The sequence below is a fragment of the Microbacterium sp. Cr-K32 genome (assembly GCF_000708345.1).
Taxonomy (GTDB): domain Bacteria; phylum Actinomycetota; class Actinomycetes; order Actinomycetales; family Microbacteriaceae; genus Microbacterium; species Microbacterium maritypicum_A.
The window spans coordinates 112,280-224,535 of sequence record NZ_JARD01000015.1 but is presented as its reverse complement, the minus strand read 5'-3'; the positions used below and the strand labels follow the sequence as shown (position 1 = coordinate 224,535).

The window sequence follows — 112,256 nt, the reverse complement described above, 5'->3', positions numbered from 1 at the left end:
ACGCGATCGCCCGTCCCGGCGACACCCTGCTCGGTCTGTCCCTCGACCAGGGCGGCCACCTCACGCACGGCATGAAGATCAACTTCTCCGGCCGTCTGTACGACATCGTCGCCTACGGTGTCGACCCCGAGACCTCGACGATCGACATGGCGGAGGTGCGTCGCCTCGCGATCGAGCACAAGCCGAAGGTCATCATCGCCGGCTGGTCGGCCTACCCGCGCACGATGGACTTCGCGGCGTTCCGTGAGATCGCCGACGAGGTCGGCGCGCTGCTCTGGGTCGACATGGCGCACTTCGCCGGTCTGGTCGCCGCAGGTCTGCACCCGAACCCGGTGCCCCACGCACACGTCGTCTCCTCGACCGTGCACAAGACGATCGGCGGCCCGCGCTCGGGCTTCATCCTCACCAACGACGCCGAGCTCGCCAAGAAGATCAACACCGCGGTGTTCCCCGGGCAGCAGGGCGGACCGCTCATGCACGTGATCGCGGCCAAGGCCACGGCGTTCAAGCTCGCCGGCACCCCCGAGTTCAAGGAGCGCCAGGAGCGTGTGCTGCGCGGGGCGAAGCTCATCGCCGAGCGCCTGTCGCAGCAGGACGTGAAGGACGCCGGCATCTCCGTACGCTCGGGCGGCACCGACGTGCACCTGGTTCTGGTCGACCTGCGCGACGCCGAGATCGACGGCAAGCAGTCCGAGGATCTCCTGCACGACATCCACATCACCGTGAACCGCAACGCCGTCCCGAACGACCCGCGTCCGCCCATGGTGACCTCGGGCCTGCGCATCGGCACGCCCGCGCTCGCGACCCGCGGCTTCGGCGATGCCGAGTTCACCGAGGTGGCCGACATCATCGCCCTCGCGCTGCTCCCGGGGGCCGACGTCGAGGCCCTGCGCGCCCGCGTCGACGCCCTGGCCGCCGCGTTCCCGCTCTACCCGGACCTGCAGCAGTAATTCCGCAGCACCTCCCTCTCGCGAGTGCACGGGGTACTGCCGAGCGCACGGCTTGTCGACGTGAACAAGCCGTGCGCTCGACGGGAGGCCGTGCACTCGGCGGTGACGACGTAAGGAAGACACCATGACCGCGAAGATCCTCGACGGGAAGGCGGCTTCGGCCGCGATCCGGGCCGAGCTCACCGAGCGCGTCGCCGCGCTGAAGAGCAAGGGGGTGACGCCCGGGATCGCCACCGTGCTCGTGGGCGCCGACCCGGCGTCGCAGCTGTACGTGGGTATGAAGCATCGGCAGTCCGAGGCGATCGGGATGAACTCGATCCAGCGCGAGCTGCCGGCGGATGCGACCCAGGCCGACGTCGAAGCACTGATCGACGACCTCAACGCCGACCCGGCCTGCCACGGTTACATCGTGCAGCTGCCGCTGCCGAAGCACCTGGACACCGACGCGATCCTCGAGCGGATCGACCCGGCCAAGGATGCCGACGGCCTGCACCCGACCAACCTCGGGCGCCTGGTGCTGAACGTCAACGGCCCGATCCACACGCCGCTGCCGTGCACGCCGCGCGGGGTCATCGAGCTGCTGCTGCGCAACGACTACGACCTCAACGGCAAGCATGTCGTGGTGGTCGGGCGCGGCGTCACGATCGGACGCTCGATCGGACTGCTGCTCACCCGGCGCGACCTGAACGCCACGGTCACCCTCACGCACACCGGCACCGTCGACATGCCGCGCTACCTGCGTGAGGCCGACGTGATCGTCGCCGCGGCCGGCGTGAAGCACCTGATCCGCGCGGAGGACGTGAAGCCCGGCGCGGCCGTTCTCGACGTCGGTGTGACGCGCGAGACCGACGAGGAGACGGGGAAGAGCCTCGTGTTCGGCGACGTCGCCCCCGATGTCGCCGACGTGGCGGGCTACATTTCCCCGAACCCGGGAGGTGTCGGCCCGATGACGGTCGCGCTGCTCATGACCAACGTCGTGGAAGCGGCCGAACGGTCGCTCTGACGACGACCCTTCGCGCAGAAAGGCGCCCGCCCGGTGACGGGAGGGCGCCTTTCCTCGCTCCGGGCGCGTACCGCCCGGATCAGCCCAGTTCGTCGAGCATCCGTCGCTGCTCGGGCGTCAGCCCGTCGCGGAGCTCGTCACGGGCGGCGCGGGTCTCCGGCGACTCCGACGGCGCGGCGGGCGCGGAGGATGGGGCCTTCGCGCCTCCCTGCACGCGTGCCTGCACCGAATCGTAGATCTCGCCCGCCTTCGCCCGCAGCCGATCGTCGATCTGGTCGTAGATCATCCAGCCGAACAGCAGTGCGAGCGGCGGCAGCACGAACGCCCAGAAGCCGGAGGCACGCACCCCGCTCAGCCACACCGTGAGCACCCAGATGATGAGCTCGACGAGATACACCAGGACGTACTGCACGACCTTCTCGCCGGTCCTGGTGCGCTCGGCGGCCGACTTCGCGGCCGACGTGCGGAAGGCCCCGGCGAGCAGCGGCTTCACGAACAGGGCGGCGAGGGTCAGGATGACGGACGCCCACAGCGCGTTCAGACCGACCGACACACCGGGCAGCAGCAGGCCGATCAGCAGCAGCACGGCGACGTCGAACACGTAGAGCGCGGCGAACCGGACGATTCCGTTCTTCATGCGCCCAGAATCCCACACCTCCAGGGCAGATCACCCCTGCGCGTGCCCGATCACCCCTGATTGTGCCCGATCACCCCTGAGCGTGCCCGATCACCCCTGACTGTGCAGTGTGCTCTCGATCCCGCTGATGCGGGCCTGCTCGTCGAAGCGGAACGTCGCGGTTCCCGTGGCATCCGACACCGTCGCCCCGGAGAACGCCTCATCGGTCCAGGAGAGCGTCCAGCCCGCGAGGCGGGCGAGGTCCCAGACCGCCGTGCGTGCATCGGGCAGGACGGCGGCGGAGAGCACGCGGGGGAGCGCGATGACCGCATCGGCCACCGTGAGCGGCGCGAGCGGAGCGTCGAGCAGGAAGACCGCCCGCGTTCCGTTGCCGACCGGGGCGGAATAGTAGGGGGAACGCCCGGTGAGCTCCACCGCGACGCCGCCGACCGTGTGGGCCGCCTGGGCGATCCATTCGTCGTCGCCGGAGACCTCGGCGGGGAACGCGACCTCGGCGGTGGTGAGTTCGGCGATGCCGTGCTCATTGCCGTATGCGTGCAGCTGAGCGGCGACTCCCTGCGGGTCGCCGCTCGGGTGTGCCCAGGCCCACAGCAGCGACCGGGGTCCCGGTGCGATCGTCGCGATCAGGTGCGCGCGGGCCACGAGCTGGCGGGACGGATCGGCGTCGGCCGTGAAGGTCAGCGTGCCGGCAGCCAGGTCCGCGTCCCAGCGGTGCTCGCCGAGGGCATCGGCGGCGGCGGAGAGAGCATCCTGACGGAGTGCGACGAAGAGGGCGGCACGATCGGCGAGGGGCTGGAGCGCGGCGAAGGTCATGCCGACAGTCTCGCGGTCGATGCTATGAATCCGCTAGTTCACGCGGAGATCGTCGCGGCTTCCGGGCGTCCCATCCGCCAGACGCTCGGCACCATCAGGGTGGCCAGCGCGATCACCGCGTACACGGCACCCGAGGCGATGAGCACTGTCGCGGGGTCGGCATGTGTGATCAGCCAGCCGTACACGAGCGTGCCGATCGGCATCACGACGAAGCTGCCGAGCATGTCGTAGCTCGACACCCGGGAGAGCTTCTCGCCGGGGATGTTCTCCATCATCGCGAGGTTCCACCCCGTGCTGAAGACCTCGGCCCCCGCCCCCGCGATGAACGCGGCCATGGCGAGCAGGACCACCGCGGGGTGCACGCCCAGGATCGTCACGGGGATCGCGAAGGCGGCCATGCCGATCATGCCGTAGCGCAGCGGTCGTCGCAGCGGGAACCACATCAGCAGCAGCGTCATCAGCAGCACACCGGCGCCCTCGGCGCTCACGACCCAGCCCCATCCGGTGATGCCGAGCAGATCGTTGTTCTTCGCGATGTACGGGCCCACGACACCCCAGGCGCCGACGTGGATGGCGTTCATGACCATGAAGGCCAGCACGATCGTCCACAGCCATGAGCGACTCCAGAACTCCCGCCATCCGATGCGGAGGTCGTGGAACATCGTGGTGCCGCCCGCGTGCGACGGGGGAGGGAGCTTCACCAGGGCCAGCACCGGGATCGCGATCACCCATCCGGTCGCCTGCACGACCATCGCCCAGGCCGGGCCCGCGGTCGCCACCAGGACGCCCGCGATGATCGGGCCGCCGATGGTCACGGCTGAGCGCACGAAGGACAGCATCGCGTTCGCCTGCTGCAGATGCTCGGGAGTCGTGAGCTGCGGGATGATGCCCTGCATCGCCGGCAGCACGAACGCCGTCGAAGCGCCGTTGACGATCGAGAGCATCACGAGGAGCGGGATCGTGGCGTTGCCGGTGAACAGGAGCGCGGCGATCGTGCCGATCGACAGGATGTCGACCACATAGCAGGCCTGGATGATCAGCGCCCGGGGGAGTCGGTCGGCGATCACGCCGCCGAACAGCACGAACACGATGTTGCTCACCGTGAAGGCGGCGAGCACGAAGGACAGCGATCGCGCGTCGTTGTCGATCTCCAGGACCGCGAAGGCGAGGGCGATCGAGGACATCGACCCGGCGATCATCGTGATCGCCCGGGCGAGGAAGAACCAGCGGAAGTTGCGGTCCTGCATCGCGGCGAGCCCGCGGCTCACCTCACGACCTCGCTCCTGTGCACCCGGCTATCCTGCCACGGGCGGGAGTCGTTCGAATCGCGCAGACGGTTGCATCCAGATCCTGGACACAGCCACGTGCGCGATTCGAAAGGTCAGTAGCTGGCGCGGGAGGAGTCGTCGGTGGCGATGAAGCGCGCGGCCAGAGCCTCGGACGCCCGTGCGAGCAGAGCGACATCCGCCCCGACGGCCACGAAGTCGGCACCGGCGGCGAAGTAGGCGTCGGCGGTTGCAGGGTCGAACGCGTTGACGCCGACGGCTTTACCTGCCGCCTTGACCGCGGCGAAGACCTTCTCGACGGCAGCCGTGACCTCGGGGTGGGTCTGCTGGCCGAGCAGGCCCATCGACGCGGACAGATCGGAAGGGCCGACGAAAACCGCGTCGACGCCGTCGACCGCGGCGATGTCGGCTGCGGCCTCGACGCCCGCCGCCGTCTCGATCTGCACCGTGAGCGAGATGTGCTGCGCCGATTCCTGCAGGTAGCGATCGACACGGTTCCAGCGCGCGCTGCGGGCGAGGGCGCTGCCCACTCCGCGCACGCCCTCGGGCGGGTAGCGGGTGGCCGCGACGGCGGCGCGGGCCTCGTCTGCGGAGGAGACCATCGGCACGATCAGGTTCTGCGCTCCGAGGTCGAGGATCTGCTTGATCGCGACGGTGTCGTTCGACGGCACCCGCACGAGCGGGGCGACCGGGTACGCGGCGACAGCCTGGAGCTGCACGAGCACGGACTCGAGCGTGTTCGCCGAGTGCTCCATGTCGATCAGGAGCCAGTCGAGTCCCGACCCCGCGGCGACCTCGGCGAGCAGCGGGCTGCCGGAGCAGACCCACATGCCGACGAAGGGGCGATCGGAGTCCGCGATCTGCTCGCGGAACGAAGGGGCTAGACGAAGCGGCATGCAATTGTTCCCATCGGTCCGTAATCGCACAGCACCTCGTCGCCACGCGACACCCACATCGGGCGTGTGAACGATCCTGCCAGGATGATCTCTCCGGCCTCGAGACGCGCGCCGTGCTGATGGAACTTGTTCGCGAGCCAGGCGACCCCGGTGGCCGGGTGACCGAGCACCCCGGCGGCGACACCGGTCTCCTCGATCTCACCGTTGCGGGAGAGGACACCGGGAACCCAGCGCAGGTCGATCTCATCGGGGCGCTTGCGCACGGTGCCGAGCACCATCGCGCCGTACGCCGCGTTGTCGCTGATCGTGTCGACGATCGTGCGGCCCTCGAGCTCGATGTGCGAGTTCAGCACCTCGAGCGCGGGGACGGCGTAGTCGATCGCCGCGAGAGCGTCGTCGAGGGTGCAGTCGGGGCCCTCGAGCGGGGTCTTCAGCACGAAGGCGAGCTCGACCTCGATGCGCACGTTCGAGAAGTGGTCGACCGGGATATCGGCTCCCGAGTCGTAGACCGTGTCGTCGAACATCACCCCGTAGTCCGGCTCGGTGATGCCCGTGGCCTGCTGCATCGCCTTCGAGGTCAATCCGATCTTGCGACCGACGAGTCGACGGCCCGCGGCGATCTGCGAGTCGCGCCAGACCCCCTGGATCGCGTAGGAGTCCTCGACCGTGGCCTCCGGGTACCGAGCCGTGATGCGCGGGATCACGGAGTGCGTGCGGTCGGCCTCCGCGAGTTCCGCCGCGATCTGCGTGATCGTCTCTGCTGACAGCATCCGTGCCCCCTTAGAGCTGGTGGCCCAGCTTGTACTCGCCCTGCTTGTACTCGGGCATGTCCTTGTCGTCGTCCGCACGCGTGTACGAGAAACCATCGGCGCCGATCGTGACCGCCATCTCGGAGTCGTCGGTACGGGCCACGACCGGCTGCGGGTTGCCGTCGAGGTCGAGGACCAGCGAGGCATCCGTGTACCAGGACGGGACGACGGGGTTGCCCCACCAGTCGCGACGCTGGTTGTCATGGACGTCCCACGTGATGACCGGGTTGTCGGGGTCGCCCGTGTAGTAGTCCTGCGTGTACACCTCGACGCGGTGGCCGTCGGGGTCGCGCAGGTAGAGGTAGAAGGCGTTCGAGACGCCGTGACGCCCGGGGCCGCGCTCGATCGAGTCGGAGCGGCGGAGCGCGCCGAGCTTGTCGCAGATCGCGAGGATGTTGTGCTTCTCGTGGGTCGCGAAGCACACGTGGTGCATGCGGGGGCCGTCGCCGCCGGTCATGGCCGTGTCGTGCACCGTGGGCTTGCGGCGCATCCAGGCGGCGTAGACGGTGCCCTCGTCGTCCTGGATGTCCTCCGTGACGCGGAATCCGAGATCCTGCATGAACCCCACGGCGCGCGGCACATCGGGGGTGACCTGGTTGAAGTGGTCCAGCCGCACCAGCTCGCCGGGGATGTGCAGGTCGTAGCGCCACGACATCCGCTCGACGTGCTCTGTCGCGTAGAAGAACTCGTAGGGGAAGCCGAGCGGGTCGACCACGCGCACCGAGTCTCCGATGCCCGTGACGAAGCCGTTCTCATCGCGTCGCACATCGCAGCCCAGCTCGGTGTAGAACTCCACCGCGCGGTCGAGGTCTTCGGGAGTGCGGACCCGGTACGAGAAGGCGGCCACGGCGGCGATCGGGCCCTTGCGCAGCACCAGGTTGTGGTGGATGAACTCCTCCGTCGACCGCAGGTAGATCGCCTCGTCGTCCTCCGCGGTCACGTACAGGCCCAGGATGTCGACGTAGAACTGCCGCGAGGCCGCGAGGTCGGTGACCACGAGCTCCATGTACGCGCAGCGGAGGATGTCCGGCGGCGAGCTCTGCGGCGTCGCGATGGGGTTCTCGGAGCGGATCGGCGCCTCCTGGGAGACGTAGAAGCCGGAGGAGGTCAGGGTCATGTCGTCGCGGTGTGTCATGTCAGCGTCCTTGCGTGAGGTTCCGGTCGCACTCTCTGTCGCATCCGCGTCGGTGGGGCGGCGGAGAGTGCGACCGGAACGAGACAGTGGGTCAGTTCTTGCCGAAGGTCGGGTTGTGGGCGGGTCCGAGCGTGATGTGCACGCTCTGCTGGTCGGTGTAGAAGTCGATCGAGCGGTAGCCGCCCTCATGACCGAGACCCGAGGCCTTCACGCCGCCGAACGGGGTGCGGAGGTCGCGCACGTTGTTGCTGTTCAGCCACACCATGCCGGCCTCGACCGACTGCGCGAAGTTGTGCGCCCGCTTGAGGTCGTTGGTCCAGATGTAGGCGGCGAGTCCGTACTTGGTGTTGTTCGCGAGCGACAGCGCCTCCTCGTCGGAGTCGAACGGCGTGATCGCGACGACGGGTCCGAAGATCTCCTCCTGGAAGATCCGGGCGTCGGGGGAGACGTCGGCGAACACGGTCGGCGCGACGAAGTTGCCCTCCTCGAAACCCTCGGGACGACCGCCGCCGGCGACGAGGCGGCCCTCGGTCTTGCCGATCTCGACGTAGCTCATGACCTTCTCGTAGTGCTCGGGGTGAACGAGGGCACCGACCTCCGTGGCGGGGTCGTGCGGGTAGCCGACCTTGACGCGCTTCGCCTGAGCGGCGTAGCGCTCGACGAACTCCTCGTAGATCGAGCGCTCGACGAGGATGCGGGATCCAGCCGTGCAGCGCTCGCCGTTGAGGGAGAAGACGCCGAAGATCGTGGCGTCCACGGCGGCCTCGAGGTCGGCGTCGGCGAAGACCACGGCGGGCGACTTGCCACCGAGCTCCATCGACAGCCCCTTGAGGAACGGCGCGGCGTTGCCGAAGATGAGCTGTCCGGTCGAGCTCTCACCCGTGAAGGAGATGAGCGGCACGTCGGGGTGCTTCACGAGCGCGTCGCCCGCGTCCTCGCCGAGGCCGTTCACGAGGTTGAAGACGCCCTTCGGCAGCCCCGCCTCCTCGAAGATGCCTGCCCAGAGGGACGCGGAGAGCGGCGTGAACTCGGCAGGCTTCAGCACGACCGTGTTGCCGGTCGCGAGCGCGGGACCGAGCTTCCACGACTCGAGCATGAAGGGCGTGTTCCACGGTGTGATGAGCCCGGCGACGCCGATCGGCTTGCGGTTGACGTAGTTCATCTGGCGCCCTGGCACCTTGAAGGCGTCGTCGGACTGCGCGACGATCAGGTCGGCGAAGAAGCGGAAGTTCTCGGCGGCGCGACGGGCCTGACCCAGTGCCTGCGTGATCGGGAGGCCCGAGTCGTACGACTCGAGCGCGGCCAGACGCGCATCGCGCGACTCGACGATGTCGGCGATCTTGTGCAGCACCCGCGACCGCTCGCGGGGGAGCATGCGCGGCCAGGGGCCCTCATCGAACGCGCGCTTCGCGGCGGCGACGGCGAGCTCGATGTCGGCCTTCTTGCCCGCTGCGGCCGTCGTGTACGCCTGGTTGGTGACCGGGTCGAGCACGTCGAACGTGTCTCCATCGACGGAGTCGACGAATGCGCCGTCGATGTAGTGCTGGATGTGGTCGGGGAGGTCGGCGGGGATGCGCGAATCGGTCATGAGAATTCTCCGGTCGTCTGGGCAGAAGTCGTCTGGTCGGAAGTCGTCTGGGTGGAACGGGCGTGCAGCGCGTCGAGGAACGCGTCCATGGTGCGCCAGCGGTGGTTGCGGGCGGCGAGTTCGATCTCGAGAGGGTCGGCACCCGCGCGGATGAGATCGAGGATCTCGGTGTGCTCCTCGACCGAGTGCTGGGCGCGTCCGGGGATCGATGCGAACGTCGTGTCGCGGATGCCGGAGAGCCGCGACCAGCCGCGGTGCACGAGATCGAGCAGATGCGGGTTGGGGCACGGCTCGAACAGCACCGAATGGAACTGGCGGTTGAGCTCGGTGAAGGCGTGGGCGTCGAGTTGGTCGAGCATCTGCGCCATCCGCTCGTTGATGCGGGTGGCCTCATCGAGGGCGGCGTCGTCGAGAAGGGGAGCGGAGAGCGCGGTGGCGCAGCCTTCGACGAGGCCGAGCGTCTGCATGGTGTGGGCGTATTCGCTCTCGTCGACGAGGGTCACGCGTGCGCCGACGTTGCGCTCGAACGTCACGAGTCCTTCGGCTTCGAGGCGGCGGATGGCTTCGCGCACCGGGACGACGCTCATCTGGAGGTCGTCCGCGATGGATCCCAGCACCAGACGATATCCAGGGCTGAACATATGACCCGTGATGCGGGAGCGGAGCCACTCGTAAGCCACCTCGGACTTGCTGGCCGCCGTCGTGGTCATCGTGCGCTCCGATCGCCGGCGCTCCGGTCCGAGATGGCCTCCTCGTAGCGGGCTCGCCACTCGGCGTTCAGAGGGAACAGCCCGTCGACGGGGTGGCCGGCGGCCACCTGCTCGGCGATCCAGGCGTCTTCGATCTCCTGCGCGACGGCGCTCGCCGCGACCTCGGCAGCCAGCGCCGGGGGGATGACGATCACGCCGTCGCTGTCGCCGACGATGATGTCGCCCGGCTGCACGGTCGCGCCGCCGCAGGAGATCGTGACGTCCACATCCCATGGCACGTGCTTGCGGCCGAGCACGGACGGATGCGCGCCCTGCGAGAACACGGGGAGACCGATCTCGGCCACGGCGTCGAAGTCGCGGACGCCCCCGTCGGTGACGACCCCGGCCGCTCCGCGGACCTTCGCGCGCAGGGCGAGGATGTCGCCGAGGGTGCCGGTCGTGGCATCCTCTCGGGCTTCGATCACGATGATCTCGCCCTCTTCCACGGCGTCGAACGCGCGCTTCTGGGCGTTGTAGCCGCCGCCGTGGGAGGCGAAGAGGTCTTCGCGGAACGGCACGAAGCGCAGCGTCTTCGCGGTGCCGACGATCTTGCTGCCGGGGATGTTCACGGACACGCCGTCGATGAAGCAGGAGTGGTGTCCACGCTTGCGGAGCTGCGCCGACAGACCGGCCGTCGGCGCCTCGAGGAGCTGGGCGCGCAGCTCGGGGGAGAGCCCGTGCGTCTTCTCGAGGGGCGGCAGGCCTGCCTCCTCGCGAGAGCCCCACGCTTCTGTGCGCTGCAGGTCGTCGACGGCGGGGAGCGATCCGAGGTCGCCGTCGAAGGGCATCTCGCCCTGCGTGACGGTGGTGATGAGACGGCCCGAGGTCGGAGCGCCGGGGGCCTCCGGGGCATCCACCTCGACCTCGACGACGTCGCCAGGGACGATGACCGAAGAACCGGCGGGAGTGCCGGTGAGGATCACATCGCCGGGCTCGAGCGTGAAGTGCTGGGACAGGTCGGCCACGAGCTGCGCGAGCGGGAAGATGAGGCCGGCGGTGGTGTCCTCCTGACGGAGCTCTCCGTTCACCCAGGCGCGCACCCGGAGGGCGGCGGGGTCGACCGTGCGGGCGTCGATGAGGTCGGGGCCGAGCGGCGTGTATCCGTCGCCGCCCTTGGAGCGGACGTTCGAGCCCTTGTCGTTCGCGCGCAGGTCGTACAGGCCGAGATCGTTCGAGGCGGTGACCCAGCCGACGTGGTCCCAGGCGTCGTCGAGCGAGACCCGGCGGGCGGGAGTGCCGATCACGAGAGCGATCTCGCCCTCGAAGGCGAGCAGCTCGGTGCCGGCAGGGCGCTCGACGGTGCCACCGGAGACGCCGACCGAGCTGGCCGGCTTGAAGAAGTAGGAAGGGGAGGCAGGGCGCCTGCCGCGCTGGTCGGCGCGCGAGGCATAGCTCAGGTGGATCGCGATGATCTTGCCGGGGCGGGTGATGGGGGCCGTCACGGGGCGCCTCCTTGCGCTCGTCTGCGATGTCGTGCGTGACGCCTTGTGCGTCGTATTCGAAATCATATATCATCGGTTCACCCCTCGGCAAGCACTTCGGATCCGCTCCGCTGCACGCCGTGACAATGCGGTCACAACCAAAGGAGACACCCCATGAGTGGGCAGTCACAGGCTGGGTTCACGCCCACCGGAACCATCGCGACAGCGGCCGATCGGCGCCGTGTCGTGTTCGCCACCGTCGTCGGCACCACGGTCGAGTGGTACGACTTCTTCATCTATGCCACGGCCGTCGGGCTCGTGTTCGGTCAGCTCTTCTTCGCCCCGCTCGGCGAGAACAGCGCCCTGATCGGCTTCGCCACGGTCGGTGTCAGCTTCCTGTTCCGTCCCCTCGGCGCCTTCCTCGCCGGCCACTACGGCGACAAGCTCGGGCGCAAGGCCGTGCTGATGTGGACGCTGATCCTGATGGGTGCGGCCACCGCCCTCATCGGCATCCTGCCCACGTACGAGACCATCGGACTGATGGCGCCGATCCTGCTGGTGCTGCTGCGCATCGTGCAGGGCATCTCGGCAGGCGGTGAGTGGGGCGGTGCCGTGCTGATGGCCGTCGAGCATGCGCCCCGCAAGAAGCGCGGCATCTTCGGCGCGTCCCCGCAGATCGGCGTGCCTCTCGGCCTCCTGCTCGCCTCGGGTGTGATGGCGCTCATGACGGTGATCGCCCCCGGCGACCAGTTCCTCGCGTGGGGCTGGCGTGTGCCGTTCCTGCTCAGCGTGGTGCTGATCCTCGTCGGGTACTACGTGCGCCGCAAGGTCGAGGAGAGCCCGGTCTTCACCGAGCTCGCCGCGCGCAAGGAGAAGGCGCGGATGCCGATCGCGCAGCTGTTCCGCAAGCATCTGCTGCTCGTGATCATCGCCGCGTTCGTGTTCGCCGGCAACAACGCCGTGGGCTACATGACCACGGGCGGATACATCCAGGGGTACGCCACGGACCCCGCCGGCCCCATCGGCCTCGAGCGCGGCCCCGTGCTCTGGGCGGTCGCCGGATCTGCGGTCACCTGGCTGCTCACCACGCTCCTCGCGGGGTGGTTGTCCGACCGCATCGGCCGCCGCACGACGTACATCGTCGGCTGGGCGCTGCAGCTGGTCGGTGTGTTCACGCTGTTCCCGCTGGTCAACACCGGCGAGATCGGCCTGCTGTTCGCCGGGTTGGCGATCCTCACGATCGGCCTCGGATTCACCTACGGTCCGCAGGCGGCGCTGTACGCCGAGCTGTTCCCCGCGAGCATCCGGTTCTCCGGTGTCTCGATCTCGTACGCGATCGGCGCCATCGCCGGCGGTGCGTTCGCCCCGACGATCGCGACGGCCATCGTGAAGGCGACCGGCTCGACGGGGGCCGTCACCTGGTATCTGGCCGGAATGACCGTACTGGGTCTCGTCGCGACCCTGCTGCTCCGCGACCGCTCGGGCATCCCGCTCGGACCGGATCATGAGGAAGAGCAGTCCGTCAGCCCGATCTACGGACTCGCCAAGGCCTGACCTCGCGCGGATGGCATGACGTGCTCCCGTCGCGCTTCCTGTCGTCTGCCATACGGCGACGACAGGAAGCGCGGCGGGAGCTTCGTCTCGAGGGCTGCGCGCGCGTCAGCCGTCGAGAGCGTCGCGGATGTCGGACGCCGCCTGTCGGAGTCGCGCGGCGATCTCGGCATCGTCGAGGTCTGTTGCCACGTGCACGACGGCGATCGCGGCCGGGCGCTGTCCGCGCAGGGTGAGCGGGACCGCGACGGACTGGACGGTGGGGATGACCTCGTCGTGGCTCGTCGCATAGCCGCGGGCACGCGCCGCATCGACGTCGGCAGGAAGCGATGCGGGAACCTCCTCCGGCCATTCCGCGACCGGCACCTGCGCGAGGATCGCTTTCCCTGGGGCGCCGACCGACACCGGGTGTCGGGCGCCGGGGCGTTGGGCGACACTCGCGACCGCGTGCCGAGGCTCGACGCTGGCCAGCGTGATGCACTCGGTGCCGTCGAGGACGGCGAGGAAGCATGTCATGCCGAGTTCGTTGGCGATCGCCGTGAGCTCGGGAAGCGCCTCGGCCTGCAGGTCGTGCGCGACCCCGGCCGCGAGTGCTGCCATGCGCGCCCCGAGACTCACCGCTCCGGAGGCGTCGCGCGTGACCAGCCCGTGGTCTTCGAGCGTGCGCAGCAGGCGATACGCGATGGAGCGGTGCACACCGAGACGGGACGCGATCTCGTCGATCGTCAGGGGGCCGCGGGCATCGGCGAGTACCTCGAGGATGCGGATGCCGCGACTGAGAGTCTGGGAGGCGGGCGAGGGGATCGTGCTGTCGGGCATGCGGGTGCTCCCTTGCGATCGCGGACGGCGCGGTTTAGGCTGTGTTCAATAGTAGAACGGTGTGTTCGAATATAGAACACAATGGCGTCGGGTGCAAGACCCGATGAACCACCTCCGACAGACACACCCGACGATGACGTCCGGAAGGAATCGACGACGATGCAGTTCCACCACCACGGCTACGTCTCCGCTGACCCGCGCGTGCAGGGCGCCGCCGGCATCGGGGTCGCGCGGCCCGCCGACCTCCCCGACGAGATCGATGTGCTCATCGTCGGGTCGGGGCCTGCGGGGATGCTGCTCGCCGCCCAGATGGCGCAGTATCCCGACATCTCCACCCGCATCATCGAGAAGCGCGACGGGCGCCTTCCGCTCGGCCAGGCCGACGGCATCCAGCCACGCAGCGTCGAGACGTTCCAGGCGTTCGGTTTCGCCGAGCGGATCATCGCCGAGGCGTACAACATCGGCTGGATGAACTTCTGGGGTCCGAACCCGGACAAGCGCGACGAGATCGTCCGCACCTCGCGCACCTCCGACTACGCCTACGACATCTGCGAGTTCCCGCACCTCATCGTCAACCAGGCCCGCGTGCTCGACTACTTCGCCGAAGCCGCGGCGAACGGGCCCGGCCGGATCGTGCCCGACTACGGGGTCGAGTTCACCGGCCTCACGGTGCACGACGAGGGGGAGTACCCCGTCGAGGTCGGCATCCGCTACGTCGCGGGGGAGCGCTCGGGCGAGGAGCGGACCATCCGTGCCAAGTTCGTCGTCGGCTGCGACGGCGCCCGCAGCGGTGTGCGTCAGGCGATTGGCCGCACGCACGTGGGCGCCTCGGCCGCGCACGCCTGGGGCGTCATGGACGTGCTCGTCAACACCGACTTCCCGGACTGGCGCACCAAGTGCGCGATCAACTCCGAGGCGGGCAACATCCTGCACATCCCGCGGGAGGGCGGATACCTCTCGCGCATGTACATCGACCTGGGCGAGGTCGCAGACGACGATGACCACCGCGTACGGCAGACGCCGATCGAGGAGATCATCCGCCGCGCGAATGAGATCCTGCACCCGTACACACTCGATGTCCGCGAGGTCGCCTGGCACAGCGTGTACGAAGTCGGTCACCGGGTCACCGACGGCTTCGACGACGTGATCGACGGTTCGGGACGCACGCCCCGGGTGTTCCTCACCGGCGACGCGTGCCACACACACAGCGCCAAGGCGGGCCAGGGCATGAACGTGTCGATGCAGGACGGCTTCAACCTCGGGTGGAAGCTCGGCTCGGTGCTCTCGGGCCGTGCCCCGGAAGCCCTGCTGGCCACGTACGGTGCCGAGCGGCGGCCCGTGGCGCAGCAGCTGATCGACTTCGACCGCGAGTGGTCGAGCCTGATGGCGCGGAAGCCCGAGGAGATCTCCGACCCCAACGAGCTGGCGACCTACTACCTCGCCACGGCAGAGTTCCCGTCGGGGTTCATGACGCAGTACACCTCGTCGATGATCACCGGAACCGACCGGCACCAGGATCTGGCCGTGGGTTTCCCGCTCGGGAAGCGCTTCAAGTCCGCCGAGGTCGTGCGCGTGGGCGACGGCAACGTGGTGCACCTCGGGCACCACGCGAAGGCCGACGGCCGCTGGCGGGTGTACGCGTTCGGCGACCGCACCGGTGAAGGGCTCGCCACATGGGCGGAGGCGGCCGAGCCGCTGTTCGCGCGCTTCACGCCGGAGGACGCCGACGTCGATGCCGTCTTCGATGTCAAGGCGGTCTATCAGCAGCCGTTCGAAGAGGTCGAGGTCACGTCGGCTCCCGCGCTGTTCCAGCCGAAGACCGGGCCGCTCGGACTGACCGACTGGGAGAAGGTGTACGCGGCGGGCCCCAGCAAGTGGACCGAGACCGACATCTTCGCCGCGCGCGAGCTGTCGCGCGACGGCGTGGTGGTCGTGGTGCGGCCAGACCAGTACGTGGCAGCGATCCTGCCGCTGTATGACACGACCGAGCTGGCCGACTTCCTCGAGGGGGCGCTGCTTCCGGCGCGTTGAGGTCCCGGGCTCCGCTCCGCGTCCGGCGGAGATCCCCTCGACGGGCGGAGCGTCGGCCCCGGTCGTTCCGCCCGAGGGTGAGTTCTCCTCCCGGGGCGGCGGGGCTCCTGGACATGACATGTGTCACGTCCAGGAGATGACACCGCCCTCCGGCGCCACCGCCCGCATCGGACGAGGCTGGAGGCATGAACAACTCCTTCGTGGACGGGACGGCGACGCGGGCCTCCGCTCGACCGGTGACCGCCGCCCCGACCGATGAACCCGTGGTGCTCGAGCTGAGCGCCGTGAAACGACACTTCGGCACGGGCGACCGCCGGGTGCAGGCTGTCGACGGGGTCGACCTGTCGATCCGACGTGGCGAGGTCGTCGCGCTGCTGGGACCGAACGGTGCGGGCAAGACGACCACGCTCGACATGCTTCTCGGGCTCACCGAGCCCAGCAGCGGCACCGTGCGAGTGCTGGGGGCGACACCGCAGCGCGCCACTTCCAGCGGTTCGATCGGGGCGGTGCTGCAGACCGGGGGCCTGCTCGGCGACCTGACCGTCGGAGAGACGGTGCGGCTGATCGCTTCTCTCCATGGAGCCCACGCCCTCGACCGGGTGGACGAGGTCATGGCCCGCGCCGACCTGGAGCATCTCGCCCGCCGAAGGGTCTCGAAGTGCTCCGGTGGTGAGCAGCAGCGCGTGAAGTTCGCGCTCGCGATGGTGTCCGACCCCGACATCCTGGTGCTCGACGAGCCCACGGCGGGAATGGACGTCACGGCCCGGCGGCACTTCTGGGATGTCATGCGGGCGGATGCGGATGCCGGGCGCACGATCGTCTTCGCCACCCACTATCTCGGGGAGGCCGAGCAGTTCGCACGCCGCACCGTGGTGATGCATCGCGGGACGGTCGTCGCCGACGCCCCCACCGCGCTGCTGCGCGCCAGCCTCGGAGAACGGACCGTCTCGGCGACGGTCGACGAAGACGCGGCCGTGCTCGTCACCGTGCTGAGCGCGGCCGATGGTGTCGCCGGCGTGCGGCTCGACGGCGATCGTCTCAGCCTGCGTACCGCTGACTCCGACGCCGCCGCCCGCATCCTGCTCGACAACGGTGCCCATGACCTGGAGATCGCCGCGCCCACCCTCGAGACCGCCTTCACGGCACTGACGGAGAACTGACATGCTCGTCTCACCCACCATGCTGCGCATCGAAGGCCTCCGCCAGCTGCGCAACCCCTATACGCTCGCGTTCACTCTGGCGATGCCGGTCGCGATGTACCTGCTGTTCGGCGCCGGAATGGGCTACGGCTCGCTCTCTGCCGGTCACGGGAACGTCTCCTTCTACGTGATGACCTCGATGGCGGCCTATGGCACGGCGGTCGCCATGAGCTCGCTCACGTCGCTCGCCGCGACGGAGGCCAAGCAGGGGTGGGGACGCCAGCTCGCGATGACCCCGCTCACGACGGCCGGATACGCGGTGACGAAGCTGATCACCGCGGTCGCCTTCGCGGCGCTGGCGCTGGTGGCGGTGTTCACCGCCGGGATGATGACCGGTGCCGAGGCGGAAGACGCCTGGCGCTGGGTCGCGACGGCGGGCATCATCCTCGGGATCGGCCTCATGTACGGACTCTTCGGTCTCGGCGTCGGACTGTTCTTCAGCTCCGACTCGGCAGCGGCACTCGCCTCGATCTCGATGACGTTCTTCGCGTTCTTCGGCAACGTGTTCATGCCGCTCGACGGTGTGATGCTCGACATCGCGCGCTTCACCCCCCTGTACGGCTTCGTCGCCCTGAGCCGGTGGCCCCTCACCGACGGGACGCTCACGACGGGACAGACCGATCCGCTGTGGATGCTGTTCCTCAACGTCGCCGTCTGGCTCCTGCTGTTCGCCCTCCTCGTCATGATGGGGATGAAGCGCTCGCGGGCGCGGCAGTAGCGGCCCCGACGGCGGCACAGGGCGACAGTAGGTTGGACGGATGACGCGACACACGAACCCGGAGAGTCCAGAGACGCCAGGGTCCGCCCGCGAGGCCGCGTCGTTCGCGGCGGCGGGCGCGGCCCCGGCGGCATGGGCGGCTCCTGGGGCGCGTCGCGATACGGGGAAGGACCCGTGGGCGCGGTTCGGCTGGCTGATGGCCGTGATCTGGCTCGTGTTCCTGGTCTATCCGGTGATCGCGCTGCTGCGCTCGGAAGCGCCGGTCCCGTGGGTCGTGGTGGGGTGGGCTGCACTGGTCGCGTTCGTCGTGCTGTACGTCACCGGTTTCATGCACGGGATGCGGGGCGGCGGCGGACTGGGTCGCGCACCCTCGCGGAGGCAGTGGATCACGTTCGTCGCACTGATCGGGTGCGTCGTGATCTCGATCCCGGCGGAGGGAGGATCGGCGCTCAGCTTCCTGCCGTTCCTCATGTCGTTCGCCTCCTACGGGCTGACGCGCCTGTGGCACTGGATCACGACGATCGCCGCGGTCACGGTGACGGCGTTGTGCGTCTTCCTGCTTCCTGGGGGGATCAGCTATCTGTCCGTGCTCGCGATCGTGGCGCTGCTCGGCGTGGTCAACACGGTGTCGACGTGGCTCATCCTGCGTTCGGCGGAGGCGGAGAGGCTCGGCCTCGAGCTGGCGACGAGCGAGGGGCGTGAAGCGGTGGCCCGCGACGTGCACGACCTGATCGGGCACTCGCTGACCGTCGTCGGGCTCAAGGCGCAGTTGGTGCGGCGGCTGATGGACTCCGATCCCGAACGGGCCAAGGCCGAGCTGGCCGACATCGAACGGCTCACGGCGGAGGCGATCGCGGGCGTCCGCTCGACGGTGGCCGGCGCGCGGGGGACCACGCTCGTGGAGCAGCTCGCCTCTTCTCGCGACTCGTTCCGCGCGGCGAACATCGCTCTGCAGGTCGAGGGGGAGCCGAGCGCGCTGTCGCCGGTGCAGGCGATCACCGCGAGCTGGATCCTCCGCGAGGCGACCACGAACACCCTCCGGCATTCTCGTGCTCGAACGGTTCGGGTGAGGTTGCTTCCCGGACGCCTGGTGGTGGAGGACGACGGAGTGGGTGTCGGCCTGGTGGAAGGCAACGGCATCCGCGGCATGCGTGAACGCGCGGCGGCGGCCGGTGCGTCGTTCGTCCTGGGGCCCGTCGGCGACGCGGGCACACGCGTGGAGGTGACCTGGTGAACGCATCGAACCGCGACATCGGCATCCGCTTGCTGATCGCCGACGATCAGGCTCTCGTGCGGGGCGCGCTCGGGGCGTTGCTCGAGTTGGAGCCCGACCTCACCGTGGTCGGCATGGCCGCGGACGGGGCGGAAGCCGTGCGGCTCGCGGAGGAGCTGCGACCGGACGTGTGTCTCATGGACATCCAGATGCCCGGGGTGGACGGAATCGATGCGACACGGCGCATCCGCGAGGTGAGCGGGGGCACACGCATCCTCGTCGTGACGACGTTCGCCCGCCCCGGCTACCTGCGCTCCGCCCTGGAGGCCGGTGCCAGCGGCTTCATCGTGAAGGACACCCCCGCCGATGAACTGGCCGAGGCGGTGCGACGCGTGCAGTCCGGCTTGCGCGTGCTCGATCCGGCGCTCGCCGCAGACAGCCTGTTCGACGGTGCGAACCCCCTGAGCGATCGGGAACGACAGGTGCTGCGACTCGCCGTGGACGGCCGTTCCGCCGCGATGATCGCCGCCGAGGTGTTCCTGTCAGCGGGAACCGTGCGCAACCACCTCTCCGCGGCGATCGGGAAGACCGGGGCGGCGAACCGTGCGCAGGCGGTGCGGATCGCGCTCGACAAGGGGTGGATCTGACGGGCGGTTCGCTCACTGTCGAATGTCGCTGGTCGAATGTCGCTGGTCGAATGTCGCTGGTCGGATGTCGGTGCTCACGCGTACCGTTGGCGGCGACGGGCGACGGCGCCCGACAGGAGGAGCACCTGATGGACTGGAAGATCGAACTCATCTTCGTGCCGGTCACCGACGTGGACCGCTCGAAGGCCTTCTACGAGAAGATCGGCTTCAACGCCGATTGGGACCAGACGCCCACCGAGGGACTGCGCTTCGTGCAGATGACGCCACCGGGGTCGGCATGCTCGATCGCGTTCGGCACCGGCCTGGGCATCGACCTCGAGCCGGGCAGCCAGAACACGATCCAGGTCGTGGTCCCGGATGCCGATGAGGCGCTCGCCCACCTGCAGGGTCTGGGCGTCTCCGCTCGCGGGGTGCAGGAGCTGGACTGGGGGCGTTTCGTGTCGTTCGACGACCCGGACGGCAACTCCTGGACGCTGCAGCAGCTCCCCGACTACGGAGCGTAGGGCCCGGCGTCGGCGACGATCTCGATCTTGAAGCCGGAGGCGTTCTCGAGCCACCCGGCGTAGTGCCGGTCGCCGCCGGCGTGCGGATAGCGGTCGGCGTAGAGCGGATCCCAGCCGTGGGCGGGTGCTCGCGCCATGAGCGCATCGACCGCAGCGCGCGCACCGCCGTGGAACGCGAGATGGTTGAGTCCGGGACGTCGGCGGTCGTGCGTCGAGCCCGACAGATTCGGAGACGTCGTGAGAGTGAGGTAGGCGCTGTCGGCGACCCACGATTCGCCGCCGGGCCATTCGCTGTCGAGCGTGAAACCGAGGCGCTGCAGGATCCAGCGCCATTCCGCGCGTACCGCGTCGAGATCGACGATCCACAGTTCGACGTGATGGAAACCCGGCATGGTCCGAGTCTGCCAGGGGAGAGCCGGCGGAGCGGACGATGCCCGTGGTGGTTCGAAGCTCCCGCGACGACGCTCCGGCAGCCGTTCTCCGTGGCACCCTCCACCGGCATTCACCTCGAGGTCACGAGCCGGTCATCCGACGCCCGTACCGTCGCGACGGACCGCGCTTCGAAAGGACCTCCTCGCAATGACCTCCCCCTCCCGGCCGAAGCGAGGACGACTCGCTCTCCTCGGCGCCGCCATCGCTCTCGCCGGAATCCTCGTGGGCCCGCCCGCACATGCGGCGGACGGATCGCTCGCGGTCGACTCCCCGAGCATCGCGATCGACGAAACCGTGACCTTCACGTTCGATGCCGGCACGGCTGTTCACGACCGCAACTGGATCGGGATCTATCGCGACGGCGTGGTGCCCGGTGGTCCGGCGTCCCTGGACTGGCGATACGTACCCACCGCGGCGGGTGAGGTCACCTGGAACCCTTCGACGCGTGAGGGGTGGACCCGCAACTCGTCGACGATGGGAGCGGGGGAGTACGACGTCTATCTCCTCGAGGACGACGGCTACAACGTGCTCGCCGGACCCATCGACCTCACCGTCACGGACGATGACGCCGAGCCGCCCGTCACGCCTGCTGAGCCGAAGCCGGAGATCGAGGGGAAGAGCGGCCTCAACGTGCTGACGTTCAATGTGTGGCACGGCGGCACGCAGGTCGCCGACGGGGCACGGCAGATCGCCGACATCATCACGCAGACCGATGCCGATGTGACGTTCCTGCCCGAGGTGGGTCAGGCTCCCGCCCAGGTCGCGGCACTGCTCGGGTATCAGCACCTCACTGCGACCGACACCGGCATCGTCTCGCGGTATCCGATCCTCTCGACCGACACGGTCGGGCGCTGGTGGTCGAAAGCGGTGCTCGATGTGAACGGCTCCGAGGTGGTCGTCTACGGCGGTCACCTGGAGTACCGCTGGTACACGACCTACCTTCCGCGGGGGTACGGCGGCGAGGTCTTCGGCGACTGGCCGACCGGCTGGAACACCTGGAGCAAGCTCGGCGCTCCCGTGACCGATGTCGAGGCGATCCTGAAGGCGAACGAGCAGTCCGGCCGCCCCGCTGCTGCTGCGGATCTCGTCGCCGACATCGACGCCGAGCGAGCGGCGGGACGACTCGCCGTCGTGGGCGGAGACTTCAACGAACCACCCTCGCAGGACTGGACGGCTGCCACCGCCGGTCTCTTCGACCACAACGGCGTCGTCGTCCCCTGGCAGACGACCCAGAGGCTGCTCGACGGGGGACTGGTCGACGCCTTCCGCACGGTGCACCCCGACCCGGTGGCGAACCCGGGCTTCACCTGGCCTTCGGACAACCCTCTGTTCCCCACGTCATCGCTCACCTGGGCGCCGGAAGCGGATGAGCGCGACCGTATCGACTACATCTTCGCGACGCCGGACCGGCGGCTCTCGATCGACGGAGCGGCCGTGGTCGGTCCACAGTCGACCATCGTGCGCAACGCGCGCGTCGTCGACGACAGCGCCGATGAGATCTTCACTCCGGATGCCGTCTGGCCCTCCGATCACAAGGCGGTCCTGGCGAACTTCACGGTCTGCGACGAGGGGTGCGCGAAGCCCGAGCCCGAGCAGCCGAACGTGCAGCTCGGCGCGGCCTCGGTCGCTGCCGGAAGCGACGTCACGATCTCGGGTACCGATTTCCCCGCCACGACCGCGCTGCGGATCGAGCTGCGTTCGACTCCGATGCCGCTCGGGACGGCGACGACGGATGCGTCGGGCGCGTTCCGTGCGACCGTCACCGTTCCCGCGGACGCATCCCCCGGGGCTCACAGCATCGTCGTCATCGACCCCGATGGTGCGGAGACGACCGTCGCGCTCACCGTGACCGCTTCTATCGGTGGCGAATCGCCAGGGGGTACCCCGGGCGGCGCACCCGGCACCGGGGGAGCCGCAGCCCCCGGATCCGGGGGCGGGACGGTGAAGAGTGACAGCCTCGCCACCACCGGTGCCGACAGCATGCCGTTGCTCCTCGGCGGAGCGCTGCTGCTCGGCGTGGGGCTGGGCCTGGTCGTGTGGCGACGGCGTCGGCGTCACGGTTGATCCGACGGGCGGTGCCGGCCCGGCCTCAACGTCGTGCCGGCATCGCCCGATACCGATCCCGATACCGATCCCGATACCGATCCCCGGAGCAAATGCGCCGAGGTCAGGAGTTCACGCGGATGATCTCCTGCTGGTAGGGCGCGATCACGTCGCCCGAGATGCGCAGATCGAGGAGCAGGAAGGAGCGCGTCGCCGGGTCCTCTTCCGCCCAGCTCGCGAGGCGTTCGAGGTCGGAAAGCGCGCGCACCACCACGCCCTCGGCGCCGACCGCAGCGCCGAATGCCGCGAAGTCGACCTCGGGAATGCGCATCGGGCCCTCCGCCAGCCCCTTGAGACCGTAGAGGTTCACCTCGGCACCGTAGGCGGCGTCGTTCCAGACCACGGCCATGCCGCGGCCGCCGGCAGCACGCACCGCGGATTCCAGATCCGCGATCGCCATGAGCCCACCGCCGTCGCCCGATGTCAGCACCACGGTCGATTCCCGTCGTGCCAACGCCGCACCGACCACGCTCGGCCAGCCCTGCCCGATCGACTGGAACGCGGTGCCGACCATCATCATGCGGTCGGGAGCGGCGACCGGCCAGTACATGTTCGCCCACCCGATGAAGTGCCCGCCGTCGGACACCACGACGCGGTCTTCCGGGAGCAGCTCGGCGATGCGGCGGGCGGCGGAGCGCGGGTCGAGGCGTCCGTCCGGAGCGAGCTCGTCGCCGGCATCGTACGTGCGCGCGGACGCGACATCGACCGTCTCGCGCCACGGGCTCGCCGATCCGGCCGACCCGATCCTGGCGACGAGGTCCTCCGCGGCCAGACGTGCGTCGGCACGCACGAAGCCTCCGACGTGCGCGTGTGTCGCAGCCGGTGCGATGTCGATCTGGAAGACGCGCGTGCCCGGAGCGAACAGTTCGCCGAACCGCATCGTGAACTGGTTCAGCGCGGCACCGAACACGACGACGACGTCGGCGGAGCGCACGAGCTCCATCGCGCCATCGGCACCGAAGCCGCCGGTCACACCGAGGTCGTAGCGCGTGTCGGGGAACACCCCGCGGCCGAGAGCCGACGATGCGGTGAGGGCTCCCGTCACGGCCGCAAGTTCTCCCAGCGCGGCGCTCGCTCCGGACAGCCACGCGCCGCGACCGGCGAGCAGGAACGGCCGCTCGGCACCTGCCAGCGCGGCGGCGATCTCGTCGAGCATCGCGTCGGCGAACTCCCCGCGCGGGGGGAGCGGAGCGGGGATCCGCGGAGACGGCGCCTCCGGGACCTCGCCCGCCTCGAGCGCCGCGACGTCGTACGGGATCGCGAGGACGACGGGCACCCGGTAGGTGAGGGCGTGCTCGATCGCGATGACGGTGGTGGCGGCGGCGTCCGCACGCCCCACGGTATAGGTGCGGGCACCCACGGCGGAGGCGAGAGCGATCTGGTCGACGTCCCAGGGGCGGGGACCGGACGTGGGCTCGTCTCCGACGACGAGGACGAGCGGCACGTGCGCCTGCACGGCTTCTGCGAGCGCGGTCAGGGTGTTCGTGAAACCGGCGCCGTACGTCGACGTGCCGGCGGCGATCCGACCCGACGCCCGGAAATGGGCGTCGGCCGCGACCACGGCGCCCTGTTCATGGCGGACAGCGGTGAACACGGCATCCGTCTGCGTCTCGATCGCGTCGAGGAAGTAGGCGTTGCCATTGCCCATCACCCCGAACACGGCGTCGATGTGCTGGGCGAGAGTGAGGGCGACGTGCGCGGACACGGTGGGCATGCGAAAGCCTTTCGAGACAGGGACGGAGGTAGTGCGGAATCCGTATGTGTCTCGCCTCTGCGTCTTCGCGGAGTGCTTCGTGCCTCTTTTTCAGGCACCGGCCGGGCCGGACCCGCTCAGTCTACCGGCGGGAGACCTTTGCGGAATGCGGGAGAATGCAGGAATGACTGATGCAGAGATCGAGCGCGAGACACTCACCTGGGACGGCTTCGGAGCGGCGACGCGCGATCTGGCACGGAACATCCTCGACAGCGGCTTCATGCCCGAGGTCGTCGTGGCCATCGCGCGCGGCGGACTCCTCCCGGCAGGCGCGATCGCCTACGGTCTCGGCGCCAAGAACTGCGGAGCGATCAACGTCGAGTTCTATACCGGCATCGGCACCGTGCTCGACGCACCGGAGGTGCTGCCTCCCGAGCTCGACATGGCGTACCTGGACGGACGCCGCGTGCTGCTCGTCGACGATGTCGCGGATTCGGGTCGCACGCTCGCCCTGGCCGTGCAGCTGCTGAAGGACAAGGGGGCCGACGCGCGGTCGGTCACGATCTACACCAAGCCGTCGACGATCATCCAGCCCGACTTCGCCTGGAAGGACACCGACCTCTGGATCGACTTCCCGTGGTCGTTCCGTGGAACCGTCCGCGAAGAGGATCAGGGGCTCGCGCCCTCCGCCTGAGCCTGCTGCGCGCGGGTCACGCGTGCAGCAGCGAACGCAGCGTCTGGATCGTGTCGGCCTCGACTGCGGTTTTGTCGGTGCGGTATCCCTTCACGCGAGCGAATCGCAGCGCGATGCCTCCCGGGTATCGCGGTGAGCGCTGCACGCCGTCGATCGCGATCTCCACGACGAGCTCGGGGCGCAGGAACACGGTCGACGCGGTGCGGTGCGACTCGTGCTCGGGGAACTCCGCGGTCTGCCACCTCAGCAGTTCATCGGTGAGCCCCTTGAACGTCTTGCCGACCATGACGAACCCGCCGGGGTCGCCGAACTCCCCTTCGGGGTCGCGGGCACCGAGGTGGAGGTTCGAGAGCCAGCCGCGACGTCGTCCGGAACCCCATTCCGCACCGAGCACCACGAGGTCGAACGTCAGGACCGGCTTGACCTTGATCCAGGACTTGCCTCGGCGGCCCGCCGCGTAGGGCGCGTCGATCGCCTTGACCACGACGCCTTCGTGGCCTGCGGCGAGGGCGTCGCGCGACAGCTGCTCGGCGGCATCGGCATCGTCGGTGACGAGGCCGGGCATCCGCCATTCGCCGGCCACGCGTTCCAGTTCGGCCAGCCGCACGGACAGCGGCTCGTCGATCAGGTCGCGCCCATCCACGTGCAGCACATCGAAGAACCACGGCCGCAGGACGAGTTCGCGGGACACATCGGCGCCGAACCGCGACATCGTCTCCTGGAACGGGAGCGGCCCTCCGTCCTCGTCGAGCGAGAGCGTCTCCCCGTCGAGGATGACATCCGTGACGGGGAGCGCGCGCACGATCTCGACGAGCTCCGGCACCCGGTGGGTGACGTCGGCGAGGCTCCGCGTGTAGACGCCGACCTCGTCGCCATGACGGTGCACCTGGATGCGGGCGCCATCGAGCTTGTACTCGACCGACGCCTCGCCGGTGATCTCGAGCGCGGCGGAGGGAGTCGGCGCGGTGGCCGCCAGCATCGGCAGGACGGGGCGTCCGACCTGCAGACCCACGGCTTCGAGGTCGCCTTCGTCTCCGGTGAGTGCGATGCGGGCGGTCTCGCCGAGATCGCCGGAGAGCATGGCTGCGCGCCGGACGGTCGCCGGCGCTCGATCGGAGGCCCGGGCGATCGCGTCGAGCAGCACCCCGGACAGAGCGCCGGTGCGCAGCTCGCCGAGCATCGCCCGGACGAGGAAGTCCCATTCGGGGGCCGTGGCGCGGGAGGCGAGTTCGCCGAGGATGCTGCTCCGGGCGGAGGTGGAGCCGGAACCGGACGTCGCCGCCAGCGAGTCCAGGGCCCGGTCGACGTCGAGCACGGACAACGTCGGACTCTCGGTGTGCGTGATGTCGAGGGCGGCGATGCCTCGCCACCCGACCCCGAGCTTGCCCTGGCGGGGAGCCGCGAGGAGAAGACCCATGACCGCGGCGATCTCGCTCGGTTCTGCCTGCGTGAGCAGGTCGGCGAGGGCCTCGATCTTGGCGAGCCGGGACGACGTGGCTCCGACACGGTCGGTGGTGGAGACGAGCTCTGCGAGCAGCATGTGGGCATTCTCGCACCGGGGTACGACACTCGGGTGGCAGGGGTCTCCCACCTGGTGCGCTGACGGGCCCGCTCAGCGCCCGCGGAACTCGGGCTTCCGCTTCTCCTGGAAGGCCGCGAATCCCTCGCGGTAGTCGGAGGTGTCGCACAGCGCGGCCTGCGCGGCGTTCTCGATGCCGACAGCGTCCCACAGCGCGAGCCGCTCGTCGCGGATGCGGGCGATGATCTCCTTGCTCGCCAGGAACGCCGCCGTGGCGCCGCGCGCCGCCGTCGCTGCAGCATCCGTCGTCGCCTGCACGACCTCGTCATCCGGGAACACGCGCGAGAACAGGCCCGATGCCACGGCCTCCGCGCCACTCATGAGGCGGCCCGTGTAGATCAGGTCGAGTGTCTTGTGCGCCCCGAGCCGATCGAGGAATAGGGCATGGCCGCCGGAGTCGAGTGTCGCGCCGAGTGCCGCGAACGGGGAGCCGATCTTCGCAGACTCGGCTACGTACACGACATCGGTCGCGATCAGGAGGCCGAGGCCGACCCCGAGGCACGCTCCGTGCGCGACGGCGAACGTCGGCGCGGGAAACCGGGACATCCTCTGCAGCAACGGCGTCACGAGGCCGCCGAGGTAGCCGAGCACATCGTCATCCCGCGGGTCGACGCCGGAGATATCCCGCCCAGCGCAGAACCCGCGTCCTTCGCCACGGAGCACAAGGGCCCGCACGCCCGCCGTCTCCGCCTCGACATATGCGGTGTCGAGTTCCGCCAGCCCCTGTTCATCGAGGGCGTTCCGCTTCGACGGCGCGTTCAGCACGATCGTGGCGACGTCGTCGGCGATGGTGAGGTCGATCATGGGGCCTCCGGGGTCAGACGTCGTAGTCGACGACCACGCGGTCGCTGGTCGGGTGGGACTGGCAGGTGAGCACGAATCCGCGTTCGAGCTCGTCGGGCTCGAGCGCGTAGTTCTCGGTCATGGTCACGCTGCCCTCGATCACGCGCGCGCGGCACGTGCCGCAGACGCCGCCCGCGCAGGCGAACGGAGCGTCGGGCCGCACGCGCAGCGCCGCGTTGAGCACCGACTCGTGTGCATCCACCGGGCTCTCCACGGTCGAGGAGACACCGTCGAGCGTGACCTCGATGCGCACGGTCTTCTCGCCGGCGCGCACCTGCACCGGCCGGGCCGCACGTGCCGGTTCATCACCGGTCGTGAACAGCTCGAAGCGGATGTGCGAGCGATCGACCCCGACATCGGCCAGCACCTCGCGACAGAGGTCGACCAGCGCGAGAGGTCCGCACAGGAACCATTCATCGACGGTCGCGGGCGGGATGAGGGTGCCGAGGATCGTGCGGAGCTTCTCCTCGTCGATGCGTCCGGACAGCACAGGTGCCGCCCGCTGCTCTCGGGACAGCACGTGGTGGAGCACGAGCCTCGTCGGGTAGCGGTCCTTGAGGTCGGCCAGGTCTTCGAGGAACATCACGTCGAGCGTCGCGCGGTTCGTGTAGAGCAGGGTGAACCGCGACGTGTCCGACCGGTTCAGCACCGTGTGCGCGAGTGCCATCAGCGGCGTGATGCCGGAGCCGGCGGCGATCCCCACCACATGGCGGTCGTCGAGGTCGTCGAGCGCCGAGGTGAAGGTGCCCTGCGGGCTCATGACGTCGATCTCGAAGCCGGCGTGCAGGCCTGTCTGCGCCCACGTGGAGAAGAGTCCGCCCTCGTCGCGCTTAACGGCGACGCTCAGCCGGGTGTCCTGTCCGTCGTCGCGATGCTCCGGTGCGCGGCACAGCGAGTAGGAGCGCCGCACCTCGACGCCGTCGAGGGTGGTGCGCAGGGCGACGTACTGACCGGGAAGGTGGTCGTATTCGTCGGCGAGCGCGGCCGGGACCGTGAACGTCACTTCCACGGCATCCTCGGTGAGCGGACGCACGTCTTCGACGACGAGGGTGTGGAAGCGGGCGCGCTTCCGGGGGGAGGTCGCGCGTGCGGCGGTCGTCCGCGGCGTGGGCGCGGGCGCCGAGGTGAAGAGCGACATGTCAGTGCACCTTGAAGTGGTCGAAGGGCTCGAGGCAGGCGCGGCACTCGAAGAGCGCCTTGCACGAGGTCGAGCCGAAGTGGGAGACCTCGCGGGTGTCGAGCGACCCGCATCGCGGGCAGCGCACGCTCAGCGCCAGGCGGATCGGCCCGGTCGAGACGGCGGCGCGGCCGGAGGGCGGCGCGATGCCGTACTCCGCGAGCTTCGTCTTGCCGGCTTCCGTCATCCAGTCCGTCGTCCAGGCGGGCGAGAGGACCAGCCGCACATCGACCCGGTCGAAGCCGGCGGCGGTGAGGGCGAGGATCACATCGTCTCGGATCGTGTCCATCGCGGGGCAGCCGCTGTAGGTCGGCGTGATGTCGACGTGCACCCGGGTGCCGTCGACCTCGACCGCACGGAGCACGCCGAGGTCCTCGATCGTGAGGACGGGGACCTCGGGGTCGGGAACGGAAGCGGCGATCCGCCAGGCGGCCTGCGTCGGAGTGAGAGTCACCATGTCGCCCCCGGATGCCGTCGCGCGAGCACCTGCATCTCGGCGAGGATGTGCCCGAGGGGGGTCGCGTGCGCGCCGCGACGCCCGCCCGCCGACGACGACATGACGTCAGGAACCGTCAGCTCCGCCTCGGTGAACACGGTCGCGACCACCCCGTCGAACCCGGGACGCAGGCGCGACGGGGACACGGCCGCATCGCCGAGTCGCTCGATCAGCTCATCGTCGCGGAACAGCTCGTCGACGTACGGCCAGACATCACCGATCGCCCGGATGATGCGGGTGCGGGACTCCTCGGTGCCGCCCGCGAGGCGCAGCATCCACTGCACGGCGTGATCGCGGTGGTAGTCGACCTCCTTGAGCGATTTCTCGGCGATCGCGGCGAAGGTCTCGTCGCTGCTGCCGCGCAACGCGGTGTAGAGCTCGAACATGTAGGTCGCCACCACGAACTGTCGGGCGATCGTCTGGGCGAAGTCGCCGTTGGGCTGCTGCACGATCCACGCGCAACGGAACTCGGGCTCGTCGCGGAAGAAGGCGAGGTCGTCTTCGCTGCGGCCGTCGTACGACCCCGCGTAGTGCAGGAACGAGCGCGCGTGGCCGAGCAGGTCGAGGGCGATGTTGCCCAGGGCCACGTCCTCCTCCAGCTCCGGGGCCCGCGAGATCCAGGCGCCCAGCTGCTGGGAGAGGATGAGGGCGTCGTCTCCGAGGCGCAGTGCGTACTCGGCGATGTCGGCGGACGTGGCCACCGCGCCGGTGCCGGAGAGCTCCTGCGAGAGGCGGAGTTCGTCGACCGAGACGTCGCCGTGGATGTCGCCGTGAACGTCGACGTCCTCGGGCGCGGTGGTCGGGTGCGGTGTGCTCACAGGTGCGGCACTCCCTCGGAGGCCGTGTAGTACACGGCGTGGCGGTAGTTCTTGCCCGCGGGGCTCTCGAAGTATGCGCCCTTGGCGTCGGGATCGCTCGTGGTGATCGCGTCGGCGGGCGCCACCCAGATCGACACGCCCTCGCCGCGGCGGGTGTAGAGGTCGCGCGCGTTGCGGATCGCCATCTCGGCGTCGGGCGCGTGCAGCGAGCCGACGTGCACGTGGCTGAGCCCGCGATTGGCGCGCACGAACACCTCCCACAGCGGCCAGGGTTCGCGCTCATCCGCGCCCGGTGTCGCCATCACGCCACCGCCTTCGTCTCGAGGGACTGCTTGCGGGCATACTCTGCGGCGGCCTCGCGCACCCAGGCGCCCTCTTCGTGGGCCGTGCGCCGGCGCTCGAGTCGCTCGGCGTTGCACGGCCCGTTGCCGCGCACCACCTCGAAGAACTCGTCCCAGTCGATCTCGCCGATCACATACTGGCCGGTCTGCTCGTCGAAGCGCAGATCGGGGTCGGGCAACGTCACCCCGAGGATCTCGGCCTGGGGCACGAGCATGCCGACGAACCGCTGGCGCAGCTCGTCGTTCGAGAACCGCTTGATCTTCCACTTCATCGACTGCGCCGAGTTCGGGGACTGGTCGTCGGGCGGCCCGAACATCGCCAGGCTCGGCCAGTACCAGCGGTTCACGGCATCCTGTGCCATCTCGCGCTGCTCCGCGCTGCCCTGCATCAGCGTGAGCAGGATCTCGAAGCCCTGCCGCTGGTGGAACGACTCCTCCTTGCACACGCGCACCATGGCGCGGCCGTACGGACCGTAGGAGGCCCGGCACAGCGGCACCTGATTGCAGATCGCGGCGCCGTCGACGAGCCAGCCGATCGCGCCCATGTCGGCCCAGGTCGGGGTGGGGTAGTTGAAGATCGACGAGTACTTCGCCTTGCCGCTGATGAGCTGATCCATCATCTCGTCGCGCGTGGTGCCCAGGGTCTGCGCCGCGGAGTAGAGGTAGAGACCGTGGCCGGCCTCGTCCTGCACCTTCGCCATGAGGATCGCCTTGCGCTTGAGGCTCGGCGCGCGTGTGATCCAGTTGCCCTCGGGTTGCATGCCGATGATCTCGGAGTGCGCGTGCTGGGAGATCTGCCGCACCAGCGTCTTGCGGTAGGCATCGGGCATCCAGTCGCGGGGCTCGATGCGCTGCTCGTTCGCGATGAGCTCGTCGAAGAGACGCTCCTCATCGGAGAGCTCGCCCACCAGGGACAGGTCTGCGGGACTGGTCATCGTCGACTCCTCGGCCTCCGGCCAACTTTACTGACCGATCGTTAGGTAATTCTGACACAGAGCACGGCCGGTTTCAAGGCGGGTCTGTCAGAGGGAGCGTGAGATCAGCTCGAGGAGCGCACGACCGTAGGCCTCGGCAGGGTCGGGGTGCTCGAACGCGATCACTTCGCCGCCGATCTCGATGTCGACGCGGAATGCATCGTCGAGGCGCACCAGCGCGCGGAAGGTGCCCCGGAGCAGGTCGCGCAGCTGATCCTCCCGCGGCAGCCACACCGCATCCGCGAGGGTCACCGCATCGAGCGCCCATTCCGTGGTGCCGTTGAACGCCAGATCGGTGCCGCTCGGCGTCTGGCGGGCTTCGATCGTCATCTCGCTGACCGTGAAGACCTCGGCCTCCGCTTCGAACTCCACCTCGTCCGGCAGGTCGAGCTGGAAGCGGTCGCCCTCGGCGGGATGCCAGACGAGTCCGGAGTCTCGCAGGGCGACGGCGAGCTCGCGTGTGATCATCTCCTCACGCTAGACGACCGGACTCGCCGACGGCTCGGCGAACCTGTGGATGACGGCGTCGTCGTGTCTGCGGTGTGGGGCAGAGTGGGGGCATGACATCCGCAGCTCCCGCCGACACCCGCGAGGCCGCACGCGCGGCGCTGCGCGAACTCGTCGGCCGCGCCGACGCCGACTTCCATGACGGGCAGTACGAGGCGATCGAGGCGCTGGTCGAGGGGCGTCGGCGCGCGCTCGTGGTGCAGCGCACCGGCTGGGGAAAGTCCGCGGTGTACTTCGTCGCCACCCTGCTGCTGCGTCGACAGGGGGCGGGGCCGACGGTGCTGGTGTCGCCGCTGCTCGCGCTCATGCGCGACCAGATCGCCGCGGCCGAACGTGCGGGGGTGAGGGCGGTCGCGATCAACTCCACCAACGCGCACGAATGGTCCGAGGTGCTCGGGCAGCTCGACCGCGATGAGGTCGATGTGCTGCTGGTCTCGCCGGAGAGGCTCAACAACCCCGCCTTCCGTGAGCAGCAGCTGCCGGCGCTGGTGCGTCGCATCGGCATGCTCGTCGTCGACGAGGCGCACTGCATCAGCGATTGGGGACACGACTTCCGCCCCGACTACCGGCGGCTGCGCGATCTCATCGCGCAGATGCCGGCCGATGTTCCGGTGCTCGCGACCACCGCGACGGCGAACAGCCGGGTCGTGGCAGACGTCGCCGAGCAGCTCGGGGCCCTTCAGGCCGACAGCGAAGGGGGTGCCGAGCCGGTGCTCACCATCCGCGGCCCGCTCGCCCGCACCTCATTGCGTCTGGGGGTGCTCCGCCTGCGCGATTCGGCGAGTCGTCTCGCGTGGCTGCTCAGCCACATCGACGATCTTCCCGGATCCGGCATCATCTACACGCTGACCGTCGCGGCCGCCGTCGACACCGCCCGGCTGCTGCGTGACCACGGACACGATGTGCGGGCCTATACCGGACAGACCGACACCGATGAACGCGCCGAGTCCGAAGGGATGCTCAAGCGCAACGAGGTGAAGGCGCTCGTCGCCACCAGTGCACTCGGTATGGGCTTCGACAAGCCCGATCTGGGTTTCGTGCTCCACCTCGGGGCGCCCTCGTCGCCGGTGGCCTACTACCAGCAGGTGGGGCGTGCGGGCCGTGCCAGCGAGAGCGCCGACGTGCTGCTGCTGCCCGGCGTCGAGGATCGCGATATCTGGCATTACTTCGCGACGGCGTCGATGCCCGACAAGGAGCGGGCGGAGCGGGTGATCGGTGCGCTCGGCGATGCTCCGATCTCGACGCCGGCGCTCGAGGCGATGGTCGACATCCGCCGCACGCCGCTCGAGCTGCTGCTGAAGGTCCTCGACGTCGACGGCGCGGTGCGGCGCGTGCAGGGCGGCTGGGTCGCGACCGGCGAGCCGTGGACCTACGACGCCGAGCGCTACGAGCGCATCGCCGCCGAGCGTCTCGCCGAGCAGCAGCACATGATCGAATACGAGCAGACCGACGGCTGTCGTATGGAGTTCCTGCAGCGCGCCCTCGACGACGACACGGCCGCGCCCTGCGGAAGGTGTGACAACTGCGCGGGCGGATGGTTCCCTCGCGAGATCGGAGAATCCGCGAGCTCGCAGGCCGCGGAGTCGCTCGACCGTGTCGGTGTGCCGATCGAGCCTCGTCGTGCCTGGCCGACCGGAGCCGATCGGCTCGAGGTACCGGTCAAGGGGCGCATCCCCGCCGACGAGCAGGCTGCCGAGGGGCGAGCGCTGGCGCGCCTCACCGACCTGGGCTGGGGAGGGGCGCTGCGCGAGATCTTCGCCGCGGGCGCGCCCGACGCCGCGGTGACCCCGCAGTTGCTCCAGGCCTGCGTCCGCGTGCTCGCCGGATGGGGCTGGGAGGAGCGCCCGGTGGCTGTCGTCGTCATGCCCTCGCGTTCGCACCCGCTACTGGTCGACTCGCTCGCCCGCGGGCTCGCCGACGTCGGCCGTCTGCCCTCCCTCGGCGCGCTCGAACCCGTCGGCGGCGGGCCCTCCGGCGGACCGGGCGGGAACAGCGTCTTCCGTCTCGCCGGGCTGTGGGACCGTTTCAGCGCGCAGCACCTCGACGTGCCGTCGGGGCCGGTGCTGCTCGTGGACGATCTTGTCGACAGTCGATGGACGATGACGGTCGCGGCCCGGGCGCTCCGTCAGGCCGGGGCGACCGCGGTCCTGCCGTTCGCCCTCGCGCTTCGCGGCTGAGTGGATTCGCGGCTGGGTGGAGGAGGCGTCGGCGAGCGCCGGTTCGTCGGGCGAGTGCTGATCCGCCGCACCGGATCGGACGCGCGGATGTCAGTCGTCGGCGGGCGCCACGCGCGGTGGCCAGGTGGTCGCGCCGAGTTCGCGGGAGACGTTCCGTGCCGTCTCGCGCAGGGCATTGAGGATCGCGTCCGAGGCGGGTGTCTGCGATGTGGGCAGCACCACGGCGACCGCGGCGACGATGTCGTTCGACGCGTCGGCGACGGGGGCGGCGATCGAGGACTCGCCGAGCACCGCCTCGTCGAACTCTCCGGCCGTGCCGCGTTCGGCGATGGCCGGCAGCTCGAGGGTCAGCCGAGCGACGTCGGTGATCGTGTCGCCGGTGAGGCTGCGCAGCGGCTGTTCGAACACGCTCTGCTGGAAACCCAGGTCGTAGGCGAGGAGGACCTTGCCCATCGCCGAGGCATGGGCGGGGATGGCCACCCCGGTCTCGAGCATCTGCTGGCTGTCGTCGGGTCGCAGGTTGTGATGGATGACGAGTACGTCGGTGAAGTGCGGTGCGCCCAGCCGTACCGAGAGGTTGGTGCGGCGCGCGAGTTCCTGCGTCCATCTCATCGCCCTGGCGCGTACGTCGAGGGTGTCGAGGTATACGTTGCTCAGGCGCAGGAGAGTCGGACCGAGCATGTAGCGCTGGCCGCCCCGCTCCTTCGCGACGAGTCCGTGCGACCGCAGCGACTTCACGATCCCGTGCACGGTCGACGGCGGCAGGCTGAGTGCCGCCGCGAGGTCGGTGATGCCGAGGTGGCGTGCTCCCTGGAGCAGTTCGAGGATCTTCGCCGCGCGGTCGATCGCCTGGATCACGGTGAGGCCTCCTTCCGGTGCGTCGTCGAGCCGGAGCCGATGGAGCCGGGCTTCACGATTGATCTTGACAACCCGGCAGGGTCCGAGCATATTCGACATTAACGAATTGCTTTCGGATTTTTTGCGAAAGAGACCTCGAAGGATCAAAGGAGATCGAATGATGAAGAAGCTCATCAACGCCCCGGAAGACGTTCTCGTCGAATCATTGAAGGGTGTCGCCCTCGCTCATCCGGAGCTCTCCGTCGACCTCGAGAACCATGTCATCACCCGAGCCACGCCCAAGGCCCAGGGCAAGGTCGCGATCGTCTCCGGTGGCGGCTCCGGCCACGAACCGCTGCACGGCGGGTTCGTCGGCACCGGGATGCTGGATGCGGCGGTCGCCGGCGAGGTCTTCACCTCCCCGACCCCCGATCGCGTGCAGGTGGCCACCCAGGCCGTGGATCGCGGCGCAGGTGTGCTGCACATCGTGAAGAACTACACCGGCGACGTGTTGAACTTCGAGATGGCCGCCGAGCTCGCCGCGATGGACGGGATCGAGGTCGGGAGCATCACCGTGGATGACGACGTCGCCGTGCAGGACTCGCTGTACACCGCCGGTCGCCGCGGGGTGGGCCTCACCGTGCTGCTCGAGAAGATCGTCGGAGCGGGCGCGGAAGAGGGGCGGGATCTCGCCGCCGTCGTCGAGCTGGCCAAGAAGGTCAACGGACAGGGGCGCTCGATGGGCATGGCTCTCACCAGTTGCACCGTGCCCGCCGCAGGCAAGCCCACTTTCGACCTTCCGGACGATCAGATGGAGATCGGCATCGGCATCCACGGCGAGCCCGGGCGTCACCGCGAACCCCTCGCTCCGGCATCCGAGATCGCCCGGCAGCTGGTCGAGCCGATCCTCGCCGATCTCGACGCCGCAGGACCCGCGATCGTGATGCTCAACGGCATGGGGGCTACGCCGCTCATCGAGCTCTACCTCATGTACGGCGAGGTCGCGGCGATCCTCGAGAAGTCGGGCGTGCAGATCGCCAGGAACCTCGTCGGCAACTACATCACGTCGCTCGACATGGCCGGGTGCTCGGTCACCCTGCTCAAGGCGGACGATGAGCTGCTGCGGTTGTGGGATGCCCCGGTGAACACTCCCGGTCTGCGGTGGGGCGTCTGATGGGCGCGGTCGACACCGTCGTGCTCGCCGACTGGGTCGCCCGGTTCGGTACCGCCGTCACCGAGAAGCGCGACTGGCTCACCGAACTCGACTCGGCCATCGGCGACGCCGACCACGGAGCCAACATGGCTCGCGGTATGAGTGCCGTCGGCGAGAAGCTCTCCGCGGGCGCACCCGGAAAGGTCGACGAACTGCTCAAGACCGTCGGCATGACCCTGGTGAGTTCCGTCGGCGGAGCCAGCGGACCCCTCTACGGCACCTTCTTCCTGCGGACGGGAATGGCGGCCGGGCCGGTGTCCGAACTCGACGGCCCCGCTCTTGCGGCTGCGTTGCGGGCAGGACTCGACGGCATCGTCGCACGCGGTAAGGCGGAAGCGGGGGACAAGACCATGTTCGACGCGATGGCGCCGGCGGTGGACGCGATGGACGCGGCACTCGCCGCGGGATCCTCTGTCGCCGAGGCGACCAGGGCCGCCGCGGACGCCGCGGCAGCCGGACGCGATGCCACGCTGCCGCTGGTGGCCCGCAAAGGCAGGGCGAGTTACCTCGGGGAGCGCAGCGCGGGGCACCTCGACCCGGGGGCGGCCTCCACGGCGATCCTCTTCGACACGCTCGCCGCAGCGGTCGCGGGCACGGCCTGATGATCGGCATCGTCGCCGTCTCCCACAGCGCACGGCTCGGGGAGGCGGCACTGGAGCTTGCCCTGCAGATGGTGCACGACGGCGGAGTGCGGGTGCAGGTCGCGGCCGGAGCGGGTGTCGACGCCGAGGGGGCACCGATCCTCGGCACCGATGCCGTCGCGGTGGCAGCGGCCATCGATGAGCTCGCGGCGGAGTGCGATGGCGTGCTCGTGCTCATGGATCTGGGATCCGCCGTGCTCAGCGCCGAGCTCGCCCTCGAGCTGCGATCGAGTGCGGTGCCGGTGCGGCTCGCCCCGGCACCGTTCGTGGAGGGACTGCTCGCCGCCGTCGTGTCCGCTGCTGCGGGCGGGACGCTGGATCAGGTGGCTGCCGAAGCCACGGCGGCGCTCGGGGTGAAGACCGGCGCGCTCGGCGCCGGGGAAGACCAGATGGCCGACGCACCGGCTGTGCCGCAGGCGGACGGTGACGTGCAGGTGCGTCGGGTGCGCGTCCGCAATCCGCTCGGCGTCCATGCGCGTCCCGCTGCCCTGATCGCCCGGGCCGCCGCCGGGGCCGACGTACGCCTGCGACGGCTTCCCGACGGCCCGGATGCGGCCGCCGCGAGCCTGACGCGCCTGCTCGTGCTCGGCGCGCGCCAGGGCGATGAACTGGAGCTGACCGCTCGCGGCGATGACGCGACGGAGGCACTGGATCGGCTGGTCGCTCTGTTCGACGACGGGTTCGGCGAGGGGACGGAGCAGGCACCACCCGAGACGGCGGTCGCACCGCCTTCCGGGGTGTCCGGAGCCGGAGAGGCATCCGCGGTCGATGCGCCGTCGTCGCGGGAGGGGGAGCCCGCGCGTGCGGTCCCGCCCGGCACGGTGCTTCGCGGACGAGGAGTGAGCTCCGGCCGTGTCGCCGCGCCCGTGGTCCACCTCGCGCCCCCGCTTCCCGAGCCCGACCCGACCACGGTCGTCCCCGAGGCCGACCGGGACTCCGAGGTCTCCGCGATCGAGTGGGCGGCCGTCGCCGTGGCCGATCAGCTCCGCTCGCGCACCGCGCAGGCGACGGGGGAGACCAGGGCGATCCTCGACGCTTCCCGGCTTCTGGCGTCCGATCCGGAGCTGGTGTCCGAGGCCACGGCGCTCGTGCGATCGAAGGGACGCAGTGCGGCCCGTGCGGTCTGGGAGACGGCTGTCGTCCATGAGAAGGCGCTCGCCGCGCTGGGAGGGCGGATGGCCGAGCGCATCGCCGACATCCGTGACGTGCGCGACCGGATCATCGCCGAGATCCTCCAGGTCGACATGCCGGGCGTGCCCGAGCGCGATGAGCCCTTCGTGCTGGTGGCGACGGATCTCGCCCCCGCCGATACCGCGCTGCTCGCCGGCGGAGGATGCATCGCCCTCGTCACCGCGCAGGGCGGGCCGACCTCGCACACCGCCATCATCGCGCGCTCCCTCGGTCTTCCGGCCGTGGTCGGCCTCGCGGACGCGGAAGCGATCCCGACCGGAGCCACGGTGCTCGTCGACGGTGACCGGGGAACGGTCGAGGTCGAGCCTGCGCCGTCCCGCGTCGCCGAGGCGCGAGCGTCGGCCACGGTCGTCGAATTCGACGGGGCAGGCGCGCTCTCCGACGGGCAGCGCGTCCCGCTCCTCGCGAACGTCGGGGGAGCGGCGGACGCGACGAACGCGGCTTCGGCCCAGGCGGAGGGCATCGGCCTCTTCCGCACGGAGTTCTGCTTTCTCGATCGCACGGACGCCCCGAGCGTCGACGAGCAGATCGCCGCCTATCGAGGAGTGCTGGCGGCCTTCCCCGGACGCAAGGTCGTGGTGCGCACCCTCGACGCCGGCAGCGACAAGCCGCTGCCCTTCGCCAACACGGACCGCGAGGACAACCCGGCGCTCGGGGTCCGCGGTCTGCGGATCGCCAGACGTCGGCCGCAGCTTCTCGACGACCAACTGCGGGCTCTCGCACGGGCCGCCGCCGAGGAGGAGGCCGTGGTCGAGGTGATGGCGCCGATGGTCGCGACGGTCGACGAGGCCGCGGAGTTCGCCGACCGGTGCCGGGCGGCGGGGCTGGACCGGGTCGGCATCATGATCGAGACCCCGTCGGCGGCCCTGCTCGCGGCCGAACTGTTCGAGGTCGTCGACTTCGTGAGCCTGGGTACCAACGACCTCGCGCAGTACACGATGGCGGCCGACCGACTGCTCAGCGAGTTGGGGGATCTGAACGATCCGTGGCAGCCCGCGGTGCTTCGTCTCATCGCCGCCGTCGGCGAGGCAGGCCGTGCGGTGGGCAAGCCGGTGGGGGTGTGCGGCGAAGCCGGCGGTGACCCGGCACTTGCTCCCGTACTGGTCGGACTGGGCGTGACCTCGCTGTCGATGGCTCCACGGTCGCTGGGTCGGGTGGCAGCGAAGCTGAGCGAGCTGTCCTCGGTGGAGTGCGCACGGGCCGCGGCCGCCGCGGTCGGCGCTCCTTCGGCCGATGCGGCACGTGCGGCTGCTGCCGCCGCGCTCGTCGACGGGTGAGCGAACCGGGTCAGCCCGCACCATATGCGGGCAGCGGCATACTCTCCGTTTCATTCTGATATCGACATGCGTGCTCCGTGACGCTGTGGCGGGCCGGCCCTTAAGCTCAGGGGAGAGGGGGGCCGAGTGGCCACCCACGAGCAATCGGAGGGCTCATGTCCGCGCTGCGGTCCTTTTCGCGATCAACTCTCGGGCTGCTGGCCGTGGGGGCCGTCGTGGCCCTGTCCGGATGCACCCCGGCTCCTCAGACGACACCGAAACCGACCCCGTCGCCGGTCGAATCGGCACCGGAGCCCTATGCCGGCCCCGCGGTCTTCGTCGGCGACGAGCTCGACTGGTTCCTGCCGAGCGCGGAGGATATCGCGAGGATCCTGCCCGACGTCGGTGAGGTCGGCACGCCGACACCGTCACTGATCCAGGTCGCCGACGGCGGTGGTCCCGACCTCTCGCCGGCGATCTGCAACTCGTTGGTGTACGAACCTTCCCTGACGTCGATCGGTGCACGCTCCGTCACCTGGTCCAGCGCTGTGCCGGAGCAGAGGGACGGGTGGCTGCATGTGCTCCAGTTCGCCGACGAGGCGGCGGCGCAGGGGCTCATGGACACGTACGTCGACGCCGCTCAGCAGTGCGCGCCGTTCGCGTACGGGGGCGGCGCGTCGACGTTCGATTCGACCACGGCGGAGTCCGAGGACGGAGTTCGAGCCGTCGCGGGGTCGCTGGTGATCGATGACGGCTTCGGCGGCGGACACCGTCTGTACCAGGGGTATGCCTCGGTCGGCAATGTGCTCGTGAACTTCTGGCAGCCGTTCTCCGGTGAAGCCGCCTTCGACAGTGCGCAGGCCGCGTCCTTCCTTCGGGACCAGGCTTCCGCCGCCCAGAAGCGGCTGGTCGAGGAGCTGACCGCGAATCCGCCGGAGGCCCCTGCCTCCCCGCCCGCGGTCGACCCCGGAGCCGCGTGGAGCACGTGGGACGTGACCGTCGAGGGTATCGGACCGATCGTCCTCGGAACCGAGCTCGACGACGCCATCGCGGCGGTGCCGGGAGCGGAGGTCATCCGGTCGGAGTGGGCGGGCGGGCAGACCCGGATCGTCAGTCCCGACGGGGCTGCGTCGTTGCTTCTCTGGACGGACGACGGCGCCACCGTGGTGGTCGCCGCCTCGGTCGGCTTCGCCAACGTCGCGGATGAGCCGCGTGAGGACCCGGCTGCGCTGCCGGCGGCAGGCGATGTGAGGATCGGGGACACCGTGGCCGAAGCCATGAGCGCGTTCCCGGGCGGGACATCGATCAGGATCGTGTCGTCGGGGGAGTACCTGTACCAGTGGACGACTCGCGAGGGAGAGGCGATCCGGTTCCGCGTCGATCGCGACGCCGCGGACCCGGATGCCGTGATCACCGGAATCCTGACGGAGGACGCGACGCTGCGCCGGCTCCCCGACTTCGGCTGAGCTTCACCCCGAGGGGGCGGGACGCTCGGAAAGCTCGGCGGGGCTTCCGTTTGACTAACTGAACGATCGGTCGGTTAGTATGAGCGGATCGGGTGCTGCAGGTGCGCATCCGACCCGCTCGACGAGGAGGTCGACGATGACGAAAGCGACGACGCAGACGCCGGATGCCGTGCGCCCGAATCGAGCCATGATGGAACGTGACCGCGCATCGACCGCACTGGGGCTCGTCGTCGAACGAGACGATCCGGGCCATGCGGTCGTGTCGATGCGCGTGCGGGATGACATGACGAACGGCTTCCACATCACGCACGGCGGCTTCGTGTTCGCCCTCGCCGACACTGCCTTCGCGATCGCGTGCAACGAGGACGACCGGGTGACGGTCGCGGCGGGTGCGGACATCTCCTTTCTCAAATCGACCGTCTCCGGCCAGACGCTCACCGCGACGGCGGTCCGACGGACGCGCACGGGCCGCTCCGGCATCTATGACGTGAGCGTCGTCGACGAGCAGGGTGATCCCGTCGCCGAGTTCCGCGGACGCTCCCGCACCACCAACCAGACCTTCTGATCCCCACCTCCGGAGCCCCTCGTGTCGACGACGACCGCAACGCCCTCCCGTGTCCGCCCTCCCGCAGCCGACGAGCTCGACGCCGAAGAGCGTATGAGTCGCGAGGAGATCGCGGCTCTCCAGCTCGAACGGCTTCAGCAGACCGTTCGCCATGCGTACGCGAACGTCCCTCTCTACACGCGCAAGTTCGATGATGCGGGTGTGCATCCGGATGACATCCGCACCCTGGATGACGTGCAGCGGCTGCCGTTCACGACCAAGGCGGATCTGCGCGAGACCTATCCGTTCGGGATGTTCGCGGTGCCGATGTCCGACGTCGCCCGCATCCACGCATCCAGCGGCACCACGGGCCGGCCGACGGTCGTCGGCTACACGAGGGGCGATCTCGACCGGTGGGCTTCTCTGGTGGCGCGTTCGCTGCGGGCGAGTGGCATCCGCGCCGGCATGAAGGTGCACAACGCCTACGGATACGGACTGTTCACGGGGGGACTCGGCGCGCACGCGGGCATCGAAGCGCTCGGTGCGACCGTCATCCCGATGTCCGGTGGCCAGACGGCCCGTCAGGTGCAGCTGATCCTCGATTTCGAGCCGGATGCGATCCTGTGCACTCCGAGCTATCTGCTCACGATCGCCGACGCGATGGCGGCGCAGGGGGTCGACCCGCGCTCCACGTCGTTGAAGGTCGCTGTCCTGGGCGCCGAGCCGTGGTCGAACGAGATGCGCCACGAGCTCGAACAGCGTCTGGGAATCGACGCTCTGGACATCTACGGACTCAGCGAGGTCATGGGGCCCGGGGTGGGCAATGAATGCCTCGAGACGAAGGACGGCCCGCATCTGTGGGAGGACCACTTCCTGCCGGAGATCATCGACGGCGAGAGCGGGGCGGTGCTGCCGGACGGGGAGCTCGGCGAACTCGTGTTCACCTCGCTGACGAAGGAGGCCTTCCCCGTGATCCGCTATCGCACCCGCGACCTCACCCGTCTGCTGCCGGGGACCGCGCGTGCGGGGATGCGCCGCATGGAGAAGATCACGGGCCGCAACGACGACATGATCATCCTGCGCGGGGTGAACCTGTTCCCCACCCAGATCGAGGAGCTGGTGCTGGGGATCGAACAGCTGACGCCGCACTTCATCCTCGAGCTGTCGAAGGACGGCCGGATGGACACGTTGAAGGTGCGGATCGAACGCCACCCCGACCTGTCCGTCGAGACCTGCCAGAGCGCCGCGGAGGTGCTCGCGCAGCGCATCAAGATCTTCGTCGGGTCGACGGTCGCCGTCCAGCTGGAAGAGCCGGGGACGCTGCCGCGAAGCGAGGGGAAGTACAAGCGGGTGTACGACCTGCGGTGACGACGGGCGACACCCGGATCGCCTCGCGGCCGGCGATCCGGCCTGTGCGGCTGATCGGGTGCGAGACTGTGGGGTGATGTCCGAGATGCAGAGCACACGACGCGGCCGCCCCGGCTACGACCAGCAGGGGATCCTCGGCGTCGCCGTCGCCGCCTTCAACGAGCACGGGTACGACGCGACGTCGATCGGCATGCTCGCCGAGCGGCTCGGCCTGTCGAAGTCGGCGATCTATCACCACTTCGGATCGAAGGACGAGATCCTCGACCTCGCGCTCGACGCGGCGCTCAGCGGCCTGGAAGCCGTGGTCGAGAACCCGCTTCTGGAATCGGAGGATGGACCGGAGGCCTCGAACGCGGTGGACCGCCTCGAGCATGTGCTGCGCGGTGCCGTCCGTGTGCTCGTGGAGCAGCTGCCGGCCGTGACGCTGCTGCTGCGCGTACGGGGCAACACCGACGTGGAGCGCAAGGCGCTGATCCGCCGTCGGGCTTTCGACCGTCGGATCACCGCGCTGGTGTCGGAGGCGCAGAGCGAGGGCGCGTTGCGTGCCGACATCGATGCGAGCGTGGTCGCGCGTCTCGTGTTCGGGATGATCAACTCGATCGTCGAGTGGTACCGGCCCGGGGGGCGCGAGGGCGCCGACCGTCTCGCCGACGACGTGGTCGCGATCGCCCTCGACGGGCTGCGCACGAACGACGACGCCGGAGTCCCTGCCGTCTGACCGGGATCCGGCGGTCGTTGCGACGCCGCCGTCAGACCTGCGCCTTCTCCTTCGCGACCAGCGTGAGCACATCGTAGGTGGCCACGATGTCGTCGTGCTGGTTCTTCAGCACGGCATCCCAGCGCACCTCCCCGTACTCGTCGGTCTCCCGCGGAGTGATCTGCTTGGCGGTGAGCTCGACGCGGATGTCGTCGCCAGGGGAGACCGGCGTCACGAACCGCAGATTCTCGAGCCCGGAGTTGGCGAGCACGGGGCCGGGCGCCGGGTCGACGAAGAGCCCCGCAGCCCACGACACCAGCAGATAGCCGTGGGCGACGCGTCCCGGGAAGAACGGGTTCGCTGCGGCCGAGGTCTCATCCATGTGGGCGTAGAACGTGTCGCCGGTGAATGCGGCGAACGTCTCGATGTCCTCGAGGGTGACGGTGCGGGAACCGCTCGCCACCTGGTCGCCCACATGGAGCTCGGCCAGCGACTTGCGGAAGGGATGCACTCCGTCGCTCTGCTCGTACGGGCGTGAGGTCGCTCCCTGATGCCAGACGCCGGTGAGGGCGGTCATCATCTCGGGCGAGCCCTGCACCGCGGTGCGCTGCATGTGGTGCAGCACGGCGCGGATGCCGCCGAGCTCCTCGCCTCCGCCCGCGCGCCCGGGGCCGCCGTGCACGAGGTTCGGGAGCGGGGAACCGTGCCCGGTCGAGCTGCGCGCATCATCGCGATCGAGGAAGAGCACGCGCCCGTTGTACGCGGCCATGCCGGTCGCGAGTGCGACAGCGACCTCGGGGTCGTGCGTGGCCACACTCGTCACGAGCGACCCTCCGCCCCGGGCCACGAGGGCGCTCGCCTCATCGAGGGTGCGGTAGCCGACGATGCTCGACACCGGGCCGAACGCCTCGATCTCGTTGACCGCCGCGCTTTCCGGGTCGGGGAACCGCAGCAGCATCGGCGCCACGAACGCACCGTCGGGGGCCGGCCCTTCGCTGCCGTCGCCGTGCCGGACGGTCGGTGCATCGGTCGTGCCGATCACGAGCTCTCCTCCGCCGGCCTGCAGGCGGGCGACCTGACGCAGCACCTCCTCGCGCTGCGCGATCGAGGCGAGCGGACCCATCGTCACGCCCTCGGCGCGGGGGTCGCCGAGGACGACACGTGTCGAGAGGCGTTCCCGGACTGCGGCGATGACGTCGTCGACGGCAGTCGTCGGCACGATCGCGCGGCGGATCGCCGTGCACTTCTGGCCGGCCTTGGTGGTCATCTCGGCGACGAGCTGCTTGACGTACGCGTCGAACTCGGGCGTGCCGGAGACGGCATCCGTCCCGAGGATCGAGGCGTTGATCGAATCGGTCTCGCTCGTGAAGCGCACACCTCCCGTCTGCACGGAATCGTGAGCGCGCAGCTGCTCGGCCGTCGACGCCGAACCGGTGAAGGCCACGAGGTCGCCCAGCCGCAGCTCGTCCAAGAGACCGGGCACGCTGCCCGAGACGAGCTGCAGCGAGCCGTCGGGAAGGAGCCCCGACTCCACCATCACGCGCACCATGGCTTCGGCGAGGTACCCGGTGGGGGTGGCGGGTTTCACCAGGGTCGGGACGCCGGCGAGGAACGCGGGCGCGAACTTCTCGAGCGATCCCCAGACCGGGAAGTTGAAGGCGTTGATCTGCACGGCGACGCCGCGCAGCCGCGTGTAGATGTGGCGGCCGAGGAAGGAGCCGTCCTTGGACAGGTTCTCCACGCCTCCGTCGACATACACCTTCGCATTCGGCAGCTCGCGTCGGCCCTTGCTCGAGTACGCGAACAGCACGCCGATCCCGCCGTCGATGTCCACCCAGGAATCCTGCGCCGTGGCACCGGTGCGGCTGGAGAGCTCGTACAGCTCGGCCTTGCGTTCCGTCAGGGCGAGAGCCAGTTGCTTGAGGCGCACGGCACGCTGATGGAAGGTGAGTTCTCCCAGGGATGTCTGGCCCACGGTGCGGGCGTGCTCGAGTGCGGCGCCCAGATCGAGTCCGTCGGTCGAGACACGGGCCACGACCTCACCCGTCGACGCATCCCGGACCTCGGTGGTCTTCGCGTCGGACGACGGCGTCCACCACTCTCCCTGGACGTAGCTGGGGAGGGTCTCGATCATCTCTGTTCCTTTCATGTGGGTTCCTTTCATCAGGGTTCCCTTCATGAGGCGTCCCATTCGTAGAAGCCGCGTCCGCTCTTGCGGCCGAGGTGTCCCTCGGCGACCAGTCGACGCAGCAGGGCGGGAGGTTCGAAGCGCTCGCCCAGATGCGCGGCGAGGTACTCGGCGATGCCGAGCCGCACGTCGAGGCCGACGATGTCGGTGAGCCGGAGCGGGCCGACCGGGTGCTTGTATCCGAGCGTCATCGCGGCGTCGATGTCCTCGGCGGAGGCGACGCCTTCCTCGAGCATGCGGATCGCCTCGAGGCCGACGGCGACGCCGAGTCGGGAGGACGCGAATCCGGGGGCATCTGCCACCACGATCGGGGTCTTGCCCAGCGCCTCCACCCAGCTGCGGGCGGAATCGACGAGCGGGGGAGCGGTGGTCGCACCCCGCACGATCTCGACGAGCGTGGAGGCCGGCACGGGGTTGAAGAAGTGCATGCCGAGGAAGCGTGAGGGGTGATCGAGCACGGCGGCCAGCTCATCGATCGAGATGGAGGAGGTGTTCGAGGCGATCGCCGCGTCGGGCGTGATCGCCGCCTCGACGCGTCGGAGCGCATCGATCTTGAGGGCGAGGTCTTCCGGCACCGCCTCGACGACGAGCGCGCTCGACGCGAACAGCGCCGTATCCGTGCCCGTGGCGAGACGCTCCCGGTACCGGTCGACGGATTCGCCCGCCGTGCCTCTGGCGATCGAGGAGTCGACGGATTCGAGCACGCGGGCCGATGCCGATCTGGCCGCATCGGCATCGCGTTCGACGACGGTGACGCGGGAGCCTGCCAGCAGGAATGCGTGGGCGATCCCGGCGCCCATGCGTCCGCCGCCGAGCACCCCCACGTGTCGCGGGGCCGGGGAACTGCTCTCGGTCATCGGTCTCTCCGCTCCAGGAAGTCGGTCATCCGCCGGAACTTCTCCGGACTCTCGAAGAGCTCGGCCTGCGCTTCCAGGTCGACGGCGGGGTGGTGGTCGCGCGGCGCGCGGAAGACACGCTTGGTCGCGATGATGGCTGCCCGGTCGTTGCGGGCGATGCGATCGACGAGGGCATGGGCGGCGGGCAGAAGCTCCGCGGTCTCATGGATCGCCGATACGAGACCGATGCGCAGCGCCTCATCGGCCTTCACGGTGCGACCGGTGAGCAGCAGCTCGATCGCCCTGGCGTCTCCGATGATCTCCTTCAGGCGCCACCCTGCGCCCGCTGCGGCGAGGATGCCCAGCCCGGTCTCGGGGTTGCCGATGGCGAGCGATGGCGTGGCGATGCGGATGTCCGCGGCATAGGCGAGTTCGGCTCCTCCACCGAGGGCGTACCCGTCGATCGCGGCGATGACCGGCATCGGCAGCTCGGCCAGCCGGACGAACGCGTGGGCGTTGATCCCACGAAGCGCATCGGCCGCACGGCGCTCGCGCAGCTCGGCGATGTCGGCGCCCGCGGCGAACACTCCTCCGGCCCCGGTGAGGATCAGCGGGCGCGGCACGGCTTCGAGTTCGGCGCACAGCACGTGGATCGCGTCGATCGTGGCCTGGTCGATCGCGTTGCGCTTGTGCGGTCGGTGGAGCGTCGCCACCACGCGGTCGTCGTGACGCTCGACGACGAGCGGTCCGCTGTCGAGGGGGCCGGCGGCCATCAGACCTTCTCCACGATCACGGCTGCGCCCTGCCCCACGCCGACGCACATGGTGGCGAGTCCGTATCGAGAGCCTTCGCGCTCCATGCGGCCGAGGAGGGTGACGAGCAGACGGGATCCGGAGGAGCCGAGCGGATGGCCGAGGGCGATGGCCCCACCGTCGGCGTTCACGCGCGCCTCATCGAGGCCGAGGCGTCGGATGCAGGCGATGGACTGGGTGGCGAACGCCTCGTTGAGCTCGATCGAGCCGATGTCGTCGATGGAGAGCCCGGCCCGTCGCAGCGCCTTCTGCGTCGCAGGAACCGGGCCGAGGCCCATGATCTCGGGAGCGAGGCCCGCGCTGGTGCCGGCGACGATGCGGGCGCGCGGGACCAGACCGTAGCGCTCCACGGCCTCCGCACTCGCGACCGTGATCGCGGAGGCGCCGTCGTTGAGGGCGCTGGAGTTGCCGGCGGTCACGACCTGACCGCCGGCAACGACGGGACGCAGGCGCGCAAGGCCCTCGAGCGTCGTCTCCGGACGGGGGCCCTCGTCCACGAGGACCTCCGCACCGGCGCTGACGGCGGCGTCGAGGGGGACGCCGACGATCTCCGCCTCGAAGCGTCCATCGGCGATCGCCGATGCAGCGCGCTGTTGCGATCGCAGTGCGAACGCATCCGCTTCGTCGCGGGTGATGCCGTCGACGCGAGCGACCTCTTCTGCGGTCTCCGGCATCGTGAACGTCGCCTTCTCTCGTGCGAGCAGGCGGGGGTTCGGGAATCTCCAGCCGATCGAGGTGTCGAAAGCAGCGCCCGGCTTCGCCCAGGCCTTCTCCGGTTTGGCCTGCACCCAGGGGGCGCGTGTCATCGACTCGACGCCGCCGGCGACGATGAGGTCGGCATCACCGGCGCGGATCGCCTGCGCTGCCATCGTGACGGCCGACATCCCGGAGGCGCACAGCCGGTTGACCGTGATGGCGGGCACGGTGTCGGGGAGGCCCGCGAGCAGGACGGCCATCCGGGCGACGTTGCGGTTGTCTTCCCCGGCCTGGTTGGCCGCACCGAGGATCACCTCGTCGATCTCCGCCTGCAGGGGGTCGATCCCCGCGCGCCGCACCGCTTCGCGCACGACGATCGACGCGAGGTCGTCGGGGCGCACGGAGGCGAGGGCGCCGCCGTAGCGTCCGACCGGGGTGCGTACGCCTCCGACGAGATATGCCTCGGTCATGCGGAACTCCTGACTTCGTTGTCTCGACGGCGACCGTCGTCCGGCTGATCGGTCAGTCCGGACGATCGGCCCGAATTACTGACCGATCGTCCGGTAATTATGGCACAGGCGCGGTGACCACCGCGATCCCGCGTCGTCGATCGGCTCGTCAGGTGTGCAGATCCACGCCCTTCGTCTCTTTGACGAGCGAGACGCCGATGAGCGAGATCACGGCGGCCACGGCGATGTAGACGCCGATCGTCCATGCCGCGTGGAACTGGTTCATCAGAGCCTCGGCGATCATCGGTGCGAAGGCTCCGCCGAGGATGGCGCCGAGGGCGTACCCGATCGAGACGCCCGAGTAGCGCACGTTCGCGGGGAACATCTCCGCGTAGAGGGCGGCCTGAGGGCCGTACGACAAGCCGAGGGCGAACGTCATCACGAACAGCGCCACGAAGTACCAGAGGATGTTCGCGGTATCGATCAGGAACCACATCGGCACCGCCCAGAGCGCGAGCGCCACGTAGCCGATCTGGAAGGTGCGGATGCGGCCGAGTCGATCGGAGAGATGTCCGCCCCACAGGGTGAAGATGAGCCAGCCGAACGAGGCGAGCGTCGTCGCCAGCAGCACCGGCGGACGTTCCATGCCCAGCGTCGTGACGGCGTAGGTCGCGAAGAAGGCGATGAGCAGGTAGCCCGCCGCGTTGTTCGCGATGAAGATGATCGCGGTCAGGACGACCTGCTTGGTGTTCTGGCGGAACAGGCGGCTCAGCGGGGCGGAGGCCTCCTTGCGGCGACGTCGCAGATCCTCGAAGACCGGGCTCTCGTCGACCGCGCGACGGATCACGTAACCGACAGCGATGAGCACGATCGAGAGCAGGAACGGGATGCGCCACCCCCACTCGAGGAAGGCCTCCGGCGACATCGAGCTGGTGAGCACCCACAGTGTCGAGGTCGCGAGGATCATGCCGACAGGCACGCCGATCTGCGGAAAGGCCCCGAAGAGCCCTCGTCGGTTGTTCGGTGCATGCTCGACTGCCATCAATGCCGCGCCGCCCCACTCGCCACCCGCGGAGAACCCCTGCATGATGCGGAGCAGGATGAGCAGGATGGGCGCGGCCACGCCGATGGCCGCGTACGTCGGCAGGAGACCGATCAGAGACGTGGACAGTCCCATCATGATGAGTGTGAGCACGAGCATCTTCTTGCGCCCGAGCTTGTCGCCGAGGTGGCCGGCGACGATCGCCCCCAGGGGGCGGAAGAGGAACGAGATGCCGATCGTGGCGAAGGAGAGCACCTGCGCGAAGCCGGGACTCTCCTCGGCGATGGGGGCGAGGAACAGGGGCGCGAGGACCAGCCCTGCGGCCTGGGCGTAGATGAAGAAGTCGTACCACTCGATCGACGTACCGACGAGGGTGCCGGCGAGCACCCTCCGTTCTTCGGCGGGCATTCGTGCGGACGAGGTGCGGTCGGACACTGCTGACGTCATGCGAACTCCGTTGTTCTGCGATTCCGGGGGGAGAGGGCGATGAAGCACTCCGGTTATTCATGACCGAATGGTCGGTCAGTAATCGCCGAGCGTACCGCATAGCGCGCAGTGTCGGAGGGTGAGTGGTCTGGTCGGTATATGTCCGATAGGGCATGCGACTTATATCGTTCTGATCTCGACCCCGCTCCTCCGTATTACGCCATCGAGTGGGGAAACTCTACGATCGCTGTCAGGGGCACCAGGGCGGTGGTCAGTACAACTTGACGGAGGTTCGCATGGCGCGCTCCAGGTTCGCACGCATCAAATTCAGTGGTGTCGTTCTGACCGCACTTCTCGCGCTCACGGCATGCACCCTGGGGATGGATCCGGAACCGACACCGACAGCTGCTCCGGAGACGCCATCACCGGAGCCGTATGCCGGACCAGCCATCTTCACCGGCGATGAGTTGAACGCACTTCTGTTCACGTCCGACGAGATCGCTGCTCTGCTCCCCGGTTCGACGGAGATCGGCGAACCCTCCTCTGTTCTTGCGCAGATTTCCGACGGCGGGGGTCCGCTGCCGATCCCGGAGATCTGCAGCGTCCTCTTCGTCGAGCAGTCGCTGTGGAGCATCGGGTCGCGCAATGTGCGCTGGACGACGACAGCTGATTCGGACTATCGCTTCGGCGCCATGATGGCTCTGCAGTTCGCCGACGAGGCCCACGCCCAAGCGCGCATGGACCAGCTCGTCGAGGCATCCTCGCAGTGCGCGAACTTCGATTTCGCCGGCGCCGCGACATTCGAATCGGTCCGGCCTGTGGAATCGGACGACGTGCGAGCGGTTGCCGGCACGGTGACGCTGCCGGAGAGCGAGGGCGGAAACTCGACATTCCTGGGGTATGCGGCCGTGGGCAACGTGCTCGTGCAGGTGTCTCAGTCGATCAACGGTGAGGCCATCCCCGACGCTGAGGTGATCGCGAAGAAGCTCCACGAACGTGCGGAGGAAGCTCGGGCCGCGCTCACGCAGGAATTCACCGCGAACCCTCCGACACCCGATGCCGAGGCTGAGACCGATGAATCGGCGCCGTGGAGCGAGTGGGCGATCTCGGCTGGTGGTGTCGGGCTGATCCACCTGGGAGATCCGATCGCCGATGCGGTCGCCGCAGGGCAGGCCGCTCGGGTTATCGAACCCGCAGGCGCGGGCTATCCGTGGAAGCTTGTGAACGCAGAAGGTACCGGGTCGATACTGGTCGCCACGACGGATGACGGTTCCGCCGTGGCATCGATCACCGTCGGCAATGAGCGTATCTTCGACGAGGATGCCCAGGACGGCGCCGCGCTCCCCCTTCGAGGCGGCGTTCGGGTGGGTGCTCCGATCGCCGACGCGATCGCGGCATTTCCCGGTGGGACGACGGTCACCGTCGCCTCGTCCGGAGACGACTGGTACGACGTTGCGACGCGCGACGGCCGTCTCTTCCGATTCCACACCGATCGTGACGTCGTCGACCCCGGTGCGGTGATCATCGGAATCACGGTGGAGGACGCGACAAAGCGCCCTCTCAGGTTCTCGTGATCGGAGTCTGAGTCCACCGCACTGCGGCAGACTCAGACCCTCCCGAACGCGCGCAGCGGATGCTCGATGAGCTCGGTCACCCGCCGCAGGAAGCCCGCGGCGTAGCCGCCGTCGCACACCCGGTGGTCGAACGCGAGGGAGAGCTGCACGATCCGGCGCGCCACGATCGCCCCCTCCACGACCCACGGTCGCTCGATGATCCGCCCGATGCCGAGGATCGCCACATCGGGGTGGTTGATGATCGCGGCCGAGCCGTCGACCCCGAGGCCGCCGTAGTTGTTGAGGGTGAACGTCGATCCCCGCAGGCGCTCCGGCGGCATCGTCCCGGAGCGCGCCGTGGCGGTGAGCTCGCGCAGCGCCGTGTCGAGCTGCGCGACCGTGAGCGCGTGCGCGCGGGGGAGCACCGGAACAAGGAGCCCCCGTTCGGTGTCTGCCGCGATGCCGAGGTTCACGCCGTCGAACGAGATGATCTCGTCCCCGCTCTCGCTGAGGCGCGATGCGAGCACGGGATAGTCCTCGAGGGCGAGCAGGACGAAACGTGCGAGGAGCGCGGTCACCGACGGAGCCATGCCCCCCTCCGGTGCCATCTGCGAACGCAGGTCCCACAGCGCGGTGGCATCGACGTCGACCCAGACGGTGGCCTCGGGGATCTCGGAACGGCTGCGGGAGAGCTTCGCACTCACGGCCTTGCGCAGCGGCGACATCCGCTCGCGGGAGCGCACGCCGAGACCGTCGACCGTCTCGGCGAGCGGGTTTCCGGGCGTGCCGCCGCCTGCGGTGGAGCCGTCATGGTGCGCGGCGGCAGTGTCGACGGCAGTGTCCACGGCAGTGTCGACGGCGTTCTCGACGGCGGCCCGCAGCACGTCTGCGCGCGTCACGGCGCCGTCGGTGCCGGTCGCGGCGATCGAGTGCACGTCGAGACCGAGGTCCCGAGCGAGCCGGCGAACGAGAGGGGAGCGGACAGCGACAGGTCTGCGGTCGGCCGATCGCGACGGAGGAGGAGTCGCGGGGGTGCTCGGGGCGGAACGGATCGCGGTCGGCATGGGGATCGATGCTGTCGCCGGTGCCCGAGACGCAGACACCGAGGCGGCTGACGGACGGCGTCGCCCCATGGTGGGACGCGCGGTGGTGCCGTAGCCGATGAGCACGTTCCCCGAACCCGCGCGCTCCTCTTCGCGGTAGGCGTCGTGCTCGGGCTGCGCCGGTTCGGCGGTGGGCGCGGCCGGAGACGGCAGGGAGTCCGCCACCTCGAGCACGGGGGCACCGACGTCGATCGTGTCGCCGGCGGTGCCGTGCAGCGCGGTGACGATGCCGGCGAACGGCGACGGCAGCTCGACGATGCTCTTCGCGGTCTCGACCTCGGCGATCGGCTGATCGGTCGTGATGGTGTCTCCCACCGACACGAGCCACTGCACGAGTCCGGCCTCGGTGAGGCCTTCGCCGAGGTCGGGCAGGAGGAACACCTGCGTGCGGGCGTGCGGCTTCAGCGGGGTGCTCATGCGTCGTCCTCCCAGTGCAGCGTGTCGATCGCGTCGAGCACGCGATCGACGTCGGGCAGGTACCAGTGCTCGAGCTTCGGCGGGGCATACGGAGTGTCGAAGCCGGTCACCCGTCGCACGGGAGCTGCGAGGTACTCGAAGCAGCGCTCGAAGACGCGAGCCTGGATCTCGGATGCGACGCTCACGTATCCCGGGGCCTCGGCGATGACCACGGCGCGGCCGGTCGACTTCACGGCGGCCGTCACCGTCGCATCGTCGAACGGCGAGAGCGAGCGCACGTCGACGACCTGCACGCTGCGCCCCTCGGCGGCGGCGACGTCGGCGACGTCGAGCGCGAGCGGAACCGATGACCCGTATGCCAGGAGCGTCACGTCGGAACCCTCACGGGCGATTCGGGCCGTTCCCAGGTCGGCGGTGACCGAGGTGTCGACCTCGCCCTTGGCCCAGTAGAGCTTCTTCGGTTCGAGGAAGACCACAGGGTCGGGGGAGGCGATCGCCGCACGCAGCAGCGAGTAAGCATCCTGCGGAGTGGACGGGCTGACGACCGTGAGGCCGGGCGTGTGCGCGTAGTAGGCCTCGGACGAGTCGCAGTGATGCTCCACCCCGCCGATGCCGCCGCCGAAGGGGATGCGGATCACCAACGGCATCCGCATGCCGCCCCGGGTGCGGTTGCCGAGTTTGGCGACGTGGCTGACGACCTGCTCGAAGGCGGGGAGCGCGAACGCATCGAACTGCATCTCGACCACGGGACGAAGGCCGTTCATGGCCATGCCGACAGCGGTGCCGACGATGCCGGATTCCGCGAGCGGGGTGTCGAAGCAGCGCTCTTCGCCGAACCGGGCGGTGAGACCGTCGGTGATGCGGAAGACGCCGCCCAGCGCGCCCACGTCTTCGCCGAACACCACGACATCGGGATCGGACTCGATGGCATCGGCCAGGGCGCGGTTCAACGCGGCGGCCATCGTCATCGTCGTCACCGTGGCGGCTTCGCTCTCGGTGCGGGTGTCGTCCTGTGCGATCGTCATCGGCGTGCTCCGTTCATCGCGGCTCCGGCTCCGGCTCCGGCTCCGGCATCGGTGAGACGCGACCGCTCGATCTCGCCGCGCAGCAGGTCCCACTGCTCGTCGAGCTGAGAGGATCGGGTCTCGGTCACGAAGCGGAACAGGTCTTCAGGGTCGAGAACGGTGTCGGTGTTCAGCGCGGTCCGCATCGCTGCGGCGATCTCCTCGGCTCCCGAAGCGAAGCGCTCCTCGGTCGCGGTGTCGAGCGCACCGGTGGCGGTCAGGTGCGCCCGAAGGCGCAGCAGCGGGTCACGGGCGATCCAGGCCTGCACCTCGTCGCGCTCCCGGTAGCGGGTGTCGTCGTCGGCGTTGGTGTGCGCCTGCATCCGATACGTGTGCGCCTCGACGAGGCTCGGCCCTCCGCCGGCGCGGGCGCGAGACATGGCCTCGTCGAGCACGGCGACCACGGCGGCGACGTCGTTGCCGTCGACCCGCTGCCCGGGCATCCCGTAGCCGATGGCCTTGTGGGCGAGCGAGGGGGCGGCCGTCTGGCGAGAGAGCGGGACCGAGATCGCGAACTCGTTGTTCTGCACGAAGAAGACCACGGGGACGTGGAACACCGCGGCGAAGTTCATGGCTTCGTGGAAGTCGCCCTCACTGGTGGCGCCGTCGCCGCAGAGCGCGAGGACGACAGTGTCCTCGCCCCGATGCTTCGCCGCCTGGGCGAAGCCGACGGCGTGCAGCAGCTGGGTGGCGAGCGGAGTGGCCTGCGGGGCGACGCGGTGGGCGCGCACGTCGTACCCCGAATGCCAGTCGCCCTTGAGGAGCACCATCGCATCGGCGGGGTCGACACCGCGCGCGATGACGGCGACCGAGTCGCGATAGGTGGGGAACAGCCAATCCGTGGCGCCGAGCGACATGGCGGCACCGACCTGGCAGGCTTCCTGCCCGTGCGACGACGGGTAGACGGCGAGGCGGCCCTGGCGCACGAGGGCTCCGGCCTGATCGTTGATGCGCCGGCCCTCGACGAGCCCGCGGTACGCCGCGAGCAGCGTGTCCGAATCGGGGAGCGCATACCGCTCGTCGGCGACGGCCGTTCCGTCTTCGTCGATCAGTTGCACCGCGGTGTCGCGCGGGAGCAGGTCGGTGTGCAGCATGCGTTCGCCCTCCTTGCCGAACTCGATGAGGACAGCATGCCTCTGGGGCGTCACTCATCCAAGATCTTTTGCGGAATCGTGGATGAAAGCTCGTCACATGAGGCATTCTTGAGCGAAGTGTCAGAAGTTCTGCATCGAGGAAGGGGTCGCATGGTCGCTCTGGATGAGACGGATCGGGCAATCCTCGAGGAACTGCGTCAGGATGCGCGCGCGTCGATGACCGCGATCGCGGATGCCGTGCACATCTCGCGCGCCGGTGCGCACGCGAGGATCAAACGGCTCACCGACACAGGCGTCATCACGGGGTACACGGTGCGCACCGACCCTGTGCTGCTCGGGCACCACGCCAGTGCCTACGTGACTCTCGCGATCGAGCAGGCGACCTGGCAGGCGGTGAGCGAACGGCTGCGCTCGATACCCGAGATCGAGCACATGGCGCTGGTCGGTGGCGACTTCGACGTGATCCTGCTGGTGCGCGCGAACGACGCCCGCGATCTGCGTCGCATCGTGCTGGAGGACATCCAGGCGATCCCCTCGATCCGCTCGACGAGGACGACGCTGATCTTCGAGGACTATCCGCGGAACTGAACGAACGACGACACGACGACGATCCCGATGCACAGGACCCCGAATGCCGTTGCGAGAGCGGTGAGGGCGACGAGCAGCCCTCCGCCGGGCGCCGTGATCCGCGCCGAGCCCGGCGGCGTCGCGCCCGGAAGTGTCGAGTGCAGCCATGCGGTCATCCGCAGCTGACGTCGGCGTGCCGCGAACCAGAGGGCGCAGGCCGCCACGAGGCCGACAGCACCGGGGACGTACCCCCACGCGGTGAAGGCGGGCGGTAGCAGCAGAGGGAAGACGCGCAGCGACACCAGCGAGCCGATGGCGATCGCGAGGGCCGTGCGGCGCCAGGCGAGTTCGGTGCGCTCGGGTTGCAGGCCCGGATCGAAAGGCCCCTGTGCGTGTGGCCCCGGAGCATCCGGTCGTCCGGCATCCGACCTGCGAGCCGTCACCGCCAGAGCACCCCGGCCAGGACGAGCAGGCCGACGACCGTCACCACGATCGCGAGCACCACGGCAGAGAATGCTCCGGGCAGTGGGCGGGAGCGACGCATCGCACGTTCGGCGCGCATCCACTCCCACCAGGCCAGCGGTGCGACGGCAGTGCCGGTGACGATCAGCACCAGCGAGGCTGCGAGACGGAAGCCGGCGTGGAGGTCGAGGCCGAGCACCTCGAGGGCGACGCCACCGGCGATCAGCGCGAGCCCGGTGCGCGTCCAGGCGAGAAACGTCCGCTCGTTCGCGAGGGAGAAGCGCGGATCGGGCTCCTCACCGGTTTCGTAGACCGAGGCGGGGAAACGTCGCATCGCCTCATCGTAGCGGCGCGGGCAGATCGTGAAGGGTCGGCGGGAGGAGCGGGCGACGTCAGCCGATCGTGAGCTCGAACCCGTCGGCCGTGGGGGAGACAGCGACCTGGGAGAGGTCGGTGACCAGGACGGTCGGGTGGTGGGCCGCGGCGTGCGTGCCCACGCCGACGACGCGCATTCCCGCAGCGAGGCCCGCCTGGATGCCCGCACCGGAGTCTTCGAACACGACACAATCCGCCGGAGCGATCCCGAGCAGCTCTGCCGCGCGGAGGAACCCTTCGGGGTCGGGCTTGGAGGCGGACACATCCTCGGCCGTGACCCTCTGTGCGGGAACGGTGAGGCCCGCGGCCCGCATCCGTGCGGTCATGAGTGCGACGTTCGCGGAGGTGACGATCGCGTGTGGGAAGGGCCGCAGCGCATCGAGCAGCGCACGTGCGCCGGGGATCTCGATCACTCCGTCGACGTCACCCGCCTCGTTCGCGAGCATGATGTCGTTCTCGTGGAGGTTGATCGCATGATCGCGCTCCGGAAGCATGATCGCCATGCTCTGATGGCCCTGTCGCCCGTGCACGGTGCGCAGCACCGTCTCCGGATCGATGCCGTGCGGCTCTGCCCATGCGAGCCACAGCCGTTCCACGACGGCGGTCGAGTCGACGAGGGTGCCGTCCATGTCGAGGAGGGCGGCGCGGGCGGCGATGGTCTGGGTCACCCGTCCAGGCTAGTCGCACACGCGACGAACGCCCGGGCGCGCGCAGGCCGGTGCGCGGCGTGCGCGGCTTCTAGGATGTGGACCGGGAAGGACGAGGATGAACGCACTCGCGAGCAGGGTGATGCAGGTGCTGCGTCAGGTGCGCGGCCCGGCGACGGCGGAGGCCGTCTTCGAGGCGACGGCGCTGATCGTCGGCGCCGGTTTCTTCGTCGCAGGATTCCTGATCGGACTCCCGGTCTTCTGGGGCCACGACCTGGCGATCAGCGGCAGCGGCTCGATCGGAGTCTTCGCGGCGTACGGGGGCGCGATCACCGCGGTCATCGCCTTCACCCTCGGGCGCCTCGCCGTGCGACCCGCGCAGCCCGACCCCCGCGCGGCGCGCGACGGGTTCAGCGTGCCGGGGGATCGGCTGCGGTGGTACGACCTCACCGCCATCGCCTTCGCCCATGCGGCCATCGCGTACCTCGGCTGGCTCGGCGTCGCCGAGCTCCTCGAGCGGAGCTTCACCGATGCCCCGGTGTTCCCGTTCCCCGGCGCCATCCTGGTGGCGGTCGCCTTCGCGCTGACCGGATACGTCTGTTTCCTCAGTGCCGTCGCCCTGACCCCGATGGTGCTGTCGCTGGTGCTCGCCGTCTTCCTCGTGGTCGGCGCATTCGCCAGCATGCTCGCCTCCAGCGACGTGCACTGGTGGCGCGACAACCTGTCAGCGCTCGGCATGAGCACCAACAGCGCATCGGTCGCGTTCAATGTGACGCTGGTCATCGCCGGGGTGATGATCACGACGATCTCCCGCTACGCGACCGCGGGGCTCCCGGCCGAGAGCCCGGAGGAACGGCGAGGACGCTTCATGGTGCGCGGCGGACTGATCCTGATGGGCATCTTGCTCGCGTGCGTCGGTATCTTCCCGGTGGACGAGTTCTTCCTCCTGCACAACACCGTCGCGACGGGTATGACCGTGGTGTTCGGGATCGTCGTGGTCGGCCTGCCGTGGTTCCTGCCGACCATCCCTCGTGTGTTCGTGGCCTTCGGGTGGATCTACGTGCTGGTGATCATCCTGCTCGCGGCCTTCTTCGCGGTCGGCTACTACAACCTCACCGCTGTCGAGCTGATCGCCGCCGTGCTGATCTTCAGCTGGATCATCGTGTTCCTCCGCACGGCGGGGTCGGTCACCGCACCGGCGGTCTCGGCCGATGCAGCGACCGAGACGGGCTGACGAGGCGGGCTGACGAGGCGGGCTGACGAGGCGGTCGCGCCGGGGCTAGTCCCAGATCGGATCGTCGGGGTCGGGGGAGTCCGTGCCGTCGGCGTCGGTCATGATGCGCGCTTCGGCGATCCACGACGTCAGAGAATCGTCGTGGAGCATATGAGGTCGTGGCGGGCCGAGAAGCTCGGGGATCGTCACGATGCTCAGCGGCTCGTCGCTCGCGAAGATGACGACGTTGCCCAGTGGCCCTTCATCATCCTCCGGTTCGGCGTCGAGGACGACGGCGACGTGGTCGAACACGGTGCGCAGGGTGGCCGCCTGTCGCCGTGAGTACTCGAACGGGTGCCCGTCGAGCAGGTTCACGGCCACGACGCCCGCCGCGGCGGAGCGTGCGGCGACGCGGCGGTAGAACTCCTGGCTGGCCACACGATGTCGGATGACCGCGGCATCCCACAGATCCACGACGGTGAACTGCGCATCCACCCAGTCGGTGTCGATCGCGGTGCTCTCCGCTGCAGCCGCGGCGACCGCGGCGACCGCGGGGACAGAGGACGAGGGCGCCGACGAGCGCTTCTCGTCGGGGAGATCCGCGTCTGCGACCGCTCGTGCATCGCCGAAGATGACGCGCAGATCGGTGCCGGAGGGCAGCGGCAGGGCGGCGACCACCGCGGTGTAGAGGGCGGGTTCGAACTCCACCGCGAGCTGCGGGGACCCGGCACGCGTGGCCGCGACGTAGCGAGCCAGCGTGAGTGCTCCGGCGCCCAGATGCACGGTGAACAGCGGGGCACCGGGCTCCGCCGCGGCGTCCATCGCTCTGGCGATGTGCTGGATGTAGGCGTATTCGAGCGCGGTGGGATCGGTCATAGAGACGACGGACTGCGGAATCCCATCGACGCTGAGCTCGAAGCGACCGGGTCGTCTCTTCGACTCCATCAGCTTCGCCTTGCGATTGTCGAGCATGAGCGAGAACACCCGGCGATTCCTTGGCACCCGTCGATCCTAGATCGGGCGACGTCCGTCGGAGGCAACCTTCCGGGCAACGGCCGGACGCTTCGTCGCACGCGGCTACCCTGGAAGGAACATGGCACATCTTCTCGGGGCTGAAGCCCTCCACCTCGAATATCCGACCAGGGTCGTCTTCGACTCCGTGACCCTCGGCATCGAGGAGGGCGACCGCATCGGCATAGTCGGCCGCAACGGCGACGGCAAGTCGAGCCTGCTCGGAATGCTGGCAGGCATCAAGGAACCGAACTCCGGACGCGTCACGGTGCGCGGAGGAACGCGGATCGGCGTGCTCGATCAGGCCGACAACCTGCCAGACGACCTCACCATCAGTGCGGCGGTCGTCGGCGACACCCCGGAGTACGAGTGGGCGGGCGATGCGCGGATCCGCGACGTCATCGAAGGGCTGCTCACCGACCTCCCGTGGGATGCCGAGATCGGTTCTCTCAGCGGTGGGCAGCGGCGTCGGGTGTCGCTCGCGAAGCTCCTCACCGGAGACTGGGACGTCATCGCCCTCGACGAGCCGACCAACCATCTCGACGTCGAAGCGATCACCTGGCTCGCCGGACACCTCAAGAAGCGCTGGTCGCCGAACTCGGGCGCCCTCATGGTCGTGACGCACGACCGATGGTTCCTCGATGAGATCAGCACCGAGACCTGGGAGGTGCACGACCGCATCGTCGAGCCCTTCGAGGGCGGCTACGCGGCGTACATCCTGCAGCGCGTCGAGCGCGACCGGATGGCGGCCGCCACCGAGGCGAAGCGTCAGAACCTCGCCAAGAAGGAGCTCGCGTGGCTCCGCCGTGGCGCTCCGGCCCGCACGGCCAAGCCGAAGTTCCGCATCGACGCGGCCAATGAGCTCATCGCCGACGTCCCCGAGATCCGCGACAAGGTGTCGCTGCAGTCGCTCGCCGTCTCGCGACTCGGGAAGGACGTGGTCGACCTGCTCGACGTCGGGGTGACCTACCCGACGGCGGACGGCGGCGAGAAGGTCGTGCTGCGCGACATCGAGTGGCGCATCGCGCCGGGGGAGCGCACCGGGATCCTCGGTGTGAACGGCGCCGGCAAGTCGACGCTGCTCGGCCTCATCTCCGGCACCGTGGAGCCGACCGTCGGACGGGTCAAGCGCGGCACGACGGTGAAGGTGCAGACCCTCACACAGCGGCTCGACGAGCTCACCCAGCACTGGAACGACCCGGTGCGTGTGATCATCTCGGGCCTGCGCACCTCCTACACGATGGGGGCCGGCTCCAAGGCGCAGGACCTCACGCCCGGGCAGCTGCTCGAACGGCTCGGGTTCGACTCCGCCCAGCTCTCCACTCCGGTCAAGGATCTCTCGGGCGGACAGCAGCGTCGCCTGCAGCTGCTTCTCGTGCTGCTCGACCAGCCGAACGTGCTGATCCTCGACGAGCCGACCAACGACCTCGACACCGACATGCTCGCCGCGATCGAGGACCTTCTCGACTCCTGGTCGGGCACGCTCCTGGTCGTCAGCCACGACCGGTACTTCCTGGAGCGCGTCACCGACCAGCAGTACGCGATCCTCGACGGTCACCTGCGTCACCTCCCGGGCGGGGTCGACGAGTATCTGCGACTGCGTCACCTGCAGTCCTCCACCGGGTCGAAGCAGACCGCGACGGCCGCAGCGACGGCGACGGCCACAGCTGCCGCGAAGGGGCTCGACGGTGCGGCACTGCGCACGGCGCAGAAGGAGGTGTCCGCCCTCGAGCGACGCATCCAGAAGCTCACGCAGCAGGTGAACGCCGCCAAGACCGCGCTGGCGGACCACGACCAGTCCGACTATGCGGGTCTCGGCGACCGGATGAAGAAGATCAGCGAGCAGCAGGCCGAGATCGAGGAGCTGGAGCTGCGCTGGTTCGAACTCACCGAGGAGATCGGCTGACGGAGGAATATCCTTCTCCCAACGCTGTTGGGAGGTAGGGATGGAAGGCCTCGAAGTAACTGTCCTGCTCGGACTCACGATTCTCGTCGGAACCCTGATCGCCCCGCGCGTGCGTCTCGCGCTGCCCCTCGTCCTCGTCATCTTCGGACTGCTGCTGGGGTTCGTACCTCCGCTGCGCGAAGTGCAGCTGCCTCCCGAGACGGTGCTGCTGCTGTTCCTGCCCGTGATGCTCTTCTGGGAGAGCCTCACCACGTCTCTGCGGTCGATCCGCCGTGACTTCCGCTACATCCTGCCGATGAGCACAGTGCTGGTCGTCGCCTCGGCGTTCGCGGTCGCCGGTATCGGAGTGCTGTTCGGGATGCCGTGGGAGATCGCCCTCATTCTGGGTGCCGCGGTCGCGCCGCCGGATGCCACGGCCGTCGCCGCCCTCGGGCGTCTGCTGCCGCGCCGCATGTTCATGAAGCTCAAGGCCGAGAGCCTGACCAACGACGGCACGGCGCTGGTGCTTTACGCGATCGCGGTGTCGCTGGCGCTCGGCGGCCAGATCACCCCGCTGTCGGTCACGCTCGACGTGCTGGTCTCCTATGTCGGCGGCATCGCGGCCGGTGTCGTCGTCGCGGCTCTCGGGTACCTGCTGCTGCGGCGCACGTCGTCGACGATCGTGATCAACGTCGCTCTGCTCCTGATCCCCTTCACGGCGTTCCTCGTCGCCGAGATGGTGCACGCCTCCGGTGTGCTGGCGGTCGTGGTCGCGGGTCTCATCGTCGCCTACGTGTCGCCGAGGGTCACGACGGCCTCTTCCCGGCGGCAGGCCGACGCGGCGTGGCCGTTCGGCGTCTTCCTGCTCAACGGCGCCCTGTTCGTCCTGATCGGGCTCGAGGTGCAGTACGTCGTGCATGAGATCTCCGCGGCGGCGATCGGTCGCCTGGTGCTCATCACGCTCGCCGTCTGGGCGACGCTGCTCGTGGTGCGATATCTCTTCCAGCTGCTGAACGTGCTGTTCCAGCGTCAGGCCGGGCCGAGACCCGCACGCGGCGCCAGGGCACGGGCCAGAGTCGTATCCACCGTCGCCGGTATGCGCGGCGCCGTCTCGCTCGCGATCGCGCTGTCTGTCCCCACGAGCATCACAGAGGGTGGGGCCATCAACGGACGCGATGAGATCGTGTTCGTGACGGCCGGCGTCATCCTGCTGAGTCTGCTCGTGCAGGGGCCGCTCCTGCCCGCGATCGTGCGGTGGGCGCGGTTCCCCGTCGACCACGTCGAGGACGAGGAATACGAACTCGCCGAGCGGGCGATCTCCGGGGCGGCGCTCGCCGCTCTCGACGACCTCGCGGCTGAGCACGGCGTGGGTCAGGAAGTCCTCGATCGCGTGCGGTCGGAGGGCTATCAGATGCTCGAGTTCGCGAACGCCCGGTCGTTGGCCCGCGAGCAGGCCCTCGTCGACGCGGAAGCCGATGCTCTCGACGAGATGCTCGGCGAGCCCGACCCCCTCGGTGCCGGAACCGCCGACATCGGAGACGACCCCACCACGGGAGGCGGAACCTCGCAGGCGACGGAGGGGGAGGGCACCGACGGCACGGTGCTGCAGATGATCGCGACCTCGACCGATGTCGACCTCGCGCAGCGCTCGCCGCTGATCCGGCATGAGGAGCACACGCGACTCAAGCTCGCCCTGATCGACCGCAAGCGTGAGGTCCTCCTCGGGCTGCGTGGCGCCGGCACGGTCGACGACATCGTCGTGCGCCGCATCTCCGCCCGACTCGACCTCGAGCAGGTGCGCCTGCAGGGGATCGAGGAGTACGACTGAACACCCGAGCGGACGACACCGCCGTCGGAGCGCATCGAGACGACGGCGCGCACCCGCCAGAACGATCCGCCTGAGAACGAGGAGACCGATGCCCACCATGATGAGAGCCATCATTCTCGATCGATTCGGCGACGAGGGGGAGCTGCGTGAACAGTCGGTTCCGATCCCCGCGGTCGGCGAAGGTGATGTACTCATCCGCATCGATGTCGCCGGCATCGGGTCATGGGATCGGGAGGAGCGCGAAGGCCACTACGAGGGAGCTTTCGGCGTGCCGTCGACCTTCCCCTACATCCTCGGGTGGGAAGGGGCGGGAACGGTCGAGGCGGTCGGCGCCGACGTGACGCGCTTCGCCCCGGGGGATCGGGTGTACGCCGCGTCGACCCCCGTCCCGCGAGGCGGGTTCTACGCCGAGTATGCGGTGGTCGACCAGGAGCATGTCGCCCCGGTGCCCGCGCGGCTGACCGACGAGCAGGCCGGAGTGCTCGCCTGGGACGCACTGACGGCCACGAGCGGACTCGACACGATCGATGCGCGCCCCGGAGACGCCGTGATGATCTTCGGCGCGAGCGGAGGGATCGGTCACCTCGCGGTGCAGCTCGCCAAACACCGTGGACTCCGGGTGTTCGCGGTCGCCTCAGGACAGGACGGCGTGTCGCTGGCCGGGGGCCTCGGCGCCGATGTCGTCGTCGACGGGAGGCGGGACGACGTGATGGCGGCCATCGAGAGCTTCGCTCCGGAGGGCCTCGACGGCGCACTCGTCACCGCCGGAGGTCGGGCGGCCGAGGATGCGCTGCGCGGGGTGGCACCGTCGGGGCGCATCGCGTGGGCGCACGGTGTGAATCCGCCACCGTCGGCCGAGGTCGTCGAGCGTGTGTCGTTCTACGACGGCGACCGCAGCCGAGCGGCGCTGCAGCGTCTGAACGAGGTCATCGAGTCCAGTCTCATAGCCCCGCACGTGGCGCAGGTGTTCGACGCGGCCGAGGTCGCCCAGGCGCACCACGCGCTGCGAAGCCATTACGTGGGAAAGCTGGCGTTGCGCGCACCGCGCTCTTCGCGCCAGCTGTGACGCTGTGTGCCGCACGCTTCCGCGTGTGAGGTGAGAGAAGGGTCCGAGTGTGCGAACACTGCTCGGACCCTCCTCACCACGGGATCAGATTCCGGACAGGTCGACCCAGTGCGTCAGCTTCAGCCACGCACTGCCCGTCCCCGAGAGCTGGTACTTCACCTCGGCCAGCACCCGTGGGGAGGTGAGAGAGTTCTGCGGTGGCTTGATCTGGAAGCCCCATCCGGTGTTGTAGCTATAGCTGTTCGCCGTCGGCGCCTTCTTGATGATCGACGGCACTCCACCGCCGCTGTAGATCTCCACCTTCCGCTCTTTGAGTCCGAACCCCGGGTCGGGCGTCCAGCTGCCCGTGACCTTCTCTGTCCGAATCTGATCGCCCTTCAAGGTGTACTGGATCGTGATCGACGACTTGACCGAACCGTTGTCGTGATTCCCGCCGACGGAGGACCGCGGGGCGATGATGCCCGGCTCAGTTGGAGCAGCTGATGATTCGGTCGAAGGGATCCGCGCCTCGATCGTGGCCGACGTGCTGTTCGTATCCACAGGGATCTGCTCCGACTGCTGATACACGATCGCTCCGGTCCTCACATCCGTGACGACGACTGTCGAGTTCGCGTACAGATGCTCCTCTGTCGCCGCGTGAGCGGCGGCGGGCAGCGAGAAGGACAGAAGTACCGCGGTGGCCGTGGCGAGTGCGACTTTCTTTCGTGTTTTCATGACGTCTCCGGTCGTTGGATCGGTGCCGGACGGCACCGACACTCTTTCGAGTGCGTCGAGCAGAACACACGGTGCGATTGCTGTCGCCGACTGTGTCCTGCTGTCGCCGACTGTTTCTCGCCGTCGCCGACTGTGTCGTTCGATGACGCACGGCCAGGGCACAGGCGTGCGCGGTCGATCCGAGTCGGGTGACGACGGTCGACCTGTCGCTGTGACGCCGTGTGACACTCGATTCCGCGTGCGTCGCGCGGCCTGCCTAACGTATTCGAGTCCCCCAAGAGAGGAACTCCTTCACATGTCACGCCGTACCACTTCCATCCTGGCCGCGCTCGCCGCGGTCCCGCTCTTCGTCGCACTCACCGGGTGCGCCACGGGGTCGTCCGATGCCGGATCCGGCAGTGAGGGATCGTCCGAGAACGAGGTCGTCAAGATCGGCGTCGTCGGCGAGAGCGATCCGCAGTGGCCCGCGTTCGTGGATGCGGCTGCGGCGGAAGGCATCACGGTCGAGCTCGTCGATTTCGGTTCGTACGAGCTTCCGAACCCTGCGTTGAGCGAGGGCGAGGTGGACCTCAACCAGTTCCAGCACATCGTGTATCTGGCTCAGTACAACGAGGCATCGGGCGATGATCTCGCGGCGATCGGATCGACGCAGATCTACCCGCTGGGTCTCTATTCGACGAAGTACGATTCCGTGAAGGACATCCCGGAAGGCGAGACCGTCGCTGTACCCGATGATGCTTCGAACCAGGCCAGGGCGCTGCTGGTGCTGCAGGCCGCCGGACTCGTCGATCTGAAGGACGGCGGCACCGCCTTCTCGGATCTCGCTGACGTCGATGAGAGCACGTCCAAGGTCAAGGTCACAGCGCTGGAAGCGGCCCTCACCCCTGAAGCCCTGCCCGATGTCGCAGCAGCCGTCATCAACAACGACTTCGTGGAGGACGCGGGGCTCTCGTTCGACGACGCGCTCTTCACCGACGACCCCGAGGACCCGAGTGCGCTCCAGTACGTGAACATCTTCGCGTCGCGCGCCGAAGACGTCGACAACGAGACCTACCTCAAGCTGGTCGAGATCTTCCAGACCGACAAGAACGTGCAGGAGGGCCTGGCGAAGTCGTCGGGCGGCACCGGCGTCACGTTGCAGACGCCGGCCGACGAGCTGGCCTCGCTGCTCAAGGACGTTCAGAAGGACGTCGCGGCGAACAGCTGATCAGGTCGACCTGAGAGAATCGGGCGACGCGCGAGCGTCGCCCGATTCGTCGTCTGCAGGTCGACCACGCCCTTCCTTTCCCCTTCAAGACCGGAGCACTCCATGCCCATCGTGTCCCTCGAGAACGTATCGAAGAGATACCCGTCCCCGGCTGGGGCTGACGAGCAGATCACGGCGGTCGACGGCGTCACGTTGCAGATCGATCAGGGAGATGTCTACGGCATCATCGGATACTCCGGCGCAGGCAAGTCGACGCTCGTGCGTCTCATCAATGCTCTGGAGCCTGCCTCCGAGGGGCGGATCACTGTCGATGGCGTGGAGATCACGGCTCTCGCGGAGCGCGAGCTGCGCCGGGTGCGCAGTGGAATCGGAATGATCTTCCAGCAGTTCAACCTCTTCTCGTCGAAGAGCGTGCGGGCGAACGTCGCGTATCCCCTCAAGCTGGCCGGGTGGTCGAAGCCCGACATCGAGGCGCGTGTCACCGAGCTGCTCAGCTTCGTGGGGTTGAGCGACAAGGCGCGTTCATACCCCGAACAGCTCTCCGGCGGTCAGAAGCAGCGTGTGGGCATCGCCAGAGCCCTCGCCACGAGGCCGGCCATCCTCCTCGCAGACGAGGCGACCAGCGCGCTCGACCCGGAGACCACTCACGAGGTGCTGGCACTGCTCAAGAAGGTGAACGAGGAACAGGGCGTGACGATCGTCGTGATCACGCATGAGATGGATGTCATCCAGACGATTGCGACGAAGGTCGCCGTCATGGACCGCGGTCGCGTCATCGAGCACGGCGACGTGTTCGAGGTCTTCTCCAACCCACAGCACGCCGCTTCGCAGCGGTTCGTCGGCACGGTCGTGAAGGGGGTGCCCTCTCCGTCTGAACGGGCGGTGCTCCGTGAACGTCACGATGGACGCCTCGTGACGTTCTCGTTCCGTGACGGCGGTCCGTCCCAGGCGCAGGTCTTTCTCCAGCTCGCCGACGCGGGACTGGAATTCGAGCTCGTGTTCGGGGGCATCAACGACATCCGCGGGCGTGCCTTCGGACACCTCACTCTCGCGATCCGCGGCGAGGACGGTGTCATCGAGCAGACGCTCGCGAGCATCGCCCCACATGTCGACGTGTCCGACATCGACAGCGAGGAGGTGCGCTGATGGATCGTCTCATCGAGCTGGGGCCCGAGTTCTGGACGGCTGCTGTCGAGACTCTCTACATGGTCTCTCTCACGCTGGTGCTGGGCGGCCTGCTGGGCGGTCTGATCGGCGTCGGTCTGTACCTCACCAGGCCGGGAGGAATGCTGCAGAATCGGGCGGTCTCCGCAGTCCTGAACCTCTTCATCAACTTCTTCCGCCCCATCCCGTTCGTGATCCTCATCACGGTGCTGATCCCGTTCTCGCGTTTCATCGTGGGCAGCGGCATCGGCACGAACGCCGCAATCGTGGCGCTCGTCGTGGCCTCGATGTTCGCGATCGGCCGCATCGTCGAACAGCATCTCGTCGGGGTCTCACCCGGAGTGATCGAAGCCGCACGCGCCATGGGGGCCGGCCCCTGGCGGACGCTCTTCACCGTCGTGATCCCGGAGGCCCTGGGGCCGCTCATCCTCGGGTACACGTTCGTCATCGTCGCCCTCATCGACATGACCGCGATGGCGGGTTACATCGGTGCAGGCGGTCTCGGAAACTTCGCACTGACCTACGGACGTCGTCAGTTCGAGCCCGTGGTGATGTGGGCGGCCGTGCTGCTCATCGTCGTCTTCGTGCACGTGGCGCAGACGCTCGGAACCCGCCTGGCCCGCAAGGTCATGCGCCGCTGACGGGGCTCTCGACCGGGTTCTCGTCGGCAGGCGCCTCCTGCAGGGTGCGACGAGTGGTGAACACCCGCTCCGTCCCGCTCAGCGGATCGATGAAGCGCAGTTCACGAGCGAGCAGCTGCAGCGGGCGGTCGAAGTCGTCGGGCAGGTCGTCGAGCAGCTCCGGGTAGAACCGGTCGTTCAGGATGCCGATGCCGAGGGCGGCCAGGTGCACGCGCAGCTGATGCATCTTGCCGCTGTGCGGGCGGAGCAGCGTATGCACCACGCGATCGTCGCTGCCGATCAGCGCGATCAGCGTCTCGGCGTTCGGCTCCCTGGCATCGTCGACCTGCACACGCACCTGGGCGCGGGGCTTCTCGATGTGGTTGCGGTAGACGAGCGGGAACGAGGGGAGCTCGCCGTGATCGGGGAGCTCCGACACCGCCTCGTACACCTTCTGCACCTGTCGCTTCTCGAACATCAGCTGGTAGGCGCCGCGGGTCGCCGGTCGTGTCGAGAACATCAGCAGGCCGGCGGTCGCGCGATCCAGCCGGTGGATCGGCGCCAGGTCGGGATTGTCGAGGAGGTTGCGCAGGCGCACCAGCGCCGAGTTCTGCAGGAACTTGCCGCCGGGAGTCGTGGGCAGGAAATGCGGCTTGTCGACGACCACGAGATGCTCGTCCTGGTGCAGGACCTCGATCTCGAAGGGGATCCGCGTCTCGACGGCGGGTTCGCGGTAGTACCAGACGAATTCGACGCTGCCGAGCGGGGCGTCGCGAGGGACGGGGGAGCCGTCGGCCCGCACGATCTCACCGCGGTCGAACCTCTGGAGAAGACGCTCGGGGTCGAGGTGGAAGAAGCGCTCGACCATGTAGGCGGCGACGGTGGGCCACGAGCCGGAGAGGGGCACGTGCAATCGTGTGGCTCCCACGCCGTCGCGCACGGGGAGGGGGGAGGGCATGCCCATCAGATGCGGCCGGTCACGAGTCGAAGCTCAGGCTCAGCTTGCGCAGCAGCCCCGCGAGGCGATCCCGATCCGAGCGCGAGAGGGCCTGCAGCAGGTCGGCCTCCACGTCGACGAGACGCGTGATGGCGGCATCCACGCGGATGCGCCCATCGTCGGTGAGCGTCACCAGCACGCTGCGCCCGTCGCCGGGGTCGGCCTCGCGGCGCACGAAGCGGCGGCCGACCAGACGGTCGATCCGGTTGGTCATCGTGCCGCTCGAGACCAGAGTCTGCTGCAGCAGCTGCTTGGGGGAGAGCTGGAACGGCGCCCCTGCTCGACGCAGCGCCGAGAGCACATCCCATTCCCAGTGCTCCAGGTCGCTGCGGCGGAACACGTCGCGTCGGGCACGGTCGAGGTGGCGTGACAGCCGGTCCATCCGCGACAGCACCTCGAGCGGGGAGAAGTCGAGGTCGGGGCGCTGGGTGTTCCACGCGCCGACGATCCGGTCGACCTCATCCACCTCGCTCATCCGCCCATTATCGCGTGTGCGGCTCGGGGATCAGGACGCCGCCGGCAGGTCGATCGTCATGAAGGTGCTGTGCGGGTCGAGGACGTAACCGCCGAAAGGGCCGCACTCGCGGAAGCCGGCGGCGGAGTAGAGGGCGCGCGCCGGGACGAAGAACTCGGCGCTCCCGGTCTCGAGCGAGACGCGGCTGATGCCGCGCGCGTCGGCATCCTCCAGGAGGAAGGCGAGCATGGTGCGTCCGAGACCGCGCCCGCGCAGCGCGGGGTCGGTGCGCATCGACTTGATCTCCTCGTGCCCTTCCTCCACCGTCGCCAGGGCGCCGGTGGACGCGGGGCGGCCGTCGAGGTGCCCGGCGAACAGCCGCACTCCCGGTGCGAGCAGACGCTCGAACACCAGGGCATGACGGCTCTCCGGTGGAGCCGTGTGCTCCAACTCGGCGTGGTGGGCGATCAGGAACTCGGCGAGGGCGGGGTCTGCGGTCTCCACCCGTTCGATCACGATGCTCATGACGCCAGCATCCCAGAGCGGTGTTTCGGGTGGATGACGCACGGGGTGTCAGCAGAACCGGGGCTCGGGCATGGCAGACTTGATGCCGCGGCGCCCTCGTGGGCGGCGCGGTCCGCCGTGGTGTAATGGCAGCACGACAGCCTTTGGAGCTGTGAGGTCTAGGTTCGAGTCCTGGCGGCGGAGCATGACTGGGAACAATCTCGCCATCATCGTCCTCGCCGCAGGCCAGGGCACTCGCATGAAGTCGCGCCTGCCGAAGGTGCTGCATCCGATCAGCGGACGTCCACTGGTGGGGCACGTGCTCACCACCGCGGGGCGGCTGCAGGCCGCGCACGTCGAGGTCGTCGTCCGTCACGAGCGCGACCAGGTGGTCGCGGCGCTCGCGGTCGATTACCCCGATGCGGTCTTCGTCGACCAGGACGACATCCCCGGAACCGGTCGTGCGGTGCAGGTGGCCGTCGATGCCCTCCCCGCCGACTTCGACGGCGACGTGCTCGTGCTCTCCGGCGACTGCCCGCTGGCCGATGTCGACACCCTCTCCGCGTTCCTGGCGGAGCACCGCGCCTCCGGCGCACCGGCCACGCTGATGACGGCGCTGGTCGACGATCCGACCGGCTACGGACGCGTCGTCCGCGATGCCGACGGGGGAGTCGACCGCATCGTCGAGCAGAAGGACGCCACCGCCGAGGAGGCCGCCGTCCGCGAGATCAACGCCGGGATGTACGTGTTCCGTGCGGCGACGCTTCGGGCCTACCTTCCGCGGGTCGGCGTCGACAACGCCCAGGGCGAGATGTACCTGACCGACGTGCCGGGCCTGCTCCGCCGTGACGGCGACCGGGTGGCGGCATCCGTCGTCTCCGATATCTCGGTCACCTTCGGCGTCAACGACCGCGCCCAGCTGGCCGAGGTCGGGCGCCTGCTCAACCAGCGGATCGTGCGTCGCTGGCAGCTCGAGGGCGTGACCGTGATCGACCCCGCCACCACCTGGATCGACGACGACGCGAAGCTCGCACCCGACGTCACGATCCTCCCGAACACGCAGATCCTCCGCGCCACGGTGATCGCCTCCGGTGCCGTCATCGGTCCGGACACGACACTCGTGGACTGCGAGGTCGGGGAGGACGCGATCGTCCGCCGCACCGATGCCACGCTGGCCGTGATCGGTGCCGAGGCGACGGTCGGCCCGTTCTCGTTCCTCCGCCCCGGCACGATCCTCGGAGTCCGGGGCAAGATCGGCGCCTACGTCGAGACCAAGAACGCCGAGATCGGCGAGGGCAGCAAGGTTCCGCACCTCTCCTACGTGGGCGATGCGACGATCGGCCGCGGGGTGAACCTGGGCGCGAGCACCATCACGGCGAACTACGACGACGTGAACAAGCACCGCACCGAGATCGGTGACGAGGTGCACACCGGGTCGCACACGGTGCTCGTCGCGCCCGTTAGGCTGGGAGCCGGTGCGAAGACCGGTGCAGGCGCCGTCGTCCGCAAGGACGTCCCCGCCGGCGCGCTGGCCATGAGCGTCGCCCCCCAGCGCAACATCGAGGGCTGGGTCGAGAAGAACAGAGCAGGGACGGGCGCGGCGGATGCTGCGTCCCGCGAGAATTCGGCGGAATAGGCGGACATGGCGCGCAAGAAGAAGACGGTCGATCTGGATCGCGACAACGGCGTGGCCCCCGGGATCATCGCGAAGACCAAGAAGCGGCTCGTCGTCGCCGGTGGACGTTCGCATCCCGAACTCACCGCAGCGGTCGCCGAGGCCCTCGGCACCGAGATCGCACCGGTCGAGCACCGGACGTTCGCCTCGGGCGAGATCTACGCCCGCTTCGAGGTGTCGATCCGCGGTGTGGATCTCTTCCTGATCCAGACCTTCGGCGAGCCGGTCAACGAGTGGCTCATGGAGACGCTCATCATGATCGACGCCGCCAAGCGCGCGTCGGCCAAGCGCATCACCGTCGTCGCGCCGTACTATCCGTATTCGCGTCAAGACAAGAAGGGCCGCGGTCGTGAGCCGATCAGCGCCCGTCTCGTCGCCGACCTGCTGAAGACCGCGGGCGCCGACCGGGTCATGAGCGTCGATCTGCACGCCGCGCAGATCCAGGGCTTCTTCGACGGTCCCGTCGACCACCTGTTCGCCAAGCCCGTGCTCCTGGACTACTTCGAGCGCACGCTGTCGCCCGAAGACCGTGAGATCCTCACCGTCGTCTCGCCCGACATGGGCCGCGTGCGCGTCGCCGACACCTGGTCGGACAGCCTCGGTGCACCGCTGGCGATCATCCACAAGCGGCGCGACCCGAAGGTCGCGAACCAGGTCTCCGTGCACGAGATCGTCGGTGCCGTCGACGGCCGCACCTGTCTCCTCGTCGACGACATGATCGACACCGGTGGCACGATCGTCAAGGCCGCCCAGGCGCTCAAGGCGAACGGCGCCCACCGCGTCATCGTCGCAGCGACGCACGCGATCTTCAGCGACCCGGCATCCGATCGGCTGCAGGACTCGTCCATCGACGAGGTCGTCATCACCGACACGATCCCGCTCACCGAGTCGCGTCGCTGGGACAAGCTGACCATCCTCCCGATCGCCCCGCTGCTGGCGCGCGCGATCCACGAGGTGTTCGAAGACGGCTCGGTGACGAGCATGTTCGGCGGCGACGCGTAACGCATCGTCACGGCACAGCCCGCGCATAGCCGGGGTGCTTACGGTCGAATGGCCGACGAGCGCGTCGGCCGACACCGAGCCGGGAGGACCACCATGATCCGCACGACCGTACCGACCTCTGTCCGCAAGGGAACCGCACTCCTCGGGATCGCGGGACTCTTCGTCCTCGCCGGATGCTCCGGAAACGCCGACGCCGAGGCGCCCGCCGACAACAGCAGCACCCCTGACGCCGGTTCCTCCTCGTCCTCCGGTGGCGACTCCACGGGAACCTACGCCGACGGCACCTACACCGCCGAGGGGTCGTACCAGACGCCCGAGACGGTGGAGCAGATCTCCGTCACCCTGACCCTCGCCGACGGCGTCGTGACCGATGTCGAGGTGACCGGCGACCCGCAGGCCCCAGAGAGCAAGCAGTACCAGGGGCAGTTCATCGACGGGATCGACAAGCAGGTCGACGGCAAGGCTCTCGACGACCTGAACGTCAGCCGCGTCGCCGGCTCGTCGCTCACCAGCGGTGGGTTCAACAAGGCCGTCGAGGCGATCAAGGAGCAGGCCGCCGCCTAGGCGCCTGATTCTCCATGGCGAGCTGGCGTTTCGAGGCCATCGGGACGCAGTGGGAGATCGAGACGACGGAACCCCTGCCGGAGTCGGCACGCGCTGCGGTGACGGCGGAGATCGACCGCTTCGACCGCGAGTGGTCCCGATTCCGTGCAGATTCGGAGGTCGTGCGCCTCGGACGTGAGGGGGGCGGCTTCGCCTCCGCCGATGCCCGGCCGATGCTCGACGCGTACCGTGAGCTCTCCGCCGCGACCGGAGGCGCCGTCAACCCGCTCGTCGCGGACAGCCTCGCCGCGCTCGGGTACGACGCCGACTACTCCCTCGTGCCGGGCGATCCCGTGCGCGCACCGGGGGCCTGGGAACAGGACGTGTCCTGGACGGATACCGATGTCACGGCCTCGGCGCCTGCCCTGATCGATGTCGGCGCGCTCGGCAAAGGGCGTCTCGTCGACCTCGTGGCGGCGGCGTTGGCCGCGGTGCCCGGAGACCTCGTGGTCGACGCCGGTGGTGACATCCGGGTCCGCGGCTCCGGTGTGCGCATCGGCCTCGAGCACCCGTACGATCCGACGAAGGCGATCGGGGTCGTCGATGTGCACGACCAGGCGCTGTGCGCCTCGGCGATCAACCGGAGGGCGTGGGGGAGCGGGCTGCATCATGTGCTGGATGCCCGCACCGGGATTCCCGTGCGCACGTGGGCCGCGACCTGGGCATGGGCGCCGGAGACGATGACGGCCGACGCCGTGGCGACGGCTCTCTTCTTCGACGGCGGTGTCGAGCTCGCAGCGATGTGGAACGTCGAGTGGGTGCGCATGAGCACCGACGGGCGCGTGCAGCGCTCGCCCGGATGCCCGGCCGAACTGTTCGTCACCGCGGGGCCGTCGCACCCCTCAGGTCGGAATTAGGGAAGAGTGGAGAAGTGATCACCTCATTCGCCGCCGCACGACAGCGGGTCCTCGCGGTGCTGGGATCGTTGTCGATGTACCGCCTCGTGCTGTTCGCGCTCGTCGCTCTCGCGGTCATCGCCTTCGTCCTGTCGCTCTTCGGCGTGATCGTGTCGCCGACCCCGCTCGAGCTCGTGGCCTCGTTCCTCGTGCTCGCGGTCGTCATCTCCGCCGTCGACGCGGTGGCGCAGCGCATCCTCCGGCTGCCCTGGCGCGTCGAATCGTCACTGGTGACGGCACTCATCCTCCTGTTCGTCCTCCGGCCGGGCATCGAGCCTGGCGCGCTCCTCGGCCTCGCCCTCGCCGGTGCCGTCGCGAGCGTCTCGAAGTATCTGATCGCATGGCGTGGGCGGCACATCTTCAACCCCGCCGCGTTCGGGGCGGCCGTGGTCTCGATCCTCGGCGCTTTCGGAGCGTTCGAGTGGCTGGGGACCTCGTCGTCGTGGTGGGTCGGCACGCCGGTGCTCACGATCCCTGTGGCGGTGCTGGGCCTCGCCGTGCTGTGGCGCACCGAGAAGATCCGGATCGTGCTGGTGTTCCTGCTCGTCGCCGTCGCCACGTCGGTCGTGCGTCAGATGGTGCAGGCCACAGAGTTCGACATCACGTTCGACATCGTGACCGCACTGCAGTTCGCGGTGCTGCAGTCGCCTTTCCTGTTCCTCGGGGCGTTTATGCTCTCGGAGCCGCTCACCCTCCCGCCGCGCCGTCGGCAACAGCTCGTCGTGGCCGTCGTGGTGGGTCTGCTCGCGGGGTGGCCGATCTCGGTGGCCGGGCTGTTCACCCTCGGTCAGGAGCGTGCGCTGCTGATCGGCAACCTGGTGGCGTTCGCGTTCGCCCTGCGCGGTTCGGTGCGGCTCGTGCTCGAGCGGCGTGAGTTCATCACCCCGACCGCGCAGGAGCTGACGTTCCGTGCCAAGGGGCGCGTGCGCTTCCTTCCGGGGCAGTACCTCGAGCTCGACGTTCCGCATCATCGCCCCGACGCCCGCGGAACCCGGCGGGAGTTCAGCATCGTGTCGGCACCCGCCGATCTTCCGACGTTGCGCATCGCGTACAAGAACGGCGACCAGAAGCATCCGTCGAGCTACAAGCGCGCTCTCGCCGCCGCAGAGCCGGGGGCGACCTTCGCGGTGACCGGCACCTGGGGGGATTTCATCCTTCCTCGCGGAGACCAGCCGGTGCTCATGGTCGCGGCCGGCATCGGAGTGACACCGTTCGTCTCGCAGCTGCGGCAGTTGCAGGCGACTGGTCAGCGCCGCGATGTGGTGCTCGTGTATGTCGCCTCCGACGCCTCCGAACTCGCCTTCCGCGATGAGCTCGCCGCGACGGGGGTGCCCACCGTGGTGTTCACACGTGACGAGCCTGGCGACCTGCCCGCGCACTGGTCCTGGGCGCGAGGCGCACGTCTGGATGCGGAGACCCTGGAGCGCGCCGTCGCCGACCTGGCCATGCGTCATGCGTTCATCTCGGGCCCGCCGCGGCTCATCGCCGACCTCGCCCCTGCCCTGCAGAAGGCCCGCAGCCTCACCACCGACGCGTTCGCCGGATACTGAGTCGACCGACCCGTCGGGTCAGGCCTCGGCGGTGTCGTCGTCGGCTGCCGCCGGGTTACGCGGGATGCGGACGGTGAAGGTCGTGTCACCGGGTTCGCTGGTGACGGTGATGAAGCCATGGTGCCCTTCGACGATGGCCTTCGCGATCGCGAGTCCGAGGCCCGTGCCGCCGGTCTGCCGGGCCCGCGAGCTGTCTCCACGGGCGAAACGGGCGAACAGCTCGTCACGGATGGCGGGGTCGATGCCCGGACCGTCGTCGTGCACGCGCAGCACGGCATCCTCACCCTCCTGCGCGACGCTCAGTGTCACGGTCGTGCCGGCGGGCGTGTGGGTGCGGGCGTTCGCGAGCAGGTTCGCGACGACCTGATGCATGCGTCCGGCGTCTCCCACGATCGTGACGGGTTCGTCGGGCACGTCGATGTTCCAGTGGTGGTCGGCCGCGGTCGGGCGTGCGTCCGAGAGGCCTTCCAGGGCCAGCTGGGTCAGGTCGACCGTGCCGTAGACGAGCTCCTGGCCTTCGTCGAGTCGGGCCAGCAGCAGCAGGTCCTCGACGAGGCGTGTCATCCGCAGCGACTGGGCCTGGATGCGCTCCAACGACGAGGTCGTGCCCTCGATGACCTCGGGACGCTCCGCCTGCGCGTTCGACTGACGCAGCGCGCGCAGCGACAATTCCGAGTATCCACGGATGGAGGCGAGCGGGGTGCGCAGCTCGTGGCTGGCGTCGGCGACGAAGCGCCGCATCCGCTCCTCGTTCTTCTGGCGGGAGGCGAGCGACGTGTTCACATGATCGAGCAGCTTGTTCAGGGAGGCTCCGACGATCCCGGTCTCGGTGCGCGGATCCGCCTCGGACGCCGGTACGCGCTCGGTGATCGTCACCTCGCCGCGATCGAGCTGCTGGTTGGCGACCCTGGTCGCGGTCATCGCGACAGCACGCAGCGGTCGCAGACTCACTCTGATCGTGATCGCAGTGGTCAGCGCCAGCAGGATGAGCCCGCCGATGGTCGCGAGGGCGATGACGGTGAGCAGTTGCGTGAGCTGGTTCTGGATCTCGTCACGGGGGAGTCCGGTGACAACCACGACGCCCGTGCTCGCAGGGTTTGCGACGACCCGGTAGGAACCGAGCCCCGCGAGCGAGACGGTCGCCGGCGTGCCGCTGCCCAGAGCGCTGATGAGTTCGTGCAGCTGATCCGCTGTGAGAGCCTGGGATGTTCCGCCGAGGTCGCCGTTCGAGTTGTCGAAGGCGATTCCGGTTGCCCCGGTGACAGGACTCGCGACGGCGAACAGCAGGCCGGGAATCTGCGGGTTGCCGCCCTTGAGGATGTTGTCGACCGTGGCTCGTTCAGCCGGGACCTGTTGGACGAGCTGCTTCGTGATGCCCGCGGCATAGCTCTCGACCTTCTCGTCGAGCTGCCGCTCCAACGTGCTGCCCAGCGTCGCGCTGGTGATGACGGCGACGATGATGAGGATCAGCGAGACGAATCCGATCACGGCGGTCATCAGCCGTGTCTGCAGGCTCATCGGCCGTCTCATCACCGTCGCTGAGCTCACTGCGGAGCCTTGATCATGTAACCGACGCCCCGGACGGTGTGCAGCAGCGGTGTGCGGCCGGCATCGATCTTCTTGCGCAGGTAGGAGATGTACAGCTCGACGACCGACGACTTGCCGCCGAAGTCGTAGCTCCACACCCGGTCGAGGATCTGCGCCTTCGAGAGCACACGGCGTTCGTTCCGCATCAGATAGCGCAGCAACTCGAACTCGGTCGCGGTGAGCTCGATCTCGGTGCCGTCGCGCACGACCTCGTGACTGTCCTCGTTCAGGGTGAGGTCGGCGACGCGCAGGATCGACTGCCCGTCGTCGGCCGTGGCGTGACCGGTGCGCCGGATGATCGCGCGCAGACGGGCGATCACCTCTTCCAGGCTGAACGGCTTCGTGACGTAGTCGTCGCCGCCCGCGGTGAGCCCGGCGACGCGATCGCCCACGGCGTCCTTCGCGGTGAGGAAGAGCACCGGGACGAGGTTGCCGGACTCGCGGAGCCGCTTGAGCACGGACATCCCGTCGAGATCGGGCATCATGATGTCGAGCACCAGCGCGTCGGGCTCGAACTCGCGCGCCACCTGGAGGGCTTCCATCCCGGACGAGGCCGTGCGCACCTCCCAACCCTCCATGCGCAGGGCCATGGCGAGGAGATCGGTGAGCATCTGCTCGTCGTCGACGGCGAGGATGCGCAGGGGGGAGCCGTCGGGGCGGCGCAGTTCGGGCAGGTCGCTGGTCATGTCCCTATTCTGCGGAATCTCCTATGCGATTTCTATGGAGAATGCTATGTGTTCTCTGAGAGATGCCGCGTCGCGAGGAGACGACGCGCTCACGCGATGCGCTCGTCGGGAAGCGCGAGGAAATCCATGCCGTCCTGCAGGGCGAGTCGGTCGGACAGCACGCCGACCGGTCCGTCGAGGTGACCGCCTGCGCGCACCCCGAGCCTCTTGGGGCCCGACAGTGCGTGATAGACCGCGAACTGTCCGCGCGGGTCCACCGCGGGGTCGAGCACCGCCGCGCTGACGTGCACGGGTATGCGCAGGCGCCGTGCGGCGGTCGCCGCATCGAAGTAGTCGAGCACCGGCCGCACCTCCGGGTGGTGACGGAGGTGCTGGCGAACGGCCTCTCCGCTCCCGGTGCAGTGCCGCGAGAGGCGCACATCGTGGTTCCCGAAGCTCGGCACGTCGAGAGCCGCACGGCGGAACCGGGCATCCCAGGGGAGCGCCAGGGCGCCGATGCCACCGCCGAAGCTGCCGCCGCTGAAGTCGAGAGCTGTCGCCGCCGACGGCGCCATCTCGAGGAGGACCGTCGCCGCCCGCCAGATGTCGGCTGCGCTGAACCGATGCGAGTACGTGTCGCGGTGTGCGATTCCGGCCAGCACGTGTTCGTCGGGCGAGACGGGGAAGCGGCTGGCGGTGCCGACGTGCGTCCCGGGGGCGACGGGGAAGATCGCCGCGGTGCGGGCGGGCACCCGTTCGATGTCCGGTCCGGTCCGACCGCCGTATCCGTGTCCGACGACGAGGCCGCTGCGGACGTCGGCGGTGGCGTGCGGCAGCATCACGAAGGCGGTGGCGTCTTCCCCGGCCGAGGAGCGGAAGCGGATCTCCGTCACGCGATGCGTCGCGGTCGCGGGGTGCTCCAGTGCGACCTTCCACGCCACCGGTCCGACGCCGAACTCCTGGAATGTCGCCTGCCAGAAGTCGTCGAAGTCCTCGGGCTCGTCCGGCGATGCGAGCGGCGTGAGCAGGGCGCCCAGCGAGTACTCGGTCATCTCCTCGGGAGGATTGTGGGTCACCGCGGGCGTCCTTTCCAGATGGTCTGCCTCGATGACGCTACCGGCGCCGACAGGGGGAGAAGCGCGCGTGATCGGCGAGGCGGATCCATTGACATGATCGCATATGAATTGCATTATGTGCATCATGGATTCAATAGATGGCAACGGAGCCGAAGACCATCCCCTGCTGTGGAGCCGCCGCTCCGTGCTGCGCATGCTCGTGATCGCCGGTGTGCTTCCTCCGGTGCTGGGCTCGCCCTACGGCTCGGCCCCCGCCGCCGCGACAGAACTCACGACGTCGGGAGGGGTCTACGCCGATGCCCTCCGTCGCCTGGCCAAGCCGAACCTGGCATTCACCCAGGTCGCACAGCTGGTCGGGGACGACCACCGCATGACGTTCTTCCAGGCCACCTGGGACGGCGGGGCGACGATCGTGCGCGATCTCGAGGTCAAGCGCAACGGCGGCTGGCTGGCGATCACCGATCCCGCCCACCGGTTCGACGAGCAGTGGCTGGTGCTGGAGGGGACGCTGCCGTCGGGGAGCGCGCCGGAGCTGTACGGACCGCTCACGCCCAGCTGGCTCGGATTCACCTCGTTCCAGGTGCTCGGGCCGCAGGCGATCGAGCTGACCACGAGCACCGACGATGTCGACCTGGTCGTGCGGTGGCGCCTGGAGGGCGCCCATCCTGAAGCGCACTACGTGGTGACGGCCAAGACCGCGGGGGACTACATCGTCGGCTATCAGAGCCAGGATGCGAAGTCGCTCGACGACCTCGACGAGGTGCTGTGCGGTTCGTACCAGCACGCGCTCTCGGTGCTCGACGGTTCCGCGCCCCTGGGAGCGTGGGAGCTCTTCGCCCCGATGGCGCTGACGCAGTACTCCGTGGGCGACGTCGCCGTCACCTCGGGTGTGTACCTGCCGTCGGAGGTGGCCGAGTTCGTGCACGAACGGCAGCTCATGTCGGATCGGCAGCCGTACGGCATGAGCCTGCGCAACGACAGCCTCGACATCGTGCCGTCCATGTACTCGCCGCAGCCCGGGCTGCGCACGGCCATGACGGTCGGACAGCAGCGCGGCTTCGCCTTCGGCATCGCCGCTCGAGCCGACACCCTGTACGGCACCTACACGCAGCTGTGCCGGAACGAGTACGGCCTCACCGCGTATCGGCGCAATGTGTACGACCGTTCGCTGACCGACGCGGTGCACGCGATGACCGCCCTGATCGCGGTCGAGCCGAGCGGCGACGATTCCGTCGACTACGTGCCGTCGTACTCGGGCTGGTGGAACCGCGCCAAGGGATTCGTCGACGTCGAGAACGAGGATGCGGTCCGCACGGCGGCCAGCGGAGTCGTGCTCGCCGCGCACTACCTGACCGGGACCGCCGACAGCACGCTCTACGACCGTCGCGCGCGTCCGCTCGTGGAGTACCAGCTCTCCCGCAAGGGCATCGGGCACACGCCGATGATCGGCAGCCCGGTGTACAACGACAAGACGCAGTACCGGATCGGGAAGATCCCCACCGATGCCGTGAACCTCGCGTCGCTCTACCAGCTCACGCACGGCCGCAACGCCGGCATCCAGCGGCTTGCGGTGCAGGCGACCAAGGCGGGCGTGGTCGGGCAGAGCAGGGCGCCGTTCTCGAACGCGCTGGCGACCTACCGCGTCACGGGGGATCCCGCCTATCTGGCGGAGGCGACGCTGATCGCCCGGAGGTATGCGCAGGAGCAGATCCTCACGCCGTATCGCAGCAACGGCCAACCGCCGGGAGGCTTCGCCTACAGCTTCTCGAAGTACTGGGTCGACCTTCTGGAGATGTTCGAGGCGACGGGCGAGACCGAGTTCCTCGACGGGGCATATCGCGAGGTGCAACGGTTCATCACGCAGACGGCGGTGCGCCCGGTTCCCGACACGAACGTCACGGTCCCGGTCGGAGCCGTCATCAAGCAGCAGTACGACTGGGAGTCGCGTTCGTCGCTCCCGTCGTACCCGACGACGAACGTTCCGACGGAGACGGTGCCGGCCTGGTACGTCTCGCCCTCCGGCCTGACGTTCGAGGCGCTGTCGTCGTTCAAGCTCGGTGTCAGCACGTTGACCAACCCGGGCGGCGGCTACGTGTTCAACCCGTGCTGGGCCGGAGCTCTGCTGCGCCTGGCACATCACACCGGAGACGAGCTGCTCGCTGACATCGCGCACAACATGGTGATCGGACGGTTCACCACGTATCCCGGCTACTACGGACGGCAGTTCCAGGTCGCGCACATGAAGCCCGACTTCGCGACGAGCGGTCCGGTGGGGATCACGGGCTACTACTTCCACCACGCGCCCGCCCAGCTCGGACTCGCGATGGACTACCTGATCAGCGAGAGCTTCTACCGCAGCGCCGGCGCGATCGAGTTCCCGCACGTGTTCGAGGCCGACTTCGCCTACTTCAAGTTCTTCGCCTACGGTCATGCGCCGGGAACGTTCTTCGGCGAGGACGGCGTGTGGCCGTACTTCCCCGAGGGGCTCATCGGGGTCGACAACCCTCTGGTCAACTGGATCGGCGGCGTCGGCAACGGTGCCCTGTACGTGAGCCTCACCAACTCCGCGGGCACCGCGCAGCAGGTGGTCATCGACCTCTCCACCGATCTCACCGGCCTGCCCCGCAGCTCGTCGACCGCGGTCGAGGTGGTCGCCGCGAACGGCGCCCGCTCGACCTCGGCGGCCCAGAACGGTCGCGTCACCGTCACGGTGCCCGCACGCGGACTGCTGGCCCTGGTGGTGCGGAACGTCACGGTGCAGCGGCCGGGGCTGCCGTTCGATGACGTCGTCGATCACGGGCGCGACAGCTTCCACGAGATCGACTCCGACCCCGCCACCGAGTACGGGGTCGCGCGCGGGATGCTTCTGGTGCGTCCCGACGGGCAGGGGTACGACGCCTACGTGCAGATCGACACCGAGCAGCAGGCCACGCTGTCGTACCGCATCGGTGCGCAGGCGGTGCAGCAGGCTCCGCAGAAGGCGTACCCGTTCGAGTGGACGATCCCCGTCGACGACCTCACCAAGACGTTCCGGTACACGATCACCTCCGGGGGCACGACCACGCCCGAGGTCACCCTCCAGCTGCCGTCGCGGATCAGCGGGGCCAACCCCGGGCTGGCGGGCGATGTGATCGCGCAGGCGACCGGAACCGCGGGAGACCGGGTTCCCTTGATCATCGAAGTGCGCAATGCGACGGACGACCCCGTCACCGGCACCGTGGCTGTGACCCTGCCGTCTGGCTGGAGCCTCGACGGTGCCGTCCCGGCGATCTCCGTTCCCGCGCAGGGCTCCGCGCGGGTCGAGTCCGCGGCCGTCATCGCGACCGCAGCGGCGCTCGGCGAGGTCGAGGTGAAGGCGAAGCTGTCGGTCGCCGGCGAGGACCCCGTGACGCTGCGCCCCGCCGCGATCGAGGTGATCGACCGTCGCCGCCTGGTGTCGCTCACCTCGGACGTCGAGATCGTCAGCGGTCCCGGCGCGGTCGCGAAGCTGACGGCACTCGTCATCAACACCGGGGTCACCCCGCTGCAGGGCACGCTCGCGCTCTACGGCCTCACCGGGTGGAGCGTCGGGCAGCAGAGTGCGACGATCACGGTGCCGCCGAGGTCGGATCTGACCCACACCTGGACGGTGACGGCAGGGGCCGGCGTCGCGCCGGGATCGTCGACCCGATTCGAGGCGCGCCTGGACCAGACTCTGCGACGCGGAGTGCTCGTGCGCGTCGCCGATGAGGGCGTGATCGCACACACGCAGTCGCCGTGGCCGGGCTACCTGGAATCGGGCAACTGGTACCCCAGTGGACTCTCCGGCTGGAACGGCACGCGCACGCGCTACAGCGACTCCGACTCCGTGGGCAGCACCGTGACGTGGAACGTCGACCTTCCGCAGGCGGGGCTCTACCGCGTCTCGGTCTGGTACCCGACGAACCCCACGACCACGACCGCGGCCGCCTACGTCGTCGAGCATCAGAACGGCAGCTCCGAGGTGATCGTGGATCAGACCCAGGGCGCTGCAGCGTGGCGATCGCTGGGTTCGTTCCGCTACGCGGCCGGTGCGACCGGAACAGTGCGGCTCGAGGTCCGCAACACCAGCATCCACCGCGTCAGCGCGGCGCAGTTCGTGCGCATCGGGGACTGACATGACGAAAGGGGTGGGCCGGCCGGAGAGATCCGGCCGGGCCACCCCTTCGTGGTGGGTGCGGAGGGGCGTCAGTGCCGCACGTACTCCTTGATCGCGTCCTCGTCGACGGTCACGCCGAGGCCGGGACCGGTCGGGACCAGGAACCCGCCGTCGGCACGCACCTCGAGCGGTGTCGTGAGCAGGCGGTTGGCGACCGGGAGCGTGAACGGCTGGTACTCGAACGCGAGGAGCGAGGTGGCGCTCGCCGCGACGTGCACGCCGGCAGCCATCGCGATGCCGAAGGCGGCCGAGTGGTGCGGGGCGACCTGCACGTGGAACGCGTCGGCGACTGCCGCGATCGCGAGCCCCTCGGTGATGCCGGTGCGGCCGATGTCGGGCTGCGTGAGGCCGACAGCGCGGCGGGTGAGCCAGTCGGTGAACTCGAAGCGGCTGCGCATCGCCTCGCCCACCGCGATGGGGGTGGCGAGCGCGGTCGCGAGGTCGCGGTGTCCCTCGACGTCTTCGGGAGCCAGCGGCGCCTCGAAGAACCATGCCCTCCGGTCGTCGAGCTCCCGACCGAGGGCCCGCGCCTCGCCGAGCCGGTAGGTCCAGTGCGCGTCGAGCGCGACGTCGAGGTCGGGGTGCACACCCCGGACCGCGTCGTAGGTGGCGAGGTCGGTGCGGATGTCGACGCCGAGGTGCAGCTTGATGCGGCGCACGCCGCCCTCGACGAGCTCGGCCGCCTTCTCCGCCCGCTCGACGTCGTCGACACCGCGGATCCCGGAGACATAGGTCGGCAGCACTTCGTGGAAGCGTCCCCCGGCGAGCTCGGAGACCGAGAGGCCGGTCGCATGGCCCCAGAGATCCCACAGGGCGATGTCGACGGCTGCCATGGCGTCGGCCTGGTGGCCGGTGAGGTGCCCGCGCTCGCGCATCGACTCTGTCATGCGGTGCCAGAGCGTGCGCACCGAGCGTGGGTCCTCACCGAGGATGAGGGGGGTGAGCAGGTTGTCGACGATCGCCGCGGCGACGACGGGGGCGACCGGCGCCAGCGCCTCGCCCCAGCCCACGAGACCCTCGTCGGTCTCGATCTTCACCAGCAGGGTCTCGTAGCCGGGGGAGTAGAGGCTCCGCCAGGGCGGGCGGATCACGTAGCCGCGGTGGTCGACTGCGGTGTCGCCGGCGTAGGAGTTGTTCGCCTCCTCCTTCGACAGGTAGAGGGGGAAGGTCTGGACGCGCGTGATTCTCACAGGGGTCTCCAAAGACATCGAGGGGCGAGCGGCCGGCGGCTGGTGCCGCGGTCAGGGATCAGGATCGGATCAGGGGGCCGCGTCGCGGCGGAGGAGTCAGAGCGCGGCGAAGGCCGACGCGGTGCGGGAGGGGCTGTAGCCGAGAGCCACGGAGATCTCGTCGGCCGCTTCGATCAGCTGCAGCGCGAGTTCCTGGTGCGGGGCGTGCAGATCGAGCACCGAGAGGGGACCGCTCGCGGAGAGCCCGGCGACGATCTCACCCGCGCGGTTGCGGATGGGGGCGGCGATGCACGCGCGTCCGAAGGCGAGCTCCTCGATCTCGGTCGCATAGCCCCGGCTGCGGGTCTCGTCGAGGGCGAGCTGCATGGCTGCACGGTCGACGATCGTATGAGGGGTGAAGCGCTGAGGCGTCTGGGCGAAGTACTCGTCCACCTGCTCATCGGTCATGCCGGAGAGCAGGGCCTTGCCGAGGCCGGTGGCGTGCAGAGGGCCGGTGCGTCCGGCCATCGCGAAGGACTTGGGCGCGAGCGCGCCTTCGAAGTTGCAGAGGTAGGTGAAGGTGAAGCCGCTGAGCTCGGCGACGTTCACGCCGATCTCGATCTTGCGGGCGAGGTTCTGGGCGATCTGCCGCGACGCGCGGAAGATGGGGGAGCCGTTGAGGGCGATCGTGCCGAGCGCCACGGCTGCCGGTCCCAGGCGGTAGAGGCCGGTGCGGGCGTCCTGCACCACGAACTTCATGCGGTCGAGTGCCGACATCATGCGCGAGACGGTGGACTGGCCGAGCCCGGTGAGCGTGCAGAGTTCGGAGACCCTCAGCTCGCCGGACTCCTCGGTGAAGCATGCGAGCAACGACATCGCCCGTTCGACGGTCTGGGTGCCGCCCACCGATTCCGATGCCATGGTCACTCCTCCTCAGTACTGCCGCCGCGGATGCGACGCTGCGGCTGGTCGCCGCTGCCAGTCATCTTATGCAGTGAAATGGCTTCGAGCAACACAAATGTGGGTGTCTTATGCATTTTGTGGATTTCGCATCCGCATTGTGGTTAACTGGCCGCACGTCGACGTTGACGACTGTGACGACGACGCGCAGGGCCCCCGGGGGTCGTCTCTACTGGAAAGTGACTGCAATGCAACAAGCCATACTCGAGCGGCCCGCGGAGAGCGAGCAGAAGGCCGTCGAGCCACGCTCCGGGCGACGCTCCACGCTGGGCGCGAAGGATCGCACCTTCGGTTTCATGATCGCACTTCCTGCGGTCCTGCTGTTCCTCGTGATCGCGATCTTCCCCCTCGTGTCGAGCATCTTCACGAGCCTGTTCGATCAATCGCTCCTGCGTCCCGAGCGCACCTTCGTGGGTCTGGACAACTATGCGGCCGTGTGGGAGGAGTTCTTCGCCCGGCTCGGCACGACCCTCGTGTTCGCGTCGCTCTCCACGGTCTTCCCCCTCGTGCTCGGTGTGGCTCTCGCCCTGCTGCTGAACGCCCGCATGCGCGGACGCAACATCCTGCGCGGCGCTCTCATGCTGCCCTGGCTGCTCCCCGGCGTGGTCGTCTCCTTCCTCTGGGCGTGGATCTTCAACGACAGCTACGGCGTCGTCAACCACGTGCTCTCGGTCTTCGGCCTGCCGGAGGTCAGCATGCTCGGCACCCCGACCGGCGCGATGGCCGCCGTGGTCATCGCCAAGACCTGGCACTCGTTCCCGTGGATCATGGTCGTCGCCCTCGCGGTGCTCCAGACCCTCCCGAGCGAGCAGATCGAGGCGGCCACGATCGACGGTGCGACGCGTGCGCAGCGGTTCCGCCACATCTCGCTGCCGCACATCGCCGGCCCGGTCACCCTCGTCGCGGTGCTCGAGTTCATCTACAACTTCGGCAACTTCGACACGATCTTCGTCATGACCGGCGGCGGGCCCGGCAATTCGACCACGACGCTCGCGGTCAGCCTCTACGACCTGGCCTTCGGCAGCTACGAGCTCGGCAAGGCCTCGGCCATGGGCACACTCTGGCTCGTCCTGCTCGCGATCATCACGACCGGATACCTGTTCCTCAACCGACGGCTGGAGAAGTGATGCGCCGTAGTCGCGATGTGGGGGAGTCGATCATCCGCCCCCACCTGTCCATCCCGGGGCGCGTGCTGCTCCTGCTCCTCGCTCTGTTCGGCCTGCTGCCGGTGTACTGGCTCACGGCGACCGCGTTCACGAAGAAGGAGGACGTCTTCTCCCTGGACCGTCCGTTCTTCCCGGTCGACCCGACTTTCGAGAACTTCGTCGGCTTCTTCCAGAACGACCTGCTGCTGAAGAACCTCATGAACAGCATCATCGTCTCCACCGGAACCGCTCTGCTCGCGGTCCTGGTCGGCGGCCTGATGGCGTACTCGCTGTCGAAGTTCCGCTACCGCGGCCGGAACGCCGTCATGTTCATGTTCCTCATCGGCCAGCTGATCCCCGGCGCCCTTCTGCTCATCTCGCTGTACCTGATGCTGAGCTCGGCCGGGCTGCTGTACACCTACACGGCGCTGATCATCTCGTTCACGACGTTCACACTGCCGCTCGCGGTGTTCCTGTTGAAGGGCATCATCGACGCCCTCCCCGACGACATCATCGAGGCGGCGAAGGTCGATGGCCTGTCGCGCACGGGCACGATGTTCCGCATCGTGTTCCCGCTCGTGGTCCCCGGTCTCATCACCGCGGGCATGTTCGCGTTCATGCGCGGCTGGAGCGATCTGCTCTTCGCCCTCACGCTCGCCGGACCCGACAAGCAGACCCTGCCCGCCGGACTCACCCAGGCGTTCATCCGCGAGGGCACGGCCGACTGGCCGGCACTCATGGCGGCGTCCCTCATCACCTCCCTCCCGCTCGTCATCATCTTCATCCTCCTGCAGCGCTACTTCGTCTCCGGCCTCGCCGCCGGAGCGGTCAAGGGCTAGCGATGCACCGCAGAACAGCTCGTCCCCCTCATCCCGAAGGAGCAGTCTCATGAACATCTCGAACTCGCAGCTGAGCCGCCGAGCCTTCCTCGGAGGCGGCACGGTCCTGGCCGCGTTCGGCGCTCTCGCGCTCGCCGGCTGTGCCACTCCCGCCGCCCCCGGCACCGGTGCCGGAGCCACGGCCGCCGGGGCCACGAAGGCCAAGACCATCAACTTCTACGGCAACTCGCTCGGCGAGGAGGCCCTGAAGTCGGCATGGCAGGGCATCCTCGACGGATTCTCGAAGCAGGAGGGCGTCAAGGTCGCCCCCGTGATCTACCCGTACGATCAGGCGGCCACCCAGCTGGCGCTGACCGGACGCTCCGGCAACCTCATGGGCGTCGGACAGTCGGGCGGGTGGCAGGTGCTCACCCCCATGAACGTGCTCGCCGACCTCTCCGACCTCGCGAAGGGGCTCGGCATCCCGCAGGGGGTGCTCGACTCGTACACGATGGACGGCAAGCTGCTCGTGCTGCCCCTGACGGCCGCCGGCATCGGCATCATCACCAACGGAGAGATCGCGAAGAGCGTCGGCATCAAGTCGGGCATGACCGTGGAGCAGTTCGCCACGGCGCTCGAGAAGATCAAGAAGCAGGACTCCTCGCTGATCCCGTACGCCGCCGTCACCAAGAACCCCGACCTCAAGGACGCCGTCCCGTGGATGTGGGGCTTCGGCAGCGACGTCGTCACCGACGATCTGAAGTGCACCCTGGGCGACGCCGAGAGCGTCAAGGCCGTCACCTGGTACAAGTCCCTGCAGGACGCAGGGCTGACGCAGACGAACGTGGCGCGCAGCGATGCCCGCATCCTGTTCGCGAGCGGACGGGCGGCCCTGTACGACGACGCCCCGCTCGCATCGACCTTCGTCAAGACGAACGGTGCCGCCCAGAACATCATCGACAACATCGGTGCGATCTCGCGTCCGACCGCCGGGGGCAAGGACTCCTTCAACCGGGCCTGGGGCAGCGGTGTCTTCGCGACGGCGGGCGAGGGAGAGCTCACGAGCCGTGACTTCATCCTCTACGCCGCGACCAATGTCGAAGCGGCGACCGCGCTGTACGAGAACTCCGCGGTGGCACCTGCCGCCAAGAGCGTCGCCGACAAGATCCCGGCCCTCGCGGCAGACAAGTTCCAGGGCGCGTTCCGCACCGAGGTCTCCGAGCACGCCCGTGGCGCCGCCTGGGACCGCGTCGCGGTCACCGCGCAGATCGATGCGGCCATCGGAGCGGGGGTCGCGACGATCCTCGCCGGTCAGGTCGAGGTGCAGGCCGGCCTCAACGCGCTGAAGAAGGAAGTGCAGGGTCTGCTCGACGCGAACGCCTGAGCGGATCGCAGAGTCAGAAGGCCGCGTCCCGATGGGGACGCGGCCTTCTTCGTGGGAACGAGCGGCTCAGAGCCAGCGTTCCCGCAGCACCGGCTTCAGCCAGGCGGCGGGCGAGGAGATCGACAGACCGCCGTCGACGGCGATCGAGGTGCCGGTGACGAAGGATGCGGCGTCGGAGGCGAGGAACGCCACGACCGAAGCCACCTCCTCCGGGCGCCCGATGCGCCCGAGCGGGTAGCCCTCGCTCTCTCCGGTGTCGACGGCCGAGATGCTGCCAGGCTGCACGGCGTTGACGCGGATGCCACGGGGGCCGTAGTCGAGGGCGAGCTGGCGGATGAGGCCGTCCACGCCGGCCTTCGCGGCCGCATAGGCCGGGAGGGCAGGAGCGGCGAGGGACGAGTTGACCGAGGTCACCGCGACGATCGACGACCCCGATGCGAGGCGGGGGAGAGCGGCTCGTGCCACGAAGAACGCCGAGTCGAGCGTGGCGCCGAGCGCGCCGCGCCAGTCTTCGTCGCTCGTCGCCTCCGCGCGGGCGATCGGCATGCGGCCGGCCGCGAGCACGACGACGTCGAGTCGGCCGAGCGCCTGCTCCGCATCCGCGACGGCGCGGTCGGCGGCCTCCGGTCGGCTGCAGTCCGCGACGAGGTACCGCTCGAAGACGGGATCGTCGGAGTCTTCGAGCCCCACCCCGACGACGGCGTCTCCACCGCCGACGAAGGCGCGGGCGATCGCGAGACCGATGTCGGAACTGCCGCCGATCAGCAGCACGCCGCGGCGGGTCACACGCGCACCGTGGTGGGGATGGGCGGAAGGGCGAGCTCGTCGATGACCAGCTTGACCGATGCACGGCTGCCGGCATCCAGGCGCGAAGCCGGATAGCGCACCGTCGCGTGGTCGATCACGCCGCGCGCGACGAGGACCTCCTTGTGCACCGCCCACGCGATGCCGCCCTGCAGACCGATCAGCACGAGAGGGAGCATACGACGGAACTCGGCACGGGCCTCGTCGACGCGCCCCTCCGTGAACTGCGCGAGCACCGGACCGAGGAGGTCGGGGAACTCGCAGGCCGGCATCGTGCCGACGGCGCCCCTGGCATACTCCTCCAGGCAGAATTGCGCATTCTGTCCACCGAGCACCGCGAAGTCCGGATCGTCGATCGCCGAGACGACCGCGCCGACCTTGGGCGCGGTCGGCGGGGCTTCGACCTTGACGGAGTCGACGCCCTCGAGGCGGGCGATCTCGGCGATCAGCGCAGGGGCCATGACGACGCCGGTGACGCCGGGGGCATCCTGCACCATGACCGAGAGGGAGGTGGCGTCGGCGACATCTCCGTAGAAGTCGACGAGCGTCCCGGCGGGCGGCTTCACCATGAACGGAGGAAGCACCATGAGGGCATCAGCGCCCCCTTCCTCCGCGAGGAGGGCCTGCTCGATCGAGGTCGCCGTGGACGTGCCGTTGACGCCGGCGATCACGGGCACCCGGCCCTCGACCACACGGACGACATCGTCCAGGATCGTGCGGCGCTCCTCGGTGGTGAGCGCGAAGCCCTCGCTCGCCATTCCGAAGACGGCGACGCCGTCGACTCCGGACGCGAGCTGGAACTCGACCAGTCGGCGCAGGCTCTCGCGGTCGAGGGCACCCGACTCGTCGAAAGGCGTCGCCAGGATGGGCATCAAGCCGTGGAGTGTCGGAGCCATCAGCTGTTTCCCCGCTTCATCATCGTGTATCCACATTTCTCGCAAGTGTTATGCATATTGTGAGATAGTCTGCCACATAACGGTTATGACCTACCAGAGAAGGATGACCCGGATGTCGCACCCTCAGGCCGCCCGCACCGTCGAGATCCTCTCCGACGCCCGCTACGTCCAGGCCGAATCTCCACGCTGGGATGCCCGTGACGGCAGCCTCCTCTGGATCGACATGGCGACGGGTTCGCTGCACCGCGGACGCATCGAGGGCATCACGGTCGTTCCCGAGGCCGCGGTCGTCGTCGGCGCGCAGATCGGTGCCCCGATCCCGCTCGCGCAGCCGGGCACGGGGTGGCTGGTCGGCGTCGACCGCCGCGTCGTCCACGTGAGCGACGATGGCGTCGTCTCGCCGGTCACCGACGACATCGCGGGACCCGGCGACTACATGAACGATGGCGGGGGCGATCCGTCCGGGCGCTTCTGGGTGGGGAGCCAGGCCATGCCCCGCGACCCGCACTGCACACTGTGGAGCCTCGGTCCCGACGGGGAGCCCGTCGCGCGCCTCGGCGGCATCACCGTGTCGAACGGCCTCGCCTTCGACCGCACCGGTGCCACGCTCTACTACATCGACACGCTCCCGCATCGCCGCATCGAGGCGTTCGATGTGGCTCCGGACGGAGAGCTCTCGAACCGCCGCACGGTGTGCCGGGTCGAAGGAGGCAACCCCGACGGCATGACGATCGACCTCGACGGCATGCTCTGGGTCGCGGTCTGGGATGCGTCCGAGGTGCGCCGCTACTCGCCGGCCGGGGAGCTCCTGGAGACGATCGTCCTTCCGGCGAAGCGGCCGACAGCCGTGGCTCTGGTCGACCGGCTGCTGGTGATCACCACCGCGAGCATCGGACTGACCGATCCCACCGACGCCGACGGCGCACTGCTCGGCGTGGAGGTGGAGGTGGGAGGCGCACCCGCGTTCCCCTGGCGAGGCGCGGTGCCGGCCACGACGGCGGCCGGTTCGATCGAGGAGGGGGCATCGTGAGCACCGTGGACAACGCGCAACTGCAGGAACGCCTGCGCCGCACCCGACTCGTCGCGATCCTGCGGGGGGCGGATGTCGACGCCACGGTCGGCGCGGCGCGGACGCTGCTCGCGGCGGGCGTGCTCACCCTCGAGATCGCGCTCACCCTGCAGGACGCGGAGGAGGCGATCGCCCAGGTCGTGCATGATGCCCCGGCCGAGGCTCTGATCGGCGCCGGTACCGTCCTCGACGAGGCCGACGTGGAGAGGGCCCTCGCCGCCGGCGCGCAGTTCATGGTGACGCCCACGCTCAGCGCTTCTGTCGCCCATGCGGTCAGCCTGGGCATCGGCGTGCTCCCTGGCGTCTACACGCCCACCGAGATCCAGCGTGGCCACGACCTCGGCAGCGCAGCGGTGAAGCTGTTCCCCGCATCGGCGCTCGGGTCCGGTTTCATCCGCGCCGTCCGCGATCCTTTCCCGCAGGCGCGGATCATCCCCGTGGGAGGGGTGCGCGTCGACACTGTCGCCGAGTACCTCGCCGCCGGGGCGTTCGGCATCGGGGTGGGCGGGCCTCTCGTCGGCGATGCGGCGAGTCCCGGCGGCGATCTCGACGCGCTCGCCGTCCGCGCCGGGGCATTCATGCAGGCCGTGCGCGCGGGGTGACCGGCGCACTCCATAGGTTCCTCATCATCGGCCCCTCGATCTCGCATATGCGCGATTCCTAACGTCGATCTCGCCCCGCGATGGCCGCGGCGGAAGGAGAGAGATGTACGGAACGTATCTGCGGCGCGAACTCGCCGGCCGCAAGAAGCAGACGATGATCGTCGCGATCGGGTTGGCGATCGCGATCGCCCTCGTGATCGTCGTCAACGCCCTCACGGCGGGAGTGCGGGACGCGCAGGCGCAGGCCCTCGCCTCCGTCTACGGCGTCGGCACCGATCTCACCGTGACGGGCGAGCCCGCCGAACCCGGCCAAGGCGAAGGGCCGCGCTTCGACTTCGACGCGGATGCAGGTCAGAGCGACGGCGAGACCACCACGCTCGCGCAGTCCACACTGCGGACCGATTTCCTGCGCGGCACGCTCGACTCATCGGTGCTCGACACCGTCACCGCCACGGACGGGGTCGCCGCGGCATCCGGGGCGCTCAGCCTCACGAACGCCACCTTCTCCGGTGAGGTGCCCAGCGGTGGATTCGCTCCGCAGGACGGCGAGCAGCCGGCCGCGCCCGAGGAGGGGCAGACCGCACCGGACGCCGGACAGGGCGGCGGAGGAGGATCCTTCGGAGTCGACTCCTTCTCCGTGCTCGGCATCGACCCCGCAGCGACCTCGGTCGGTCCGCTCGCGTCGGCCGAGGTGACGGACGGACGCGGGTTCGACGCCGATGATGCCGAGGCGCTCGTCGCCCTCGTCGACAGCACCTACGCGGGTACCAATGAGATCGCGGTGGGAGACACCATCGATGTCGCCGGCTCCGATGTGGAGGTCGTCGGCATCCTCGGTTCGACCTCGGACAGCGCGGATACGGCCGCGAACGTCTATCTGCCGCTGCGCACCGCGCAGAGGCTCGCCGGAGTCGACGACGTCATCTCCACCGTCTACGTGCAGGCGGATTCGGCCGATTCGATCGAGGCCGTGCAGTCCGCGTTGGCGGGTGCGCTCCCCGATGCGACCGTCACCTCGCAGTCCGAGCTCGCCGCGACCGTCTCCGGTTCGCTCTCCAGCGCGACCACACTGATCACGAACCTCGGCACCTGGCTCTCGATCATCGTGCTCGCCGTCGCCGTGCTGCTCTCGGTGCTGCTCACCCTGTCGGGCGTCGGGCGTCGCACCAGGGAGTTCGGAACGCTCAAGGCGATCGGCTGGTCGAACGGCAGGGTCGTCCGTCAGGTCGCCGGAGAGTCCATGGTGCAGGGGCTGATCGGGGGAGCGGTCGGCCTCGTCCTGGGTGTCGCCGGCATCGTGCTGATCAACGTCCTGAGGCCCACGGTCGCTGCGAGCGGTGCGAGCGGTGGCGCGGGTCCCGGTGCCATCGGCGGGGGCATGGGCGGGGGACCGACCGGAGGTGGAGGGATGCTCCAGACCGCCGCGGCGGATGTCGTGCTCCAGGCGCCGTTCACCCCCGGGGTGCTGGTCGCCGCCGTCGGTCTCGCGGTGCTCGGCGGACTCGTCGCCGGAGCGTTCGGCGGCTGGCGCGCCGCGCGTCTCAGCCCGGCGGAAGCCCTGCGGTCGGTCGGATGATCACCGCACGTGCGGGCGACGTCCGGCACGACCCGCCACCCCCGATCCGAACAACCCGGAAGCCGACGACCCACGAGCAGGAGACGCACATGACCATCGCAGACCTCGAGCAGACGGCGCCCCGAGGCGGGCACGCGCAGCCGATCTACCGCGTCACGGGCGTGACCCGGACGTACACGCAGAAGGGGCGCATCGTGAAAGCGCTGACCGGTGTGGACCTCGACATCATGCCCGGCGAGTTCGTCACGATCCAGGGCCCCACCGGCGGCGGCAAGTCCACGCTCCTGCAACTGCTCGGTGCGCTCGACACGCCGACGACGGGTTCCCTCCTGTTCGACGGCCGCGAACTCGCGTCGGCCTCGGCGAAGGAACTCGGACGCCTCAGGGCGGAGGAGCTCGGATTCGTGTTCCAGGGGTTCAACCTGATCCCCACGCTCACGGCCACGGAGAACGTCGACATGGCGCTCGAGCCCCTCGATCTCGACAAGGGAGAGCGGCGCATGAGGGTCGCTGAGGCTCTCGCCCACGTCGGTCTCGACGACAGAGGCGACCATCGGCCCTCAGAGCTCTCCGGGGGTCAGCAGCAACGCGTCGCGATCGCGCGCGCCCTCGTCAAGAGGCCGCGGGTGCTCCTGGCCGACGAGCCGACGGGCAACCTCGATGAGAGCATGCGCGACGAGATCCTGACGCTTCTCGAATCGCTGTGCGCCGAGGGCATCACGATCATCGTGGTGACGCACGACTCGGCGGTGGCGCGACGCGCGACACGGCGTCTGCGCCTCACGAAGGGTGTCGTCCAGGACATCACGAGGTAGGCGGTGGGATGGCACCACCATGGTGCACGAAGGGCCGGGTACCTCGCGGTATCCGGCCCTTCGACGACGGGACGTCAGACGACGGGACGTCAGTGCGTGTCTTCCGCCTCGATCTCGGTGCGGTCGCCCGACCACAGCGTGTGGAACGTGCCCGGCTTGTCGATGCGCTTGTACGTGTGCGCACCGAAGAAGTCGCGCTGTCCCTGCACGAGCGCGGCGGGGAGGCGGTCGGCGCGGATGCCGTCGTAGTAAGACAGCGACGACGAGAACGCCGGAGCCGGGATGCCCGCCTGGGCCGCGGTCACGACGACGCGACGCCACGATGCCTGGCCACGCGTGAGCGCCTCAGCGAAGTACGGTGCGGTCATCAGCACGGGCAGGTCGGGGGTCGCCGCGTAGGCGTCGGCGATCCGGTTGAGGAACTGGGCGCGGATGATGCAGCCGCCGCGCCAGATCTTCGAGATCGCGCCGAGGTCGATGTTCCAGCCGTACTCGGCCGCCCCCGCCCGGATCTCGTCGAAGCCCTGCGAGTAGGCCACGATCTTGGAGGCGTAGAGCGCCAGGCGCACATCCTCGATGAACTGCTCGGTGTCCTCGGTCGAGACCGTGAACTCCTCGTCGGGGCCGGGGAGGCCGCCGGCGACGGCGCGCTGCTCGGGGTGCGACGAGAGCGAGCGGGCGAAGGTCGCCTCGGCGATGCCGGAGACGGGGACGCCGAGCGAGAGCGCGGTCTGCACGGTCCAGGCTCCGGTGCCCTTGGCGCCGGCCTGGTCGAGGATCACGTCGACGAGCGGCTTGCCGGTCTCGGCGTCGATCTGGCGGAGCACCTCTGCGGTGATCTCGATCAGGTACGACTCGAGCTCGCCCTTGTTCCACTCGGCGAAGATCTCGGCGATCTCGGCCGGCGACTTGCCCGTGCCACGGCGGATGAGGTCGTAGGCCTCGGCGATGAGCTGCATGTCGGCGTACTCGATGCCGTTGTGCACCATCTTGACGAAGTGCCCGGCGCCGTCGTGGCCGACGTGCGTGACGCACGGCTCGCCCTCGGCGATCGCGGCGATCGACTTCAGGATCGGTCCGAGCGTGACCCACGACTCGTCAGAGCCGCCGGGCATGATGGAGGGGCCGGTGAGGGCACCCTCCTCGCCGCCGGAGATGCCGGCGCCGACGAAGTTGATGCCGGTCTCGCGGACCGCCTTCTCGCGACGGATGGTGTCGGGGAAGTACGCGTTGCCGCCGTCGACGATGATGTCGCCCGGCTCGAACACCTCGACCAGCGCGTCGATCACCGCATCGGTGGGGCCGCCGGCCTTGACCATGATGATCGCGGTGCGCGGCTTCTGGAGCGAGTCGGCGAACTCCTGGTAGGTGTGGGCCGGGACGAATCCGGCCTCGGGGTGCTCGTCGAGGAGCGTCTGGGTCTTCTCGTAGCTGCGGTTGAAGATCGCCACCGTGTTTCCCTCGCGGCTGGCGAGGTTGCGGGCGAGGTTCGATCCCATGACGGCGAGTCCGACGACTCCGATGTTCGCTGATGCTTCGGGCACAGAAGGCTCCTCGATCGTGAAGAAGGGGTGGTTTCAGCGTATCGCTGTACGGGAGGTCAGTGGCCACCTGTGTCACGAGAGGCGATGAAGCGTCGTGACACCGCGATGTCGCGGTCTCCGAGCCCGGCGGCGACCAGTTCGTCGAAGGCCGCACGCAGGGTGGGCAGCAGGACGGGCGAGGTGCCGGTGGCTTCGGCGATGTCGGCCGCGAAGCCGAGGTCCTTCACCATGTACTGCGCGATGCCGCTGGGGGAGTCGTCGCCGGTGACGAGCTTCTCGCGACGACTGTCGAGCAGGCGCGAGCCGGCGTAGCCGCCCGAGAGCAGCGACCAGAGCGCATCGAGGTCGAGTCCGGAGCGCTCGGCGAGCACGGTGGCCTCGCCGAGCGCCATGATCGTCGCCGACACCACGAGCTGGTTGCAGGCCTTGGCGACCTCGCCGGCCCCGAGTGGTCCGAGCAGCACAGGGGTTCCGCAGGGCGCGAGCACCTCGGCGGCGACGGCAGCATCGTCCGGGTCGCCGCCGAGCATGATCGAGAGGGTCCCGGCGACCGCTCCGTCTTCCCCACCGGAGACCGGGCAGTCCACGATCCTGACCCTGCCGCCCGTCTGCGCTCCGACGCGGTCCGCGAGCGCACGGACGGCGGGAGCAGACGAGGTGGACCCGATGAGGATGAGCAGGTCTCCGGCGTCGGCGAGCAGCCCGTCGGGTCCGTCGAGCATGGCTTCGAACGGGGGGAGGTCGGGCAGCACCATGAGCAGGACGTCTACTCTGGAGGCGAGCTCGCGTGGTGTCGGCGCCCACGAGGCGCCGGCGGCCAGCAGTTCCGGCTGCGGGCGGCGCGCATGGATGACGAGCCCCCCGCGGGCGGCGAGCAGGCGGTCGGCCATGGGGCGGCCCATGGCGCCGAGGCCCACGACGCCGACGGTGACGGATGAGATGCTCATGCGCACACGGTAGCAACAATCCAACAGATAGAACAGTGTCCAACAGGATGGAAGTGGGCTAAGGTGAGGGATCCAGACTTCCCGAGGGAGGGGACCAGCATGACGGGGACCGAGAAGAAACTGCGCGCCGTCGTGGCGGTGCCGCTGCCGGAACGCCTGTGTCGATTGATCGAGGAGCTCGAGCCTCGCCTCGAGGTGGTCCGCGATCACGCACTCCTGCCGCCGATGCGCGGACCGGCCGACTGGTCCGGCGACCCGGAGTACGTACGCACGCCGAGCGCGCAGCAGGCGTTCGATGAAATGGTCGACTCCGCCGACGTGCTGTTCGGGATCCCCGACGTGGACGCGGCGGCGCTGGCCCGCACCGTGACCGCGAACCCGCGTCTGCGCTGGGTCATGACGACTGCCGCCGGTGGCGGTGCCTCGGTCAAAGCCGCGGGTCTCGAACGGGCGCAGCTCGACCGCGTCGTGTTCACCACCAGTGCCGGCGTGCACGGGGGCCCGCTCGCGGAGTTCGCGGTGTTCGGTGTGATGGCGGGCGCGAAGAACCTCCCGCGCCTCCTCGCCGATCAGGGGACGCGTACCTGGCCGGACCGCTGGGAGATGCGCCAGCTCGACGAGATGACGGTGCTGGTCGTCGGTCTGGGCGGCATCGGCACGGAGTGCGCGCGACGCTTCCATGCGCTCGGCGCACGGGTGTGGGGGACGACGCGCTCCGGGCAGCCGGTGGCGGGAGTGGATCGCCTGGTGCCGCTGGACGAGCTGACCGACGCGGTGGCCCACGTCGACGCGATCGTCGTCACCCTTCCGGGCACGGCGCAGACGCACCATCTGATCGGCGCCGACGTGTTCGATGCGGTCAAACCCGGTGCGATCATCACCAACGTCGGCCGCGGCACCGTGATCGACGAGAGCGCTCTGCTCGGTGCGCTCGACGACGGTCGCGTGGCCTTCGCCGCGCTCGACGTCTTCGAGCAGGAGCCCCTCGACGGTGCGTCGCCGCTGTGGTCGCATCCGAACGTGCTCGTGAGCCCGCACACCGCCGCCCTCAGTTCCAAGGAGGAGGAGCGGATCGCCCGTCGCTTCGCGGAGAACGCGGCGCGCCTGCTCGATGGCGAGCCGCTGACCGCCGTGGTCGATACGGTCGAGTTCTACTGATCGGCCCACAGGTGATCGAGCACCTGTGGCTCCCTGCTGTCGGAAGGCGCGGCCATGGATGATGACACCCGCGAAGGGCGCGACCCCGCACCCGCCGTGACCCGCAGTATCCGCCTGCTCGGCATCCTCGCCGAGTCCGGGGGTCCACGAACGCTCACCGAGCTCGCGGGGGAACTCGGGCTGGCGAAGTCGTCGACGGCGAACCTCTGCCTGGCGCTCGAGGCCGGGGGCATGATCGATCGCACCCCGCAGGGCTATCGTCTCGGGGTGCGCACGGCCGAGCTCGGAGGTGCGTTCGCTGCCCAGTTCAACCAGGTGCGGGAGTTCTACAGCGTGTGCGAGGCCTCGCCGCAGCTCGCCTCCGAGCTGGTCCAGGTCGCGATGCTCGATGGCACCGATGCGCTGTATCTCGCGCGACATGAGGGGTCGCGCTTGCTCCGGCTGGGCACCCCGCTCGGCTCGCGGCTTCCGGCGCCGCTGTCGGCCACGGGGCGCGCGCTCCTGGCGGCGATGAGTGACGCTGAAGTGGTCGAGCTCCTCGGTGAGGATGCCGTCTTCCCGCAGCTCACCGAGCGGAGCGCGACGACCATGCCGGGGCTGCTGGAGGTGCTGGCGACCGCCCGTCGACGGGGCTGGGCGCTCGATGCCGAGGAGTCCTTCCGCGGCATCGTCGGCGTCGCGGTGCCCCTGGAAGGCTGGGCGCCGACGGACCCGCCGCTCGCGCTCGGTGTTGCGATCCGTGCCGCCGAGGCCGACTACGAGCGCATCGAGCGGGTGGGTGAGGCGCTGCGGGACGCCGCCGCCGCGCTGACGAACCCCTTCAGCTCAGCCGTTCGGCACTGACGCCCTCCTGCGCCCCATCGCGCCCGCAGGGCGCGGTGGTCCTTTTGCGTGCCTGCAGCGGGACGCGAAGTCGGTCCAAAGGGTTGAACACAATCCAACGGGCTGGTACAGTCGGGGAACGCCGCAGGCGAAGCCGATCGAAGGAGATGGCCGTGACAGACCCCCGCACCTCACCCCGAGCAGCGTCCGATGACCCGGAATACGCGGCGAACCTGCGCCGCGCGACCCTCGCGTCGAGCATCGGCAGCGCGCTGGAGTACTTCGATTTCGCGCTCTACGGCCTCTCCACGGCGCTGATCTTCAATGTGCTGTTCTTCCCGCAGGATGACCCGGCGATGGCGACGGTCGCCGCGTTCGCGACCTTCGGCGTCGGATTCCTCGCGCGTCCGTTCGGCGGCCTGTTCTTCGGCGTCCTGGGTGACAAGCTCGGGCGCAAGTGGGTCCTGGTCGCGACCATCGTGCTGATGGGCGGCGCCTCCACCGCGATCGGACTGCTGCCCACCTACGCGGCGATCGGCGTGTGGGCACCGATCCTGCTGGTGCTGATGCGGTTGCTGCAGGGTTTCGGAGCGGGTGCCGAGCAGGCGGGGGCGACGGTGCTGATGGCCGAGTACGCGCCGGTGAAGCGCCGGGGCTTCTTCTCGGCACTCCCGTTCGTCGGCATCCAGGCGGGCACACTGCTCGCCGCGGTGGTCTTCGGCCTGATCACGCTGCTCCCCGAGGACCAGCTGCTGAGCTGGGGATGGCGCGTGCCCTTCCTCGCCTCCTTCGCGCTGATCCTGCTCGCGCTGTTCATCCGGATGCGGCTGCGCGAGACGCCGACGTTCATCGAGCTCGAGAAGCACGAGCAGATCGCCGACCGCCCCATCAAGGAGATCTTCACCCACGGCCTGCCCGGCGTGATCGTCGGCGTGGGGCTGCGGATGGCCGAGAACGGCGGCTCGTACATGTTCCAGACGCTCGGTCTCGCCTTCTTCGTCACGGTCGTCGGCGACAACGCCGACAAGAGTCTGCTCACCTGGGGCGTCACCCTCGGCTCGCTGATCGGCGTCTTCTCCGTGCCGTTCACCGGCCACCTCTCCGACCGCTTCGGGCGCCGTACCGTCTACCGCTTCGGAGCGGTCTTCATGCTGGTCTACACGTTCCCCGCGTGGTGGCTGCTGTCGCTCGGGAACTACGCCGTGGCCATCGGTGTGATCGCGATCGGCATCGGCGTCGCCGTGAACAGCATGCTCGGACCGCAGTGCGCCATGCTTCCCGAGCTCTTCGGAAACCGTCACCGCTACCTGGGCGTGGCGATGGCCCGCGAGATCTCGGCCGTGCTCGCCGGTGGCCTCGCCGGTGTCCTCGGTGCCTACCTGATCGCGGTGAGCGACGGCAACTGGGTGCTCCTGGCCATCTACATGGCTGTGCTGGCCCTCATCACCACCGCGTCGACATTCCTCGCTCCCGAGACCCTCCGCCGTGACCTCACCCGTGTCGACGACGCGATCAAGGTCTCGCGCGGGGAGGGCGGCGACGACGTGTTCGCCACCACGGTGTCGATCAAGGCCGTCGGACGATGACGGCGCTGCCGGCGGGACTCGCTGCTTTCGATCTGACCGGGCGCACGGCGCTCGTCACCGGATCGAGTCAGGGCATCGGCAGGACCCTCGCCGAGGGCCTCGCCGGTGCAGGAGCGACCGTCGTCGTGCACGGGCGCGATGCCGCGAAGGCGCAGGCGGCGGCGGGCGTGATCGCACAGGGCACGGGAGCCGTCGTGCACAGCGTCGTCTTCGACGTGACCGAGGCGGCGGCGGTGGATGCCGGCATGGGCGAGGTGGAGCATCTGGTCGGTACTCCCGACATCCTCGTGAACAACGCCGGTGTCCAGCGCCGTGCGCCGATCGCCGAGTTCGCCGACGAGGATTGGGACGCCCTCGTGCAGACCAACCTCTCCAGCGTCTTCCACCTGTCGCGACGGGTCTCCGCGGGGATGATCGCGCGCGGCTCGGGCAAGATCATCCAGATCGGCAGCGTGCAGTCGCAGCTCGCCCGTCCCTCGATCGCGGCGTATGCGGCGACCAAGGGCGCGATCGTGATGTTCACGAAGGGGCTGTGCGCCGATCTCGCCCCGCACGGTATCCAGGCCAATGCGATCGCGCCCGGATACTTCGCCACCGAGCTCACGAAGGCTCTCGTCGCCGACGAGCAGTTCTCGGAGTGGGTCCGCGGGCGCACACCGGCCGGGCGCTGGGGTGACACCGCGGACCTCGTCGGGGCCCTGCTGTTCCTCGCGAGCGGCGCGAGCGACTTCGTCAATGGACAGACGCTGTTCGTCGACGGCGGCATGACGGCGGTCGTCTGATGCGTCTCGGACGAGTCGCCACCACCGGAGGCCCCCGGTGGGTACGGCAGGCGGCCGACGGCTTGATCCCGGTGACGGATCCGTTCGTCGCCTTCGCCGAGGGGCAGGAGCCGGAGGATGCCGGGCCGCGCATCGAAGGCACGGTCATCGCGCCGGTGGATCCGCTGGTGATCGTCGGCATAGCCCAGAACGGACCCGCCCACGTCTCTCCCGTGCAGGCGTGGCTCAAGAGCCCGCGGACGGTGACCGCCGGCGGCGTCGACGTCGTCCTGCGCCGCGATGCGGGCGGCCAGGTCGCCGAGGGGGAGATCGCGGTCGTGATCGGCCGCCCGACCCGGGGGCTGACCGCGCAGACCGCGCACGAGTACGTGCTCGGGGTCACCGCGGTGAACGACCTCTCGAGTCCGGAGCGCGCGGCGTTCGATCCGCGAAATTTCGAATCGAAGTCGGGGGAGGGGTACACGCCGCTCGGCCCCTGGATCGACACCGCAGCCGGGATCGACGATGTGCGCCTCCAGGTGGAGGTCGACGGACGCCCGGTCGCCGAGACCGGAAGCCGGGAGTTGCCGATGTCGATCCGCGACTGCCTCGCCTACGTGGCTGCGTGGTCGCCGCTCGGCCCGGGCGATGTCGTCATGACGGGTGCTCCGCACTCGCAGGCGCCCGTGGGGCCGGGGCAGATCGTGACCGTCAGAGTGGCGGGGATCGAGTTGGTCACGGCTTTCGTGTGACCGAGGAAGGAGCGCGGTGAACAACCTCGCCGTGGTGGCGCACGCCGCCGAAGACCTGCGGATCGAAGACATCGGAGCCCCGGCGCCCCGATCGGACGAGGCCGTCGTGGGCATCGCCTACGGCGGCATCTGCGGATCCGACCTCCACTACTGGCAGCACGGCGCGGCCGGTGCATCGGTGCTGCGCGAGCCGATGATCCTCGGGCACGAGGTGTCCGGGGTCGTGGCCGTCGCTGCGGCCGACGGCACGGGACCGGCTGTCGGCACCCCCGTGGCCGTCCATCCGCTCACCGCGCACGGCGACGGTCGCACGCCCTGGCCCCCCGAGCATCCGAATCTCGCACCGGCCTCGACGTATCTCGGGTCGGCGATGCACCTGCCGCACACGCAGGGAGCCTTCGCGCGGCGCGTGGCGCTCCCTGCGCGCATGCTGTATCCGCTTCCTTCCGGCCTCGACCTGCAGACGGCGGCGCTGGCAGAGCCCGCGGCCGTCGCCTGGCACGGGGTGCAGAGGGCGGGGGGTGTGCGGGACCGGCGAGTGGTCGTGATCGGCGCCGGACCCATCGGTCAGCTCGTCGCCGCCGTCGCCCAGCGTGCCGGCGCGTCCTCCGTGACCGTCACCGACCTGCAGCAGCGGCCGAGGGAGATCGCCGAGGCGCGCGGGATCCGAGCGATCGATGCGCGGGCTGAGACCGAGATCTCCGAGCTGTATGCCGATGTCGTGATCGAGTCGAGCGGAACGGTTCCAGGGCTCGACGCCGCCGTCTCCGCTGCTTTCCGCGGGGGCACGGTGGTGATGTTGGGACTCCAGCGCGGGGGAGCGGTTCCCGCGCCGATGGCCACGGCGATCGCTCGCGAGCTCACGCTGCGGGGGTCCTTCCGCTTCGGCGCGGAGTTCGGCGAGGTCATCGCCGCCCTCGCCGATGGCAGCCTCGACGTGCGCGGTATCATCAGCCAGGTGGTGCCAGTGGACGACGCGCTCGACGCGTTCGCACTGGCCGCCGACCCCGCGAGTTCCTGCAAGGTGCTCGTCGACTTCGGCCGGGAGGCATGAGCGTGCGCGTCGTCGTGATGGGCCCGAGCGGTTCGGGCAAGTCGACCGTGGGTGCGTTCCTCGCCGAGAGTCTCGGTGCGCGCTTCATCGACGGCGATGATCTGCATCCGGCCGCGAACGTCCGCAAGATGGCGGCCGGGGTGCCTCTGGATGACACGGATCGGCTGCCCTGGCTCCGTCTGGTCGGCGAGACGCTGCAGAGTGAGGACCGCGTCGTCGTGGCGTGCTCGGCGCTCAAGCGCGTCTATCGCGACGTCATCCGGACCGGAGCGCCCGAGACGTTCTTCGCCGAACTCGCGATCGGTCGCGCGGTGCTCGAGGAGCGGGTGCGGCTGCGGGCCGATCACTTCATGCCGGCGGCGCTCCTGGACTCGCAGCTTCAGACGCTCGAATCGCTCGAGGCCGATGAGGCCGGAATCCGGGTGGACGAGTCGGCGGACGTCCGGACCGCGGCTGCCGTCATCGCCGAAGCGGCACAGCGGCGCTGAGAGTTCAAACCAGAGCGTGCGGAGACGGCTCTGCGACCGGCGGTCAGTCCTTGCGGTATCCCGAGCGTCCCATCGCGAACAGCGCGATGAATGAGGTGACGGCTGCGCACACGGTCATGGCGCCGATCAGCCAGAGGAGTGCGTGCGAGAGGAAGGCGCCGTCGAGCATGGGGGTTCTCCGTGTTCTGCAGAAAAAGGACCGGTGTCCTCAGCCTATCGGGTCATCCGGTACCATTGAGGCTGTACCTCGGCGAGGGATGCTTCTGCGCGTGCGCGAACATCCGTTATCGACGCGGCGAAGCAAGCCCGGTGGCTTTCCTCCTGCGTCAGCGAGTTCGAAAATTCCAAGACCACCGCGCGGCGCCTTCGCTGCGTGTCCCGAAGGAGAACCCATGTCTGAAGACACCAAGGTCCAGGCCGAGCTCCGCGAGAGCTTCGGCAAGGGCTTCGCCCGCCGCCTCCGCGCCGCCGGCAAGATCCCCGCCGTCATCTACGGCCACGGCACCGAGCCGGTGCACGTCGCGCTGCCGGGCCACCAGGTCTCGCTCATCATCCGTCGCGCCAACGCGCTTCTCGAGCTCGACATCGAGGGCAAGGGCCAGCTCGCCCTCGTCAAGGACGTCCAGCGCGACCCGGTGCACCAGATCATCGAGCACATCGACCTGCTCGTCGTGAAGAAGGGCGAGAAGGTCGCCATCGACGTCCCGATCGTCGTCACGGGCGAGTCCGCTGCCGGCACCATCGTCAACCTCGACGCGACCACGCTGTCGATCGAGGCCGAGGCCACGCACATCCCGCAGAACATCGAGGTCTCCGTCGAGGGACTGGAAGAGGGCGCGCACATCACCGGCGCCGACGTGAAGCTCCCCAAGGGCTCCACGCTGCTCTCCGACCCCGAGGTCCTCGTCGTGGCGATCTCGGTCCCGGCTGCACCCACCGAGGATGACGAAGAGGCCGCCGAGGCCGGCGAGGCCACCGAGGCTGCCGAAGAGGCCGCCGCGGAGTGACCTCCGACTGATTCATCACAGAGGGGACGCGATCCGATCGCGTCCCCTCTGTCGTATCCTGACCGGGGCTGCGCACCCGGCGGGGAGAGGACGACGACATGGCATCGACCTGGCTCGTGGTGGGGCTCGGCAACCCCGGCCCGCGATACGAGGCCACGCGACACAACATCGGGCAGATGGTGGTCGATGAGCTGGCATCGCGGCGCGGCGAAGCCTTCCGTGAGCACAAGGGCGGAGCCCGCGTCGTCGAGACGTGGGTGCGCCCCGGCGCGGACAAGCTCGTGCTGGCCAAGCCGAACACCTTCATGAACGTCTCCGGGACCCCGGTGGCGGCGCTGGCCCGGTTCTACTCGGTGCGGCCAGAGCAGGTGATCGTGGTACACGATGAACTCGACATCCCGTTCGACACGGTCAAGCTCAAGACCGGGGGAGGACACGGCGGACACAACGGTGTCCGTGATGTCGCACGGGCGCTGAGCACTGCCGACTTTCCGCGTGTGCGGGTGGGCATCGGCCGTCCGGTCGGGCGTCAGGATCCCGCGGACTGGGTGCTCGCCCCGTTCGGCAAGGAAGAGCGGCCGAACCTGCCGATCCTCATCGCGGACGCCGCCGACGCGGTCGAGCTGCTGGTCGACGAAGGCCTTCTCGCGGCACAGCAGAAGCACCACGCGCCCCGCTGAGACGGCCGCTGCGGGGTCGTGGCCCGGTCAGGCCGTATAGGTCGACACGCCCGTCGCAGCGCCCGCGGTCAGCGCGACGACCAGGGCGATGAAGAAGATCACCGACGCCAGGACCGCGACCACGAGAGCGGCGATTCCTGCGCCGCGGCCACGCTTCTTGGCGATCGCGACGATACCGAGCACGATCGCTGCGATGCCGACGAGGGTCCCGAGCCAGAAGGAGAGCTCCGCCCAGAGCACCTGGTCCCGTACCGGGGTGAGCACGCGGAGGTCGTCGGCGGTGACCGATGCGCCGTTCGGGAGGAACCGACCGATCTCGAACGCGCTGATGCTCACGACGATCGCCGGCACCACCGCCGCGACGAGCGCGAGAACCAGCGCAAGTGTTCCGAAGAGTCCGGAGGTGGACGGTGTCGCGGCGTCGGGCACCTGATAGGCGCCGGCCGGGGTCGCGTAGCCGCCGACAGGCACCTGGTAGGCCCCGGGAGGGGCTGCCGGATACCCGGGCGCGGGCGCTGCCGGGTAGCCGGAGGGCGTTGCCGGAGGATACGGCGCACCCGCCGGGGGATACGCGGGAGCTGCAGGGGGATACGCGGGAGCTGCCGGAGGGTACCCGGGGGCGGTCGGCGGCGGGAACGCGCCGGTCGCGGGCGACGCAGACGGGTCGGAGGGCACGGCACCGGGCGGGGGAGGCAGCTGCGGATCAGTCACGCCCCCATCCTAAGGCGAGGCTCAGACGCGCCGGAGCAGACCCACCCGGTCGTACACGTCGGAGAGGGTCGCGTCGGCGACGGCGTCAGCGCGCGCGGCGTTCTCCGCCAGGATGCGATCGAGCTCGGCAGGATCGTCGAGCAGCTCGAGGGCCCTGGCACGCACCGGCTCGAACTCGTTCACGACGACCTCGGCAAGACCCTTCTTGAAGTCGCCGTAACCGCGACCCGCGTATTCGTCCTCGATCGCGGCGACCTGGCGCCCGGTGAGGGCCGCGTAGATCGTGAGCAGGTTCGAGACGCCGGGCTTGTTCTCGCGGTCGAACCGCACCGATCCCTCGTTGTCGGTCACCGCACGCATGATCTTCTTCGCCGACTTCGCCGGGTCGTCGAGCATCCACAGCACGCCGGCATCGCTTTCGGCCGACTTCGACATCTTCGACGTCGGGTTCTGCAGGTCGTAGATGCGCGCGGTCTCCTTCTGGATGACCGGCATCGGCACGGTGAAGGTCTCGCCGAAGCGCGAGTTGAAGCGCTCGGCGAGGTCGCGCGTGAGCTCGACGTGCTGCTTCTGGTCGTCACCCACCGGCACCACGTCGGTCTGGTACAGCAGGATGTCGGCGGCCATCAGCACCGGGTACGTGAACAGTCCGACGCTGGTGGAGTCCGCGCCGTACCGCGAGGACTTGTCCTTGAACTGGGTCATCCGGCCGGCCTCGCCGAAGCCCGTGATCGTGCTGAGGATCCACGCGAGCTCAGCGTGTGCTCGCACGTGCGACTGCACGTACAGCGTCGACAGCGACGGCTCGATGCCGGCCGCGATGTACTGGGCGGCCGTGCGACGCGTCTTCTCGCGGAGCTCGGCCGGATCCTGGGCGACCGTGATCGCGTGCAGGTCGACGACGGAGAAGAACGCGTCGTAGGAGCTCTGCAGGTCCCGCCACTGGAGCAGCGCGCCGATGTAGTTGCCGATCTGGAGGGAGTCGGCGGAGGGCTGCATTCCGGAGTAAAGGCGAGGTTTCGTCACGGAGTCAATCCTATGGGGTGCGTGCCGTGCCCCTACGATGGGCGCATGGCCTCCGTATCCCCGCGCTCACGGTCGCGAGGGGATCGGGCCCTCTATGTCGAGATCCTCATCGTCGCGCCCCTGGACGAGGTGTGGCGGCTGAAGCAGGATCCGGCCTCGCACGTGCGCGGGGATGCGCGTTTCAGCGACATCGTGCCGCAGCGCACCCGAGCAGACGGTGCGCAGGACTTCCGCTACGAGCTCGATCTCGTGGTGCACACGATCCGCGGGACCGGCGTATCGCACGCCACGAAGGAGAGCCCCTCGGGAGAGCGCACCTCCGCGCTGCTCTTCGACACCGACGATGCGCTCTCGCCGCTCGGAACCGGGCGCGGCTACTGGCGCTACGTGCCGACGGAGAAGGGCGTGCGATTCCTCACCGGCTACGACTACGCACCGGGATGGGGATGGCTGGGACGCGTTCTCGATCCGCTGGTGACCCGACGGTTCGTCTGGTGGCTCACCGCCCGCAGCTTCGATCGTCTCCGGTTGTGGGCCGAGCTGGGCATACCTCCGGAGGAGACCAGCGGCTGGCGGTCGCTCCGGCGCGGGTACCGACCACGCGCACGCAACTGCCTCTCGCGCCCCCGGCGCACCGGGCGGACCATCATGGAGGACGCACCGGTATCCCTCGAGGAGATCGCATGACGACCGGGACCGGGATCTTCGAGCGCGCACTGGGAGCCGACTTCGCGCGCCTCCATCCGCAGCTGCAGCGCCGCTTCGGGGTCGGCGTGGACGCCGGATACGGCTGCATCGGACGCGGGGTGATGTCCGAGGTCCGGCGAGGCCCGTGGTGGACCCTGCCTTTCCTGCTCATCGGCACGTTCCGCAACATCCTGTTCCCCGAGCGGGGGCGGGATGTGCCGTTCCGGATCGACAACCTGGCCTACGTCGACGACTTCGGTCGCGAGACCGTGACCTTCGTGCGGACGATGGACGTGCGCCCCGGCCGCCGCCGCCGATTCGACGCGACCATGATCTACAGCGACGCACGTCGACGGGTGGTCGACTATCTGGGTACGCACCAGCACCTGGCCGTCGACCTCGATCTGGCCGTCACCGACGACGGCGGGCTCCTGCTCACCTCGGGCGCACAGCGCTTCTACGAGGGGCCCATCGCCTTCCGCTTCCCGATGCTCTTCAGCGGGCGCGCTCGGCTCATCGAGCGCTACGACGACGAGCAGGAGCGGTATCTGATCGACCTCGAGATCCACAACGATGTCTTCGGGTTCCTGTTCGGCTACCGCGGTGCCTTCACCTGCGAGTTCGTCGGCGGACCGGCTCCGGAGACCGTCAAGCCGTACCGCGAGGAGAGCCGCGAGTGACCGCGCGCGGAGCCGCCTTTCTCGAAGCGCTGGGGGAGGAGGCGGAGAGGCTTCATCCCGAGATCCTGGCGCAGATGCGCGTCGAGGCGAGGAACGACGGAGCCGAGGGGGTCTTCGCGGTCGCCGGCAGCCGGTTCGGGCGCCTCGCCGCCCTCGCGTCGCCCCTCGTCGGGCCGCGGCTGCTCGTCACGCGGTTCGGCCGCGACGTGCCCTTCCGGATCGATACCGTGTCCGGTCGATCGCCCTCGGGGCGGCCGACGCTCGACACGGTCCGGGAGTTCCGTTTCGCCGACACGACACAGCACGTCGTCGACCGGCTCTTCGCGACGGGACATCCCGGCCTCGTCCAGAATGCGCTGGGGTCGAGGGGTCGGGTCGAGATGCTCGAGAAGTGCTCGGTGACCGACGACGGTGCGCTGCGCATGCGCACTCGGGCCGTCGCGCTGCGTCTTGGGCGATGCAGGATCGCGCTACGCGGGATTCTCCGCATCGACGTCGATCTCGTGGACGGCTGGGACGACACTCACGACCGACGCACCATCGAGATGCGCGCGACGAGTCCCGTGCTCGGGACCGTCCTGGAGTACCGGGGATGGTACCGCTACGCGGATGCCACCCCCGGCGCCGCTCAATAGCGGTAGTCGACGACGACGGGCGCGTGGTCGCTCCAGCGCTGGTCATAGGCCGCAGCGCGCGCGACGTGGTAGGTCTCCACACGCTCGGCGAGTGCAGGCGTCGCCAGGTGGTAGTCGATGCGCCACCCGGAGTCGTTGTCGAACGCCTGCCCGCGCATCGACCACCAGGTGTACGGTCCGTCGACCTCGCCGTGGAACTTCCGCCCCACGTCGATCCAGCCGAGGCCGGTGCCCACGGTGCCGTCGACACCGGAGACCTCCGCGCCGGCCTCGCCGAGGAACCGATCGAAGTACGCGCGCTCGCGGGGAAGGAAACCGGCCTTCTTGCGGTTTCCTCGCCAGTTCTTGATGTCGAGCTCGCGGTGTCCGACGTTCAGGTCGCCGGTCACGAGGGCGAGGGCGCCGTCGGCGCCGAGTTCAGCGAGCCGCGTGCCGAACGCGTCGAGGAACTTCCACTTCTCATCCTGCTTCGGGGTGTCGGCCTCGCCGGAGTGCACGTAGGCGCTCACCACGGTCAGCGGACGGTCGCCGATCAGGTAGTCGGCCTCGATCCATCGCCCCTTGGAGTCGAAGTCGTCGGGTCCGAAGGCCGTGCGCGAGGCCAGCGCAGGCGTGCGGCTGGCGATGGCGACGCCGGCACGTCCCTTCGCGGTGGCCTCGTCGTGGACGAGCGACCAGCCGGGGAGCGCGGCCTCGAGATGCTCGTCCTGCCCGCGCACCTCTTGCAGCGTGAGGATGTCGACTCCGGCGTCGTCGAGCCAGGAGCTCATCCCGTTGCGAGCCGCCGCTCGGATTCCGTTGACATTGACCGTGGCGATACGCAGATGAGGCATGGTCACAAGCCTAACGAGCGCTGCCGACATCCCGTCCCGGTCGGTGCAGTTCGGAGAGCAGACGCTGGGCGAGCGGCGTGCTCGGATCGGGCGGCGGGGGAGGAGAGTCCTCGAGGTCGGCGAGCTCCTGCTCCGCGTCGCGCACGGCCTTCGCCGCGCTCCACGCGCGGTACCAGGGCGCGGCTTCACGTGCGGCATGGGCTTCGCGCACGCGGATGCGCGCAGCCGTCAGCAGGGCCTGATACTCCGCCATGCGGCGCTCGGCCTCGGTCAGCGTGAGGAGGGGCAGGTCGCGGTCCTGTGCAGCGACCGCGATCCACGAGGAGGCCACCAGCATCACCACGCCGTTGATGCGGAACCAGAGCAGCAGACCGATGAAGATCGCGAACGTCGCGAGCAGCGGGTTGGACGGGGTGTAGCTGAGGAGGAACCCCGCACCGAACTGCAGGATCGTCATCGCGCCGCCGCCCAGGAGAGCGCCGGGCCAGATCGTCTGCCAGTGCAGGGAGGTCCCGGTGAGGAATCGGACCATCGCCGCCAGGGCGCCCGACATCAGCGCGAAGGAGACGATGACGGCGCCGATGCGGATGAGGATCACCCCGTTCGAGCTGGAGTCCCAGCCGAGCAGACCGAGGAACCAGCTCAGGATCGCGGCGCTCGCCGAGCTGAGGACCGAACCGGCCACCAGGGAAGCTCCGAAGATCACCGCCGCGAGCAGGTCGCGCGCCTTCAGGATCACGTAGCTGCGGCGATCGGGCGGCAGACCGAAGATGTCTCTGGTCGCACGACGAGAAAATGTGACCCAGCCGATCGCGGTCCAGACCACGGTGCCGAGCGCGATCAGACCGGTGACGCTCAGCACTCCGGTGGTGCTCGCCGCGATGTCCTTCACCTGATCGGGCGTGACCACACCACCCTCGGGAAGGATCAGATTGGGGATGTAGCTGTTGATCATCGCGATGAGGGCGTCGACGGCTTCATCGCTGCCGCCGAGCCAGAGTCCGGCGATCGCGAAGGCCAGGTAGATCGCGGCGAAGATCGCGAAGAGGGCCTGGTAGCTCACGCCCGCGGCGAGGAGGAATCCGTTGTGCTGCAGGAAGTGGCGCCAGACGCGCACGGGGAACAGTCCGAGGGTGCGCTGCGTCAGCGCGGTCGCGCGCTCGACGGCCGCATCGAGGCGACCGGGGTCGGTCGCAGAGCCATCGGGTTCGGACACCTCCCCACCCTATCCAAGAGCGGAACGGGCGTGAGCAGGGCAGGAACGCAGAACAGGCGGCCCCGGAAGGGGACCGCCTGTTCTCACGTTGTTGCCTGTCGCGGCGTCAGGGGCGACCGCGGAGCACGGCCTGCTTGACCTCGGCGATCGCCTTGGTCACCTCGATGCCACGGGGGCAGGCCTCGGAGCAGTTGAAGGTGGTGCGGCAGCGCCACACGCCTTCCTTGTCGTTGAGGATGTCGAGGCGGACAGCCGCGTTGTCGTCACGGGAGTCGAAGATGAAGCGGTGCGCGTTGACGATCGCCGCCGGCCCGAAGTACTGGCCGTCGGTCCAGAACACGGGGCACGACGAGGTGCACGCGGCGCACAGGATGCACTTGGTGGTGTCGTCGAAGATCTCGCGGTCGGCGATGGACTGGACGCGCTCCTTGCCCTTCTCCGGAACGGAGCTGGCGACGAGGAACGGCTGCACCTCGCGGTATGACGCGAAGAACGGCTCCATGTCGACGACGAGGTCCTTCTCGAGCGGCAGACCCTTGATCGCCTCGACGTAGATCGGCTTCGAGATGTCGAGGTCCTTGATCAGCGTCTTGCAGGCCAGGCGGTTGCGGCCGTTGATGCGCATGGCGTCGGAGCCGCAGATGCCGTGGGCGCACGAGCGCCGGAAGGTGAGCGAGCCGTCGACCTCCCACTTGATCTTGTGCAGGGCGTCGAGCACGCGGTCGGTGGAGTAGAGCTCCACGTCGTAGTCGACCCAGTGCGGCTCGGAGTCGACCTCCGGGTTGAACCGGCGGATGTTGAACGTGACGATGAAGGACTGGATGCCGGTCTCTTCGGTCGTGTCGGCAGGTGCCTCTGCGATGGCGGTCGACATGCTCAGTACTTCCTCTCCATCGGCGGGTAGTTGAACTCGCCCTGATCGTTCTTCGTGAAGACGACCGGCTTCCAGTCGAGCTTGATGTGGTCGCTCGGCGTGGAGGAGTGCGGATCACCGGTCAGGTAAGCCATGGTGTGCTTCATGTACTTCTCGTCGTTGCGCTTCGGGAAGTCGTCGCGCATGTGGCCGCCGCGGCTCTCCTCGCGGTTCTGCGCGGCGTAGACGACGACCTCGGCGATGTCGAGGAGGAAGCCCAGCTCGACGGCTTCGAGCAGGTCGGTGTTGAACCGCTGACCCTTGTCGTCGACGTGCACGTTCTTGTAGCGCTCACGCAGCTCGGCGATGACGCCGAGCACGTGCTGGAGGGAGTCGTGCGTGCGGAACACCTGCGCGCCCTTGTCCATCTCGTCCTGCAGCGTCTTGCGCAGGACGGCGATGCGCTCGGTGCCCTGGTTGTTGCGCAGGTCCTCGAGCATGCCCGACACGAAGCCGGCGGGGTTCTCGGGGAGGGGGACGAACTCGGCGGTCTTGACGTACTCGACGGCGTTGCGGCCGGCGCGCTTGCCGAAGACGTTGATGTCGAGCAGCGAGTTGGTGCCGAGGCGGTTGGCGCCGTGCACCGAGACGCAGGCGCACTCGCCCGCGGCGTAGAGGCCGGGGACGACGGTGGTGTTGTCCGCGAGGACCTCGCCGTCGTTGTTGGTCGGGATGCCGCCCATCGCGTAGTGCGCGGTGGGCATCACGGGCACGGGCTCGACGACCGGGTCGACACCGAGGTACGTGCGGGCGAACTCGGTGATGTCGGGGAGCTTGGTCTCGAGCACCTCGGCGCCCAGGTGCGTGCAGTCGAGCAGCACGTAGTCCTTGTGGGGGCCGGCGCCGCGCCCGTCCAGGACCTCCTGCACCATGCAGCG

Annotated in this window: 106 protein-coding genes and 1 tRNA gene (2 of these 107 running past the window's edge); 54 read left to right on the top strand and 53 right to left on the bottom strand. The window is 69.1% G+C overall.

Going from position 1 to position 112,256, the window contains the following annotated elements; genetic code table 11:
* Together glyA and GZ64_RS0108180 are read left to right on the top strand one after the other, a co-directional pair.
* Positions 1 to 950: the 3' portion of a serine hydroxymethyltransferase gene (gene glyA, locus GZ64_RS0108185; protein ID WP_021198835.1), read on the top strand. 325 nt of this gene lie to the left of the window's left edge; the window shows 950 of its 1,275 coding nt (coding positions 326-1,275); its start codon lies beyond the left edge, outside the window; the stop codon is at positions 948 to 950.
* 124 nt (positions 951 to 1,074) lie between these two features.
* The gene (locus tag GZ64_RS0108180) at positions 1,075 to 1,953 is read left to right on the top strand and encodes a bifunctional methylenetetrahydrofolate dehydrogenase/methenyltetrahydrofolate cyclohydrolase (RefSeq protein ID WP_029265856.1); all 879 of its coding nucleotides are present in this window, start codon (positions 1,075 to 1,077) and stop codon (positions 1,951 to 1,953) included.
* 79 nt (positions 1,954 to 2,032) lie between these two features.
* On the opposite strand, the gene GZ64_RS0108175 is transcribed toward GZ64_RS0108180, so the two are convergent.
* The 9 genes from GZ64_RS0108175 to GZ64_RS0108135 all read right to left on the bottom strand — a co-directional run bounded on the left by GZ64_RS0108175 (position 2,033) and on the right by GZ64_RS0108135 (position 11,308).
* Entirely contained in the window at positions 2,033 to 2,590 is a 558-nt protein-coding gene (locus GZ64_RS0108175) for a hypothetical protein (RefSeq protein ID WP_029265853.1), read from the bottom strand.
* Positions 2,591 to 2,680: 90 nt separating this feature from the next.
* A complete protein-coding gene (locus GZ64_RS0108170; protein ID WP_029265851.1) occupies positions 2,681 to 3,403 on the bottom strand; it encodes a DUF6882 domain-containing protein in 723 nt (240 codons plus the stop codon).
* Positions 3,404 to 3,441: 38 nt separating this feature from the next.
* Positions 3,442 to 4,671 (bottom strand): MFS transporter, encoded by a 1,230-nt coding sequence (locus tag GZ64_RS0108165; RefSeq protein ID WP_029265849.1) that lies wholly within the window; start codon positions 4,669 to 4,671, stop codon positions 3,442 to 3,444.
* A 113-nt stretch (positions 4,672 to 4,784) separates the two neighbouring features.
* Positions 4,785 to 5,585 carry an HpcH/HpaI aldolase family protein gene (locus GZ64_RS0108160; RefSeq protein WP_029265847.1) on the bottom strand — a complete coding sequence of 267 codons (801 nt, stop codon included), beginning with the start codon at positions 5,583 to 5,585 and terminating at the stop codon, positions 4,785 to 4,787.
* Complete coding sequence (locus GZ64_RS0108155; protein WP_029260485.1) at positions 5,570 to 6,355, bottom strand: fumarylacetoacetate hydrolase family protein; 786 nt, start codon at positions 6,353 to 6,355, stop codon at positions 5,570 to 5,572. The genes GZ64_RS0108160 and GZ64_RS0108155 overlap by 16 nt, the downstream gene beginning before the upstream one ends.
* 10 nt (positions 6,356 to 6,365) lie before the next feature.
* Positions 6,366 to 7,529: a 3,4-dihydroxyphenylacetate 2,3-dioxygenase gene (hpaD, locus tag GZ64_RS0108150; protein WP_021198828.1), complete on the bottom strand. Its 1,164-nt coding sequence runs from the start codon at positions 7,527 to 7,529 to the stop codon at positions 6,366 to 6,368.
* A gap of 91 nt (positions 7,530 to 7,620) precedes the next feature.
* A complete protein-coding gene (gene hpaE, locus GZ64_RS0108145; RefSeq protein WP_021198827.1) occupies positions 7,621 to 9,117 on the bottom strand; it encodes a 5-carboxymethyl-2-hydroxymuconate semialdehyde dehydrogenase in 1,497 nt (498 codons plus the stop codon).
* Complete coding sequence (locus GZ64_RS0108140) at positions 9,114 to 9,827, bottom strand: GntR family transcriptional regulator (protein WP_021198826.1); 714 nt, start codon at positions 9,825 to 9,827, stop codon at positions 9,114 to 9,116. Before GZ64_RS0108140 ends, hpaE begins: the two co-directional genes overlap by 4 nt.
* On the bottom strand, positions 9,824 to 11,308 hold the full coding sequence (locus tag GZ64_RS0108135) for a fumarylacetoacetate hydrolase family protein (protein ID WP_036331203.1): 1,485 nt from the start codon (positions 11,306 to 11,308) through the stop codon (positions 9,824 to 9,826). Before GZ64_RS0108135 ends, GZ64_RS0108140 begins: the two co-directional genes overlap by 4 nt.
* A gap of 153 nt (positions 11,309 to 11,461) precedes the next feature.
* Here GZ64_RS0108135 and GZ64_RS0108130 point away from each other — a divergent pair, with 153 nt between their 5' ends.
* Positions 11,462 to 12,841 (top strand): MFS transporter, encoded by a 1,380-nt coding sequence (locus GZ64_RS0108130; protein WP_021198824.1) that lies wholly within the window; start codon positions 11,462 to 11,464, stop codon positions 12,839 to 12,841.
* A 105-nt stretch (positions 12,842 to 12,946) separates the two neighbouring features.
* Here GZ64_RS0108130 and GZ64_RS0108125 read toward each other — a convergent pair whose 3' ends face one another.
* The gene (locus GZ64_RS0108125; protein WP_029265840.1) at positions 12,947 to 13,657 is read right to left on the bottom strand and encodes an IclR family transcriptional regulator; all 711 of its coding nucleotides are present in this window, start codon (positions 13,655 to 13,657) and stop codon (positions 12,947 to 12,949) included.
* 159 nt (positions 13,658 to 13,816) lie between these two features.
* Here GZ64_RS0108125 and GZ64_RS0108120 point away from each other — a divergent pair, with 159 nt between their 5' ends.
* The 6 genes from GZ64_RS0108120 to GZ64_RS0108095 all read left to right on the top strand — a co-directional run bounded on the left by GZ64_RS0108120 (position 13,817) and on the right by GZ64_RS0108095 (position 19,968).
* Positions 13,817 to 15,688, top strand: a complete 1,872-nt coding sequence (locus GZ64_RS0108120) for an FAD-dependent monooxygenase (RefSeq protein WP_029265838.1) — start codon at positions 13,817 to 13,819, stop codon at positions 15,686 to 15,688.
* 185 nt (positions 15,689 to 15,873) lie between these two features.
* Positions 15,874 to 16,848, top strand: a complete 975-nt coding sequence (locus GZ64_RS0108115; RefSeq protein ID WP_081859700.1) for an ABC transporter ATP-binding protein — start codon at positions 15,874 to 15,876, stop codon at positions 16,846 to 16,848.
* A 1-nt stretch (position 16,849) separates the two neighbouring features.
* Positions 16,850 to 17,605 (top strand): ABC transporter permease, encoded by a 756-nt coding sequence (locus GZ64_RS0108110; RefSeq protein ID WP_021198820.1) that lies wholly within the window; start codon positions 16,850 to 16,852, stop codon positions 17,603 to 17,605.
* Positions 17,606 to 17,645: 40 nt separating this feature from the next.
* Entirely contained in the window at positions 17,646 to 18,839 is a 1,194-nt protein-coding gene (locus tag GZ64_RS0108105; protein WP_029265834.1) for a sensor histidine kinase, read from the top strand.
* Entirely contained in the window at positions 18,836 to 19,465 is a 630-nt protein-coding gene (locus GZ64_RS0108100) for a response regulator (protein ID WP_442922234.1), read from the top strand. Before GZ64_RS0108105 ends, GZ64_RS0108100 begins: the two co-directional genes overlap by 4 nt.
* Positions 19,466 to 19,593: 128 nt before the next feature.
* Positions 19,594 to 19,968, top strand: coding sequence for a VOC family protein (locus tag GZ64_RS0108095; protein WP_021198817.1), 375 nt, complete (start codon positions 19,594 to 19,596; stop codon positions 19,966 to 19,968).
* Here the strand turns inward: GZ64_RS0108095 and GZ64_RS0108090 are convergent.
* On the bottom strand, positions 19,956 to 20,360 hold the full coding sequence (locus GZ64_RS0108090; RefSeq protein ID WP_029265829.1) for a VOC family protein: 405 nt from the start codon (positions 20,358 to 20,360) through the stop codon (positions 19,956 to 19,958). The two genes, GZ64_RS0108095 and GZ64_RS0108090, sit on opposite strands and share 13 nt — an antisense overlap.
* A gap of 187 nt (positions 20,361 to 20,547) precedes the next feature.
* Between GZ64_RS0108090 and GZ64_RS19675 the strand changes: the two genes are divergently transcribed.
* Positions 20,548 to 22,464 (top strand): endonuclease/exonuclease/phosphatase family protein, encoded by a 1,917-nt coding sequence (locus GZ64_RS19675; protein WP_081859699.1) that lies wholly within the window; start codon positions 20,548 to 20,550, stop codon positions 22,462 to 22,464.
* Between the two features lie 103 nt (positions 22,465 to 22,567).
* Here the strand turns inward: GZ64_RS19675 and GZ64_RS0108080 are convergent, their stop codons facing one another.
* On the bottom strand, positions 22,568 to 24,217 hold the full coding sequence (locus tag GZ64_RS0108080) for a thiamine pyrophosphate-binding protein (RefSeq protein WP_029265825.1): 1,650 nt from the start codon (positions 24,215 to 24,217) through the stop codon (positions 22,568 to 22,570).
* A gap of 163 nt (positions 24,218 to 24,380) precedes the next feature.
* Between GZ64_RS0108080 and GZ64_RS0108075 the strand changes: the two genes are divergently transcribed.
* Positions 24,381 to 24,890 (top strand): phosphoribosyltransferase, encoded by a 510-nt coding sequence (locus GZ64_RS0108075; RefSeq protein ID WP_029265823.1) that lies wholly within the window; start codon positions 24,381 to 24,383, stop codon positions 24,888 to 24,890.
* 16 nt (positions 24,891 to 24,906) lie between these two features.
* Here the strand turns inward: GZ64_RS0108075 and GZ64_RS0108070 are convergent, their stop codons facing one another.
* From GZ64_RS0108070 to GZ64_RS0108035, 8 genes are all read right to left on the bottom strand, one after another.
* Positions 24,907 to 26,430 (bottom strand): ATP-dependent DNA ligase, encoded by a 1,524-nt coding sequence (locus GZ64_RS0108070; RefSeq protein WP_029265821.1) that lies wholly within the window; start codon positions 26,428 to 26,430, stop codon positions 24,907 to 24,909.
* A 72-nt stretch (positions 26,431 to 26,502) separates the two neighbouring features.
* Positions 26,503 to 27,273, bottom strand: coding sequence for an enoyl-CoA hydratase/isomerase family protein (locus tag GZ64_RS0108065; RefSeq protein ID WP_029265819.1), 771 nt, complete (start codon positions 27,271 to 27,273; stop codon positions 26,503 to 26,505).
* A gap of 13 nt (positions 27,274 to 27,286) precedes the next feature.
* Positions 27,287 to 28,450, bottom strand: a complete 1,164-nt coding sequence (gene paaE, locus GZ64_RS0108060; protein WP_029265817.1) for a 1,2-phenylacetyl-CoA epoxidase subunit PaaE — start codon at positions 28,448 to 28,450, stop codon at positions 27,287 to 27,289.
* Between the two features lies 1 nt (position 28,451).
* Positions 28,452 to 28,946 carry a 1,2-phenylacetyl-CoA epoxidase subunit PaaD gene (gene paaD / locus GZ64_RS0108055; protein ID WP_029260501.1) on the bottom strand — a complete coding sequence of 165 codons (495 nt, stop codon included), beginning with the start codon at positions 28,944 to 28,946 and terminating at the stop codon, positions 28,452 to 28,454.
* Positions 28,940 to 29,803, bottom strand: a complete 864-nt coding sequence (paaC, locus tag GZ64_RS0108050) for a 1,2-phenylacetyl-CoA epoxidase subunit PaaC (RefSeq protein ID WP_029265815.1) — start codon at positions 29,801 to 29,803, stop codon at positions 28,940 to 28,942. The genes paaD and paaC overlap by 7 nt, the downstream gene beginning before the upstream one ends.
* Entirely contained in the window at positions 29,800 to 30,105 is a 306-nt protein-coding gene (gene paaB / locus GZ64_RS0108045; protein WP_017828375.1) for a 1,2-phenylacetyl-CoA epoxidase subunit PaaB, read from the bottom strand. Before paaB ends, paaC begins: the two co-directional genes overlap by 4 nt.
* Positions 30,105 to 31,079, bottom strand: a complete 975-nt coding sequence (paaA, locus tag GZ64_RS0108040; RefSeq protein ID WP_021198807.1) for a 1,2-phenylacetyl-CoA epoxidase subunit PaaA — start codon at positions 31,077 to 31,079, stop codon at positions 30,105 to 30,107. Before paaA ends, paaB begins: the two co-directional genes overlap by 1 nt.
* An 87-nt stretch (positions 31,080 to 31,166) precedes the next feature.
* The gene (locus GZ64_RS0108035; RefSeq protein ID WP_029265812.1) at positions 31,167 to 31,586 is read right to left on the bottom strand and encodes a hypothetical protein; all 420 of its coding nucleotides are present in this window, start codon (positions 31,584 to 31,586) and stop codon (positions 31,167 to 31,169) included.
* A gap of 92 nt (positions 31,587 to 31,678) precedes the next feature.
* Between GZ64_RS0108035 and GZ64_RS0108030 the strand changes: the two genes are divergently transcribed.
* Complete coding sequence (locus tag GZ64_RS0108030; RefSeq protein ID WP_029265810.1) at positions 31,679 to 33,802, top strand: RecQ family ATP-dependent DNA helicase; 2,124 nt, start codon at positions 31,679 to 31,681, stop codon at positions 33,800 to 33,802.
* A 90-nt stretch (positions 33,803 to 33,892) separates the two neighbouring features.
* On the opposite strand, the gene GZ64_RS0108025 is transcribed toward GZ64_RS0108030, so the two are convergent.
* On the bottom strand, positions 33,893 to 34,660 hold the full coding sequence (locus tag GZ64_RS0108025) for an IclR family transcriptional regulator (protein WP_029260505.1): 768 nt from the start codon (positions 34,658 to 34,660) through the stop codon (positions 33,893 to 33,895).
* Positions 34,661 to 34,820: 160 nt separating this feature from the next.
* Here GZ64_RS0108025 and dhaK point away from each other — a divergent pair, with 160 nt between their 5' ends.
* The 7 genes from dhaK to GZ64_RS0107990 all read left to right on the top strand — a co-directional run bounded on the left by dhaK (position 34,821) and on the right by GZ64_RS0107990 (position 43,036).
* Positions 34,821 to 35,813: a dihydroxyacetone kinase subunit DhaK gene (gene dhaK, locus GZ64_RS0108020; RefSeq protein WP_029260506.1), complete on the top strand. Its 993-nt coding sequence runs from the start codon at positions 34,821 to 34,823 to the stop codon at positions 35,811 to 35,813.
* On the top strand, positions 35,813 to 36,454 hold the full coding sequence (gene dhaL / locus GZ64_RS0108015; RefSeq protein WP_029265808.1) for a dihydroxyacetone kinase subunit DhaL: 642 nt from the start codon (positions 35,813 to 35,815) through the stop codon (positions 36,452 to 36,454). The genes dhaK and dhaL overlap by 1 nt, the downstream gene beginning before the upstream one ends.
* A complete protein-coding gene (gene ptsP / locus GZ64_RS0108010) occupies positions 36,454 to 38,961 on the top strand; it encodes a phosphoenolpyruvate--protein phosphotransferase (protein ID WP_081859698.1) in 2,508 nt (835 codons plus the stop codon). The genes dhaL and ptsP overlap by 1 nt, the downstream gene beginning before the upstream one ends.
* 155 nt (positions 38,962 to 39,116) lie before the next feature.
* The gene (locus GZ64_RS0108005; RefSeq protein ID WP_029265804.1) at positions 39,117 to 40,406 is read left to right on the top strand and encodes a sensor domain-containing protein; all 1,290 of its coding nucleotides are present in this window, start codon (positions 39,117 to 39,119) and stop codon (positions 40,404 to 40,406) included.
* Between the two features lie 136 nt (positions 40,407 to 40,542).
* Positions 40,543 to 40,971, top strand: coding sequence for a hydroxyphenylacetyl-CoA thioesterase PaaI (paaI, locus tag GZ64_RS0108000; RefSeq protein ID WP_029265802.1), 429 nt, complete (start codon positions 40,543 to 40,545; stop codon positions 40,969 to 40,971).
* A gap of 21 nt (positions 40,972 to 40,992) precedes the next feature.
* Positions 40,993 to 42,318, top strand: coding sequence for a phenylacetate--CoA ligase PaaK (gene paaK, locus GZ64_RS0107995; RefSeq protein WP_029265800.1), 1,326 nt, complete (start codon positions 40,993 to 40,995; stop codon positions 42,316 to 42,318).
* 76 nt (positions 42,319 to 42,394) lie between these two features.
* On the top strand, positions 42,395 to 43,036 hold the full coding sequence (locus tag GZ64_RS0107990) for a TetR/AcrR family transcriptional regulator (RefSeq protein ID WP_029265798.1): 642 nt from the start codon (positions 42,395 to 42,397) through the stop codon (positions 43,034 to 43,036).
* A gap of 31 nt (positions 43,037 to 43,067) precedes the next feature.
* Here GZ64_RS0107990 and paaZ read toward each other — a convergent pair whose 3' ends face one another.
* The 5 genes from paaZ to GZ64_RS0107965 form a co-directional block, all read right to left on the bottom strand.
* On the bottom strand, positions 43,068 to 45,164 hold the full coding sequence (paaZ, locus tag GZ64_RS0107985; RefSeq protein ID WP_029265797.1) for a phenylacetic acid degradation bifunctional protein PaaZ: 2,097 nt from the start codon (positions 45,162 to 45,164) through the stop codon (positions 43,068 to 43,070).
* A 26-nt stretch (positions 45,165 to 45,190) separates the two neighbouring features.
* On the bottom strand, positions 45,191 to 46,060 hold the full coding sequence (locus tag GZ64_RS0107980) for a 3-hydroxyacyl-CoA dehydrogenase family protein (protein ID WP_029265796.1): 870 nt from the start codon (positions 46,058 to 46,060) through the stop codon (positions 45,191 to 45,193).
* Positions 46,057 to 46,812, bottom strand: a complete 756-nt coding sequence (locus tag GZ64_RS0107975) for an enoyl-CoA hydratase/isomerase family protein (protein WP_029265794.1) — start codon at positions 46,810 to 46,812, stop codon at positions 46,057 to 46,059. Before GZ64_RS0107975 ends, GZ64_RS0107980 begins: the two co-directional genes overlap by 4 nt.
* Positions 46,812 to 48,017: a thiolase family protein gene (locus tag GZ64_RS0107970; RefSeq protein WP_029265792.1), complete on the bottom strand. Its 1,206-nt coding sequence runs from the start codon at positions 48,015 to 48,017 to the stop codon at positions 46,812 to 46,814. The genes GZ64_RS0107975 and GZ64_RS0107970 overlap by 1 nt, the downstream gene beginning before the upstream one ends.
* Positions 48,018 to 48,165: 148 nt before the next feature.
* Positions 48,166 to 49,485: an MFS transporter gene (locus tag GZ64_RS0107965; protein ID WP_029265790.1), complete on the bottom strand. Its 1,320-nt coding sequence runs from the start codon at positions 49,483 to 49,485 to the stop codon at positions 48,166 to 48,168.
* A 275-nt stretch (positions 49,486 to 49,760) separates the two neighbouring features.
* Between GZ64_RS0107965 and GZ64_RS0107960 the strand changes: the two genes are divergently transcribed.
* On the top strand, positions 49,761 to 51,038 hold the full coding sequence (locus GZ64_RS0107960) for a sensor domain-containing protein (protein ID WP_029265788.1): 1,278 nt from the start codon (positions 49,761 to 49,763) through the stop codon (positions 51,036 to 51,038).
* A gap of 32 nt (positions 51,039 to 51,070) precedes the next feature.
* Here the strand turns inward: GZ64_RS0107960 and GZ64_RS0107955 are convergent, their stop codons facing one another.
* Genes GZ64_RS0107955 through GZ64_RS0107945 form a run of 3 tightly spaced genes read right to left on the bottom strand, consistent with a single transcriptional unit; the run spans position 51,071 to position 54,695 of the window.
* Entirely contained in the window at positions 51,071 to 52,537 is a 1,467-nt protein-coding gene (locus GZ64_RS0107955) for a dihydrolipoamide acetyltransferase family protein (protein WP_029265786.1), read from the bottom strand.
* Entirely contained in the window at positions 52,534 to 53,562 is a 1,029-nt protein-coding gene (locus GZ64_RS0107950) for an alpha-ketoacid dehydrogenase subunit beta (protein WP_051667895.1), read from the bottom strand. The genes GZ64_RS0107955 and GZ64_RS0107950 overlap by 4 nt, the downstream gene beginning before the upstream one ends.
* Entirely contained in the window at positions 53,559 to 54,695 is a 1,137-nt protein-coding gene (locus GZ64_RS0107945) for a thiamine pyrophosphate-dependent enzyme (protein WP_029260519.1), read from the bottom strand. Before GZ64_RS0107945 ends, GZ64_RS0107950 begins: the two co-directional genes overlap by 4 nt.
* A gap of 150 nt (positions 54,696 to 54,845) precedes the next feature.
* Between GZ64_RS0107945 and GZ64_RS0107940 the strand changes: the two genes are divergently transcribed.
* Positions 54,846 to 55,283 carry an Lrp/AsnC family transcriptional regulator gene (locus GZ64_RS0107940; protein WP_021198788.1) on the top strand — a complete coding sequence of 146 codons (438 nt, stop codon included), beginning with the start codon at positions 54,846 to 54,848 and terminating at the stop codon, positions 55,281 to 55,283.
* Here GZ64_RS0107940 and GZ64_RS19045 read toward each other — a convergent pair.
* The 3 genes from GZ64_RS19045 to GZ64_RS0107925 are packed head-to-tail and all read right to left on the bottom strand — an operon-like array spanning position 55,268 to position 56,767.
* A complete protein-coding gene (locus GZ64_RS19045) occupies positions 55,268 to 55,705 on the bottom strand; it encodes a DUF202 domain-containing protein (protein ID WP_081859697.1) in 438 nt (145 codons plus the stop codon). The genes GZ64_RS0107940 and GZ64_RS19045 overlap by 16 nt on opposite strands.
* On the bottom strand, positions 55,702 to 56,058 hold the full coding sequence (locus GZ64_RS0107930) for a YidH family protein (RefSeq protein WP_021198786.1): 357 nt from the start codon (positions 56,056 to 56,058) through the stop codon (positions 55,702 to 55,704). The genes GZ64_RS19045 and GZ64_RS0107930 overlap by 4 nt, the downstream gene beginning before the upstream one ends.
* 58 nt (positions 56,059 to 56,116) lie before the next feature.
* Entirely contained in the window at positions 56,117 to 56,767 is a 651-nt protein-coding gene (locus tag GZ64_RS0107925) for an HAD-IA family hydrolase (protein WP_029265782.1), read from the bottom strand.
* Positions 56,768 to 56,864: 97 nt separating this feature from the next.
* On the opposite strand from GZ64_RS0107925, the gene GZ64_RS0107920 reads away from it, so the two are divergent.
* Positions 56,865 to 57,980, top strand: coding sequence for a DUF998 domain-containing protein (locus tag GZ64_RS0107920; protein ID WP_029265780.1), 1,116 nt, complete (start codon positions 56,865 to 56,867; stop codon positions 57,978 to 57,980).
* Positions 57,981 to 58,025: 45 nt separating this feature from the next.
* On the opposite strand, the gene GZ64_RS0107915 is transcribed toward GZ64_RS0107920, so the two are convergent.
* Positions 58,026 to 58,961 carry a hypothetical protein gene (locus GZ64_RS0107915; RefSeq protein ID WP_136025463.1) on the bottom strand — a complete coding sequence of 312 codons (936 nt, stop codon included), beginning with the start codon at positions 58,959 to 58,961 and terminating at the stop codon, positions 58,026 to 58,028.
* Positions 58,962 to 59,052: 91 nt separating this feature from the next.
* On the opposite strand from GZ64_RS0107915, the gene GZ64_RS0107910 reads away from it, so the two are divergent.
* From GZ64_RS0107910 to GZ64_RS0107900, 3 genes are all read left to right on the top strand, one after another.
* Positions 59,053 to 60,876: an ABC-F family ATP-binding cassette domain-containing protein gene (locus tag GZ64_RS0107910; protein WP_029265776.1), complete on the top strand. Its 1,824-nt coding sequence runs from the start codon at positions 59,053 to 59,055 to the stop codon at positions 60,874 to 60,876.
* A gap of 40 nt (positions 60,877 to 60,916) precedes the next feature.
* Positions 60,917 to 62,683, top strand: coding sequence for a Na+/H+ antiporter (locus GZ64_RS0107905; RefSeq protein WP_029265774.1), 1,767 nt, complete (start codon positions 60,917 to 60,919; stop codon positions 62,681 to 62,683).
* 88 nt (positions 62,684 to 62,771) lie between these two features.
* A complete protein-coding gene (locus GZ64_RS0107900; RefSeq protein WP_029265772.1) occupies positions 62,772 to 63,749 on the top strand; it encodes an NADP-dependent oxidoreductase in 978 nt (325 codons plus the stop codon).
* 84 nt (positions 63,750 to 63,833) lie between these two features.
* Here GZ64_RS0107900 and GZ64_RS19430 read toward each other — a convergent pair whose 3' ends face one another.
* A complete protein-coding gene (locus GZ64_RS19430; protein WP_136025231.1) occupies positions 63,834 to 64,463 on the bottom strand; it encodes a hypothetical protein in 630 nt (209 codons plus the stop codon).
* Positions 64,464 to 64,758: 295 nt separating this feature from the next.
* Between GZ64_RS19430 and GZ64_RS0107890 the strand changes: the two genes are divergently transcribed.
* From GZ64_RS0107890 to GZ64_RS0107880, 3 genes are all read left to right on the top strand, one after another.
* Positions 64,759 to 65,670: a MetQ/NlpA family ABC transporter substrate-binding protein gene (locus GZ64_RS0107890; protein WP_021198778.1), complete on the top strand. Its 912-nt coding sequence runs from the start codon at positions 64,759 to 64,761 to the stop codon at positions 65,668 to 65,670.
* A gap of 102 nt (positions 65,671 to 65,772) precedes the next feature.
* Positions 65,773 to 66,816: a methionine ABC transporter ATP-binding protein gene (locus GZ64_RS0107885; RefSeq protein ID WP_021198777.1), complete on the top strand. Its 1,044-nt coding sequence runs from the start codon at positions 65,773 to 65,775 to the stop codon at positions 66,814 to 66,816.
* Entirely contained in the window at positions 66,816 to 67,475 is a 660-nt protein-coding gene (locus GZ64_RS0107880; protein WP_021198776.1) for a methionine ABC transporter permease, read from the top strand. Before GZ64_RS0107885 ends, GZ64_RS0107880 begins: the two co-directional genes overlap by 1 nt.
* On the opposite strand, the gene GZ64_RS0107875 is transcribed toward GZ64_RS0107880, so the two are convergent.
* Genes GZ64_RS0107875 through GZ64_RS0107865 form a run of 3 tightly spaced genes read right to left on the bottom strand, consistent with a single transcriptional unit; the run spans position 67,462 to position 69,430 of the window.
* Entirely contained in the window at positions 67,462 to 68,412 is a 951-nt protein-coding gene (locus GZ64_RS0107875) for a pseudouridine synthase (protein ID WP_197020511.1), read from the bottom strand. The genes GZ64_RS0107880 and GZ64_RS0107875 overlap by 14 nt on opposite strands.
* 19 nt (positions 68,413 to 68,431) lie before the next feature.
* Positions 68,432 to 68,926 carry a MarR family winged helix-turn-helix transcriptional regulator gene (locus tag GZ64_RS0107870; protein ID WP_029260528.1) on the bottom strand — a complete coding sequence of 165 codons (495 nt, stop codon included), beginning with the start codon at positions 68,924 to 68,926 and terminating at the stop codon, positions 68,432 to 68,434.
* 30 nt (positions 68,927 to 68,956) lie between these two features.
* On the bottom strand, positions 68,957 to 69,430 hold the full coding sequence (locus GZ64_RS0107865; RefSeq protein WP_029265768.1) for a GNAT family N-acetyltransferase: 474 nt from the start codon (positions 69,428 to 69,430) through the stop codon (positions 68,957 to 68,959).
* A gap of 111 nt (positions 69,431 to 69,541) precedes the next feature.
* Here GZ64_RS0107865 and GZ64_RS0107860 point away from each other — a divergent pair.
* The 6 genes from GZ64_RS0107860 (at position 69,542) to GZ64_RS0107835 (ending at position 75,135) form a co-directional block, all read left to right on the top strand.
* Positions 69,542 to 69,613, top strand: a tRNA-Gln gene (locus GZ64_RS0107860).
* 1 nt (position 69,614) lies between these two features.
* Positions 69,615 to 71,045: a bifunctional UDP-N-acetylglucosamine diphosphorylase/glucosamine-1-phosphate N-acetyltransferase GlmU gene (gene glmU / locus GZ64_RS0107855; protein ID WP_029260530.1), complete on the top strand. Its 1,431-nt coding sequence runs from the start codon at positions 69,615 to 69,617 to the stop codon at positions 71,043 to 71,045.
* 6 nt (positions 71,046 to 71,051) lie between these two features.
* Complete coding sequence (locus tag GZ64_RS0107850; RefSeq protein WP_021198771.1) at positions 71,052 to 72,086, top strand: ribose-phosphate diphosphokinase; 1,035 nt, start codon at positions 71,052 to 71,054, stop codon at positions 72,084 to 72,086.
* A gap of 93 nt (positions 72,087 to 72,179) precedes the next feature.
* Entirely contained in the window at positions 72,180 to 72,650 is a 471-nt protein-coding gene (locus GZ64_RS0107845; RefSeq protein ID WP_029265766.1) for an FMN-binding protein, read from the top strand.
* Positions 72,651 to 72,664: 14 nt separating this feature from the next.
* On the top strand, positions 72,665 to 73,546 hold the full coding sequence (locus GZ64_RS0107840) for an FAD:protein FMN transferase (protein WP_029265764.1): 882 nt from the start codon (positions 72,665 to 72,667) through the stop codon (positions 73,544 to 73,546).
* Positions 73,547 to 73,560: 14 nt separating this feature from the next.
* Positions 73,561 to 75,135 (top strand): FAD-dependent oxidoreductase, encoded by a 1,575-nt coding sequence (locus tag GZ64_RS0107835; RefSeq protein WP_029260532.1) that lies wholly within the window; start codon positions 73,561 to 73,563, stop codon positions 75,133 to 75,135.
* Positions 75,136 to 75,153: 18 nt separating this feature from the next.
* Here GZ64_RS0107835 and GZ64_RS0107830 read toward each other — a convergent pair whose 3' ends face one another.
* The 3 genes from GZ64_RS0107830 to GZ64_RS0107820 all read right to left on the bottom strand — a co-directional run bounded on the left by GZ64_RS0107830 (position 75,154) and on the right by GZ64_RS0107820 (position 78,463).
* Positions 75,154 to 76,653: a sensor histidine kinase gene (locus tag GZ64_RS0107830; protein WP_021198767.1), complete on the bottom strand. Its 1,500-nt coding sequence runs from the start codon at positions 76,651 to 76,653 to the stop codon at positions 75,154 to 75,156.
* A 26-nt stretch (positions 76,654 to 76,679) separates the two neighbouring features.
* Positions 76,680 to 77,408, bottom strand: a complete 729-nt coding sequence (locus tag GZ64_RS0107825; protein ID WP_017828429.1) for a response regulator transcription factor — start codon at positions 77,406 to 77,408, stop codon at positions 76,680 to 76,682.
* Positions 77,409 to 77,497: 89 nt separating this feature from the next.
* The gene (locus GZ64_RS0107820; protein WP_051667894.1) at positions 77,498 to 78,463 is read right to left on the bottom strand and encodes an acetylxylan esterase; all 966 of its coding nucleotides are present in this window, start codon (positions 78,461 to 78,463) and stop codon (positions 77,498 to 77,500) included.
* A 124-nt stretch (positions 78,464 to 78,587) separates the two neighbouring features.
* Here GZ64_RS0107820 and GZ64_RS0107815 point away from each other — a divergent pair, with 124 nt between their 5' ends.
* Positions 78,588 to 82,598 carry a golvesin C-terminal-like domain-containing protein gene (locus GZ64_RS0107815; RefSeq protein WP_136025464.1) on the top strand — a complete coding sequence of 1,337 codons (4,011 nt, stop codon included), beginning with the start codon at positions 78,588 to 78,590 and terminating at the stop codon, positions 82,596 to 82,598.
* Between the two features lie 71 nt (positions 82,599 to 82,669).
* Here the strand turns inward: GZ64_RS0107815 and GZ64_RS0107810 are convergent, their stop codons facing one another.
* Positions 82,670 to 83,830, bottom strand: coding sequence for a mandelate racemase/muconate lactonizing enzyme family protein (locus GZ64_RS0107810; protein WP_029265757.1), 1,161 nt, complete (start codon positions 83,828 to 83,830; stop codon positions 82,670 to 82,672).
* A 96-nt stretch (positions 83,831 to 83,926) separates the two neighbouring features.
* A complete protein-coding gene (locus tag GZ64_RS0107805; RefSeq protein WP_021199741.1) occupies positions 83,927 to 84,730 on the bottom strand; it encodes an IclR family transcriptional regulator in 804 nt (267 codons plus the stop codon).
* Between the two features lie 227 nt (positions 84,731 to 84,957).
* Here GZ64_RS0107805 and GZ64_RS0107800 point away from each other — a divergent pair, with 227 nt between their 5' ends.
* Genes GZ64_RS0107800 through GZ64_RS19035 form a run of 3 tightly spaced genes read left to right on the top strand, consistent with a single transcriptional unit; the run spans position 84,958 to position 88,116 of the window.
* Positions 84,958 to 85,896, top strand: a complete 939-nt coding sequence (locus GZ64_RS0107800) for a carbohydrate ABC transporter permease (RefSeq protein ID WP_021199740.1) — start codon at positions 84,958 to 84,960, stop codon at positions 85,894 to 85,896.
* Positions 85,896 to 86,753, top strand: a complete 858-nt coding sequence (locus GZ64_RS0107795) for a carbohydrate ABC transporter permease (protein ID WP_021199739.1) — start codon at positions 85,896 to 85,898, stop codon at positions 86,751 to 86,753. The genes GZ64_RS0107800 and GZ64_RS0107795 overlap by 1 nt, the downstream gene beginning before the upstream one ends.
* Before the next feature lie 49 nt (positions 86,754 to 86,802).
* Positions 86,803 to 88,116, top strand: a complete 1,314-nt coding sequence (locus GZ64_RS19035; protein ID WP_021199738.1) for an extracellular solute-binding protein — start codon at positions 86,803 to 86,805, stop codon at positions 88,114 to 88,116.
* A 66-nt stretch (positions 88,117 to 88,182) separates the two neighbouring features.
* On the opposite strand, the gene GZ64_RS0107785 is transcribed toward GZ64_RS19035, so the two are convergent.
* The gene (locus GZ64_RS0107785; RefSeq protein WP_136025465.1) at positions 88,183 to 88,902 is read right to left on the bottom strand and encodes an SDR family NAD(P)-dependent oxidoreductase; all 720 of its coding nucleotides are present in this window, start codon (positions 88,900 to 88,902) and stop codon (positions 88,183 to 88,185) included.
* Positions 88,899 to 89,816, bottom strand: coding sequence for a dihydrodipicolinate synthase family protein (locus tag GZ64_RS0107780; protein ID WP_029265749.1), 918 nt, complete (start codon positions 89,814 to 89,816; stop codon positions 88,899 to 88,901). The genes GZ64_RS0107785 and GZ64_RS0107780 overlap by 4 nt, the downstream gene beginning before the upstream one ends.
* 112 nt (positions 89,817 to 89,928) lie before the next feature.
* Between GZ64_RS0107780 and GZ64_RS19030 the strand changes: the two genes are divergently transcribed.
* The 4 genes from GZ64_RS19030 (at position 89,929) to GZ64_RS0107760 (ending at position 93,878) form a co-directional block, all read left to right on the top strand.
* A complete protein-coding gene (locus tag GZ64_RS19030) occupies positions 89,929 to 90,846 on the top strand; it encodes an SMP-30/gluconolactonase/LRE family protein (RefSeq protein ID WP_051667893.1) in 918 nt (305 codons plus the stop codon).
* Positions 90,843 to 91,487, top strand: a complete 645-nt coding sequence (locus GZ64_RS0107770; RefSeq protein WP_231479850.1) for a bifunctional 4-hydroxy-2-oxoglutarate aldolase/2-dehydro-3-deoxy-phosphogluconate aldolase — start codon at positions 90,843 to 90,845, stop codon at positions 91,485 to 91,487. The genes GZ64_RS19030 and GZ64_RS0107770 overlap by 4 nt, the downstream gene beginning before the upstream one ends.
* A 103-nt stretch (positions 91,488 to 91,590) precedes the next feature.
* Complete coding sequence (locus GZ64_RS0107765) at positions 91,591 to 93,063, top strand: ABC transporter permease (protein ID WP_029265743.1); 1,473 nt, start codon at positions 91,591 to 91,593, stop codon at positions 93,061 to 93,063.
* Positions 93,064 to 93,152: 89 nt separating this feature from the next.
* On the top strand, positions 93,153 to 93,878 hold the full coding sequence (locus tag GZ64_RS0107760) for an ABC transporter ATP-binding protein (RefSeq protein ID WP_231479849.1): 726 nt from the start codon (positions 93,153 to 93,155) through the stop codon (positions 93,876 to 93,878).
* A gap of 89 nt (positions 93,879 to 93,967) precedes the next feature.
* Here GZ64_RS0107760 and gndA read toward each other — a convergent pair whose 3' ends face one another.
* Positions 93,968 to 95,422 carry an NADP-dependent phosphogluconate dehydrogenase gene (gndA, locus tag GZ64_RS0107755; protein ID WP_029260545.1) on the bottom strand — a complete coding sequence of 485 codons (1,455 nt, stop codon included), beginning with the start codon at positions 95,420 to 95,422 and terminating at the stop codon, positions 93,968 to 93,970.
* 56 nt (positions 95,423 to 95,478) lie between these two features.
* A complete protein-coding gene (locus GZ64_RS0107750; RefSeq protein ID WP_029265739.1) occupies positions 95,479 to 96,369 on the bottom strand; it encodes an NAD(P)-dependent oxidoreductase in 891 nt (296 codons plus the stop codon).
* A gap of 99 nt (positions 96,370 to 96,468) precedes the next feature.
* On the opposite strand from GZ64_RS0107750, the gene GZ64_RS0107745 reads away from it, so the two are divergent.
* The 7 genes from GZ64_RS0107745 (at position 96,469) to GZ64_RS0107715 (ending at position 102,990) form a co-directional block, all read left to right on the top strand.
* A complete protein-coding gene (locus GZ64_RS0107745; protein WP_029265737.1) occupies positions 96,469 to 97,527 on the top strand; it encodes a D-2-hydroxyacid dehydrogenase in 1,059 nt (352 codons plus the stop codon).
* Between the two features lie 54 nt (positions 97,528 to 97,581).
* Complete coding sequence (locus tag GZ64_RS0107740; protein ID WP_029265735.1) at positions 97,582 to 98,370, top strand: IclR family transcriptional regulator; 789 nt, start codon at positions 97,582 to 97,584, stop codon at positions 98,368 to 98,370.
* Positions 98,371 to 98,516: 146 nt separating this feature from the next.
* Complete coding sequence (locus GZ64_RS0107735; protein WP_029260549.1) at positions 98,517 to 99,935, top strand: MFS transporter; 1,419 nt, start codon at positions 98,517 to 98,519, stop codon at positions 99,933 to 99,935.
* Positions 99,932 to 100,717 carry an SDR family oxidoreductase gene (locus GZ64_RS0107730; protein ID WP_029265733.1) on the top strand — a complete coding sequence of 262 codons (786 nt, stop codon included), beginning with the start codon at positions 99,932 to 99,934 and terminating at the stop codon, positions 100,715 to 100,717. Before GZ64_RS0107735 ends, GZ64_RS0107730 begins: the two co-directional genes overlap by 4 nt.
* Complete coding sequence (locus tag GZ64_RS0107725) at positions 100,717 to 101,448, top strand: fumarylacetoacetate hydrolase family protein (RefSeq protein WP_029265732.1); 732 nt, start codon at positions 100,717 to 100,719, stop codon at positions 101,446 to 101,448. The genes GZ64_RS0107730 and GZ64_RS0107725 overlap by 1 nt, the downstream gene beginning before the upstream one ends.
* Before the next feature lie 16 nt (positions 101,449 to 101,464).
* Complete coding sequence (locus GZ64_RS0107720; protein ID WP_029265730.1) at positions 101,465 to 102,502, top strand: zinc-binding dehydrogenase; 1,038 nt, start codon at positions 101,465 to 101,467, stop codon at positions 102,500 to 102,502.
* Positions 102,499 to 102,990 (top strand): gluconokinase, encoded by a 492-nt coding sequence (locus GZ64_RS0107715; RefSeq protein WP_029260553.1) that lies wholly within the window; start codon positions 102,499 to 102,501, stop codon positions 102,988 to 102,990. Before GZ64_RS0107720 ends, GZ64_RS0107715 begins: the two co-directional genes overlap by 4 nt.
* Positions 102,991 to 103,033: 43 nt before the next feature.
* On the opposite strand, the gene GZ64_RS20260 is transcribed toward GZ64_RS0107715, so the two are convergent.
* Complete coding sequence (locus tag GZ64_RS20260) at positions 103,034 to 103,159, bottom strand: hypothetical protein (protein ID WP_017828452.1); 126 nt, start codon at positions 103,157 to 103,159, stop codon at positions 103,034 to 103,036.
* 223 nt (positions 103,160 to 103,382) lie between these two features.
* Between GZ64_RS20260 and GZ64_RS0107705 the strand changes: the two genes are divergently transcribed.
* Both GZ64_RS0107705 and pth read left to right on the top strand, forming a co-directional pair.
* Entirely contained in the window at positions 103,383 to 103,997 is a 615-nt protein-coding gene (locus GZ64_RS0107705) for a 50S ribosomal protein L25/general stress protein Ctc (protein WP_021199722.1), read from the top strand.
* Positions 103,998 to 104,095: 98 nt separating this feature from the next.
* The gene (pth, locus tag GZ64_RS0107700; protein WP_029265728.1) at positions 104,096 to 104,677 is read left to right on the top strand and encodes an aminoacyl-tRNA hydrolase; all 582 of its coding nucleotides are present in this window, start codon (positions 104,096 to 104,098) and stop codon (positions 104,675 to 104,677) included.
* Positions 104,678 to 104,704: 27 nt separating this feature from the next.
* Here pth and GZ64_RS20175 read toward each other — a convergent pair whose 3' ends face one another.
* Positions 104,705 to 105,388 (bottom strand): hypothetical protein, encoded by a 684-nt coding sequence (locus GZ64_RS20175; protein ID WP_231479848.1) that lies wholly within the window; start codon positions 105,386 to 105,388, stop codon positions 104,705 to 104,707.
* Between the two features lie 21 nt (positions 105,389 to 105,409).
* Positions 105,410 to 106,414, bottom strand: coding sequence for a tryptophan--tRNA ligase (gene trpS, locus GZ64_RS0107690; protein ID WP_081859695.1), 1,005 nt, complete (start codon positions 106,412 to 106,414; stop codon positions 105,410 to 105,412).
* 45 nt (positions 106,415 to 106,459) lie between these two features.
* Between trpS and GZ64_RS0107685 the strand changes: the two genes are divergently transcribed.
* The 3 genes from GZ64_RS0107685 to GZ64_RS0107675 are packed head-to-tail and all read left to right on the top strand — an operon-like array spanning position 106,460 to position 108,416.
* Positions 106,460 to 107,101, top strand: a complete 642-nt coding sequence (locus GZ64_RS0107685; protein ID WP_136025466.1) for an SRPBCC family protein — start codon at positions 106,460 to 106,462, stop codon at positions 107,099 to 107,101.
* Positions 107,098 to 107,781: a DUF4166 domain-containing protein gene (locus GZ64_RS0107680; RefSeq protein ID WP_029265723.1), complete on the top strand. Its 684-nt coding sequence runs from the start codon at positions 107,098 to 107,100 to the stop codon at positions 107,779 to 107,781. Before GZ64_RS0107685 ends, GZ64_RS0107680 begins: the two co-directional genes overlap by 4 nt.
* Positions 107,778 to 108,416 (top strand): DUF4166 domain-containing protein, encoded by a 639-nt coding sequence (locus tag GZ64_RS0107675; protein WP_051667892.1) that lies wholly within the window; start codon positions 107,778 to 107,780, stop codon positions 108,414 to 108,416. The genes GZ64_RS0107680 and GZ64_RS0107675 overlap by 4 nt, the downstream gene beginning before the upstream one ends.
* Here GZ64_RS0107675 and GZ64_RS0107670 read toward each other — a convergent pair.
* From GZ64_RS0107670 to sdhA, 4 genes are all read right to left on the bottom strand, one after another.
* A complete protein-coding gene (locus GZ64_RS0107670; RefSeq protein WP_029265719.1) occupies positions 108,410 to 109,249 on the bottom strand; it encodes an exodeoxyribonuclease III in 840 nt (279 codons plus the stop codon). The two genes, GZ64_RS0107675 and GZ64_RS0107670, sit on opposite strands and share 7 nt — an antisense overlap.
* Positions 109,250 to 109,259: 10 nt before the next feature.
* Positions 109,260 to 110,465, bottom strand: coding sequence for a YihY/virulence factor BrkB family protein (locus tag GZ64_RS0107665; RefSeq protein ID WP_029265717.1), 1,206 nt, complete (start codon positions 110,463 to 110,465; stop codon positions 109,260 to 109,262).
* A 106-nt stretch (positions 110,466 to 110,571) separates the two neighbouring features.
* Positions 110,572 to 111,339, bottom strand: a complete 768-nt coding sequence (locus tag GZ64_RS0107660) for a succinate dehydrogenase iron-sulfur subunit (protein WP_021199713.1) — start codon at positions 111,337 to 111,339, stop codon at positions 110,572 to 110,574.
* Between the two features lie 2 nt (positions 111,340 to 111,341).
* On the bottom strand, positions 111,342 to 112,256 hold the 3' portion of the coding sequence (gene sdhA, locus GZ64_RS0107655) for a succinate dehydrogenase flavoprotein subunit (protein WP_021199712.1). The gene runs 912 nt beyond the window's last position; only the last 915 of its 1,827 coding nucleotides appear in the window; the start codon falls outside the window, past its right edge; it ends in the stop codon at positions 111,342 to 111,344.

Coding starts and splice junctions, on each gene's coding strand:
- GZ64_RS0108180 (WP_029265856.1), top strand. CDS start 1,075: ATGACCGCGAAGATCCTCGACGGGAAGGCGGCTTCGGCCGCGATCCGG.
- GZ64_RS0108175 (WP_029265853.1), bottom strand. CDS start 2,590: ATGAAGAACGGAATCGTCCGGTTCGCCGCGCTCTACGTGTTCGACGTC.
- GZ64_RS0108170 (WP_029265851.1), bottom strand. CDS start 3,403: ATGACCTTCGCCGCGCTCCAGCCCCTCGCCGATCGTGCCGCCCTCTTC.
- GZ64_RS0108160 (WP_029265847.1), bottom strand. CDS start 5,585: ATGCCGCTTCGTCTAGCCCCTTCGTTCCGCGAGCAGATCGCGGACTCC.
- GZ64_RS0108155 (WP_029260485.1), bottom strand. CDS start 6,355: ATGCTGTCAGCAGAGACGATCACGCAGATCGCGGCGGAACTCGCGGAG.
- hpaD (WP_021198828.1), bottom strand. CDS start 7,529: ATGACACACCGCGACGACATGACCCTGACCTCCTCCGGCTTCTACGTC.
- hpaE (WP_021198827.1), bottom strand. CDS start 9,117: ATGACCGATTCGCGCATCCCCGCCGACCTCCCCGACCACATCCAGCAC.
- GZ64_RS0108140 (WP_021198826.1), bottom strand. CDS start 9,827: ATGACCACGACGGCGGCCAGCAAGTCCGAGGTGGCTTACGAGTGGCTC.
- GZ64_RS0108130 (WP_021198824.1), top strand. CDS start 11,462: ATGAGTGGGCAGTCACAGGCTGGGTTCACGCCCACCGGAACCATCGCG.
- GZ64_RS0108125 (WP_029265840.1), bottom strand. CDS start 13,657: ATGCCCGACAGCACGATCCCCTCGCCCGCCTCCCAGACTCTCAGTCGC.
- GZ64_RS0108120 (WP_029265838.1), top strand. CDS start 13,817: ATGCAGTTCCACCACCACGGCTACGTCTCCGCTGACCCGCGCGTGCAG.
- GZ64_RS0108115 (WP_081859700.1), top strand. CDS start 15,874: ATGAACAACTCCTTCGTGGACGGGACGGCGACGCGGGCCTCCGCTCGA.
- GZ64_RS0108110 (WP_021198820.1), top strand. CDS start 16,850: ATGCTCGTCTCACCCACCATGCTGCGCATCGAAGGCCTCCGCCAGCTG.
- GZ64_RS0108105 (WP_029265834.1), top strand. CDS start 17,646: ATGACGCGACACACGAACCCGGAGAGTCCAGAGACGCCAGGGTCCGCC.
- GZ64_RS0108095 (WP_021198817.1), top strand. CDS start 19,594: ATGGACTGGAAGATCGAACTCATCTTCGTGCCGGTCACCGACGTGGAC.
- GZ64_RS0108090 (WP_029265829.1), bottom strand. CDS start 20,360: ATGCCGGGTTTCCATCACGTCGAACTGTGGATCGTCGATCTCGACGCG.
- GZ64_RS19675 (WP_081859699.1), top strand. CDS start 20,548: ATGACCTCCCCCTCCCGGCCGAAGCGAGGACGACTCGCTCTCCTCGGC.
- GZ64_RS0108080 (WP_029265825.1), bottom strand. CDS start 24,217: ATGCCCACCGTGTCCGCGCACGTCGCCCTCACTCTCGCCCAGCACATC.
- GZ64_RS0108075 (WP_029265823.1), top strand. CDS start 24,381: ATGACTGATGCAGAGATCGAGCGCGAGACACTCACCTGGGACGGCTTC.
- GZ64_RS0108070 (WP_029265821.1), bottom strand. CDS start 26,430: ATGCTGCTCGCAGAGCTCGTCTCCACCACCGACCGTGTCGGAGCCACG.
- GZ64_RS0108065 (WP_029265819.1), bottom strand. CDS start 27,273: ATGATCGACCTCACCATCGCCGACGACGTCGCCACGATCGTGCTGAAC.
- paaE (WP_029265817.1), bottom strand. CDS start 28,450: ATGTCGCTCTTCACCTCGGCGCCCGCGCCCACGCCGCGGACGACCGCC.
- paaD (WP_029260501.1), bottom strand. CDS start 28,946: ATGGTGACTCTCACTCCGACGCAGGCCGCCTGGCGGATCGCCGCTTCC.
- paaB (WP_017828375.1), bottom strand. CDS start 30,105: ATGGCGACACCGGGCGCGGATGAGCGCGAACCCTGGCCGCTGTGGGAG.
- paaA (WP_021198807.1), bottom strand. CDS start 31,079: ATGACCAGTCCCGCAGACCTGTCCCTGGTGGGCGAGCTCTCCGATGAG.
- GZ64_RS0108035 (WP_029265812.1), bottom strand. CDS start 31,586: ATGATCACACGCGAGCTCGCCGTCGCCCTGCGAGACTCCGGACTCGTC.
- GZ64_RS0108030 (WP_029265810.1), top strand. CDS start 31,679: ATGACATCCGCAGCTCCCGCCGACACCCGCGAGGCCGCACGCGCGGCG.
- dhaK (WP_029260506.1), top strand. CDS start 34,821: ATGAAGAAGCTCATCAACGCCCCGGAAGACGTTCTCGTCGAATCATTG.
- dhaL (WP_029265808.1), top strand. CDS start 35,813: ATGGGCGCGGTCGACACCGTCGTGCTCGCCGACTGGGTCGCCCGGTTC.
- ptsP (WP_081859698.1), top strand. CDS start 36,454: ATGATCGGCATCGTCGCCGTCTCCCACAGCGCACGGCTCGGGGAGGCG.
- GZ64_RS0108005 (WP_029265804.1), top strand. CDS start 39,117: ATGTCCGCGCTGCGGTCCTTTTCGCGATCAACTCTCGGGCTGCTGGCC.
- paaI (WP_029265802.1), top strand. CDS start 40,543: ATGACGAAAGCGACGACGCAGACGCCGGATGCCGTGCGCCCGAATCGA.
- GZ64_RS0107990 (WP_029265798.1), top strand. CDS start 42,395: ATGTCCGAGATGCAGAGCACACGACGCGGCCGCCCCGGCTACGACCAG.
- paaZ (WP_029265797.1), bottom strand. CDS start 45,164: ATGAAAGGAACAGAGATGATCGAGACCCTCCCCAGCTACGTCCAGGGA.
- GZ64_RS0107980 (WP_029265796.1), bottom strand. CDS start 46,060: ATGACCGAGAGCAGTTCCCCGGCCCCGCGACACGTGGGGGTGCTCGGC.
- GZ64_RS0107975 (WP_029265794.1), bottom strand. CDS start 46,812: ATGGCCGCCGGCCCCCTCGACAGCGGACCGCTCGTCGTCGAGCGTCAC.
- GZ64_RS0107970 (WP_029265792.1), bottom strand. CDS start 48,017: ATGACCGAGGCATATCTCGTCGGAGGCGTACGCACCCCGGTCGGACGC.
- GZ64_RS0107965 (WP_029265790.1), bottom strand. CDS start 49,485: ATGACGTCAGCAGTGTCCGACCGCACCTCGTCCGCACGAATGCCCGCC.
- GZ64_RS0107960 (WP_029265788.1), top strand. CDS start 49,761: ATGGCGCGCTCCAGGTTCGCACGCATCAAATTCAGTGGTGTCGTTCTG.
- GZ64_RS0107955 (WP_029265786.1), bottom strand. CDS start 52,537: ATGAGCACCCCGCTGAAGCCGCACGCCCGCACGCAGGTGTTCCTCCTG.
- GZ64_RS0107950 (WP_051667895.1), bottom strand. CDS start 53,562: ATGACGATCGCACAGGACGACACCCGCACCGAGAGCGAAGCCGCCACG.
- GZ64_RS0107945 (WP_029260519.1), bottom strand. CDS start 54,695: ATGCTGCACACCGACCTGCTCCCGCGCGACACCGCGGTGCAACTGATC.
- GZ64_RS0107940 (WP_021198788.1), top strand. CDS start 54,846: ATGGTCGCTCTGGATGAGACGGATCGGGCAATCCTCGAGGAACTGCGT.
- GZ64_RS0107930 (WP_021198786.1), bottom strand. CDS start 56,058: ATGCGACGTTTCCCCGCCTCGGTCTACGAAACCGGTGAGGAGCCCGAT.
- GZ64_RS0107920 (WP_029265780.1), top strand. CDS start 56,865: ATGAACGCACTCGCGAGCAGGGTGATGCAGGTGCTGCGTCAGGTGCGC.
- GZ64_RS0107910 (WP_029265776.1), top strand. CDS start 59,053: ATGGCACATCTTCTCGGGGCTGAAGCCCTCCACCTCGAATATCCGACC.
- GZ64_RS0107905 (WP_029265774.1), top strand. CDS start 60,917: ATGGAAGGCCTCGAAGTAACTGTCCTGCTCGGACTCACGATTCTCGTC.
- GZ64_RS0107900 (WP_029265772.1), top strand. CDS start 62,772: ATGCCCACCATGATGAGAGCCATCATTCTCGATCGATTCGGCGACGAG.
- GZ64_RS19430 (WP_136025231.1), bottom strand. CDS start 64,463: ATGAAAACACGAAAGAAAGTCGCACTCGCCACGGCCACCGCGGTACTT.
- GZ64_RS0107890 (WP_021198778.1), top strand. CDS start 64,759: ATGTCACGCCGTACCACTTCCATCCTGGCCGCGCTCGCCGCGGTCCCG.
- GZ64_RS0107885 (WP_021198777.1), top strand. CDS start 65,773: ATGCCCATCGTGTCCCTCGAGAACGTATCGAAGAGATACCCGTCCCCG.
- GZ64_RS0107880 (WP_021198776.1), top strand. CDS start 66,816: ATGGATCGTCTCATCGAGCTGGGGCCCGAGTTCTGGACGGCTGCTGTC.
- GZ64_RS0107875 (WP_197020511.1), bottom strand. CDS start 68,412: ATGCCCTCCCCCCTCCCCGTGCGCGACGGCGTGGGAGCCACACGATTG.
- GZ64_RS0107870 (WP_029260528.1), bottom strand. CDS start 68,926: ATGAGCGAGGTGGATGAGGTCGACCGGATCGTCGGCGCGTGGAACACC.
- GZ64_RS0107865 (WP_029265768.1), bottom strand. CDS start 69,430: ATGAGCATCGTGATCGAACGGGTGGAGACCGCAGACCCCGCCCTCGCC.
- glmU (WP_029260530.1), top strand. CDS start 69,615: ATGACTGGGAACAATCTCGCCATCATCGTCCTCGCCGCAGGCCAGGGC.
- GZ64_RS0107850 (WP_021198771.1), top strand. CDS start 71,052: ATGGCGCGCAAGAAGAAGACGGTCGATCTGGATCGCGACAACGGCGTG.
- GZ64_RS0107845 (WP_029265766.1), top strand. CDS start 72,180: ATGATCCGCACGACCGTACCGACCTCTGTCCGCAAGGGAACCGCACTC.
- GZ64_RS0107840 (WP_029265764.1), top strand. CDS start 72,665: ATGGCGAGCTGGCGTTTCGAGGCCATCGGGACGCAGTGGGAGATCGAG.
- GZ64_RS0107830 (WP_021198767.1), bottom strand. CDS start 76,653: ATGAGCCTGCAGACACGGCTGATGACCGCCGTGATCGGATTCGTCTCG.
- GZ64_RS0107825 (WP_017828429.1), bottom strand. CDS start 77,408: ATGACCAGCGACCTGCCCGAACTGCGCCGCCCCGACGGCTCCCCCCTG.
- GZ64_RS0107815 (WP_136025464.1), top strand. CDS start 78,588: ATGGATTCAATAGATGGCAACGGAGCCGAAGACCATCCCCTGCTGTGG.
- GZ64_RS0107805 (WP_021199741.1), bottom strand. CDS start 84,730: ATGGCATCGGAATCGGTGGGCGGCACCCAGACCGTCGAACGGGCGATG.
- GZ64_RS0107800 (WP_021199740.1), top strand. CDS start 84,958: ATGCAACAAGCCATACTCGAGCGGCCCGCGGAGAGCGAGCAGAAGGCC.
- GZ64_RS0107795 (WP_021199739.1), top strand. CDS start 85,896: ATGCGCCGTAGTCGCGATGTGGGGGAGTCGATCATCCGCCCCCACCTG.
- GZ64_RS19035 (WP_021199738.1), top strand. CDS start 86,803: ATGAACATCTCGAACTCGCAGCTGAGCCGCCGAGCCTTCCTCGGAGGC.
- GZ64_RS0107780 (WP_029265749.1), bottom strand. CDS start 89,816: ATGGCTCCGACACTCCACGGCTTGATGCCCATCCTGGCGACGCCTTTC.
- GZ64_RS19030 (WP_051667893.1), top strand. CDS start 89,929: ATGTCGCACCCTCAGGCCGCCCGCACCGTCGAGATCCTCTCCGACGCC.
- GZ64_RS0107765 (WP_029265743.1), top strand. CDS start 91,591: ATGTACGGAACGTATCTGCGGCGCGAACTCGCCGGCCGCAAGAAGCAG.
- GZ64_RS0107760 (WP_231479849.1), top strand. CDS start 93,153: ATGACCATCGCAGACCTCGAGCAGACGGCGCCCCGAGGCGGGCACGCG.
- GZ64_RS0107750 (WP_029265739.1), bottom strand. CDS start 96,369: ATGAGCATCTCATCCGTCACCGTCGGCGTCGTGGGCCTCGGCGCCATG.
- GZ64_RS0107745 (WP_029265737.1), top strand. CDS start 96,469: ATGACGGGGACCGAGAAGAAACTGCGCGCCGTCGTGGCGGTGCCGCTG.
- GZ64_RS0107740 (WP_029265735.1), top strand. CDS start 97,582: ATGGATGATGACACCCGCGAAGGGCGCGACCCCGCACCCGCCGTGACC.
- GZ64_RS0107735 (WP_029260549.1), top strand. CDS start 98,517: ATGGCCGTGACAGACCCCCGCACCTCACCCCGAGCAGCGTCCGATGAC.
- GZ64_RS0107730 (WP_029265733.1), top strand. CDS start 99,932: ATGACGGCGCTGCCGGCGGGACTCGCTGCTTTCGATCTGACCGGGCGC.
- GZ64_RS0107725 (WP_029265732.1), top strand. CDS start 100,717: ATGCGTCTCGGACGAGTCGCCACCACCGGAGGCCCCCGGTGGGTACGG.
- GZ64_RS0107715 (WP_029260553.1), top strand. CDS start 102,499: ATGAGCGTGCGCGTCGTCGTGATGGGCCCGAGCGGTTCGGGCAAGTCG.
- GZ64_RS20260 (WP_017828452.1), bottom strand. CDS start 103,159: ATGCTCGACGGCGCCTTCCTCTCGCACGCACTCCTCTGGCTGATCGGC.
- GZ64_RS0107705 (WP_021199722.1), top strand. CDS start 103,383: ATGTCTGAAGACACCAAGGTCCAGGCCGAGCTCCGCGAGAGCTTCGGC.
- pth (WP_029265728.1), top strand. CDS start 104,096: ATGGCATCGACCTGGCTCGTGGTGGGGCTCGGCAACCCCGGCCCGCGA.
- GZ64_RS0107685 (WP_136025466.1), top strand. CDS start 106,460: ATGGCCTCCGTATCCCCGCGCTCACGGTCGCGAGGGGATCGGGCCCTC.
- GZ64_RS0107680 (WP_029265723.1), top strand. CDS start 107,098: ATGACGACCGGGACCGGGATCTTCGAGCGCGCACTGGGAGCCGACTTC.
- GZ64_RS0107670 (WP_029265719.1), bottom strand. CDS start 109,249: ATGCCTCATCTGCGTATCGCCACGGTCAATGTCAACGGAATCCGAGCG.
- GZ64_RS0107660 (WP_021199713.1), bottom strand. CDS start 111,339: ATGTCGACCGCCATCGCAGAGGCACCTGCCGACACGACCGAAGAGACC.